The sequence below is a fragment of the Mucilaginibacter sp. 3215 genome, from assembly GCF_050433785.1.
In the GTDB taxonomy this organism is placed as follows: domain Bacteria; phylum Bacteroidota; class Bacteroidia; order Sphingobacteriales; family Sphingobacteriaceae; genus Mucilaginibacter.
Window position 1 is genome coordinate 1 of sequence record NZ_JBNPWO010000007.1, and the last position, 115,343, is coordinate 115,343.

At 42.5% G+C, this 115,343-nt stretch carries 105 protein-coding genes (1 of these 105 running past the window's edge); 44 read left to right on the plus strand and 61 right to left on the minus strand.

Annotated features, from left to right (window positions below; translation table 11 throughout):
• Positions 1–414: 414 nt before the first annotated feature.
• The 4 genes from ABIC84_RS13840 to ABIC84_RS13855 form a co-directional block, all read right to left on the minus strand.
• Complete coding sequence (locus tag ABIC84_RS13840; protein WP_429263899.1) at positions 415–1,236, minus strand: class I SAM-dependent methyltransferase; 822 nt, start codon at positions 1,234–1,236, stop codon at positions 415–417.
• Entirely contained in the window at positions 1,233–2,696 is a 1,464-nt protein-coding gene (locus ABIC84_RS13845; protein ID WP_429263900.1) for a B12-binding domain-containing radical SAM protein, read from the minus strand. Before ABIC84_RS13845 ends, ABIC84_RS13840 begins: the two co-directional genes overlap by 4 nt.
• 167 nt (positions 2,697–2,863) lie before the next feature.
• Positions 2,864–3,910: an SPASM domain-containing protein gene (locus tag ABIC84_RS13850; protein ID WP_429263901.1), complete on the minus strand. Its 1,047-nt coding sequence runs from the start codon at positions 3,908–3,910 to the stop codon at positions 2,864–2,866.
• A 9-nt stretch (positions 3,911–3,919) separates the two neighbouring features.
• A complete protein-coding gene (locus ABIC84_RS13855) occupies positions 3,920–5,422 on the minus strand; it encodes a B12-binding domain-containing radical SAM protein (protein WP_429263902.1) in 1,503 nt (500 codons plus the stop codon).
• Positions 5,423–5,734: 312 nt separating this feature from the next.
• Here ABIC84_RS13855 and ABIC84_RS13860 point away from each other — a divergent pair, with 312 nt between their 5' ends.
• The 3 genes from ABIC84_RS13860 (at position 5,735) to ABIC84_RS13870 (ending at position 8,877) form a co-directional block, all read left to right on the plus strand.
• Positions 5,735–6,487 (plus strand): class I SAM-dependent methyltransferase, encoded by a 753-nt coding sequence (locus ABIC84_RS13860; protein ID WP_429263903.1) that lies wholly within the window; start codon positions 5,735–5,737, stop codon positions 6,485–6,487.
• Positions 6,474–7,631, plus strand: coding sequence for an amidohydrolase family protein (locus ABIC84_RS13865; protein ID WP_429263904.1), 1,158 nt, complete (start codon positions 6,474–6,476; stop codon positions 7,629–7,631). The genes ABIC84_RS13860 and ABIC84_RS13865 overlap by 14 nt, the downstream gene beginning before the upstream one ends.
• A gap of 145 nt (positions 7,632–7,776) precedes the next feature.
• Positions 7,777–8,877, plus strand: coding sequence for a glycosyltransferase family 4 protein (locus tag ABIC84_RS13870; protein WP_429263905.1), 1,101 nt, complete (start codon positions 7,777–7,779; stop codon positions 8,875–8,877).
• 36 nt (positions 8,878–8,913) lie between these two features.
• Here ABIC84_RS13870 and ABIC84_RS13875 read toward each other — a convergent pair whose 3' ends face one another.
• Both ABIC84_RS13875 and ABIC84_RS13880 read right to left on the minus strand, forming a co-directional pair.
• Positions 8,914–9,972, minus strand: coding sequence for a glycosyltransferase (locus ABIC84_RS13875; protein ID WP_429263906.1), 1,059 nt, complete (start codon positions 9,970–9,972; stop codon positions 8,914–8,916).
• Entirely contained in the window at positions 9,965–11,554 is a 1,590-nt protein-coding gene (locus tag ABIC84_RS13880; protein WP_426588907.1) for an ATP-binding cassette domain-containing protein, read from the minus strand. The genes ABIC84_RS13875 and ABIC84_RS13880 overlap by 8 nt, the downstream gene beginning before the upstream one ends.
• Before the next feature lie 297 nt (positions 11,555–11,851).
• On the opposite strand from ABIC84_RS13880, the gene ABIC84_RS13885 reads away from it, so the two are divergent.
• The 3 genes from ABIC84_RS13885 (at position 11,852) to ABIC84_RS13895 (ending at position 14,726) form a co-directional block, all read left to right on the plus strand.
• On the plus strand, positions 11,852–13,243 hold the full coding sequence (locus tag ABIC84_RS13885; RefSeq protein ID WP_090524901.1) for a sensor histidine kinase: 1,392 nt from the start codon (positions 11,852–11,854) through the stop codon (positions 13,241–13,243).
• Between the two features lie 62 nt (positions 13,244–13,305).
• A complete protein-coding gene (locus ABIC84_RS13890) occupies positions 13,306–13,683 on the plus strand; it encodes a response regulator (protein WP_426588911.1) in 378 nt (125 codons plus the stop codon).
• Positions 13,683–14,726 (plus strand): adenylate/guanylate cyclase domain-containing protein, encoded by a 1,044-nt coding sequence (locus ABIC84_RS13895; protein ID WP_429263907.1) that lies wholly within the window; start codon positions 13,683–13,685, stop codon positions 14,724–14,726. Before ABIC84_RS13890 ends, ABIC84_RS13895 begins: the two co-directional genes overlap by 1 nt.
• A 199-nt stretch (positions 14,727–14,925) precedes the next feature.
• On the opposite strand, the gene ABIC84_RS13900 is transcribed toward ABIC84_RS13895, so the two are convergent.
• Both ABIC84_RS13900 and ABIC84_RS13905 read right to left on the minus strand, forming a co-directional pair.
• Positions 14,926–15,804, minus strand: a complete 879-nt coding sequence (locus ABIC84_RS13900; protein ID WP_274989141.1) for a YitT family protein — start codon at positions 15,802–15,804, stop codon at positions 14,926–14,928.
• Positions 15,805–15,816: 12 nt separating this feature from the next.
• The gene (locus ABIC84_RS13905) at positions 15,817–16,392 is read right to left on the minus strand and encodes an HD domain-containing protein (RefSeq protein ID WP_429263908.1); all 576 of its coding nucleotides are present in this window, start codon (positions 16,390–16,392) and stop codon (positions 15,817–15,819) included.
• Between the two features lie 119 nt (positions 16,393–16,511).
• Here ABIC84_RS13905 and ABIC84_RS13910 point away from each other — a divergent pair, with 119 nt between their 5' ends.
• A complete protein-coding gene (locus ABIC84_RS13910) occupies positions 16,512–17,747 on the plus strand; it encodes a dicarboxylate/amino acid:cation symporter (RefSeq protein ID WP_429263909.1) in 1,236 nt (411 codons plus the stop codon).
• A gap of 54 nt (positions 17,748–17,801) precedes the next feature.
• Entirely contained in the window at positions 17,802–18,416 is a 615-nt protein-coding gene (locus tag ABIC84_RS13915; RefSeq protein WP_426588918.1) for a trimeric intracellular cation channel family protein, read from the plus strand.
• A 346-nt stretch (positions 18,417–18,762) separates the two neighbouring features.
• Here the strand turns inward: ABIC84_RS13915 and ABIC84_RS13920 are convergent, their stop codons facing one another.
• The 7 genes from ABIC84_RS13920 to ABIC84_RS13950 form a co-directional block, all read right to left on the minus strand.
• Positions 18,763–21,045 (minus strand): GH92 family glycosyl hydrolase, encoded by a 2,283-nt coding sequence (locus ABIC84_RS13920; protein ID WP_429263910.1) that lies wholly within the window; start codon positions 21,043–21,045, stop codon positions 18,763–18,765.
• Between the two features lie 103 nt (positions 21,046–21,148).
• Positions 21,149–22,651, minus strand: coding sequence for a RagB/SusD family nutrient uptake outer membrane protein (locus tag ABIC84_RS13925; RefSeq protein WP_426588922.1), 1,503 nt, complete (start codon positions 22,649–22,651; stop codon positions 21,149–21,151).
• 25 nt (positions 22,652–22,676) lie between these two features.
• Complete coding sequence (locus ABIC84_RS13930; protein ID WP_429263911.1) at positions 22,677–26,078, minus strand: TonB-dependent receptor; 3,402 nt, start codon at positions 26,076–26,078, stop codon at positions 22,677–22,679.
• Positions 26,079–26,353: 275 nt separating this feature from the next.
• Positions 26,354–27,547, minus strand: coding sequence for a FecR family protein (locus tag ABIC84_RS13935; RefSeq protein ID WP_429263912.1), 1,194 nt, complete (start codon positions 27,545–27,547; stop codon positions 26,354–26,356).
• Positions 27,548–27,647: 100 nt separating this feature from the next.
• Positions 27,648–28,244, minus strand: a complete 597-nt coding sequence (locus tag ABIC84_RS13940; RefSeq protein ID WP_426588928.1) for an RNA polymerase sigma factor — start codon at positions 28,242–28,244, stop codon at positions 27,648–27,650.
• A 176-nt stretch (positions 28,245–28,420) separates the two neighbouring features.
• Positions 28,421–28,972, minus strand: a complete 552-nt coding sequence (locus tag ABIC84_RS13945; RefSeq protein WP_426588930.1) for a pyridoxamine 5'-phosphate oxidase family protein — start codon at positions 28,970–28,972, stop codon at positions 28,421–28,423.
• 183 nt (positions 28,973–29,155) lie between these two features.
• Complete coding sequence (locus ABIC84_RS13950) at positions 29,156–30,169, minus strand: threonine aldolase family protein (protein ID WP_429263913.1); 1,014 nt, start codon at positions 30,167–30,169, stop codon at positions 29,156–29,158.
• Between the two features lie 79 nt (positions 30,170–30,248).
• Between ABIC84_RS13950 and ABIC84_RS13955 the strand changes: the two genes are divergently transcribed.
• Positions 30,249–30,902 carry a hypothetical protein gene (locus ABIC84_RS13955; RefSeq protein WP_429263914.1) on the plus strand — a complete coding sequence of 218 codons (654 nt, stop codon included), beginning with the start codon at positions 30,249–30,251 and terminating at the stop codon, positions 30,900–30,902.
• A gap of 324 nt (positions 30,903–31,226) precedes the next feature.
• Positions 31,227–31,811, plus strand: a complete 585-nt coding sequence (locus ABIC84_RS13960; protein WP_429263915.1) for a fasciclin domain-containing protein — start codon at positions 31,227–31,229, stop codon at positions 31,809–31,811.
• Between the two features lie 67 nt (positions 31,812–31,878).
• Here ABIC84_RS13960 and ABIC84_RS13965 read toward each other — a convergent pair whose 3' ends face one another.
• From ABIC84_RS13965 to ABIC84_RS13990, 6 genes are all read right to left on the minus strand, one after another.
• Positions 31,879–32,412, minus strand: coding sequence for a GNAT family N-acetyltransferase (locus ABIC84_RS13965; protein ID WP_429263916.1), 534 nt, complete (start codon positions 32,410–32,412; stop codon positions 31,879–31,881).
• A gap of 14 nt (positions 32,413–32,426) precedes the next feature.
• Positions 32,427–32,912: a hypothetical protein gene (locus ABIC84_RS13970; protein WP_429263917.1), complete on the minus strand. Its 486-nt coding sequence runs from the start codon at positions 32,910–32,912 to the stop codon at positions 32,427–32,429.
• A 262-nt stretch (positions 32,913–33,174) separates the two neighbouring features.
• On the minus strand, positions 33,175–34,083 hold the full coding sequence (locus tag ABIC84_RS13975; RefSeq protein ID WP_429263918.1) for an alpha/beta hydrolase fold domain-containing protein: 909 nt from the start codon (positions 34,081–34,083) through the stop codon (positions 33,175–33,177).
• Positions 34,084–34,130: 47 nt separating this feature from the next.
• The gene (locus tag ABIC84_RS13980; protein ID WP_429263919.1) at positions 34,131–34,583 is read right to left on the minus strand and encodes a DoxX family protein; all 453 of its coding nucleotides are present in this window, start codon (positions 34,581–34,583) and stop codon (positions 34,131–34,133) included.
• A 28-nt stretch (positions 34,584–34,611) separates the two neighbouring features.
• Positions 34,612–35,094: an NADH-quinone oxidoreductase subunit B gene (locus ABIC84_RS13985; protein WP_176624065.1), complete on the minus strand. Its 483-nt coding sequence runs from the start codon at positions 35,092–35,094 to the stop codon at positions 34,612–34,614.
• On the minus strand, positions 35,087–35,704 hold the full coding sequence (locus ABIC84_RS13990; protein ID WP_429263920.1) for an NADH-quinone oxidoreductase subunit A: 618 nt from the start codon (positions 35,702–35,704) through the stop codon (positions 35,087–35,089). Before ABIC84_RS13990 ends, ABIC84_RS13985 begins: the two co-directional genes overlap by 8 nt.
• Here ABIC84_RS13990 and ABIC84_RS13995 point away from each other — a divergent pair.
• Positions 35,703–36,917 carry an NAD(P)/FAD-dependent oxidoreductase gene (locus tag ABIC84_RS13995; RefSeq protein WP_429263921.1) on the plus strand — a complete coding sequence of 405 codons (1,215 nt, stop codon included), beginning with the start codon at positions 35,703–35,705 and terminating at the stop codon, positions 36,915–36,917. The two genes, ABIC84_RS13990 and ABIC84_RS13995, sit on opposite strands and share 2 nt — an antisense overlap.
• A 478-nt stretch (positions 36,918–37,395) precedes the next feature.
• Here the strand turns inward: ABIC84_RS13995 and ABIC84_RS14000 are convergent, their stop codons facing one another.
• The gene (locus ABIC84_RS14000; protein ID WP_429263922.1) at positions 37,396–38,277 is read right to left on the minus strand and encodes a glycosyltransferase family 2 protein; all 882 of its coding nucleotides are present in this window, start codon (positions 38,275–38,277) and stop codon (positions 37,396–37,398) included.
• Positions 38,278–38,471: 194 nt separating this feature from the next.
• Here ABIC84_RS14000 and ABIC84_RS14005 point away from each other — a divergent pair, with 194 nt between their 5' ends.
• The 4 genes from ABIC84_RS14005 to purE all read left to right on the plus strand — a co-directional run bounded on the left by ABIC84_RS14005 (position 38,472) and on the right by purE (position 41,013).
• Positions 38,472–38,861 carry a hypothetical protein gene (locus tag ABIC84_RS14005; RefSeq protein WP_090524856.1) on the plus strand — a complete coding sequence of 130 codons (390 nt, stop codon included), beginning with the start codon at positions 38,472–38,474 and terminating at the stop codon, positions 38,859–38,861.
• Positions 38,862–38,926: 65 nt separating this feature from the next.
• Positions 38,927–40,066 (plus strand): 5-(carboxyamino)imidazole ribonucleotide synthase, encoded by a 1,140-nt coding sequence (locus tag ABIC84_RS14010; RefSeq protein WP_091210454.1) that lies wholly within the window; start codon positions 38,927–38,929, stop codon positions 40,064–40,066.
• 41 nt (positions 40,067–40,107) lie between these two features.
• Positions 40,108–40,458 (plus strand): four helix bundle protein, encoded by a 351-nt coding sequence (locus ABIC84_RS14015; protein ID WP_429263923.1) that lies wholly within the window; start codon positions 40,108–40,110, stop codon positions 40,456–40,458.
• Positions 40,459–40,485: 27 nt separating this feature from the next.
• On the plus strand, positions 40,486–41,013 hold the full coding sequence (gene purE / locus ABIC84_RS14020) for a 5-(carboxyamino)imidazole ribonucleotide mutase (protein WP_429263924.1): 528 nt from the start codon (positions 40,486–40,488) through the stop codon (positions 41,011–41,013).
• 175 nt (positions 41,014–41,188) lie between these two features.
• Here purE and ABIC84_RS14025 read toward each other — a convergent pair whose 3' ends face one another.
• Positions 41,189–41,752 carry a YqgE/AlgH family protein gene (locus ABIC84_RS14025; protein ID WP_176624059.1) on the minus strand — a complete coding sequence of 188 codons (564 nt, stop codon included), beginning with the start codon at positions 41,750–41,752 and terminating at the stop codon, positions 41,189–41,191.
• A gap of 109 nt (positions 41,753–41,861) precedes the next feature.
• Between ABIC84_RS14025 and pdxH the strand changes: the two genes are divergently transcribed.
• The 3 genes from pdxH (at position 41,862) to ABIC84_RS14040 (ending at position 44,391) form a co-directional block, all read left to right on the plus strand.
• The gene (gene pdxH, locus ABIC84_RS14030) at positions 41,862–42,509 is read left to right on the plus strand and encodes a pyridoxamine 5'-phosphate oxidase (protein ID WP_429263925.1); all 648 of its coding nucleotides are present in this window, start codon (positions 41,862–41,864) and stop codon (positions 42,507–42,509) included.
• Positions 42,506–43,003: an NADH-quinone oxidoreductase subunit C gene (locus ABIC84_RS14035; protein ID WP_429263926.1), complete on the plus strand. Its 498-nt coding sequence runs from the start codon at positions 42,506–42,508 to the stop codon at positions 43,001–43,003. The genes pdxH and ABIC84_RS14035 overlap by 4 nt, the downstream gene beginning before the upstream one ends.
• A gap of 263 nt (positions 43,004–43,266) precedes the next feature.
• Positions 43,267–44,391 (plus strand): NADH-quinone oxidoreductase subunit D, encoded by a 1,125-nt coding sequence (locus tag ABIC84_RS14040; RefSeq protein ID WP_429264021.1) that lies wholly within the window; start codon positions 43,267–43,269, stop codon positions 44,389–44,391.
• Between the two features lie 190 nt (positions 44,392–44,581).
• Here ABIC84_RS14040 and ABIC84_RS14045 read toward each other — a convergent pair whose 3' ends face one another.
• Positions 44,582–45,673: a S1C family serine protease gene (locus ABIC84_RS14045; RefSeq protein ID WP_413321719.1), complete on the minus strand. Its 1,092-nt coding sequence runs from the start codon at positions 45,671–45,673 to the stop codon at positions 44,582–44,584.
• Positions 45,674–45,685: 12 nt separating this feature from the next.
• A complete protein-coding gene (locus tag ABIC84_RS14050) occupies positions 45,686–46,255 on the minus strand; it encodes an RNA polymerase sigma factor (protein ID WP_429263927.1) in 570 nt (189 codons plus the stop codon).
• 327 nt (positions 46,256–46,582) lie between these two features.
• Here ABIC84_RS14050 and ABIC84_RS14055 point away from each other — a divergent pair, with 327 nt between their 5' ends.
• From ABIC84_RS14055 to ABIC84_RS14065, 3 genes are all read left to right on the plus strand, one after another.
• Positions 46,583–46,786: a hypothetical protein gene (locus ABIC84_RS14055; RefSeq protein WP_090524841.1), complete on the plus strand. Its 204-nt coding sequence runs from the start codon at positions 46,583–46,585 to the stop codon at positions 46,784–46,786.
• 178 nt (positions 46,787–46,964) lie between these two features.
• Positions 46,965–47,171, plus strand: a complete 207-nt coding sequence (locus ABIC84_RS14060) for a hypothetical protein (protein ID WP_090526183.1) — start codon at positions 46,965–46,967, stop codon at positions 47,169–47,171.
• 112 nt (positions 47,172–47,283) lie between these two features.
• Complete coding sequence (locus tag ABIC84_RS14065) at positions 47,284–47,727, plus strand: hypothetical protein (RefSeq protein ID WP_429263928.1); 444 nt, start codon at positions 47,284–47,286, stop codon at positions 47,725–47,727.
• A 78-nt stretch (positions 47,728–47,805) separates the two neighbouring features.
• Here ABIC84_RS14065 and ABIC84_RS14070 read toward each other — a convergent pair whose 3' ends face one another.
• Together ABIC84_RS14070 and ABIC84_RS14075 are read right to left on the minus strand one after the other, a co-directional pair.
• Positions 47,806–48,261 (minus strand): PA2169 family four-helix-bundle protein, encoded by a 456-nt coding sequence (locus ABIC84_RS14070; protein WP_373614117.1) that lies wholly within the window; start codon positions 48,259–48,261, stop codon positions 47,806–47,808.
• Between the two features lie 82 nt (positions 48,262–48,343).
• On the minus strand, positions 48,344–48,511 hold the full coding sequence (locus ABIC84_RS14075; RefSeq protein ID WP_429263929.1) for a phosphatidate cytidylyltransferase: 168 nt from the start codon (positions 48,509–48,511) through the stop codon (positions 48,344–48,346).
• 361 nt (positions 48,512–48,872) lie between these two features.
• Here ABIC84_RS14075 and ABIC84_RS14080 point away from each other — a divergent pair, with 361 nt between their 5' ends.
• The 6 genes from ABIC84_RS14080 (at position 48,873) to ABIC84_RS14105 (ending at position 54,132) form a co-directional block, all read left to right on the plus strand.
• Positions 48,873–49,097, plus strand: coding sequence for a hypothetical protein (locus tag ABIC84_RS14080; RefSeq protein WP_090524834.1), 225 nt, complete (start codon positions 48,873–48,875; stop codon positions 49,095–49,097).
• A gap of 97 nt (positions 49,098–49,194) precedes the next feature.
• Positions 49,195–50,697, plus strand: a complete 1,503-nt coding sequence (locus tag ABIC84_RS14085; protein WP_429263930.1) for an ATP-binding cassette domain-containing protein — start codon at positions 49,195–49,197, stop codon at positions 50,695–50,697.
• A 153-nt stretch (positions 50,698–50,850) separates the two neighbouring features.
• Positions 50,851–51,975: a cyclic dehypoxanthinyl futalosine synthase gene (mqnC, locus tag ABIC84_RS14090; RefSeq protein ID WP_429263931.1), complete on the plus strand. Its 1,125-nt coding sequence runs from the start codon at positions 50,851–50,853 to the stop codon at positions 51,973–51,975.
• A gap of 66 nt (positions 51,976–52,041) precedes the next feature.
• Positions 52,042–52,593, plus strand: a complete 552-nt coding sequence (gene scpB, locus ABIC84_RS14095; protein WP_321559630.1) for an SMC-Scp complex subunit ScpB — start codon at positions 52,042–52,044, stop codon at positions 52,591–52,593.
• A 140-nt stretch (positions 52,594–52,733) separates the two neighbouring features.
• Positions 52,734–52,925, plus strand: coding sequence for a hypothetical protein (locus tag ABIC84_RS14100; RefSeq protein WP_429263932.1), 192 nt, complete (start codon positions 52,734–52,736; stop codon positions 52,923–52,925).
• Between the two features lie 85 nt (positions 52,926–53,010).
• A complete protein-coding gene (locus ABIC84_RS14105; RefSeq protein WP_429263933.1) occupies positions 53,011–54,132 on the plus strand; it encodes a GNAT family N-acetyltransferase in 1,122 nt (373 codons plus the stop codon).
• 23 nt (positions 54,133–54,155) lie between these two features.
• Here ABIC84_RS14105 and ABIC84_RS14110 read toward each other — a convergent pair whose 3' ends face one another.
• On the minus strand, positions 54,156–54,497 hold the full coding sequence (locus ABIC84_RS14110) for a helix-turn-helix domain-containing protein (RefSeq protein ID WP_090524822.1): 342 nt from the start codon (positions 54,495–54,497) through the stop codon (positions 54,156–54,158).
• A gap of 310 nt (positions 54,498–54,807) precedes the next feature.
• On the opposite strand from ABIC84_RS14110, the gene ABIC84_RS14115 reads away from it, so the two are divergent.
• Positions 54,808–55,215, plus strand: coding sequence for an Rrf2 family transcriptional regulator (locus ABIC84_RS14115; RefSeq protein ID WP_321559632.1), 408 nt, complete (start codon positions 54,808–54,810; stop codon positions 55,213–55,215).
• Between the two features lie 53 nt (positions 55,216–55,268).
• A complete protein-coding gene (locus ABIC84_RS14120) occupies positions 55,269–55,910 on the plus strand; it encodes an NAD(P)-dependent oxidoreductase (RefSeq protein ID WP_426588978.1) in 642 nt (213 codons plus the stop codon).
• Positions 55,911–56,046: 136 nt separating this feature from the next.
• On the opposite strand, the gene prmA is transcribed toward ABIC84_RS14120, so the two are convergent.
• From prmA to mce, 7 genes are all read right to left on the minus strand, one after another.
• Entirely contained in the window at positions 56,047–56,883 is an 837-nt protein-coding gene (prmA, locus tag ABIC84_RS14125; RefSeq protein ID WP_429263934.1) for a 50S ribosomal protein L11 methyltransferase, read from the minus strand.
• A 55-nt stretch (positions 56,884–56,938) separates the two neighbouring features.
• On the minus strand, positions 56,939–57,409 hold the full coding sequence (locus ABIC84_RS14130; protein WP_176624038.1) for a hypothetical protein: 471 nt from the start codon (positions 57,407–57,409) through the stop codon (positions 56,939–56,941).
• Between the two features lie 136 nt (positions 57,410–57,545).
• Positions 57,546–58,310, minus strand: coding sequence for a triose-phosphate isomerase (gene tpiA / locus ABIC84_RS14135; RefSeq protein WP_429263935.1), 765 nt, complete (start codon positions 58,308–58,310; stop codon positions 57,546–57,548).
• A 116-nt stretch (positions 58,311–58,426) separates the two neighbouring features.
• Positions 58,427–59,611: a GlmU family protein gene (locus ABIC84_RS14140; protein ID WP_426588985.1), complete on the minus strand. Its 1,185-nt coding sequence runs from the start codon at positions 59,609–59,611 to the stop codon at positions 58,427–58,429.
• A 64-nt stretch (positions 59,612–59,675) separates the two neighbouring features.
• Positions 59,676–59,924: a type B 50S ribosomal protein L31 gene (locus ABIC84_RS14145; protein ID WP_090524811.1), complete on the minus strand. Its 249-nt coding sequence runs from the start codon at positions 59,922–59,924 to the stop codon at positions 59,676–59,678.
• Positions 59,925–60,046: 122 nt separating this feature from the next.
• Complete coding sequence (locus ABIC84_RS14150; protein WP_429263936.1) at positions 60,047–60,571, minus strand: hypothetical protein; 525 nt, start codon at positions 60,569–60,571, stop codon at positions 60,047–60,049.
• 290 nt (positions 60,572–60,861) lie between these two features.
• Entirely contained in the window at positions 60,862–61,266 is a 405-nt protein-coding gene (mce, locus tag ABIC84_RS14155; protein WP_429263937.1) for a methylmalonyl-CoA epimerase, read from the minus strand.
• Positions 61,267–61,376: 110 nt separating this feature from the next.
• Between mce and ABIC84_RS14160 the strand changes: the two genes are divergently transcribed.
• From ABIC84_RS14160 to ABIC84_RS14170, 3 genes are all read left to right on the plus strand, one after another.
• Positions 61,377–62,588 carry an IscS subfamily cysteine desulfurase gene (locus ABIC84_RS14160; protein WP_429263938.1) on the plus strand — a complete coding sequence of 404 codons (1,212 nt, stop codon included), beginning with the start codon at positions 61,377–61,379 and terminating at the stop codon, positions 62,586–62,588.
• Positions 62,589–62,699: 111 nt separating this feature from the next.
• The gene (gene iscU / locus ABIC84_RS14165; protein WP_426588990.1) at positions 62,700–63,113 is read left to right on the plus strand and encodes a Fe-S cluster assembly scaffold IscU; all 414 of its coding nucleotides are present in this window, start codon (positions 62,700–62,702) and stop codon (positions 63,111–63,113) included.
• Between the two features lie 134 nt (positions 63,114–63,247).
• Positions 63,248–63,574, plus strand: a complete 327-nt coding sequence (locus ABIC84_RS14170; protein WP_090526181.1) for a HesB/IscA family protein — start codon at positions 63,248–63,250, stop codon at positions 63,572–63,574.
• Between the two features lie 116 nt (positions 63,575–63,690).
• On the opposite strand, the gene ABIC84_RS14175 is transcribed toward ABIC84_RS14170, so the two are convergent.
• Positions 63,691–64,521, minus strand: coding sequence for a nuclear transport factor 2 family protein (locus ABIC84_RS14175; RefSeq protein ID WP_429263939.1), 831 nt, complete (start codon positions 64,519–64,521; stop codon positions 63,691–63,693).
• A gap of 270 nt (positions 64,522–64,791) precedes the next feature.
• Positions 64,792–65,388, minus strand: coding sequence for a short chain dehydrogenase (locus tag ABIC84_RS14180; RefSeq protein WP_426588994.1), 597 nt, complete (start codon positions 65,386–65,388; stop codon positions 64,792–64,794).
• 147 nt (positions 65,389–65,535) lie between these two features.
• On the opposite strand from ABIC84_RS14180, the gene ABIC84_RS14185 reads away from it, so the two are divergent.
• The gene (locus ABIC84_RS14185; RefSeq protein ID WP_429263940.1) at positions 65,536–67,446 is read left to right on the plus strand and encodes an AMP-dependent synthetase/ligase; all 1,911 of its coding nucleotides are present in this window, start codon (positions 65,536–65,538) and stop codon (positions 67,444–67,446) included.
• Positions 67,447–67,643: 197 nt separating this feature from the next.
• On the plus strand, positions 67,644–68,846 hold the full coding sequence (locus ABIC84_RS14190) for a DUF763 domain-containing protein (protein WP_429263941.1): 1,203 nt from the start codon (positions 67,644–67,646) through the stop codon (positions 68,844–68,846).
• Here the strand turns inward: ABIC84_RS14190 and ABIC84_RS14195 are convergent.
• Entirely contained in the window at positions 68,838–69,371 is a 534-nt protein-coding gene (locus tag ABIC84_RS14195; protein WP_429263942.1) for a DUF4142 domain-containing protein, read from the minus strand. The two genes, ABIC84_RS14190 and ABIC84_RS14195, sit on opposite strands and share 9 nt — an antisense overlap.
• Positions 69,372–69,815: 444 nt before the next feature.
• Between ABIC84_RS14195 and ABIC84_RS14200 the strand changes: the two genes are divergently transcribed.
• The 4 genes from ABIC84_RS14200 (at position 69,816) to ABIC84_RS14215 (ending at position 75,921) form a co-directional block, all read left to right on the plus strand.
• On the plus strand, positions 69,816–70,460 hold the full coding sequence (locus ABIC84_RS14200) for a response regulator (protein WP_090524795.1): 645 nt from the start codon (positions 69,816–69,818) through the stop codon (positions 70,458–70,460).
• A 94-nt stretch (positions 70,461–70,554) separates the two neighbouring features.
• Positions 70,555–72,465 (plus strand): AAA domain-containing protein, encoded by a 1,911-nt coding sequence (locus ABIC84_RS14205; RefSeq protein ID WP_429263943.1) that lies wholly within the window; start codon positions 70,555–70,557, stop codon positions 72,463–72,465.
• Between the two features lie 87 nt (positions 72,466–72,552).
• On the plus strand, positions 72,553–74,880 hold the full coding sequence (locus tag ABIC84_RS14210; RefSeq protein ID WP_429263944.1) for a family 20 glycosylhydrolase: 2,328 nt from the start codon (positions 72,553–72,555) through the stop codon (positions 74,878–74,880).
• A gap of 3 nt (positions 74,881–74,883) precedes the next feature.
• The gene (locus tag ABIC84_RS14215) at positions 74,884–75,921 is read left to right on the plus strand and encodes an Atu2307/SP_0267 family LLM class monooxygenase (RefSeq protein ID WP_429263945.1); all 1,038 of its coding nucleotides are present in this window, start codon (positions 74,884–74,886) and stop codon (positions 75,919–75,921) included.
• Here the strand turns inward: ABIC84_RS14215 and ABIC84_RS14220 are convergent.
• Both ABIC84_RS14220 and ABIC84_RS14225 read right to left on the minus strand, forming a co-directional pair.
• Entirely contained in the window at positions 75,918–76,703 is a 786-nt protein-coding gene (locus ABIC84_RS14220; protein WP_429263946.1) for an alpha/beta fold hydrolase, read from the minus strand. The two genes, ABIC84_RS14215 and ABIC84_RS14220, sit on opposite strands and share 4 nt — an antisense overlap.
• 99 nt (positions 76,704–76,802) lie before the next feature.
• Positions 76,803–78,578 carry a glycoside hydrolase family 9 protein gene (locus tag ABIC84_RS14225; protein ID WP_429263947.1) on the minus strand — a complete coding sequence of 592 codons (1,776 nt, stop codon included), beginning with the start codon at positions 78,576–78,578 and terminating at the stop codon, positions 76,803–76,805.
• Between the two features lie 334 nt (positions 78,579–78,912).
• On the opposite strand from ABIC84_RS14225, the gene ABIC84_RS14230 reads away from it, so the two are divergent.
• The gene (locus ABIC84_RS14230) at positions 78,913–79,254 is read left to right on the plus strand and encodes a hypothetical protein (RefSeq protein ID WP_176624006.1); all 342 of its coding nucleotides are present in this window, start codon (positions 78,913–78,915) and stop codon (positions 79,252–79,254) included.
• A gap of 44 nt (positions 79,255–79,298) precedes the next feature.
• Here the strand turns inward: ABIC84_RS14230 and ABIC84_RS14235 are convergent, their stop codons facing one another.
• Entirely contained in the window at positions 79,299–81,089 is a 1,791-nt protein-coding gene (locus ABIC84_RS14235) for a beta-N-acetylhexosaminidase (protein ID WP_429263948.1), read from the minus strand.
• A gap of 323 nt (positions 81,090–81,412) precedes the next feature.
• Here ABIC84_RS14235 and ABIC84_RS14240 point away from each other — a divergent pair, with 323 nt between their 5' ends.
• The gene (locus ABIC84_RS14240) at positions 81,413–82,963 is read left to right on the plus strand and encodes a hypothetical protein (protein ID WP_429263949.1); all 1,551 of its coding nucleotides are present in this window, start codon (positions 81,413–81,415) and stop codon (positions 82,961–82,963) included.
• A 90-nt stretch (positions 82,964–83,053) separates the two neighbouring features.
• On the opposite strand, the gene ABIC84_RS14245 is transcribed toward ABIC84_RS14240, so the two are convergent.
• The 7 genes from ABIC84_RS14245 to ABIC84_RS14275 form a co-directional block, all read right to left on the minus strand.
• A complete protein-coding gene (locus ABIC84_RS14245; protein WP_429263950.1) occupies positions 83,054–84,466 on the minus strand; it encodes an efflux transporter outer membrane subunit in 1,413 nt (470 codons plus the stop codon).
• Positions 84,467–84,533: 67 nt separating this feature from the next.
• Positions 84,534–87,734, minus strand: a complete 3,201-nt coding sequence (locus ABIC84_RS14250) for an efflux RND transporter permease subunit (protein ID WP_429263951.1) — start codon at positions 87,732–87,734, stop codon at positions 84,534–84,536.
• Positions 87,735–87,758: 24 nt separating this feature from the next.
• Positions 87,759–88,904, minus strand: a complete 1,146-nt coding sequence (locus ABIC84_RS14255; protein ID WP_112655393.1) for an efflux RND transporter periplasmic adaptor subunit — start codon at positions 88,902–88,904, stop codon at positions 87,759–87,761.
• Positions 88,905–89,322: 418 nt separating this feature from the next.
• A complete protein-coding gene (locus ABIC84_RS14260) occupies positions 89,323–89,925 on the minus strand; it encodes a TetR/AcrR family transcriptional regulator (RefSeq protein ID WP_090524775.1) in 603 nt (200 codons plus the stop codon).
• Positions 89,926–90,066: 141 nt separating this feature from the next.
• Complete coding sequence (locus ABIC84_RS14265) at positions 90,067–90,582, minus strand: DinB family protein (RefSeq protein WP_429263952.1); 516 nt, start codon at positions 90,580–90,582, stop codon at positions 90,067–90,069.
• A gap of 95 nt (positions 90,583–90,677) precedes the next feature.
• A complete protein-coding gene (locus tag ABIC84_RS14270; protein WP_090524771.1) occupies positions 90,678–91,838 on the minus strand; it encodes an MFS transporter in 1,161 nt (386 codons plus the stop codon).
• Positions 91,839–91,909: 71 nt separating this feature from the next.
• The gene (locus ABIC84_RS14275) at positions 91,910–92,068 is read right to left on the minus strand and encodes a hypothetical protein (RefSeq protein WP_429263953.1); all 159 of its coding nucleotides are present in this window, start codon (positions 92,066–92,068) and stop codon (positions 91,910–91,912) included.
• Positions 92,069–92,308: 240 nt separating this feature from the next.
• Between ABIC84_RS14275 and ABIC84_RS14280 the strand changes: the two genes are divergently transcribed.
• Positions 92,309–93,475 (plus strand): putative sensor domain DACNV-containing protein, encoded by a 1,167-nt coding sequence (locus tag ABIC84_RS14280; protein ID WP_426589026.1) that lies wholly within the window; start codon positions 92,309–92,311, stop codon positions 93,473–93,475.
• Between the two features lie 152 nt (positions 93,476–93,627).
• Here the strand turns inward: ABIC84_RS14280 and ABIC84_RS14285 are convergent, their stop codons facing one another.
• From ABIC84_RS14285 to ABIC84_RS14320, 8 genes are all read right to left on the minus strand, one after another.
• Entirely contained in the window at positions 93,628–93,900 is a 273-nt protein-coding gene (locus ABIC84_RS14285) for a hypothetical protein (RefSeq protein ID WP_426589028.1), read from the minus strand.
• A 155-nt stretch (positions 93,901–94,055) separates the two neighbouring features.
• Positions 94,056–96,188, minus strand: a complete 2,133-nt coding sequence (gene pnp / locus ABIC84_RS14290) for a polyribonucleotide nucleotidyltransferase (protein ID WP_091168327.1) — start codon at positions 96,186–96,188, stop codon at positions 94,056–94,058.
• Positions 96,189–96,315: 127 nt separating this feature from the next.
• Positions 96,316–96,594 carry a 30S ribosomal protein S15 gene (gene rpsO, locus ABIC84_RS14295; RefSeq protein ID WP_090524765.1) on the minus strand — a complete coding sequence of 93 codons (279 nt, stop codon included), beginning with the start codon at positions 96,592–96,594 and terminating at the stop codon, positions 96,316–96,318.
• 434 nt (positions 96,595–97,028) lie between these two features.
• Complete coding sequence (locus tag ABIC84_RS14300) at positions 97,029–97,982, minus strand: adenylyltransferase/cytidyltransferase family protein (RefSeq protein WP_429263954.1); 954 nt, start codon at positions 97,980–97,982, stop codon at positions 97,029–97,031.
• 107 nt (positions 97,983–98,089) lie between these two features.
• Complete coding sequence (locus ABIC84_RS14305; RefSeq protein WP_429263955.1) at positions 98,090–99,892, minus strand: M61 family metallopeptidase; 1,803 nt, start codon at positions 99,890–99,892, stop codon at positions 98,090–98,092.
• A gap of 163 nt (positions 99,893–100,055) precedes the next feature.
• On the minus strand, positions 100,056–102,716 hold the full coding sequence (locus tag ABIC84_RS14310; RefSeq protein WP_429263956.1) for a glycoside hydrolase family 2 protein: 2,661 nt from the start codon (positions 102,714–102,716) through the stop codon (positions 100,056–100,058).
• A gap of 12 nt (positions 102,717–102,728) precedes the next feature.
• Positions 102,729–103,583 (minus strand): ROK family protein, encoded by an 855-nt coding sequence (locus ABIC84_RS14315; RefSeq protein WP_429263957.1) that lies wholly within the window; start codon positions 103,581–103,583, stop codon positions 102,729–102,731.
• A gap of 7 nt (positions 103,584–103,590) precedes the next feature.
• A complete protein-coding gene (locus ABIC84_RS14320; protein WP_429263958.1) occupies positions 103,591–104,829 on the minus strand; it encodes an MFS transporter in 1,239 nt (412 codons plus the stop codon).
• A gap of 228 nt (positions 104,830–105,057) precedes the next feature.
• On the opposite strand from ABIC84_RS14320, the gene ABIC84_RS14325 reads away from it, so the two are divergent.
• From ABIC84_RS14325 to ABIC84_RS14335, 3 genes are read left to right on the plus strand one after another with little or no spacing between them, the layout of a single operon-like run.
• The gene (locus tag ABIC84_RS14325) at positions 105,058–106,098 is read left to right on the plus strand and encodes an AI-2E family transporter (RefSeq protein ID WP_426589041.1); all 1,041 of its coding nucleotides are present in this window, start codon (positions 105,058–105,060) and stop codon (positions 106,096–106,098) included.
• A 5-nt stretch (positions 106,099–106,103) separates the two neighbouring features.
• Positions 106,104–107,036: a cation diffusion facilitator family transporter gene (locus tag ABIC84_RS14330; RefSeq protein WP_429263959.1), complete on the plus strand. Its 933-nt coding sequence runs from the start codon at positions 106,104–106,106 to the stop codon at positions 107,034–107,036.
• Positions 107,037–107,071: 35 nt separating this feature from the next.
• Positions 107,072–107,395, plus strand: coding sequence for a hypothetical protein (locus tag ABIC84_RS14335; RefSeq protein WP_188831673.1), 324 nt, complete (start codon positions 107,072–107,074; stop codon positions 107,393–107,395).
• Between the two features lie 106 nt (positions 107,396–107,501).
• On the opposite strand, the gene ABIC84_RS14340 is transcribed toward ABIC84_RS14335, so the two are convergent.
• From ABIC84_RS14340 to ABIC84_RS14360, 5 genes are all read right to left on the minus strand, one after another.
• The gene (locus ABIC84_RS14340) at positions 107,502–108,623 is read right to left on the minus strand and encodes an XrtY-associated glycosyltransferase XYAG1 (RefSeq protein ID WP_429263960.1); all 1,122 of its coding nucleotides are present in this window, start codon (positions 108,621–108,623) and stop codon (positions 107,502–107,504) included.
• 253 nt (positions 108,624–108,876) lie between these two features.
• Positions 108,877–109,437 carry an inorganic diphosphatase gene (locus tag ABIC84_RS14345; protein WP_429263961.1) on the minus strand — a complete coding sequence of 187 codons (561 nt, stop codon included), beginning with the start codon at positions 109,435–109,437 and terminating at the stop codon, positions 108,877–108,879.
• Positions 109,438–109,749: 312 nt separating this feature from the next.
• Positions 109,750–112,734 carry a glycoside hydrolase domain-containing protein gene (locus tag ABIC84_RS14350; protein WP_429263962.1) on the minus strand — a complete coding sequence of 995 codons (2,985 nt, stop codon included), beginning with the start codon at positions 112,732–112,734 and terminating at the stop codon, positions 109,750–109,752.
• Between the two features lie 189 nt (positions 112,735–112,923).
• A complete protein-coding gene (locus tag ABIC84_RS14355) occupies positions 112,924–113,940 on the minus strand; it encodes a c-type cytochrome (RefSeq protein WP_429263963.1) in 1,017 nt (338 codons plus the stop codon).
• Between the two features lie 10 nt (positions 113,941–113,950).
• A protein-coding gene (locus ABIC84_RS14360; protein ID WP_429263964.1) for an aryl-sulfate sulfotransferase crosses the window boundary here: on the minus strand, positions 113,951–115,343 show its 3' portion. Its footprint extends 8 nt past the window's final position; only the last 1,393 of its 1,401 coding nucleotides appear in the window; the start codon falls outside the window, past its right edge — the gene reads right to left on this strand; it ends in the stop codon at positions 113,951–113,953.

The window sequence follows — 115,343 nt, forward strand, 5'->3', positions numbered from 1 at the left end:
CCGCGCGGGGCCAGTTACTTTTGTCGCCACAAAAGTAACCAAAAAGGCTTGCAGCAGAGAGGCTTCTTTGCGCACAACCTGGCCCCATAGCCCTCCGCGTGGCCTTCACCCTGCAAAACGAACAGAACCACGGGCTGCAATTATTTTGCCCCGCTTCGCACGCAATGCTTCCGCTTCTGCAAAAACTTGCTATGCCCCTGCAACCGCACCGCCCAGCATCGTTCTGTTCGTTTTCACCCGAAGCTGATCTGCTGCGAAAAAACACATTTTTTATCTTGTCATGGGTAGGCCCTCGAAGCATGGCGGGCAGGGCCTCTGCGCGCGACCCTTCGACAAGCTCAGGGTGACCACTATCTTTTTGTCATTAGCCCTTCACAGTCCGCTGGATTCCAAAACTCAGCGTGACGTTCTCAATTACATTTTCCTCAGCGAAATAATATAATAATCGCCCACGTACTTAAACGGCCAGGTGGCCTTCAGCCTATTCTCCCAACGGGCAAGTGTTTTATAGGCGCGCGGATGTTTTTCGGCAAAGCCTTCAATATATGATGGCGGTACGATGGTACACAAGCCCTCAATACCCAATACCTCAAAATCGGATTTTAAACATTTTGTAATGTAGGATGGGTTGTAATAGAAGCAATCAAAATAAACTCCTTCAACATGCGCCTTGCGGCCATTACTGCTAAAAAACCGGCGAAAAGCAGTTTTAAATTTCCCTTTAAATACCAGTAAAGTTTCCCAAAGGCAGAATTTGGGCAGCGCCACCAGGGTAACCGTGCCTCCCGGATTTAGTAGCCCGGCAAATGAGCTCAATACTTTTTCCAGTTCGCCGGTACAATTGAGGCCTGCAAAGTTGGAAAAGATCAGATCATAAGGGCCTTTATTGTTTAGCTGTTCAAGCTGCGTATATGAACAAAGCTCATTGCTTACGGCATGCTGCATATCATACTTTACCACCTTTTCGCGGAGTTGCTGCTGCATCCCTTTTGAAATATCGGTAGCATGTACTTTAAATCCTTTTTGTGCAAAAAACAGCGCATCTTCACCGGTACCACTATTCAGTTCAAGGATGTTGCTTCCAGGCTTCAGGTATTGCAGGATATGATCACGCACGCGTTTGCGCTTGTACGCAATTATCGTGTCGCCTGAGTACAGCTCATCAAAAACTACCGACTGGTTGCTAAATGCAGCCTCGGCAAATTGTTCGTTTATACTTGATGCGGTGCCGGTCATATTGCCTTTTCAAATTTTTCCAGTTTCAGCTTTTCAAGATAGGTAAGCGGTGCATAATAAAAAACCGATAATGCTTTCCTGATATTTTTTACCGAGCTCCCAAACGGATCTTTCAGCAGTTTTTGGAAGCTATTTTTTGCCAGGTGCTTGTGATAGTTGCGGTGGACGTATTTATGCAATTGCTTGTAGTAAAAAGGCGGATAGGTGTTTTTAAACATCAGCGCCATCTCGTCGGAGTCTGTCCAGTTGGTTTTCTTTTTCAACTCGTTTTTAACGCGCTCGTAAAAACCGGTACCCGGCAGCGGATACGATACCGAAATACCAATCTCAAATGGCAGCAACCGGTTAATCATATCTATCGTAAGCGTAATATCATCCCGCGTTTCTTCGGGATAGCCAAACTGGATAAAGAACGATGGCTTAATGCCATGCGCTTTCATGAGGTGCGTAGCCGTATGAATCTGGTCGATAGTGATACCCTTATCCATGGCGTCCAGTACCTTCTGCGATCCGCTTTCGGCTCCTATCCACACGTTTTCACAACCGGCGGCGGCCAGGGCTGCTACAGCTTCTTCCTCTGCCAATAAATCGGCCCGCGACTGGATCTTGAAACGGATCTTAATTCGCTCCTGTGCCAGCAGTTTGGCGAATTCCTGTACCCAACCGGGTTTCAACCCAAAAATATCATCACAAAACCAGATATGATCCATCTGGTACCGCTCCTTAAGCATTTTAAGCTCATTAACAATATACTGCGGACTGTGAGAATTATACCGGTTGCCATAAATAGGCTTGGCACACCAGTTACACTTGAACGGACAACCGCGGGTGGTTACCACATTAATTGAAAAATAGCCTGCATTCTTCATCCACATATCCCGGTAGGTATCCATATTCACCAAATCCCAGGCGGGCATTGGCAAACTATCCAGTTCCTTCATTACCGCGCGGCCGGGTGTTTTAATAATCTCGCTGCCGCTCGTGTAAGCTAATCCTTTTATCTCAAAATGATCAGTATTGCCACTTCGGATATGGTCAGTAAGTTCTGTCAGCGTTTGTTCGGCTTCACCCAATATCACAAAATCAGCTCCTTCGGCAAGATATGCTGCATACCTGTCGGTTGAATCTGAGCTGGAAACGATAACTGTACAGCCACGTTCCTTAGCCAGCTTGCACATTTTAAATGCAGCCTCGCGCATATTGGTGAGGCACATTTTGGTCAGGTAGTTGAACCCATCGTCATAAACCACAAAAAAATCGGGTTTATTTAACTCAATAGCGGCTATCACCTCATCAGGATTGCTCACAAACATGGTATCAAACAGGCTTACCCGGTAACCCTGTTCCCGCATCAGCGCAGCAGCGTATATAGTGCCCAGCGGCGCATAAGGTTGCCCTATGCCCCATTGCTTTGGGTCGAACCGTAAAAAGTAAGAATGTGTAAACAGTATATTGTTCATACGTTTAAAGACCTGATTTCATTCCCCTCTTGAGAGGGGGTGCGTGAGGCTGTGTAATTGCAGGGGTGTGTTATTCCGCATGCGAGCAATCTTGAAAGAAACGCACCCCTACATCCCTCTCAAGAGGGGAATCGCACAAATCCCGTGCTTTTATAATTTCTATTTTATCAATCCAACCTCGCCAGCGGCGATAAATTAAGCGAGCATACACATTTAACACAGGTAGGGTCATTAGCCATATCCAGTGTTTTGCGAAAATTGATCGCCTCTTTGCTGTTCAAAATATCATTTAACGAATTATCCCTGATGTTACCTATCGCTTCATGAAAAAAGCACGGCCGTACCGCGCCGTCAGCCTCAATCACTGCCGACACCCATGGTGCATTACACTTTTTAAACGGGAATGCATTATGGCCATAAAAAGCAGCATAATAACCATAAATATCCCGGATCTTAGCAGGAGATTCGGCAATGAACCTGTTGGCAAAATCATCTTTGTTGGCAAGTACCTGGTTTGTTATCTCCTGAAAATCGGCAAGTTCGCTTTCGGTCGGCAGTATTTCGTGTTGCCGTGGCTCCGCCCATGCAGTTTGGCGGTTAAAGGCATGGCTGCTCACATCGGCAGGTAAAAAGCTCACCTGGTCAATGCCCATTTGCTTTGCAGCCTCAATAATGGCCGGCCAGTTCCTGAAATTTAAACGGTGAATTACGGTACGGGCTGTAATGCGATATTGGGGTTCGAGAGATTTGATGTACTCCACTCCCTCCTGCAATTTATTGAATGCCCCTGGAACATTTCGGATGGCATCATGTAAAAGTTCATCGCCATCTAAAGAAACAATCAAATCGTCAACCCATTTTAAAATATTGAACGCGTTTTTCCTGATAGACAAACCTGTCGACAGCAGCGTAACTTTGATCTTTTCAGCACGCAAAATCTCGCATAACCTGAAAAAATTGGTATTCAGCAACGCTTCCCCGCCCGACATCAATACCTGCTTTGTACCGAATTTTCGTAAAGCACTTAACAGATCGGTCACGTCGGCTTCGGTAAGCTGCTTCAGGTTTTTATTATCCTTCCAGATATCGCACATTACGCAACGGCAGTTGCAGGCACTGTGCGGCATCAAAATCACGATGGGCAACGCAGCGATGCGGTGCGTTTGCAATGTACGGAAACGCTGAAAGGTATGATATAACGATTGGCCTGTCATCTGCATAAATTAAAATCCCTGTATTTCGGGCTGTCTGTAACGCCAAACCTTTTGTAGCAACTTTATTTCATAAGGATAATGGTACATGCTCGCCTTATAGCGCATGGTAGCTACCAGTTTGATGGCCATACGTTTAATCATATTTAGCCTGATATCCGTTACCGTTGGATACACCCCGTTCAGCACCGTTTCAAAATTCCTGATCTTATCGATCATTTCCGGTGTAAGCCATGGCGTGAGCGGATTTTTACGAAGATCAAAGGCTTCCCATGCCGGGCTTATCCAGTCCTCCAGGGTTTCGGGAAAACGGAAGCCGCTTTTCATTACCTGCTTAAACAATTCTGACCCTTCCGTAGGCACAGGACTGTAGGTATAAATCACGATCTCGGTTTTAGGGTTAACAGCCTTTACCTTTTTTATAAAGTCTATTTCAAAATCAATTTGCGACTGAACCTGTTCCTGGGTTGGCGCCGGAGTGCCTAATACAAAAGAATATTCGGGTATGATGTCAAACTTTTTAAGACGTTCGGCAAACTCAATGATCTGGTCGCCTGTTTGCGTACCGCCCTTATCCATCTGTTCTAAAATGGCGTTGTTACCGCTTTCGGCCCCGAAAAAGATGATCTTACATCCTGATTCGCGGATTGCGGCAAGGGATGAATCTTTAAATTTCGACATAGTATCGATGCGGGCCATACCCCACCAGGTCATGTTTTCGGGTTTTATTAAACGGGCAAACTCAACCGCGCGCTTTTCTGATACAAAAAAGTTGTTATCATGAAACTCAATGGCATCTGCACCCCATTTATCTTTAATATATTTTACATCCTTGTAAACATTCTGAGCTGATTTTGCCTTCCACCTTGCCTCATATATCGGCACTACAGCACAAAAGGAGCAGGTGAAGGGGCAGCCGATGCTGGAGTGATAAGCCATCGTTTTTTCGCCCAAATAGGTCTTCCCTAAAAACTTGGTGATAGGGTAAAAAGTGTTCAGCTTATCATAAGGCAGCGGCGGCAGGCTGTCCTGGTCTAAAAGGTCTTCTTTGGCGGTCTTGATGATCTTGCCGTCTGTGGCTTTGTAAATGAGGTTACGGATAAACTCGTAAGGCTCATTTTTCTCTAAAGCGTCAATCAAGGCGGGGAAAGCGTGATCACCGGGCCCGTTGATAATAAAATCGACATAACCGGAATATAAAACCGCGTTAGGCTGATTTGATGGAAAATACCCGCCCCAGATCATTTTGGTATTGGGATATCTCTGCTTTATAGTTTTTGCCGCAGTAATAGCCTGCTTTAACTGCGGACCGGGCATAACTGTAAACCCAAAGTATTTAAACTCGCCGGTACTTAAATAGCTATCTATCTTTACCATCGGGTCATGCTCACAATTGCCGTCAACAATTACCCAGTCATATTTTCCATCAACCGAGGCCGCTATATTTAGTATCGAATTAGGTATGCGATACTTGTTATTTGCACTGCGCGGGTTAAATAATAATATCTTGTTCATCTGTTAGTATCAATACTTTGCTCTCAATCCCTCCGGCAATGGGTTTATCTTTTAGTTTAAGCGGCCTGTAAAGCACCCCTGCCATTACAAAGTCTGCACACAAAATAAAACCCACTGCCATACCCAATCACAAATGAGGGGGATTGCCCATTCAACAATTAATCTGAGCTTCTACACTATCACTTTCACAATAATAAATACGCCCTGGCTTTCACACAGGTTGCCTGCCTTTATAAATAAAATAGCTGGCAACCATTATTATTTAACAGCCGTATCTGCTGATATAAGGTTTAATTAAATACCCCCGGAACTGTGATCCAAACTGTAAAAAATTATATTAAGCAACGTTTTTTTCCGCCCAACATCCTGGAAAAAAACTCGGTTGATGCCTATGACATCTGGGCTGAAAACTATGATAAGCAGCCCGGCAACCTGATGCTCGACCTGGATGAGATCTTATTTCTGCGATTAGTGAACAGCACAAGTATCACCGGTAAAAACGTGGCCGATATTGGCTGCGGTACCGGCAGGCATTGGGAAAAAATATTTGCGCTAAATCCGGGGCGGTTAACAGGCTTTGACACATCTGCCGGAATGCTGGCCCGTTTACAGCGAAAGTTTCTATCGGCAAATATTTACCGAATTACCGACGACCTGTTCGGTGACATGCCATCGGGGAGTTTTGACACCATAGTTTCAACCCTTACCGTTGCGCACATCAAAAATATTGAAACTGCCCTGCAGGCCTGGATGCGCATCCTGAAACCAACCGGCGACATCATTATTACCGATTTCCATCCGCAGACACTTGCAAACGGCGGCAAGCGGACATTTAAACATGGCAGCAGTTTTATAGCGGTCGAAAACTATGTGCACCCCGTAAATACCATTAAAGATCTGTTGCTGAACAGCGGTTTTAAGCTAATTGCCGAAGAAGAAATTAAAATAGATGAAACCATGAAGCATTATTATGCCAATAAAAACGCGCTTCATGTTTATGATAAGTATAAAGGCTTCCCCATTATTTACGGGTTGCACTTGAGGAGAACTGATGGTACTGAATAATGTGATGATACCGGGAAATGATGCCGTGGTGAGCATAAGTATAAGTGAGGGTAAAATAAAACAGGTTTCCCCTTCACATACTGATGACCGCGAACAGCTGACCTTTGTGGATGCCATTGCCTTTCCGGGCCTGATCAACTCGCATGACCATCTTGATTTCAATCTTTTTCCGCAGCTTGGCAATAAAACCTATGAAAGTTATACCGAATGGGGAAAACACATTCACCGCGTTTACGCTGATGAGATTGCATCTGTGCTAAAAATCCCTATTGCCCTGCGCGAGCGCTGGGGTGTTTATAAAAACCTGCTTTGCGGCATTACTACAGTAGTAAACCATGGCGAAAAAGCTACCATAAATGATCCTCTCATCACCATATTTGATAATTGCCAGAGTATCCATTCTGTCCGCTTTGAAAAAAGCTGGAAGAAACGGCTCAATAACCCGCTTAAAATAAATATACCGGCCGTTATCCATACAGGTGAGGGCACAAACGATACCGCCCATACCGAAATAGATGAACTAGTTAAATGGAATATCCTTAAGCGTAAACTCATCGGGATTCATGGAATAGCTATGGATCCTCAACAAGCCAAACATTTCGAAGCCTTGGTTTGGTGTCCCGAATCAAACTACTTCCTGCTTAATAAAACAGCGGCCATTGATGAGCTGAGAAGCAAAACAACGATTTTATTTGGCACTGATAGTACGCTTACCGGGCATTGGGACATCTGGCATCACATTCGCCTTGCGCGTAAAACCCAAATGCTTAATGATGATGAATTGTACAGCTCTCTTACCTCATCCCCTGCCCAAACCTGGAAACTGAATGGTGGCAGCATTACCAGCGGATTTGATGCCGATATTGTAATAGCTAAAGCAAAAGGCAAAGTTGGTTTGCAGGCTTTTTATGATATAACACCCAATGATATTTTACTGGTGATGCATAAGGGCGTGATTTTGCTGTTCGATGAATCGCTTTATCACCAGCTTACGGATATCATTACACAAAATTACAGTAAGGTCTTTACCGGCAATCATTTCAAATACGTGATGGGCGATATACCCGGTTTGATAGCCGAAATAAAACGATACAAGCCGGATGCCGGTTTTCCTATGCCCTACTCAGCCCTGCCTGCCGCATGAATATCATCAAAAAAATATGGTCAAAATCGAAACTCAAAGCGATTTATTTAAGCGGTGGTGGATGCCACGTTTTGGGCTTGGATAAAGACCTTGATACCGCTAAATAAAAATAGCATTTGCTTTTGCCACCATTGATACTTTTTAAATGAGATACGTTTTAGCCAGTTATGTGTACACCAAAGAGTTTAACCAGCCACAGGCCTGGCTAAAGCGCATTAATATGTATACCGGCATATTAGAAGCCCTGGCCAGAAGCAACGAGGTGATCAGCATTGAACAAATCAATTACGAAGGTGAACTGACACAAAACGGGGTTAACTACCATTTCAGAAGATACCCAAAAGCGGCGCTCAAATATTTTCCGTGGGCTTTGCATTTGTATATTAAAAGCCTTAAACCCGATGTGGTAATAGTACATGGTTTGCATTTCCCCTTGCAGGTTATCCAGCTACGCCTTGTGCTTGGCCGCAAAGTAAAGATCATTGTGCAAAATCATGCTGAAAAACCTTTCACCGGTTTAAAAAAACTACTTCAGCGGGCAGCCGACAGGTTGGTTGACGCCAACTTGTTTGCATCGCATGATATGGGTATGGAATGGATTGCCGCCGGCAACCTCAAATCGCTTGGTAAAATACATGAGGTAATGGAAGTTTCTTCGGTTTTTTACCTTATAGACCGTCTGGAAGCCACCTCCCAAACGGGTGCAAAAGGCAACCCGGTGTTTTTATGGGTAGGCCGTTTAAACGAAAATAAAGATCCGTTAAATGTAGTGAGAGCCTTTTTGAAATTCGCCGAAAGTTCGCCCGGGGCAAAGCTCTTTATGATCTACCATACCGAAGAGTTACTGCCGAAGATCAACGACTTATTAAACTCATCACCAAATATAGAAGCTATTGAATTAATTGGTAAAGTTCCTCACGCCGATTTATTATACTGGTACAACAGTGCCAACTTCATTCTCTCTGGCTCACATTATGAAGGTAGCGGTACCGCTATTTGCGAGGCCATGTCATGCGGATGCGTGCCGTTGGTTACAGACATCCTTTCGTTCAGGATGATCACTAACAATGGGGAATGCGGCGTATTGTATGAACCGGGAAATGAAGCTGCATTGCTTGCTGCGCTCCTGCAAACTACACAAATGAATGTTGCAAAAAAGCGGAGATTATCCATTGAATATTATAAGCAAAACTTATCGTTTGAGGCTATTGCTGAGAGGGTTGAGAGCATAGTGCAAAGCCTTTGAATGCTTGCTTTTGCAATCACCAGCTGCGGATAAAACCTACTGCTCAAACAACCCCATCATCTTCCTTACATTATCCCTGATCTCATAAACCAATACATTTTTCTTCCCCGAATCCGGTTTATCCAAAACCCAACGGATAGTTTGCCCGGCTTCTTCCATATCATTTACAATATACCAGTTGGTAATACTATTATCCATCGGTTTAACAAAACTCACTACTTCAGCTCCCGCATACAGGGCTTCAAGGCAAACAGCGCCGAAGCCTTCATATTCCGAAGGGTGAAATAACACTCTTGAGCGCTGCATCATTTTAAGCACTTCATGATGCGGCAGTTCGCCTGCAAGGGTTATGTTATTTTCAAGTTGCTTTGATTTGATCTGTTTTAATAATTTTTCCTTTTCCGGGCCATCGCCGCATATCACCGTTTTTATATCCGGGTAATATTGCTTCAGCATGGCAACAGCTTCAATAAACAGGTGAAACCGTTTCAAGGGAATAAGCGACCCTACCCCTGAAATATGAATGTCTTTTCCGGCAGATAAATCAGCAAATAATGAAGTATCTATTCCCACCGGGATAACATTCAGTGGTTTTACCTGGTAATTTTTGGTGAACTCACGTACAATAAAATCCGACAGCGCTATCAGCTCATCTCCTTTTGGCTTTATCCACTTAGCATATTTGTTCCCGCCTTTTGCATCCTGCCCCAGCATCCAGCAACGGTGCTTAATATTTTTTATCCGGGCAAAATAATGACCAACGAAGGCACATTCGCCAAGCCAAAAGCTTAACAAGCCCAATATTTGGTATTGCTTGTTTAAAAGCCCTAAAGCTCGCCATACTTTTAGCCAGGTATTCAGTCTGAGTAATTTACCACGGCTTCTTCCTCCAAAACTGATTACCCGTATACCATGCCAATCATACTCGGCCGCGAAAAAAGGATATTGAAAACTTAGCACAATGATATGCAATTCCGGATTTTCGGCTTTTAATGCCCGTACAAAAACCTGTTGAGGCGGTAAACAGGTAGTATCGGCTTCGCTTTCGGGGAAACCTGGGCTCAGGATGAGCAATGCTTTTTTACAGTTATCCATTGGGCGAGATCACTTTATTACAAATAGCCAGGCTGTCCTTGTTATGGGTGATCAGGATGATCATTTTTCCCTGCCGGGCCAGTTGCTGCAATTTGGTTAACAATTCATTTTCCGCATCCGCATCCATTTCCCTGAAAGGCTCATCTAAAATTAACAGATCATGATTATGATAAAGCGCCCGGGCCAGCATGATCCTTTGGCGCTGACCGCCGCTGATGTTTTTACCGTTTTCGGTAATGACTTTAGCAGTACCTTCGGGATACTCCGCAACCAGCTTATCTAAGCCGCAAAACTCCAGTACACTGGTCAACTTTTGCTCATCGGCGATTTTATCATCAAGTATGATGTTCTTTAGGATAGTATCATATATAAAAAACGGTTGTTGTTTAACCAGGGAGATGTTTTTACAATAAAGCCGGCGCATTGGCGCGGCAGCAATTTTATTGTTGATATAAATGCCCCCTTTGGCCGGCTCCAAAAAACCGGTTAACAGGTTAATGATGGTAGTTTTCCCCCTCCCAGAGTTCCCCGAAATGCCCACAATATCACCGGGAGCAATCTCAAAGTAAAGTTCATCCAAAACAGTTTTGTTCGGGTAACTGAAACTTACTTTTTCAAATTTCAATGACCAAATCTGTTCGCCAACAACTTCCTTAACCTGTAGTTTATTATTTTGTTCAACGATGAGGTCGGCCAGGATAAATTCATAGGTCTTCATTTGCCCGCTGCTGTTCAGGATCTTTACAATACCAGGGATGATCTTATATGCTGCCGCTACAAAAATGCCTATAGTAAGGATGCTAATCACGGTAGTATCGCCCATTAATTTATTTACAGCAATGAGAATAAAAAAACCCAGAACGGCAAATACCTCCATCAAACGCGATGGCAGGTTTTGCCAGGTTTGCTGCGACGCTATATTATGGTTAAGCTGCTGTTGATAGCTGAAAAAACGGCGGCTGAAGAAATCGTTTTTCTGATAGATATTGCTTTCTACATAGCCAGATAATGATTCATTTAAGTGCTGAAGCGTTTTTTCACTCACGGTTTTGATCTGCCCCCTGATAAATTTTAGCCTGGTTTTAATGAACCAACCCAAAGCCGCGACAGGCGGCAGCAGCAACACAAACAACAAAACAAACAAGGCCGGGTGATAGAACATAATAGCCCCAATAGTAAAAAGGATCAATACAGTTTGAGATATTATTTGCTGAAAATTGGTGAGGATGTAATGACTAAATTCAATCGGCTGCTGGCTGATTCGCCGGGTATGTACTGATGAATCGATGTGAATGAACTGATCAAAACCTGCATCAAGGTATTTTCGGATATTACGTTCGGATAACCTCGAAGCTACCTGGTAAAAAAAATGATGCTGCGCGTTTTGGGCAAAGAACCCGATGCAATTTTTTATCGCGAAAAGCACAAGGAAGATCCCGATAAGCCACAGCGATTTATTATCGACAAAACTGGCCGATAAAAAATTATAGTTAGTCCTTGTGCCTTGCTGTGTATAAAAATTAACCATTAGCAACAGCATTGCTAAAAAAGCAACATCCAAAAGGGCGACAATAATGTCCACAATGATTAACCTGGCAAGCCTCCGCTTTTCAGATTGACTAAGGATGAGCAGAATACTTTTTAAAACTTGCTTCAAGAGGATGATAAAACAATTAAAACCAGGTTCATCACTGGTTTCATTATTAACTACGTTTTATACAGCTTTAAGGTTGCTTTATAAATGCGGGATAAAACACCAAAGCAATTAAAATAGATTGTTTAATCTGTTACTCTTGATAAATTACAGGCATAGTTTAATAATCTCTATAAAATTGTTAAATTTCGGCTTCGCATTTATAAAAGAAGTAAAACAACCTTCATGAGTTTAGAACCTTTCCTTGCCGTATTTGTGATCACTCAATTCAGGAGGCACCTGAAGAATGACGGGCTGCTAACCAAGTGGAACAAATACCTTAACATAGGCTATTATATTGCTATAGCAATCTTCATATTCGGTGTAAGTTTTGATCATGGAGAAAGGCTGACCACGATAATATCACATCTGTTCTTTTTAGGGGTTGTCATATCACCCTATTATATCGAAGATTTGAAATCGGGCAAACAACTTGCCTTCGCATTGATCCCTTATGCAATTGCCGGCTTGATACAAGATGTATTAGAAAAATGGTTCCCTAATTTTTACGAAAACCACGATAACCTGATACAAAGCCTGGTAATGTTCTCGCTTATCTGGGCATTTTCGCTTTGGCTTATCAGTCGCAAACAAACCAAGGCCCTTGAAAATGAACGGAAACAACGTTTTGCCGAGCAGGAGCAGAACCGCATGATGGCAGCCATGAAGGTAAACCTTGAAAGCGAAGTTCGTGAGCGCACAGCCGAACTTACCCGCCAAACAGAAGAATTACAGCAAGCCCTGTCCGAACTTAAAAGCACTCAGGCGCAGCTGATCCAATCGGAAAAAATGGCCTCACTGGGTGAACTCACCGCCGGTATTGCCCATGAAATTCAGAACCCGCTGAACTTTGTAAACAATTTTAGCGAAGTAAGTATCGAACTGCTTGAGGAGCTAAAGGACGAGGTACTTGATAAACTGCCCGACGACGTAAAGGAAGATGCCGGCGATATTATTAACGACATTACCCAAAACCTGAGTAAAATAAACCAGCACGGCAAGCGTGCTGATGCCATTGTTAAAGGCATGTTGCAGCATTCGCGTGCTACAACCGGTAAAAAGGAGCCCACAGATATCAATGCGCTTGCAGATGAATACCTCCGCCTGAGCTATCACGGTCTGCGTGCCAAGGATAAATCATTTAATGCAGGCATGAAAACCAGTTTTGATCCTGATCTGGGTAAAATAGAAGCTATTCCGCAGGATTTGGGCCGCGTACTGCTTAACCTGTTTAACAATTCGTTTTACTCGGTAACCGAAAAGAAACGGATTTTGGGAGAAGGGTACGAACCAACCGTAACAGTTAATACCAAAAAGGTAAAATCGCCATCGGGTGTTAATATGGTGCAAATTACGGTGGAAGATAATGGTACGGGCATCCCTCAAAAGGTTCTGGATAAAATTTACCAGCCCTTTTTTACCACCAAGCCTACCGGGCAGGGCACCGGGCTTGGTCTTTCTATGAGTTATGATATTATCACTAAAGGGCATGGTGGCGAACTTAAGGTTGAAACGGCCGAAGGTGAATTTGCGCGGTTTGTAATTTGCATACCTGTTGGCAATGTTGCCCAAAGTTAAACGCGGGTAATTTTTGCGTTTAACCAAAATAAAACCACACAAAAATTTAACTTTGAAGTACTATGAAAATACTTGTTGTTGACGACGAGGCCGATGTTCAACCCTTGTTTTTACAACGTTTCCGGAAAGAGATCAAAAGCGGCGGGATAGAGTTCAACTTCGCACTATCAGGTGAAGAGGCCCTCCATTTTTTGGAAGACCACCACTCGCAGGTCATACTAATTTTATCTGATATCAATATGCCGGGTATGAGCGGACTTGAACTATTGCGCAACATCAGGCAGCATTACGAAAAACCACCGCCGGTAGTGATGATGATTACCGCTTACGGCGATGATGAAAACTATAAACAATCAATGGAACTTGGAGCCGACGACTTTTTAACCAAACCACTTGATTTTAATAATTTGAAAGACAAACTTAAACACTTAGAACAATAATGGCCAAGATACTGGTAGTAGATGACGAGCAGGACCTGGAATTACTGATCAGGCAAAAATTCAGGAAAAAGATACGGGAAGGCGTGTATGAATTTGTGTTTGCCCAAAATGGTTTTGAAGCGTTAACCCGGTTAAAAGACCATCCGGATATTGATGTAGTGCTGAGCGATATCAATATGCCCGAGATGGATGGCCTTACCCTGCTTACAAAATTACCTGATGCTAACCCCGTATTAAAAGCAGTAATGGTATCAGCCTATAGTGATATGGATAACATTCGTACCGCTATGAACCGCGGCGCATTTGATTTTGTATGCAAACCAGTAAACTTTGAAGACCTTGACATCACTATTGAAAAAACGCTTCAACATGTTATTGAGCTTAAAAAAACCATGCAGGCCATTAAGGAAAACAATATCCTGCGCATGTATGTGGATGAGAACGTACTCAACTTCATGACCCACAAGGAGTTTGAGAACAGCCTATTAAGCAATGAAACTATTGAAGCAACCGTACTATTTATCGACATTTGCGGCTTTACAGCCATCACCGAACATGTTGCAGCCAACACTGTTGTAGGCATGATCAATAAGTACTTTGATATAATGGTACAGGAAATCATTGCTCAAAATGGCCACATAGATAAGTTTATGGGTGATGCCGTTATGGCCGTTTTCCGCGGCGAATATCACCTCGACCGGGCTATTGATGCAGCTCTTGCTGTTCGTGATAAAATGCACGGGGCTGATGAGATCCAGGCTGGCGACAAAACTTTTAAACCCTCTGTTTCTATTGGTATCAATTCGGGCGAGATGATTTCAGGCAATATTGGTTCGGCCACATTAAAGCGGCTCGATTATACAGTAATTGGCGACGCGGTTAACCTGGCCCAGCGCCTGCAAACGGTAGCACAAGCCAACCAAATTATTGTAAGTGCCGATGTTTATGAACAGGCTAAAGGCTCTTTCGCTCTTGCTAAAATTGGCGAAGTAAGTTTGAAGAATAAATTAAAGCCTGTGGAGATTTACGAGGTGATTGATTAAGTCTTAAGTCGAAAGTTTTGAGTTCAAAGTCAAAAAATGACTATCACAAGTTCAACACCGGGCTCGTTTTCCACGGGCTCTTAAAAACCCTATTAAGCGCACATTACAAATGAGCGCAAAAAAACCTCATCAGCAACAATAGCTCAAACGACACATCAGAAAGACTTTAGACTTAAAACTCAGAACTTAAGACTTCTCACTAATGATCCCTTACCTTCTTCTTCAACACCCCACCTGCGGCTTCTTTAATACTACTTGTAAAAACGAATGCCTTTGGGTCAATGCTATGTACGAGGTTTTTTAACCTGCGTACCTCCAAACGGGTTACTACCGTAAAGATGATATCAACCGGTTGATGAACATCAAAACTTTCTTTCATAAAGCCACGTTCACCTTTGTAAATGGTGATCCCGCGACCGAGTTCCATAACCAGCCTTTCTTTAATAATCTCACTTTGGCCCGAAATGATATTTACAGCCGTATACTCCTCTAATCCGTCTATTACAAACGTTATTGTTCGTGATGCAGTGTAATAAGTTAAAATAGAATATAATGCTGTTTGTAAACCCAACTCAACGGCCGCTATCAGGAAGATAATAATATTGATACCTAAAATAATTTCGCTAATGGTGAAACTACTGCGTTTTAAGGTATATAAAGCTAATATCTCGATACCATCCAACGCGCATCCTCCACGAATGGATAGCCCCACGCCCAGGCCCATAAATACACCACCAAAAATAGACACCAATAGTTTATCCTGAGTTATAACCGGGTATTCTATAAATTGCAAACACAGCCCAAGTCCGATTACGCAGGCAAGCGTTTTTAGCGCAAATGATTTATTAACCTGGAACATGCCCATGATAATAAAAGGGATGTTGGCTATGATGATTACATAAGCTATGTTGAAATGATACAGCTCGTGAAGAAGAAGAGAAATACCGGTTACCCCGCCATCAAAGAAACTGTTAGGTACTAAAAAACCTTTTAGGGCGAACCCGCAGAATAAAATGCCGATAATTACTGTTACTACGTCTTTTAAAATTTCCTCAATTTTTAAACCCGGTTGTGTCATTAATAGCAGTATTTAAATTTTTGCTGTGATAATTTTCAAATGCTCGTTTTTACCTTCAGCCCTGAGCCTGAGTGCTGTTTGGGTGAAGTAATGATGGCTTTGCAGGAACTTCACCTGCTGCCTGTCCCACTCCAATTCCGATTCAAGGTGATCTGTAATTACAAGTTCCGAAAATAACCTTTTACTAAGGATAAAAAAATCATTTCGGCCCAAATAATCTAAATCAGCATCACAAATTATCTGGCCTAAATGATTGTGAGGGTTTTGCGGCATTTTGGTTGCCATAATAATATCGCAAACCTGCTCAATTTCATCATAGGTAAAACCAAATTTCGGCAAATAAAGCCGTGCGTTTTTGCAGGAACCAACCTCGTGATTCACCTGGCCGAACAAAAAACCTGAATCATGATAGTAAGCGGCCGTAAGTAATAAATCCAACTCGCACCCGCTCACCCCCTCGCCTGCTGCAATCTGCTTCGCGGCGGTATAAACGTCAATTGCATGGTCGGCATTATGATAATGAAAATGATTAGGAAGCTCTTTTTTTATTTTATCGAGGATAAATTCCCCGGCTTGTTCTACTTGCATTCAGTATTTATAATGGGCGCTAATATATTAATTTGAGGGATACTGATATTATCAAAAATTGAAAACCGCGGAGACATATAACATGCCTCTACGCTGTGCAAATTAATTATCTTAGCACAATGAACAGCTGGTTTAAAAACTATAAAGGCATCATCCTATTAATAACAGGCATCATCATTGGCAGTATTGCCGGGGCTGTTTTAGGCGACAAAGTGGGAGTGATCAAGCCCATCGGCGATATTTTCCTGAACCTGCTGTTCACTGCCGTTGTGCCGCTGGTTTTCTTTGCTATAGCATCAGCTATTGCTGCGTTAGACAGCTCACAAAGGCTGGGGAAACTCTTAGGCGTAACATCATTGGTGTTTGTATCAACAGTGATAGTCGCTGCTATCGTGACTATTATTGCCATCTGGATCTTCCCAATTCATCAACACCTCGTGGCCAGCCCAATTACCGAAACCATCACTAAAAAACCTTTTGGAGATCAGCTAACAAGCCTTTTTACCACCAGCGAATTTTACCAGCTGTTATCGCGCAAAAGCATGCTGGCCATGATCATTTTTGCGGTGATCACCGGCTTTGCTACCCTGCATGCGGGCGAAAAGGGTAAAGCTTTTGCCGGCTTTTTACATAGCGGCAACGAAGTGTTTAAGAATATTTTCAGCCTTATCATGAAAATTGGCCCTATTGGCCTGGGCGCTTATTTTGCTTACCAGGTTGGCGTGTTCGGTCCGCAGTTGTTTGGCGGTTACGCCCGGTCAATGGCTTTATATTATGGAGTAGGCGCGTTTTATTATCTGGCGATATTTAGCCTGTATGCCTTTATTGCAGGTGGTGTTAGCGCGTTTAAGCGGTACTGGAAAAATAACATTATACCTTCGGCTACAGCCGTGGGTACCTGCAGCAGCATCGCTACCATCCCGGCCAATTTGGATGCCGCTAAAAAAATGGGAATCTCTGATGCTATTGCAAATATTACTATCCCGCTTGGCGGCACTTTGCATAAAGATGGTTCAAGTATCTCATCTATCGTAAAAATGGCTGTAGTGTTTGCGTTGTTTGGTAAAAGCTTTGACAATGCCGAAACTATTATCATTGCCCTTGCCATGACAGTTTTGGTGAGCCTTGTTGAAGGCGGTATACCCAATGGCGGTTACATAGGCGAACTGCTATTTATTTCGGCCTATGGGTTTCCACCCGAAGCGCTCCCCCCTGCCATTATTATTGGTACGCTGGTTGACCCAATGGCCACATTGTTGAATGCAACCGGCGATACGGCCGCTGCCATGCTGGTAGCCCGGTTTACGGAAGGGAGAGGCTGGATGCCCCCTAACCCCCTAAAGGGGGAACTGTAGATGTTTCAATTATTGTTTATATATTGCCTTATATAAACCTTTAACACTACCTGTATGCTTCACATCCTTTACATTATAGCTATTATTGCCGAAGCCATGACGGCGGCACTCTCTGCAGGTAGGCGTGATATGGACTGGGTTGGTGTTTGTATCATAGCCTGGGTTACGGCATTAGGCGGCGGCACTGTTCGCAACATATTGTTTAATCATTATCCCATGAGCTGGGTCGAACATCCCGAATATTTGGTTATCACTGCAGTAGCAGCGATAATGGCCGCCATTATTGCCCGCCTCATGACCAAAATGAAAACGCTGTTCCTGTACCTGGATGCTTTAGGCCTGGTAGTATTTACTATTATAGGTTGCCAGATAGCGGAGCAGATTGATCTGCCCTGGCTTATTATTTTACTAAGCGGTATGATAACCGGGTGTGCGGGAGGTGTGCTGCGCGATGTATTGTGTAATGAAGTACCTTTGCTGTTCCGTAAGGAGGTTTACGCCAGCGCGTCCATTGTTACCGGGGCGTTTTATTTAGGGATTGAACATTTAGGTGCTCCTGCCGGGATATCTATTGTAATAGCTTGTGGTATTGGCCTGGCACTGCGTCTGCTTTCTATCAAATACAACTGGCAAATGCCTAAATTTGTTTACAGAGAGGAATGGCATTAATTCTTGATTTCGGAATTGGGATTTTCGATTTCGGATTTAGCTTTACGTCAGCTGAAAGCTGATACCATAGTTCACCACGGGCTGAAAGCCCGCGGCAGTAGCCGTTTAACAACCAAGGCGAGGATTTACCTCGCCTTTGCTGTTTTAAATCTAAAACGTCATTGCGAGTATCCATCAGGGGAAACCTGAAAAAAAACATGATGACGTGAAAAATCTTACTTGATAACCAGCTATTTACGATCACGTCATTATAAGGTACGAAGCAATCCCCGATTAGTAGAGCGGCTATGCAGATTCCTCTGTATAGTTTGGGATTGCTTCGTTCCTCGCAATGACGAAATATTTATTATTTCTCTGTACTCAACGAATACGGAACATCGCTCACCTTCACACCTCTTGTTTTATTAGGCATAGGCGCCATATTAAAGTTAAGCACCGCGCCTTTTTTAAGCTCTGAGTGGCTTAACCAGGTATAATCATATGGTTTGCCGTTAACAGTTAAACTATTGATATATTTATTAGCCGGGCTGTTGTTAGCTGCATTGATCACTACGGTTTTACCATTCTCCAGGTTAAGGGTAACCTTTTTGAACAACGGTGTACCTAATACATACTGATCACTGGCCGGAGTTACCGGGTAAAAGCCCATAGCCGAGAACACATACCATGCCGATGTTTGGCCATTGTCCTCATCGCCACAATAACCATCCGGAGTAGCTTTGTATAACTTCGCCATAGCATCACGCACATGGAACTGGGTTTTCCATGGTTCACCTGCATAATTGTACAAGTAAATCATATGTTGAATAGGCTGGTTGCCGTGGGCGTATTGCCCCATATTCATGATCTGCATTTCGCGGATCTCATGAATGGTCTCGCCGTAATAGCTATCGTCAAACACCGGTGGCATGCTAAATACCGAATCCAGCTTGGTAATAAATTTCTGACGTCCGCCCATTAAATCAATCAGGCCCTGCATATCCTGGAAAACGCTCCAACTGTAATGCCAGCTATTACCTTCGGTGAAGGCATCACCCCATTTAAACGGGCTGAATGGTTTTTCAAAAGTACCATCCTGGTTTTTACCACGCATCAGTTTTGTTTCCGGATCGAACAGGTTTTTATAGTTCATGGCACGTTTTTTATAAATGCCAATCTCTGATTCGGGTTTGCCCAGTGCCTTGCCTAATTTATAAATCGCAAAATCATCATATGCATACTCTAAAGTACGGGCTGCGTTTTCATTGATCTTAACATCGTAAGGCACGTAACCCAATTTGTTATAGTACTCAACTCCCTCTCTGCCTGTAGCCTGCGGACCGGCATTATTTGCGCCGTGCACCAAAGCTTCCCACAAAGTACTGATATCATACCCGCGTAAACCTTTCAAATAAGCCTCAGAAACCACCGAAGCCGAATTATTACCGATCATCACCGCAGAATACCCCGGGCTCGACCACTCAGGCAACCAACCACCTTCTTTATAATCATTGATGAGGCCTTCCTGCATTTCTTTATTGATGGATGGATAAACCAGGTTCAGGAAGGGATATAGCGCCCGGAAGGTATCCCAAAAGCCGGTACCGGCAAATTTATAACCCGGGAATACTTTACCTGTCGATGCGCTATAGTGTACAATCTTGTTATCCTTATCTATCTCATACAATTTGTTCGGGAAAAATACCATGCGGTAAAAGCATGAGTAAAAGGTACGCATCTGATCAACAGAGCCGCCTTCAACCTGCAGGTGGTTTAGGGTTTTGTTCCAAACAGCTTTTGCCTTTTGACAAGTTACATCAAAGCTGTCTTTACCCTGCTCACGCTCCAGGTTCAACTCGGCCTGTTCAATGCTGATGAATGATGAAGCTACGCGCAAATGAACCTTTTCGCCTTGCGTAGTTTTAAAACCTATCAGAGCGCTTGCATGTTCAGCTTTTAGCTCCAGGCCATCAGCTTGCGTAGTATCGCTGAAAGTATGTGCATAGGTGATTGGCTTATCCACATAAATAACAAAATAGTTTTTAAAGTTTTTAAGCGGGCCGCGCGCATATTTGGTTGAATAGCCTACAATCTTCTTTTGATCGGGCATGATCTTTACGTATGAGCCTTTGTTCAGTGCATCAATAACGATAAAGGAGCTATCAGTTTTAGGATAAGTAAACCTGAACTGTGCCGAACGCTCAGTTGGAGTAATTTCGGTAGTTACATCATGATCGGCCAGGTACACACTGTAATAGTATGGTTTGGCAGTTTCGGCTTTGTGTGAAAACCAGCTTGCCCTTTTATTTTGGCCTACTACTGCATGTTTGGTAACCGGCATAATGGCAAACTGCCCGTAGTCGTTCATCCATGGTGATGGCTGGTGGGTTTGTTTAAAACCGCGGATCTTGTGCGCATCGTAAGTATACGCCCATCCGTCGCCCATAACACCGGTTTGCGGTGTCCAGAAATTCATCCCCCAGGGAAGGGCAATAGCGGGATAAGTGTTACCATTTGAAAGGTCGTAGTGCGAGTCGGTACCCATCAACGGATTGATGTATTCAACAGGATCGGTAACCTTATTTACCTGCTGAGCAAAAGTACCGGACGCCAACAACACTGATGTGATAAGTACCAGGGCTTTCTTCATTGTTTAAATATTTGATTTTTGATGAAACGTTTTACCAAGCCGTAAATATAAAAGACTGGCTTGATATAGCCAGTCTTTTAAGTGTATTATTTGCATTATACAATTACCAACCCGGATTTTGGGTTAATTTACTGTTAGTGCTGATTTCACGCTGTGGTATAGGCCACAGGTAATATTGAGTTTTAAAGGTTACGCCCTGCTCTGTTTGCGAAGCGGTAGGGTCGGCAAAAGTGTTTGATTGCGGCAGGTAGGCCATATGGGTACGCTGCATATCAAAGTATGCCTTATTTTCATAAGCGAGTTCATGGTAGCGCTCCCTCCAGATTGCCTGGCGGAAGGTATCTTTGGTTAAATTACTCAGCGGCGCAAGTTTAGCACGTGCACGGATAGCATTAACCGCGGCATAAGCTTCAGCAGTTGGCCCGCTTACCTCGTTAGTTGCTTCTGCATAGATCAACTGAGCTTCGGGCAAACGCAATAAAGTCCAGTTCTCATCACTTCGACCGCTTTGAGCAGCACTTTCAACATGGAAGTACTTATAAAGCGCATGTTCGCCAAACTGAATGATGTTGCCTGGGTTACCATATTGAGGATAGCTTGAGAAATAAAACTGGCGTTCCTGTGTGCGAAGGTCGCCCGCCTCATAACTTGCCACAAACTGATTGGTAGGGATCATAGCGCCAAGGTGATCTCCATATGCACCAACCAACAGGTTAAACGGAATAGTTAATTGAGGAATAGCATTAGTTTGAGTACCCACCAGGTAATTGATCTGGAATATTAATTCCTGCTGATTTTTGTGCGCATTATCATGCAAGAATGCATAGTCAGAAAACAAAGAGTACCAACCTAAAACAGGCTCAATTTCTGATGCTGCCTTAGCATAGTTTTCGGTTTGTTTTAGCGGGAAGCCTGCTGTTGTTAAGTAAACGCTGGCCAATAAGGTTTTAACAGCCCCCAATGAAACGCGCCCCGAAGCGTCAGTATTCGGCATGCCTGATGCTTCGGCTGCCTGTAGATCGCTGATGATTTGTTTATAAACATCGGCCACAGGTGTACGTGAAGGATACAGATCAGGGCTGCTCACTGTTTGCGACGCGGTAATCAGCGGAACATCGCCATATAAACGCACCAGGTGGTAGTAATAAAATGCCCTGAAAAAGTAAGCTTCACCTATCAGTTTCTTTTTTAAGCCATCATCCATAGGTGATATGCCAGGGATCTTTTCAATGGCAAGATTTGCATTGGCGATACCTTTGTAGCAGTTGTACCATACTGTTTCAAAACCGGGATTAACCGCATCTGTACGCTGATGGATTACGTTACCATTGTTTACGCTCTGTCCTAACGAAGTGGCATGGCCGGCAAACAACTCCAATGTAATAAAAGGGCTTTCACCATAAGCATCTCCATTTTGAAAAAAATACATTACGTTATACAAACCGTTTACAAAGGTTAGGGCCTGGTTTGAGCTGACAAAATAATTATCCTTAACAAAGTTGCTCCTATTTTTTTCATCAAGATATTTTTTGCAACCACTGCCTGTAGCTGCAGCAAGGATAAGTAAAAGACCACCTACCCGGTATTTTTTAAAGTTAAATTTCATAATATGATGTTTTAACATTTTTTAATTAAAGACTAACATTAACACCTAACAGGAAAGTACGTGGTTTTGGATAATCATAAAACTGGATACCCTGTGTAAAGTTGCTTGAGGCATTGTATGTTGATACCTCTGGATCATAACCGGTGTATTTGGTTATCAGGAACAGGTTTTGTGCCTGCGCATAAACCCTTAAACGGCTTAACTTTAACTTTTTAAGAATATTGTCATTAAAAGTATAACCAAGTGTTACCGCCCTGCCGCGAATAAAATTACCGCTTTCAACTTTGGTTGAATAAATTTCGGTTTGATAACGCACATAAGCAGGCCTGCTTTCGGCAATGCTGGTATTTTGGTTAGTCGGTGTCCAGGCGTTAAGTACGGTAGCATAGCTGTTTGCCTGACCAGTGCGGTCCTGGCCCGAGTGGCGGGTAAGGTTCATGATCTGATTACCGTAATTAAATTGCAGATCAACACCCAGGTCAACGTTTTTGTAGCGGAAGTTGTTGCTGAAAGTACCATAACCATCAGGTATTGATTTACCTAATACCACTTTATCGTCAGCGCTAACTTTGCCATCGCCATTGGTATCCTGTATTTTCAGGTCGCCTGGTAACAAGCCATATTTAGCAGCTTCGGTCGCCTCAGCAGTTCCCCAGGTTCCAAGCACTTTGTAACCATAAAAACTACCGGCCGGAAGACCAACCCGCATCAGGTTAAATTGCGAAAGGAAGGTTGGAGCAAGGAAGATATCATCATTAGATGCACCTAACTGCAGGATCTTGTTTTTCAGGAAAGAAATATTAAATGTAGAATTCCAGGTAAAATCCTGTGTTTTTATAGGAGTAGCATTGATCGTGAACTCGAGACCTTTGTTTTGCAGCTTACCTATATTTTTATATACGGTTTGAAAGCCGCTTGTTTCTGGCAGCGGTGCATTTAAAAGCAATGCTTTTGTCTTTTTCAGATAAGCATCTGCTTCAATGTTTAAACGATTGTTAAACAAGCCCAATGAAAAGCCTAAATCATACTCCGCAGTTTTTTCCCATTGCAAATCCTCGTTACCTATCGAGGTTTGCGTAGTACCTACCGCACTGTTGCCGCCAAAGGCGTAGCCAACTGTATTAATATTTGCGAGTGAGCGATATTCACCAATTTCGGAATTACCGGTTAACCCGTAGCTCAGCCTCAATTTCAGATCTGATATAGTTTTATTATCCTTTAAGAAATCTTCCTGAGATACGCGCCATGCAAATGCAGCAGAAGGGAAAAAGCCGTACTTTTTGTTAGTACCAAAGCGTGAGGAGCCGTCTTCGCGCCCCGTTAAAGTTAACAGGTATTTCTCGTTGTAGTTATAGTTCAATCTGGCAAAAAACGACTGCATTTGCCATGCATCATAATCAGACTCTGGTTTATTAGGTACAATACCGGCAGATAAGTTATAATACTCATAAAAATCATCAGACAATGTACCTGTTGATCCTTTTAAACGAAGTTGCTGATAGTTTTGACGTTCGGCACCTGCAACAAGGTTTATAGTATGTACCTTGTTAAAGGTTTTGTTGTAGGTAAAATAGTTTTGCCATTGCCAAAACGTCCTGTTAAACTCCTCTATCGAAGCCGAGCTATAGCTTTGTCCTGCAACAGGGCCGCCAACAAGCCCGCTTTGAGAAGCCGGGTTATAATTAGCAGATGTAGTTACACCCAAAACGCTGCGGAATTCAAGCCCTGGCAATAGGTTTAAATTTAAATAACCATTACCGCTGAAGATACGGTTGCGGGTAAGAGATTGAATTTCGTTAGCTTGTGCTACCGGGTTATCACCGCCTTCAAGGTTAGGATAATCAGTACGTTTACCATAGGTTCCGTCAGAGTATCTAACAGGAATAAAAGGCACCATCTCAATTAACATACGCGGGATGTTGTTACCGCCTGTACCCTGATCCTGGTTGCGGCCATCCTGGTAGTTGTAGTTTAATGTAGCACCAACTTTTACCCATGGTTTTATCTGGTTATCAACCGTTAAACGCACATTATAACGTTTCAGGTAGCTATTAAGGATAATACCTTCGTCATCAGCATAGTTCAGAAACAAGCCATAGTTTACATTTTCGGCGCCGCCGGTAAATGCAACGTTGTGGTTTTGGCTTACCGAAGTACGGGTTGTAGCTTTTTGCCAGTCAACGTCATATAATGGATTTAAATTTTGATCGAACAGTTTACCGATAAGGGCTGTTCTTTGCGTTACCGGGTTACGGTCGGTATAGTCACCTGCAGCCCAGCCGGTAGGGTCATATTTTTTGATATTAGCGTAAGAAACATCTTCTATCTGCATAAACTCTTTTGAGTTAAGCACAGGTATTTCCTTAAACATATGGTTTACGGCCATATACGCATCATATGAAATAGTACCGCCTTTTTTACCCCTTTTGGTAGTGATCAAAATTACACCGTTCGCGCCGCGTGTACCATAAATAGCGGTTGATGATGCGTCTTTCAGTACGTCGATAGTTTCAATGTCATTAGGGTTAATGGCGTTACCACCTTCTGTCCAAACCACACCATCCACAACATATAACGGATCGGTATTGGTATTGATAGAGCTGTAACCACGGATACGGATTTTGGTTGCGCCACCTGGTGCACCTGAGTTACTTGATACGTTTACGCCGGCAATTTTACCAGACAATTCCTGCTCAAGATTGGTTTGCGGGCGCTCCTGCAACTGTTTTGCACCTACGCTACCTACCGAACCGGTGAGGTCGACCTTTTTAGCGGTACCATAACCCACTACAACCACCTCGCTCAATGCTTTTGGTTCTTCTGCCAAAACAACATCAATCTGGCTCCTGCCGCCAATAAGCACATTTTGGGTTGTATATCCTATAAATGTAAATACCAGTGTTCCGTTGGCATCAGGCGCGTTGACGGTATATTTACCATTAATGTCAGTTTGTACACCAACATTGGTACCTTTAACCTTAACCGTAACACCAGGGATAGGGCCTTTGGCATCGCTTACTGTACCCGTTACTTTAATTGGGGCAACAGCTACCTGCGACACAACAGGCTCATCCTTCTTTTTAACAACAATGGTTTGATCAAAAATTTTGTAGGTAAGCGGCTGATCTTTAAAGCATTGATCAAGCGCATTCTCTATAGATACGTTTGCAACTTCAATGTTGATTGCTCCGGCCTTTGATACATCCTGCTTATCATACATGAAATGATAGCCTGTTTGTTTTTCAATTGAGCGGAGTACTTTCTCAACGGTAGTGTTTTTTTGGTGCAAAGTAACTATCTGGCTATAACTTTTGGCACTCACATTGGTAAGGGCCGCAATTATAATAAAGGCAGTTAGCTTCATGGCCAATATAAATTTGCGTAATTGAGGCCATGCCATAGGCGTGGCCTTAGAATTAAAATTCATAAGTTTGTAGAGTTTGGGTTAAACATTAACTTTCAATTCATCGATTGTAGAAATTTGGGACCCAGATGTTTATGCCGGGAACGTACTGCGAATACTTCCCGGTTTTTTCGTATGCTGGTTTTGGAATTTGATACACATGTTTGAACGCATGATAAACCGTTTTACCAATTTGATCCCAAGGGGTCGGGCTAACTTATCTCAGGTATTTCTTCCATCATAGGGTTGTTTAAATTGTTAACAATTGGTTGCTTAATATAGTAGGTATAATAATTATGCTATTGTTGTATGGTAATGCGCTTATCCTCAATTTTAAATTTTACTCCGGCATAGCCAAGCATACTCATTAATTCGGATGCTTTTACATTTCGGGAGATCCGGCCTGTAAATTCGCGCTGCGGTATTTTACCTTCGTAGGCCACCTCAACATCGTACCAACGGGCAGCCTGCCTCATAATGGCATCTATCCCTGCATCCCTGAATTGAAAAATGCCGTCTTTCCAGGCTATTTCATCATCTACATTAACATCGTTAAGTACTTTGAGCCTGCCTGCTTTATTGAGTACAGCCTGCTGTCCGGGTTTTAAAATGCCGTTTGCAGTGCCGTTACTTATTTTTACTGATCCTTCTAATAATGTGGTTTTCATTTCGGCCTCGTCATTATAGGCCATGATATTGAAATGCGTACCTAAAACCTCAACTGTAGTGTTATCGGATTTAACCCTGAAAGGCATCTGCGGATTTTTGGCAACCTCAAAGTAAGCTTCGCCGGTGATGGTAACCTCACGCGTTTTGCCCGTAAACCTGGTTGGAAAGCTTAATGAGGATGCCGAATTCAAACAAACCTTGCTCCCATCCGGCAAAACCAACTGGTATTGACCGCCACGCGGAGTTGAAACAGTATTTATTACCGGAGCATCAACATTAGTACCGGTTTCATAAACCAGCTGACCGTTGCGGGTTTTATTGATCCGGGTGGTACCCTGTTGCGCCAGCAGGCCGTTTTGCGCACTGTCAAGCGTAATAGTTTTGCCATTGGCCAATGTTAAAATTGTTTTGTTGCCACCAGGCAAAGGATCATTTTTAGGATGAATTTTGACAATATTTTTTTTTGCAACAACCTGTTTTTTTTGATTGCTATAGATATAAGCACCAAACCCTACAAGTAATAAAAATGAAGCGGCAACCCCTAACCTTCTCCAGGGGAGGTTATTATTCTTTACCGGTGCAACAACAGATTGTTCGGGATTAGTTCTTAAAATCTGCATGAGCATATCCTCACTTTTTGAGCGGTTAAAAAGCGGCCCATGATCGTCAAGCTTATCCCAGGCATGATGTATGAGCGATGCAAGCTCCGCATCGGTTGCCGATGAGTTGATGATCTCAAATAATTCATCGCGCTCGGCTGGCGTAGCAGTGCCGTTATAATAAGTGTGAAACAAATAATCAAGCCGGGCGTAAAGTTCGCTCATAGTAAATGTTTTTCAGTATAACTGTATAATTGGCTACAGTGAGTTGGGGCAGATCTCATATGTATGACACCTGTGAGATTAAAAAAGGGGGTATTACTTTTTAAAAAAAATAAAAAAAATGAATCAGCGCCATTACTAACGCTATCGCCTCCATATGTTCATGCACATAATCTTTTATGGATGACGTGGCAATTTGAAGGTATTTCTTGACGGTTTCGCGGGATAGCTCGAGCTCATCGGCAATCTCATGATACTTTAAGCGGTTATGCCTGCTCATGAGGTAAACTTTTTGCTGCTGAGGCGGCAGCTGATCAATGGCCTCATCAATCAAATTATAATAATGATCTGTTTCCTGAACTTCGGCATTAAAAGGCACAATGCGGGTTTCTTCCAACTTTTTAAGCTGCATCTGCTCGCGGGCAACTTTGCGCAAACAGTTTAAAGCATGGTTTTTTGAAATTACAAACAGGTAAGCTTTGAAATTATCAACGCCGGTCAAAGTTTCGCGGGTCATCCAAATCTTCACAAAAACATCCTGTACAATCTCCTCAGCCAATTCAACTGAATGCGTAATACGCAAAATATGAATGCCTAAACGTTGATGATAGGCTGAAAACAACAGCCGGAAAGCAAACTCACTACCCTGAGCTACCTGCATAAGAAGTTCCTTCTCATCTGATTGAGTAAATTCAAACATAGGTTGATGTATGGTGTTGCAAATATTATAAAAATCGTAGTATTTGCTGCATTAATAATTTTATCGATGAAATCAACTTATAACTATAAAGAAACTGGAATGTTTTAGCAAAACGCAATAAACTCTCATTCCATAAAGTTGTTTAACTGATAAGCATATATTTAAATAAATGTTTATCAGTACAATGGCGTCGGCAAACCATCTAAACTAACCCGGTTTTTCTCCTGCATATAATCGACCAAACCCTGCTCGCCTTTTTTCTCAGCCCATTTTATAGCATAATCCCGCTCGCCTAAATATTCATAAAGTGGTACGCTAAAACCACATGAGGTTTGTACCATATCGATATCACCCACTATAATTTGCCGGGTGGCTATATGGGCATTAAAATATGATGAAAGTTCACGCCACTCTTCATTACTATCATCGGGTAATATGCTATAGCCTTTGCCATATAACCGCAGGATATTGGGTGGCCCGTCAAAAGCGCAGAACATAAAAGTTATGCGTTGGTTTTCGAGCAGATGGGCAGCAGTTTCATTACCGCTGCCAATGATATCCATATAAGCTACGCGGTTATTGGAAAGAATACGGAAACTGGCATTATCTTTTGGTGAGAGGTTTACGTGCCCATTGGGGCTTAACGGAGCCGTCGCCACAAAAAAGATCTTTTGATGAGCTATAAAATCCTTATGATGATCAAGTATCTCATTAAAAAATTTACCCATAAATAAAAGGTTTTAATTAACGATACTCAAATATAAGCATAATCGTTTTAGCGTTTTGAGGAATAAGGCGCTTCAGCCAAAATTTTGATTTGAATATTCAGGCTGAAGTCCCCGTTATGAATTCATTTTGTTCCAGTGTTCACCGAACTTTTAACCTTTCGATAGCGTATTTAAAGTAGAAATCTATACCCCCTTTAATACCCCTATTGTATATTCAACCTGTTCGGCATGCACATCTAAATGAGTTACAAATCGGATCCGGTTTTTACCTGTATCACTCGCTTTAATGCCTTTATCAGCCAGTTTAGCAAGTACAGCAGCAGCCGGTTCAACAGTATCAAATAAAACAATATTGGTTTCAACCGGAATTACATTGCTTACCCATGGCAATCGGCCCAGTTCCTCACCCAGAATACGGGCATGAGCATGGTCTATCTTCAAGCGTTCAACATGATGATCAAGCGCGTAGATCCCCGCGGCAGCTAAAAAACCCGCCTGGCGCATACCGCCACCCAATACCTTGCGGATACGACGGGCATATTTAATAGTTTCCTTATCGGCTAATAAAACCGAGCCTACGGGTGCACCCAATCCTTTTGACAGGCAAACCGAAATACCATTAAAATATCTGCCATACTCAACCGCAGCGTCACCGGTATGCGTAAGCGCGTTAAAGATCCGGGCACCATCAAGGTGAAGCTTTAAACCTTTCTCCCGGCATAGGTTGGCAATAGGTTTGATATTTTCAAGCGTGTAGCAGCTGCCGCCTCCTTTATTAACTGTGTTCTCCAACACTACCAAACTGGTATGCGGGTAATGGATGTTTTCAGCATTGATTTCCGGCTCTATCATTTCGCGCGTAAGGATGCCCCGGTAACCATTCAACAATCGGGTTGACACTGCCGAATTAAAAGCAATGCCCCCGCCCTCGTACCTGTAAACATGTGCGGTTTGATCGGCAATAAGTTCATCAAGCGGTTGGGTAAAACATTTGATAGCTATCTGGTTGGTCATGGTGCCTGATGGGCAAAACAGAGCAGCTTCCATACCAAACATAGCGGCAGCTTTAGCTTCAAGGGCATTTATGGTTTCGTCTTCGCCAAAAACATCATCCCCTACTTTGGCGCTCCACATAGCTTCAAGCATGCCCGGGGTTGGCTTGGTTACGGTATCGCTTCGTAAATCAACGGTCGTCATATTAAATTTATAAAATTTGCGTTCTTTGTATCAGTATTCTGAACATGTTATGCGCTCAATTTTAATCATTTTATTTTTTATGCTGTGTTTTGTATCAGCAAAATCGCAAAAATGGCAACAAGGTAGTTTTACCGATGTGAAGGGCAACCGCGAAACCGGGCTGATCCGCACTAATCCTTCGGGAAAAGGGCCGATAAAAGGTGAGGGTTTCATTGAGTTTAAGGAAAGCGAAAAAACTAATCCATACAAATTAAGCGCAAGCGATTTAAGATCATTTGTTGTTGGCCAGGATAGTTTTGTTGTGGCGCATGCCCCCGCAAACGAATCGTGGACCAAAGAAGAAACCGACTTTGTAAAAGTAGTGCTTGACGAGCCGGTGAAGCTATTTATGGCTAAGGGAGGTAAAGGCGGCGGTGGCAGCGGCTTTGGCATTACACCGGGGATATCAGCGGGCTACGGAAGCGGAGGTTACGGCGGCGGAATTGGCGGCGGCATCGGAATTAACCTTGGCGGCGGTGGCGGCCGCGGCGGCAGTTCAAAAACAACCTACTATTACGGCGAAACTACTGCCGGCATGAAACGCCTTACCGACGAAAATTTTGAAGATATCATGAGCGATATTATGGGCGATGAACCTGACCTGGTTGATCAGATCCATGAACATAAATTTAATCTAAAGAGTATCGATAAGCTCATTGCAAAGTTTAACGAGCTGCAAAAAGCCCGGCAATAAATCTCTTTATCAAGCGACAAACGGATAGATGACTACCTGATACATCAGGGTGGTCGTTTCTGTTTATAGGGATGCATAATTTACTTTTCCCAAAACGCTTAATCTCAAATCTTGCGTCTCAAATCTGCTACCCTCCCCTCTTTTTTTCTTCCTGAACATCACGCGTTTAAGCACAAATGTTAATAAATCAAAACTATTTTACGTAATTAAAAGTTATTAAACTATAGTAATTCACCAAATAAATAACTCTTAATTAATTTATATCGATAAAAACGACTACTCATTACATTTTAATTCACTAAAAAAACAGAAAGAAAGATGAACATGAAAAAGTCAGTTTTAATAGCCGTTGCTTCATTAGCTATTGGTTTTTTATCAAACAAGGCAATAGCCCAAACACAGGATACAACCAAAAAGGACACTGCTAAAACAACTGCTGCTCCTGCAGCCACTTCTACAGCTGCCGCATCTGGCGATGTGGTTGGCGTAATGGCAACTTCAACTAACTACGCGCCAATGGCCCTTGCAATAAAATCAGCTCAGCTTGAGCCAACTTTGCAGGCAGCTGGCCCGTTTACCATATTTGCACCAAATGATGTAGCTTTCAGTAAATTACCCAAAGCGCAGTTTGATGCCCTGATGAAAGACCCTGCTAAATTTGCCCCGATATTGAAATATCACGTAGTTGCAGGTAAATACACCAAGACTGATATCATTAAAGCCTTAGGTGCAGGTAAAGGCAAAGCCGATCTGAAAACCATCGACGGACAAACTTTGCATTTATCCGTAAACGATAAAAGCAATTTGCAGATCACCGATGCCAAAGGCAACGCTGTATTGGTTACCGCGTTTGACACACAAGCAAGCAACGGTGTTGTACACGGTGTTAACGGCGTCATGATGCCTTAATCACAAAATACTTTGTTTAAATTTTAAATCCACGAAAAACCCGGCTGTTGAAGCCGGGTTTTTCCATTTATGACAGGCCTGTTAAGTAATCGGCTTTATTCATTCTAAAATCGAGATATGTGCTGCCAGTTTCCGCATCTGTAAAATCTCCCGTAAGCGAAAAACCTGTTTTCTTCAATAACTTCATAGAACTTTCGTTCCCTTGTTTCGGACAGGCAGTTATCAATTCAAAATGCTGATCATTAAAACCAAAGGCCAAAACCGCTGAAATGGCTTCCTGCATAAAGCCCTGCCCATGATAATCCGGGTGGAGTTCATAACCTATTTCTGCACTTTTATTGGCAGCATTAAGGTTCCAGTAACAAATGGTTCCTATCAGCTCATCCTTGTCTTTTAAGGTTATAGCCCAATAAAAGCCTTCGTTATTACTCACAATAACCTCTATCTTTTTAATAAATGATAGCGCTTCATCAACAGTGGTATTAGCAGCACGGTCAAGGTGTTTGTTCACTTCGGCATTGGAGCGGAGAGCCAATATTTGCGGTGCATCCGACTCAAGTAATCCGCGCAAGCCCAAACGGTCAGTATTTAAAATTTGCATTCCCATCATCATAACTATTTGAATTTCTGGTTTTCTCTATCGGCAATGAAAACCACGGGTAAACCAACACAAATTATCAGCGTTAACATCCCGGTCAGAATAGTACTTACCGGGATATGATATCCCGGCTTCATGGTTATTTTACTCAGCGGCACAACACCTAAATTCATGATGAGCCAGGCAGCTATCCCGTAAGTAACAGCCACGAAATATTTATTGCGCAATCCATTATAAAAGAAGGGATAAAGCAGAAAAAACACCGCGCTGAATATAAAAGCGATCACATAATGAAAAACAATCCCGGCAACTATAATCTCTGCCCCACCTGCAAAAGCTGCTGGTCCGAAAGCGCCGCTGGCAATAAACTTAAAAATAACACCAGGGTTTATTTTATAGTTCAGGATCATGGCTGCAAGTCCATCAAGCGTACCCGTTATAAACCCGGCGAACAGGATATTGACAAGTTTACTCTTCTTCTTCGGGTTTACTTTTTTTAACATGACAGAAATTACAAAAGTGTAAATTTATGCTTTTAGGGTGCTGTTTAAAAAAGAATAGAAATTTTTGTAGAGACGCATAATTGCGTCTCCCGGAAGACAAGCCGATTTAAAGGCTTCTAATCCTGTCGGAAATTGCATGCGGAAGACGCAATTATGCGTCTCTACATTTAAAAACAATCAAATTTAAATAGAAGACTTTTAAGATGCTATAAATTATATATGAAATACATTTTTAACCAATTGGCTTCCCGCAATCAGATTATTACTTCAGATACTCATCCATAAAATAAAACACCCTTTTCCTGATCTCTTCGGCATCAAACATCACCCCATAGTGCGGCGCGTTAGGCACAATAATAAGTTCATTTTTAACACCGGCAAGTTTAAGGTATGAACTTAGCAAAACCGATTGGGTGTAATTGACCGATTCATCCTTTTCACCCTGAACAATGAGAAACGGCTGATCGTTTTTATCAATGTAGGTAACCGGACTGGCTATATTGGCCAGATCGGGCCGCTCGATAGCATAAGCACCAAGCAGCAGGTTAACCGGGCTTTTAGGATCATTAACATCGGTACCTTTGAGTGAAAGGAAATTTGATGGCCCATAAAAATCAAGCGCCAGTTTTATTTTAAAATGAGGCTTGCTTCCTCCCGGATAAAACTCTTTTATATTATTGTTATTGGATAAAGCCAGTAAGGATGCCAGATGCCCTCCGGCCGAAAAACCGATCACCCCAAACTTATCTCTGTTGAGTTTATATTTTGATGCGTTTTGATAAAGAAATTCAACAGCCTGGTTACAATCCCGGATTTGCGCGGGAAATGGCGCAGTAGTACTCCAGCGATAATCGATAGAAGCAACGGCATAACCATTATCAATAAAGCCCTGAACGGTTTTCTGCATATAGCCCATATCGGCATATTTATCATTCAGCATCCAGGCTCCGCCGTGGATCCAGATAATAACCGGGTAACTATCTTTTGCCGTCGGCGGCAGGTAAATATCCAGCAAGTGTTTCTTTAAAGTATCACCGGCATAATTAACATCATTATACAATATTGTGCCCTTTGGAAAAAATGGCTGTTTAGGACTTGATGTTTGTGCGAAAGCAGATACAGATAAAGCACTTATCAAAATGATCAGCAGGTTTTGGGTTATTTTTTTCATAATTGGTTAATTGCTTAAAGATAATCTATATCCTTAAAAATCAACAACTAAATCCCAACCGAAAAATATAAAACCCAGGCAATAAACAACAATTGCAAAGGGATCCGAAACCACAAGTAACCGGTACCGCTGCCATCGTAAGTGGCTTTTTCGAAATTCACGTGCTTCATGGCAGCGTTGATATTAGCAGGCAGCATTACCAAAAACATAACAAGCAAAATACTGCCTGCAGTATACCTTGTGGCATTAACAATCAGCAAAGGGCCCAGAATTATCTCCATTACACCAGTTAAATACACCAAAGTCCCTTTAAAAGGGATAAATGCAGGCATCATCATGACCATCCCTTTGGTAAACATAAAATGCCCTAATGAGGCAAACCAAAGCATCAGCATCATGGCTACATTGCCACTGAGCATGATATTCCAATCATCAATAAAAAGCCGGGAAATAACGGCCGTAAGTATAAAACTTATGATGAGAACGAGCAGGACTTTCATAAGGCTTAAATAAAGTAAGTATCGGGTATCAGGCTTTTATCAATTGTTCGCCTTCAATCTTTTTTTGCAACTCCAAAATAGCGCCAATAAGCGCCTCAGGCCTTGGTGGGCAGCCTTGTACATACACATCAACAGGGATCACCCTGTCAACACCTTTTACCACATGATAGCCATGCTGCCAGTATGGGCCGCCGCAGTTAGAGCATGAGCCCATCGAGATCACATATTTAGGCTCGGGCATTTGCTCGTAAAGCCGTTTAATACGTTCGGCCATTTTAAAGGTTACTGTACCGGCAATAATGATCACGTCGGCCTGCCGGGCGGACGGACGCGGGAAAACGCCAAAACGGTCGAGGTCATAGGTAGAGGCCATAGAGCCCATCATTTCAATGGCGCAACAAGCGATGCCAAAGCTAAGCGGCCATAATGACGATAAACGCGCCCAGTTGAGCAGATCGTTCATTTTGGTTACCACTACACCACCGTTCTCACTGGTTATATCGTTACTCATTTGCAGGCTTTTTAAAAGTTGGCTTAAACATAGGTTTGCGGGCGGGCTCTGGTGAGGGAGTGGCAGTTGCAGCAGCAGTGGCGGTCGCGATAGCAGTTGATACTGTATCAGCGTTGAAAGCTTTTACTGTAAACCTGCTTTGTTCCTGGTTCAACTGTTCGTACAAGGATGGCGGAATATGCACATCGGTATGCGGCACAACGGGAGTTGGCTTAATCCAATCCAGATCGCCTTTGCGCCAAACGTATACCAAACCAATGATCAGGATGCCCAAAAACACAAACATTTCGGCAAGCGAAAGCCAGCCCCAGCTTGAGTCCTGTGCTGCAAGCTCATGGCTGCCAAATACCGTTGCCCAGGGAAAAATAAACACCATCTCAACATCAAACAGCAAAAAAACCAGGGCTATCACATAAAAGCGGGGATTGAATGGCAACCAGGCATTGCCGGTTGGTTCTTCGCCACATTCGTATGAGCTTAATTTTTCAGCGTTGGGATTATTGGGGGCTAAAAGTTTGTTGATAAAAAATATCACGCACACCATTATTATCCCCGTAATAATAAAGATGAGTATCTTTCCAAATTCTGATATTTGCGAAACATCCGTCATGAGTACAAATTTAGTAAAACAAACAGATTTTGACGCTATAATAATTGGCGGAGGCGCATGTGGCCTCATGTGCGCCGTGCAGGCGGGCTTTTTGGGCAAGCGGGTACTGGTACTTGAAAAAAACGACCGTGTTGGCGCCAAGATCCTGATCAGCGGCGGCGGGCGTTGTAACTATACCAACCTTTACGCTACCCCTCAGCAATTTATTTCGCAAAACCCACATTTCTGTAAATCAGCATTTTCACAGTGGACGGTTGATGACACCATCAGCTTTTTTGAAACTTATGGCATCACCGGTAAAGAAAAAACGCTCGGCCAGCTCTTCCCGGTGAGTGACAAGGCCAAAGACGTAGTTGAAGTTTTCACTAACCTGTGCGATGACCTTGGTCAGGAGATCTGGGTAAATACCGAAGTTAAAATGGTAGAAAAAACTGACGATGGTTTTACAGTTCGTGCCGAAGTTAACGGCAGACAGGAATATATAAGCGCTGCCAGTGTAGTGATGGCTGCCGGCGGTTTGCCCATCCCCAAAATGGGCGCTACTGATTTTGGTTTACGAACGGCGCGCAATTTCGGCTTAAAAGTTACCGATACCGCCCCTGCGCTGGTGCCCCTTACCATTACTGGTAAAGACCAGCCCTGGTATGAGCAGTTATCAGGCAACAGTATTTTTTGCCGTATTTGGAATGATAGGGCAAGCTTTGAAGAAAATATCCTGTTTACCCACTGGGGCCTTAGCGGGCCAGCCATATTACAGATCTCCTCCTACTGGAAACCTGGTGAAACCATTAACATCGATCTCCTTCCCAATCAAAACATTGCCGACCTAATCCAACAGGAAAAGGAAACCAACGGCAAAAAAATGCTGCTCGCTTATATAGCATCTTTATATACCCGCAAGTTTGCCGAGGCTTTAAGTGACAAACTTCCAGCCGAAAAAAACATGGCATCACTCACCAAAACCGACATTGAAAATATCAGCGCGCTCATTCACGATTTTAAGGTAAAACCAGCCGGCGATAAAGGTTACGACAAAGCCGAGGTAATGCGCGGTGGTGTGGCTACCGATGAGTTATCATCCAAAACACTGGAAGCTAAAAAAGTTCCCGGGTTGTTTTTTGGCGGCGAATGTGTGGATGTTACCGGATGGCTGGGCGGTTATAATTTTCAATGGGCCTGGGCAAGCGGTTTTGTGATAGCGCAGAACATATGACCGTGATTTCGTTGATTTGGTGATGCTATTCTACAAGCTAACCCATCACATTGATGTCTACGGTCAGTGATAACAAGCCAATAAAATCCTCCTTGCAATTGTAACAAATCGGGCGTCTCAATTTTTTGATTCTCCACAAAAAATAAAAAGAAGCCCGGCGTTCTTTTTTAAAAAAGAGGACTGTTCCATTTTTTGAGAGTGAAAACGCGGAACACTTTAAAAATGAAACACATTGATTACCAAATACATCATGTTTTACCCGAAACACTATTAAATATCTGACTATCAATATTTAAAACTTTTAAGACTAAACACTTTCCGGTTTCACATACGGGCTAAAGCACCATTTTTATTTAGCCTATTTTTAAGCTTTTTTTTGATTTTTTAGATATTGGCCGCGCCGGTTAGGAATAGCGCTGACAAAATAGCGCCACCAAAGTTATGAGTGTAAATACCTATTTTTAATAGCGTTTATTATCTACCGTTCCACTATATTATAATTCCTGTACTCGCCAACGCGCCAGCCCGTAAGGTCTTCAATCTTTTGCAGTGCCTTACGGCGGAAGTCCATACCAGCCCTTAGTTTTTTGGAGTCAAAATCGATATTCCAGTTAGTAGCTGTTATTCGTTTTTGCATAGTTGCCGGATGCGTGCCGGTAAAGCGGATCAGGCGATCTGCATTGCCATAATCAAACTCATAGGTTTCGGGCAAGTGTTCAGCAAACCAGGTTTCGTCGTGATAAAACTTATTAAAGTTACGCACCTTATGGGTTAACCCCTGCGGTGGCTTTGCCCAGCCGTAATGATAAATATAGGCATCAATAAGCTTTACGTTGATCTTACGATGATCAAGCCTGAAGCCTTGCGCATCACGATATGAATGGATACCCTTAATATTTTTGAGCAAACGAATTTCGCGGCGGTACCAGCGCCTTGAATGCCCGTAATAGTCATATGAACCATAAAAATGCAGGTATTTAAACAGCAAGCCTTCAATATTGGGTTTATTTAAAGCTTCATGCATTTCCTTTTTAATAAGAGGATGGTATTTTTCATGCACTGCTTCGTCGCCCTGGATATAGAAACACCAGTCGGCATCAGGCGATATCGCTGCAAAAGCCTTATCTGTTTCGGCAGCGAAAACCTTTCCTCCCTCCTTCAATGATTCATCCCAAACCGAATCAATGATTTTTATAGCCGGCGAGTTGATGCCCTCGATCAATCCCCGGGTACCATCATCAGAGTTACCTACTACTACAATAAATTCATCGCAAAGCGGTAATATGGATGTAATGGCTTCAACAATGGGATAATCATTACGTACAGCGTTCCTGATAAAGGTAAAACCGGATACTTTCATAAGCGGCGTAAAGATAATAACAGAATCAAGACTTCAGGATACAAGATTCAAGACATCGCTTGCCAAGATCAACAGATTGCAGGTATCTTCAATTTGTGACATTGGGATTAGTGCATTTTGCATCCCGATGCGTTACTTTGCAAATAATAGAATTACTGCGCAGTTTGCGGTAATCCATATCAATAAATATAACTATGAAGGCACTCGCCAGGCAACTTTTCAAAACTTTTCTTTTTTCGGTAATCATATCCATAGTAGCAAGTGCGGTTTATTACTCGCTGCAGCACAAAGGTGTAAGCCAGGACCTAAACGGGATACTCCCCTCCTTGTCCGAAAGTGTGGCTTTACTCAATATCTTTATTTTAATAATGACCCTGCCCATGTTGTTTTTAGCCAACCCGGCGTATTACAACAATCTATCTATAAGGCTGGTGCTTTATTTTTCGGGCTCTGTTGTATTTGTCATTACCGCCTTCCGTTTACAGCTAAACCCCGAAAACAAAACGCTTTACTTTATTACGGCCATTAGTTTTATCATAGTACACAGCGTTTTTTATTACCTGATGACCAAAAAACGGCGTTGAGCCATTGTTGTTTAAAGCATTTATAGGCTTTTTGAAAGATTTAGGCTAAACTTGCATCTTCAAATATGAAAGCATTTTACGGAGATTTAAAACTGGGTATTTTAGGCGGCGGACAGTTAGGCCGTATGCTGATACAGCAAGCCATAAACTATAATGTTACTGTTAAAATTCTTGATCCCGACCGCGAAGCGCCTTGCCGCAAACTGTGTGACGAGTTTACCGTAGGCTCATTGGGTGATTATGAAACCGTTTATAACTTTGGTAAAACTGTCGACCTGCTTACCATTGAAATAGAAAAGGTTAATGTTGACGCCCTTGAGCAATTGGAAAAAGAGGGCGTATTGGTTTATCCGCAATCCCGCATTATCCGCCTCATCCAGGATAAAGGTCTGCAGAAGCAATTTTTCAAGGAAAACGATATCCCTACTGCCGATTTCCAGATCATATCATCACCCCAACAGCTACAACAAAGTTTAATCCCGTTTCCTTATATCCAGAAACTACGTAAGGATGGTTATGACGGCAAAGGTGTATACAAAGTAATTGATGAAAGTTACCTTGCCGGCGCTTTTAAAGAGCCGAGCCTGATTGAGCAATGGATAGATTTTGAAAAAGAGATTGCGGTAATTGTTGCCCGTAATGAAAACGGCGAGATCAGCACCTTCCCGATGGTTGAAATGGAGTTCAACCCTAAAGCCAATTTGGTGGAGTTTTTGATCGCTCCTTCTACCCTTCCATTCGCCATCCAGCAAAAAGCGGAACAGATAGCTAAAAAGATTGCCGACAGTCTTAAAATTGTGGGCTTGCTGGCGGTTGAAATGTTTTTAGATAAGCAAGGCCGCATCCTGGTGAATGAGCTTGCCCCGCGCCCGCATAACAGCGGTCACCAAACTATTGAAGGCAATGTGGTATCGCAATTTGAGCAGCATTTGAGGGCTATATTTAATCAGCCTTTGGGCGATACAGCCTGCCTTAACAACGCCATTATGGTGAACGTTTTAGGCGAAGCCGGTTATGAAGGACCTGCCATTTACCAGGGTATCGAAAAGATTTTAAAAGTACCGGGAGTTTACATCCATCTTTATGGTAAAGCCTTAACCAAGCCGTTCAGGAAGATGGGGCACGTTACTATTGTAGATGCCGATAGAGAAAAGGCGATTGAAAAGGCACGGTTTGTGCAGAAAACACTGAAAGTAATTAGTTAGTTTAGTTCATGGTTCATAGATCATGGTTTATAGTAGAACAAATGGCATTTAGATTTGAGGATCTTCAGGTTTGGCAGAAAGCTATGGATTTGGATGAACAAATAAATCAACTAACGAAGTCATTTCCCAAAGAAGAAATTTATATTTTAACATCGCAGATAAAACGCGCAGCTGATTCTGTTGTTCTGAATATAGCTGAAGGATCAACAGGACAAAGCAAAGCAGTTTTTAAGGTATTTTTAGGCTATTCCTTAAGATCTGCCATTGAGGTGGTAAGCTGTCTTTTTATTGCAAAAAGAAGAAACTACATCACCGAAGAAAACTTTAAAGATTTATACACTGATTATGAAGTATTGGTAAAGATGATCACGGCTTTAAAAAATTCCATCTAAAGCCCCTTTTACCATGAACTATAAACCATGATCTATGAACCATTAACCATGAACAATACTACCACACCAAAAGTCGCCATTATAATGGGCAGCAAATCTGATTTAAATGTAATGCAGGATGCTGCTGATGTTTTAGCCGAATTAAGCGTTGAATACGAAATAACCGTTGTATCGGCCCACCGTACACCCGATAGGATGTTTAGCTACGCCCGTGCCGCTGCCGACAGGGGTATTAAAGTGATCATCGCCGGAGCCGGCGGTGCAGCCCACCTGCCGGGCATGGTAGCCTCATTAACCCACCTGCCGGTGATTGGCGTACCGGTAAAATCAAGCAACTCTATTGACGGCTGGGATTCCATCCTATCCATATTGCAAATGCCAAACGGCATCCCGGTAGCCACTGTAGCTTTAAACGCAGCCAAAAACGCGGGGATCCTTGCTGCACAGATCCTGTCAACAGGAGATGAGTACCTGGTGAAAAACCTTATCGATTTTAAAGAAAACCTTAAAAAGAAAGTTGAAGAGTCGGCAAGGGAAATGGAAGGGGAGGAATAGTTGGCGGTTTGCAGTGGCAGTTGTTAGTGGCAGTTGCAGCAGTAATCAGATTATAAGAAGTAAAGGGTAAGTTTATGAACATGCCCTTTTATTATTTACTGCTACTAAAAGCTGCCACTGTTACTAAAAACTGCAAACTGCTATTAAAAACTGCTGCTGCCACTAAAAGCTGCCACTAATTCAACGCCGGATTTTCCGGAAAATTGGCGATGTGGGCATAGCGCTGGCCCAGACTGATCACCACCTGGCGCCAAAGATTTTGTTCATCGAGGGTGAACAGTGTTTCTATATCAAACTTATTAGTCACAATCCAACTGTCTTCTTTTATTTCTTCATCAAGCTGTTGCGGTGTCCAACCAGAGTATCCGGCAAAAAATTTAATTTCTTCGGTACTTAACTGGTAATTGGATACTAAATATTTCACCTGCTCAAAATCGCCGCCCCAATAAAGGCCATCGGCTATTTCAATGCCGCCTTCTATCTTGTCTGGAGCGCAATGTATAAAATGCAGTGTATTTTTGGCTACCGGGCCGCCTTCATAAACAGGCATTTCGGAGTATGATACATCGGGCAATACATCGCCCAATAAATATTCGCTTTGATGGTTCAGGATAAAGCCCATGGCTCCCTCCGCAGAGTATTCTGTTAAAATGATTACTGATCTCCTGAAGTTCGGATCCATCATAAAGGGTTCCGAAATAAGTAAATGGCCTGCCGCGGCCGCTATTGGACTAAGCATAAAGTTTAGCTGTTTAATTACGTAACAAGCATAGTAAAAATATGTTCAATTACGAATAATGATTTACATCATTATATACGGTTTAATTAATTTGTAAGTTTGCATTAAAATGAATCAGCAGGAAATACAAAATTTAAGGCAGGACTATAGTGCCTCTACCCTATCAGAAAACAGCACTAAGGGCGATCCTATTAAACAGTTTGAACAATGGTTTAACGAAGCTTTGGAGGCAAAATTGCATGAACCCAACGCCATGACGCTTTCAACTGCCACCGTAACCGGCAAGCCTTCGGCACGTATTGTACTTTTAAAAGGCTTTCATGCAGGCGGTTTTATATTCTTTACCAACTACTTAAGCCGTAAGGGCAAAGAGATAGCCAAGAACCCGCAGGGCGCGCTAACATTTTTTTGGGGAGGCCTTGAGCGCCAGGTGCGTATTGAAGGCACTATTGAAAAAGTAAGTAAAGAAGAGTCTGAAAAATATTTCCATTCGCGCCCTAAGGGAAGCCAGGTTGGCGCGATAGTATCGCCCCAAAGCCAGGAAATTGAAAGCCGCGATGCATTGGAGCAAAAGTGGAACCAACTGGAAGCCGAGTATGCTGATAAGGAACTGCCTAAACCATCGTATTGGGGTGGATATATCTTAAACCCGCAATTGGTTGAGTTTTGGCAAGGCCGGCCAAGCCGCATGCACGACCGCATCCTTTATAAAAAAACTGATAAAAAAACCTGGAAAAAAGTACGGCTTGCACCATGAGTTTTGATGATATTAAAAACCTGCTCACCGAAAAATTTGGTGACACCGTAATTACCGGCGAAGAAACAGGCGGTCTGCAACCTGCCTTGTTAATTAATCCTGATGATATTACTGCCGTATGCCTGGAGTTGCGGAACAATCCTAAAACTTATTTCGATTTCCTGTCGAGCCTGAGCGGTGTGCATTATAATGACGAAGCAAACCGCTACGGTCTGGTTTATCACCTGGCATCAATCCCCTATAAAACACAGCTTACTTTAAAAATAAGCAAAGCCCATCTAAAAGAAAGTAATGAGCTGCCCGAATTTAAAAGCGTAACCCCTGTTTATCGCACTGCCGACTGGCATGAGCGCGAGGCCTATGACATGCTGGGGATTTATTTTGAAGGGCATCCCGACCTTCGCCGGATTTTACTGCCCGATGATTGGGAAGGTTTCCCTTTACGGAAAGATTACCAGAACGCCGAATTTTACAAAGGCATCAGGATAGATTAACCTCAAATAAACTTTCCTGGCATTAACGGAGCGAAATAAGCTAAGGTAAGCCGTTTGATCACAGCTTTGTTTACTTCATTTTTACAGCGAAGTAGCCCACAAATGAAAAAAAAAGCTGATTTTTGGTAGCCGGCTATATACCCCAAGCAATATATGACCGGATATAAATTTAACCGGATATAAAATTGGTCATTACAAACCCCAAATACGAAGAAGCACTCCTCAGGTACAATAAAAAGATAGCCGGGGCCAGCGTTGAGGATATGGTACTTAATGTAGGTCCGCAACACCCCTCCACTCACGGGGTTTTACGCCTGGAATTAATTACCGATGGCGAGATAGTAAAAGAGTTGATCCCCCATATTGGCTACCTGCACCGCTGCTTTGAAAAACATGCCGAATCATTAACTTACCAGCAAACCATCCCTTTTACCGACAGGATGGATTACCTGGCTTCTATGAACAACAGCCACGCCTTTGTAATGGGTGTTGAACGGATGATGGGTATTGACAAGGATATCCCTAAACGTGTGGAGTACATTCGTGTACTGGTTTGCGAGCTAAACCGCATAGCATCGCACCTGATAGCCATTGGCACTTACGGCATTGATATAGGCGCCTTTACCCCTTTCCTGTGGTGTTTCAGGGACAGGGAGCATATTATGGGGATGCTGGAGTGGGCGTCGGGCTCTCGTATGCTGTACAATTACATTTGGGTAGGCGGTTTATTTTACGATCTGCCGGTTGGTTTTGAAGAACGCTGCCGAGATTTTGTGGAGTATTTTAAACCTAAAATGGTTGAGCTAAACCAATTGCTTACCGACAACCAGGTATTTATTTCGCGCACAGCCAATGTGGGCGTTTTGCCGCTTGATGTAGCTATTAACTATGGCTGCTCGGGCCCAATGTTACGCGCATCGGGCTTAAAGTGGGATCTGCGGCGGATTGATAATTATTCGGCCTACCCCGAAATTGATTTTGAAATCCCCGCTGGGCAGGGGCTGATGGGCAAAGTTGGCGATTGCTGGGACAGGTACAAGGTGCGCGTTGATGAAATTGAGCAATCATTAAGAATAGTTGAACAATGCCTCGACCGTTTGCAGAAAGAGTTAAAGCGCACACCTGATTTTGATCCCCGTGCTAAAATGCCACGCAAAACCATTCCTAAAGCACAGGACTATTATGTACGCTGCGAAGGCGCCAAAGGCGAGCTTGGCTTTTATTTTATTACAGACGGCAAATCGGAGATCCCAACCCGTGTAAAATCCCGCGGACCAAGTTTCAACAATCTTTCGGTACTGCCGGAGCTATCCAAAGGTGTATTAATTGCCGACCTGATAGCGATAGTAGGCTCTATCGACTTTGTTTTGGGCGAGGTGGACAGGTAACAACAATTATTATGTCATTGCGAGCGTAGCGCGGCAATCGCACGGAAGCATGACCGCCCTGTACGGTATGCGATTGCTTCGTCGTTCCTCCTCGCAATGACATGACACTATTATCAAACAAAAAAAAGAGACCCCTCACGGCGTCTCCTTTAATTTTAATATATTAATTTTTATTGGAATGGGCTAATGATTACTGGTTATACACTTTAACCATAAACACATAGTTTTTGAGCTTGCTGCTCTGTTGAGTACGGCTTAATCCAGCTAACTTATTCTTTGTATTCAAATTAAGCGTTTTCGACAACGAATCGGTTGGAATATTTTGTATCGCCTTTAACAGGTAAGTTGATTTTTTAGCAAAATATGCACCTGCAACCTGGGTTTGACGTGCGGTAATTACACCTATTACGTTTCCTTTTTCATCAAGTAAGGGGCCTCCTGAGTTACCGGGGTTTACCGGAACAGAAATTACATATTCGGTAGTATCGCCCGAATAATTTGCTGCCGATGCTAAATAACCTCCTCCATAAACCATATTATCGGCCGGGTAACCGAGTGTGTATACGCTCTCTCCAAGATCACCTTCCGCCCTTTTCAGATTATATGGTATAGGGCCAAGATTTTTAAATGATGGATCATTGATCTGTAAAATAGCCAGATCATACTGAGGCTCGGTATAAATAACCTTAGCATGAAATGATTCGCCCGCGGCATTCTGCACATAAACCGAATCAGCATTTTTAATCACATGGTAGTCTGTAGCCAGGTAACCATTTGATGTTAATGCAAAACCGGTGCCCCTGAAATTAGCAGGTGTCCTGGTTATTTTGGGTTTTACCGGAGTACGTCCATGGCCTATCTGAGCAACCGTTTTCTCCATGTTGTTGATCTTTTCGCTCAGTTGCTGATATTTTGACTTATCATTATTCAGCTTACCTGTCAGGATCAGGATGGTTAAAACGCCAAAAATAGCAATTGAAGCGGCTACCGATATTTTTGAATGATGATTACGCCACATACGCACAATCCATACCGGATGGATCATTACCTCTTCTTTCAAAGCATGAACATCAATTTCATTATGGATGGCGTTTAAGCGATTCTCAAGCTCAAGGCGTTCGCCGTATTGCTTCAGTAAGCCTATAAATTTAATGTGTTCGGTAACTTTACTTTCAACAGCCGCATCGTTTTTGCGAAGCAGCTCAAATTGAACACGTTCTTCGGCGGTCATGCTACCGTCGAGGTACCGTTCAATAAATTCTGTTAGTTGGTTATCACTCATCTCTTGATCTCCTTATTTCTGCTGAAAAAATAATTTCTTCAGCCTTTGCAGGCATTTGTACTTCTGCGTTTTGGCATTATCCGCATTGGTGTAACCAAACCGCTCACAGATCTCCTGCATCGATCTGTTTTTTATATAAAAGTCTTCCATAATGGTTTTACAGGGTTCGCCTAATAACTGGAGCGCACTCTCCATTTTATCAAACTGAACGTCCCTGTCGTTATGGTTGTCAATTTCTTCTTCAACGGGCAGGTGTTCTTCAAAGTCCCTGATATCGCCACCGTACCTGTTCATTTGGCTTAACCTTTTAAGCCAAAGCCGCCGGCAAACTGAGTATATATATGTTTTAAGCTTACTGTTTAGCTCAAAATCACCCGCTTTAATCTTATTATAAAGAACGATAATGGCTTCCTGGTAAATATCCTTCGCGTCATCCTCATCGCCATTGTTGTTAATGATCAACTGTAATATCATCGGAAAGTAGGTTGTATAGAGCCTCTTCAGCACTATTTCCGAGTTATTAAGTATCCCAAGAACTATTTCACTATCTGTTGGAGCCGAAGCTTTTAAGTCTTTATTCACTCTTAATACTATTTAGGTCAAATTGTAACCCACTATTATCAAAAAAAATCAAACTAAATAAATTAATAACATTGGCATTACATTTCATGACCTGTAACAATTGTGTACTGCATTAATTTAACGTTAATACCGGCAGGTAAACAAGGTAACCCAATGTTAAAAACTATGCAGGCAAATCTGCAATAAAAAAACCGCTTGCAAAAGCCGGTACGTAAACTACCTCCCTATGGAATTTACAAAGATTTAATTTTTATGGGTTACCTTTTCAACTAATGCGTATTAAGTAACAAACGATCACAAAACGTTAACATTTTAAAAATTAAGAAAATGAAAAACACATTTAAATTAGCATTCGTAGCATTAGTTCTGGCAGCTTCTTTTTCAGCTTGTAACGGTGACTCTAAAAAAACTGAAGGTGATACTACTAAAACTACTGTAGTTGACTCAACTAAAGTTGTTACTGACTCTACTAAAACTGACACTACTAAAGTTGTTGCTGATACTACTAAAAAAGACACCACCAAGAAATAATTATTTCTGATAAAATAGAAAGTAGTTAAATATCATTTTTAATCTTTTTCTATTGATTTTTTAGTTATCCATCAATAAAAAAGGTGACTTGTAATTTTTTTTCAAAATTATGGGTTACCTTTTTTTATTTCTGGTATTAAGCTGTAAACTATTAAATCACTTATTAAAAAAATTAAACATGAAAAATTTCAAATTAGGCTTTTTAGCTTTAGCTATCGCTGTTTCTTTCGCTGCTTGTAAAGGTTCTTCATCATCTTCTGCTGCTGATTCAACTAAAGCTGATTCTTCTAAAATGGCTGCTGATACTACTAAAGCTGACACTTCTAAAATGGCTGCTGATACTACTAAAGCTGACACCACTAAAAAAGACACTACTAAAAAGTAATTTAACTTTTTATGTTAAAAAAAATGCCCCCGGTTTTCCGAGGGCGTTTTTTTTTGCTCAAAACCGCCAAACAATTTCTATTGGTATTGCTTAATGTGATACATAATAAAATATGAAATATTCTGAATGGAAAACGCTTAGTGCCGATGAGCGTAAAAGTATTGGCTGGCACCGCCATCCGCATATACGCACTGCTACCCTTTTTGCCATAGTTTTTGCGATAACATTTATTATTGTAGTGCTTGGCATAAGTAAAAACAGCACAATTCATCTTAACCGTAAACCAACTGCAAAGGAAGCTTTTACCATGGCAAAATTATTTGTAAAGGAAAAGCTGAAACAACCTCAAAAAGCGGTTTTTCCTGACAACAGTTTTAAATCGGTTATTGATACAACAACTAATAGCTACGAGGTACAATCAACAGTAAAAATTGAGAACGATAGTGGCAAAATGGAACAATCAGCCTGGGAAGTTAAAATGTTGTATACTGATGGTGACTGGGCCGAGAAAAATAGCTGGCAAGTTAAAAATATAAACATTATCCCTCAGCCATAAGCCATTTACTTAACAGTAATTATAAAAAAAAGGAGCAGTTATGAAACTGCTCCCGGTAGTTAATTAGTCATTAATAAATTAGTGAACAGTATCACGCAGGGCTTTAATCTCGTCATGAGCATCAAGCAGCTCACTTTCCTGCTGGCTGATCGTTTCGCGCAGGTAAGCTGGTAAATTTTCGTCTTCAAGCGCGGTACGGTATGCTTTTAAAATAGCATCTTCGCCAAATTCGCATTCCTCCAGTACGTTATGGGTATCATGCCCGGTAAACGCGGCTTTAACATCAAGCCAGGCCCTGTGTATTTTGCCACTGGTGGTTGTGCCGGTTTCAATGTCTTTTCCAAAAGCACTAACCTCTGTACCCAAAGCAAGCCTGTAACCCTGGCTTTGGCCAATAAACCTTGTAAAAAGCGATTTCAGTTCGGTGTCGCCATCCTTCAAATCTTTTGAGGCGCGTTGATAGCCCTCAATCCTGTCATTGTTGATCTGGATCAGATCATTTAAAATCTCTACGGTTGCTTGTGTATTTTCCATGATTAGATGTTTTTATATAATATCAACCCCTTTAAAATTAAATTGTTTAATTAATTATATAAAAAATAATCCAAAATGAAAATTAGCTTTTCCCCCTAAATAAAGAGATCACCCAAATAATAATAGCGATAACAATTATTACAGCTATGATACCGGTTACTGCCCCGGCTTTAAAAATATCGCCTATAACCGAGCACCCGCTCATAGTAAACAAGGCAAAAATGAATAATAAAAAGTGTGCGTTTTTCATGGTTAATGTTTGATAAAAAGGCATGCAATAATCAGGCCTTTTTAACCTCAGGCTTATTGTCGAAAACCAATTTCGATAACAGGATATTTAAGCTGATTAACTGTATAGGTATATATACAATATGCTTCCGGGGGGGATAAACAAACTGTCGCTTTTAACCGGAATTTAATTTTCGAATATTTTCTAAATAATCTCAAATTTTTAAAACCAAACACTGCCATAAAGCGTTCATATACATAAGTTATAAACCAATTAAACATATCAATAATTTATAGAAGGTTACATGTTTACACCGGCTGGCCACAGCAGGTGTGCTGGTTTAGCATAAAATAATTTATTAACAATTTATCTCCAACCAACTATGATAATACCGGTACAACCAAACATTCAATGTGAAAACTGCATTAAATGCGGTAACAGGCCTCATGTTGAACAGCATAAAAAATATTGGGTACTTACATGCCCTAACAAGAGCTGCAAAAATTTTGTAAAAGCGCTCACTATCGACTTTGCCACCTGGAACCGGCTTAATAAAAAGGCCAATGAAATACCGGCTACAACTGAAACCTTAAAACGCACGGCTTAATTACAGGAGAAGGATAGCAAGCGCCATAAATCCACAAAAATTTTTTATGGCTTTAACTCAGATGAGTACATTTACACGCTACTCTACTGGCTAAGTTATGACAAATGCACTTCTATCAATAAATAAAGCAACTGTACGTTTTTTAAACACAACATTATTTACCGGCTTAAGCTTTAATATAAACAAAGGCGAAAGCTGGGCCCTTATCGGCGAAAGCGGATCAGGAAAAAGTGCCCTGCTACAAACCATAGCCGGGCGTTTTAATATCACAGGCGGTGAAATAGATTATCATTTCTGGAATGATTACTCCAAATTTTTCAAGGCCGGTGATATTGCCACGCCACATAAGCTTATAGCCCTGGTTGAGCCTAAACATCATTTCCGCAACCTTTCAAACACTACAGATTTCTACTATCAGCAACGCTATAATTCTTCCGATTCGGAAGATGCGCTTACGGTTGCAGATTATCTTAATACGATACCACACTTTCCCGGCACCAATACATTCTGGACATTTGAAAGAGTAGTTTCATTATTACGGCTCGAACCACTGCTCAATAAACAGATCATCAAACTATCAAACGGCGAAACCAAACGCTTGATGCTCGCAGCCGCCCTGCTTAAAAATCCCGTATTATTAATGCTCGACAGCCCCTTAACCGGCCTGGATGTAAAAACCCGTAAAGAATTTAATGGCATTATTGAGCAGATCATGGTATCAGGTATTAACATCATAATAGCCACCTCCATCCATGAAATTCCAACTGCTATTACCCATGTCGCCGTGTTAAGCAAAGGGGTTATTATACACGAAAGCCCCAAACAGGATTTTAAAGCAGAACTTTTTGAGCAGGACAAAAGCGATACGATTGATACCAACGAGTTGAATGCCTTACTCAACATCGATAAAAACCCGACCGCTTACAAGCACATTGTAAAAATGGATCAGGTACACATTAAGTATGGCGATAAGGTGGTGCTGGATGATGTAAACTGGCAGATTAACCCTGGAGAACATTGGGCTTTGTTGGGTCCTAACGGGGCAGGCAAATCAACGTTGCTAAGCTTAATCAACGGAGATAACCCACAGGCTTATGCTAACAACATTATTTTATTTGATAAAAAACGCGGGACAGGCGAAAGTATCTGGGATATCAAAAAAAAGATCGGCTTCGTATCGCCCGAACTGCATCAATACTTCCCTACTGATAATAGCTGTTTGCAGGTAATCGAATCGGGTTATTATGATACCCTCGGCTTATTCAGGCCAAGCCATAAAGACCGTGCAGCGGTTGCTTTACGATGGATGAAGGCTTTGGAAATTGAAAAGTATGCCCGCGTACTGCTCAAAAACATCCCGGCAAGCGCACAACGCCTCTGTCTGCTTGCCCGGGCGCTCATTAAAAACCCGGCACTGCTTATTTTTGATGAACCCTGCCAGGGAATGGATGATCATCAGCAACTCCACTTTAAAAACCTGGTTGATACCATTTGCAGCCTGGGCAATGTTGCACTTATTTATGTTACCCACTATCAGCATGAAATACCCAACAGTGTTGATAAAGTTTTGAGGTTGGATGAGGGAAAGGTAGTTTCTTGAGCTGAAAGTCAAAAGTTGAAAGTTGAAAGCCGAAAGCTGAAGGAATAACAAGCTTTGGGCTTTTTGCTTTAGGCTTTCTGCTTTTCTATCTTTTTTGTCAATTATTTAACAGTCGTTAAAATCAAATTACCAACTTGCGTATATTTGCGTAATATGAATACAGCCGATCTGTTGCAGCGCGCGTTGCGGTTTGATTTTTTAACGCTTGAAGAAGGCGTTTACCTGTATAACAACGCCTCTACTGCCGAGTTGATGTACACAGCCAACGAACTTCGTAAAATACAGGTTCCGCATGGTAAGGTTACCTGGCAAATTGACCGTAATGTTAACACTACTAACGTTTGTATAGCCAATTGCAAGTTTTGTAATTTCTTTCGCCGTCCTGGTCATGAGGAAAGCTATATTACTGATATTGAAACTTATAAAAAGAAGATCGAGGAAACATTTCGGTACGGAGGCGATCAACTGCTGTTACAGGGCGGGCATCACCCCGATCTGGGACTGAAATTTTATACCGATCTTTTTCGCGAACTGAAACAGCTTTATCCGAAATTAAAACTGCATTCATTAGGTCCGCCGGAAATTGCGCACGTTGCCAAATTGGAGAGCATGCCGCATATTGAGGTACTAAGAGCGATGAAGGAAGCAGGCCTGGATTCATTACCAGGTGCCGGTGCCGAGATCCTGAACGACCGCGTACGCCGCCTGATATCCAAAGGCAAATGCGGCGGTAAGGAATGGCTTGATGTAATGCGTGCCGCTCACCAACTTAACCTGCCAACATCTGCTACAATGATGTTTGGCCACATTGAAACTATTGAAGAGCGCTTTGAACATTTGGTTTGGATCCGCGAGGTACAGGCCGAAAAACCCGAAGGCAACTATGGTTTTATAGCATTTATCCCCTGGCCTTTCCAGGATGACGGCACTCTTTTACGTAAAGTACGCGGTATCACGAATAATGTTACCGGCGATGAATATATCCGCATGATTGCCTTGAGCCGCATTATGCTGCCCAACGTTAAAAATATCCAGGCTTCGTGGCTTACCGTAGGTAAACAGGTTGCCCAAATTTGCTTGCACGCCGGTGCTAACGATTTTGGATCGATCATGATTGAAGAAAACGTGGTATCCGCAGCCGGTGCACCTCACAGATTTACCGCTAAAGGCATCCAGGAATCCATAAAAGAAGCCGGCTTTGAGCCCCAGCTTCGTACCCAGCGATACGAGTGGCGCGAAATCCCCGTTGAAATTGAAGAACAGGTTATAAATTATTAAGCCCTTAGTAGCAGTAGCAGTGAAAAAATAACTGCAACTAAAAACTGCAACTGCCACTGACTAAAAATGGAACAATACATAGAGGCCCTAATTTTTGCATCAGAGCAGGCAATCCGGTTGGAGGAGATCATGTATTGCCTCCAGGCTGCTTTTGAGCGTGATTTTAATATTGAAGAAGTAACCGATGCCATAGGCAGGATCCACGAAAAATATCAGCATCATAGTTTAGCTATTGAGCTGGTTAAAATTGGCAATGGTTATCAATTTCTCACTAAAAAGGAATATCACGCTGTTATTAACCTTTTACAACTGCAGCGGTCAAAGAAAAAACTAAGCCAGGCCGCTTTGGAAACCCTGGCTATTATCGCCTACAAACAACCCGTAACTAAGCCCGATATAGAGCAGATCAGGGGTGTAAACTGCGATTATTCGATCCAAAAGTTACTCGAAAAAGAGCTAATAGCTATAATTGGCAAATCAGAAGGGCTCGGAAAACCTATCCTTTATGGTACAAGCGCTTTGTTTATGGACTATTTTGGCATTAACAGTATCGAGGAATTACCTCAACTTAAGGACTTTACAAACAATACTGCTACCATTGGCGAGCAATCAGAATAATTTTAATTTCTGTTTTAAAAAAAACCATTTTTCATTATTTTTACTATTGAATCAATAGGGTAAAAGATTTTAGAAACGCTTTTCTTTATCTGATTTTAATTATTATTATTGACAAAGTTTAATTTATAAAATCCATTACAATGGGAGCGCCAAAGAAACCGAACACTAAAAAGATCGAAAACTCAGATAATGATCCTGATGATGATGAGTTTGACCCAAAAGTGAAAAAGAAGGTAGTTGATGACGATGATGATGATTTTGACGGATCATTGGATGATGATCTGGGCAGGGGTTACGAGTCATTCGATGACGACGACGAAGACGACTATTAATTCTTTTTAATACATAACATTTTATAAAGCATTCAGACTATGCCTCTGGATGCTTTTTTTATTATCTACCGGTAGCATACAATAAATGAAAGTAACAGAAGTAAAGGACAAAGCAACAAAAAAGGCTTTTTTAGATGTAGCCCGCATCATTTATAAAGATGACGATAACTGGGTTTGCCCGCTTGATAATGATATTGAAGCTGTATTTAACCCGGCAAAAAACAACTTTCATCAACATGGTAAATGTACCCGCTGGATCCTGACTGATGATACCGGCCGCCTAATTGGCCGGGTTGCTGCTTTTATTAATGAAAAAAAGGCATACAATTACGAGCAGCCAACCGGTGGCATGGGCTTTTTTGAGTGTATCGATAACAAAGAAGCTGCCTTTCTTTTGTTTGATACCGCGAAAAACTGGCTCAGCGAAAACGGCATGAAAGCCATGGACGGCCCCATCAACTTTGGCGAAAACGACAACTTTTGGGGCTTGCTGGTTGAAGGCTTTACCCCGCCCTCTTATGGTATGAACTATAATCATCCGTATTACCAGGCCTTTTTTGATGAGTACGGCTTTAAAACCCAGTACGCGCAGATCACTAACCATGTTGACGCTCATAAACCTTTCCCCGAGCGGTTTACCAAAATAGCTAATTGGGTAGCCAAAAAGCCCGGATACGATTTCAGGCATTTTGAAATAAAAGAAATAGAAAAATTCGCCGCCGATTTCATTGAGGTTTATAATGATGGATGGAAAGATTTTGAAAACTTTGTTCCTATCACATACGATACGATCATGGAAAGCTTCGAAAAAATGAAGCCCCTGATGGACGAAAAATTGATCTGGTTTGCTTATGTTGATGATGAACCAGCATCCTTCATGATCATTTTGCCCGATGCCAACCAGATGCTTAAACCGCTTAATGGCAAACTTAACCTGATAGGTAAGCTTAAATTTTTATATTACCGTTGGAAAGGTGTATCCCGCATGCGGGCTATTGTGATGGGCACGAAACAAAAGTACCAGAAGCACGGCCTTGAGTCGGCAATGTTTATAAAATTAAAGGAATATGTATTGCCTCTCAAGCGTTATGATGAGCTTGAACTATCCTGGGTAGGCGATTTTAACGACAAAATGATAGCTATCCATGAAGCAGTTGGTGCTACATTTGGCAAAAAGCATTTAACAATGCGTTACATTTTTGATTAGCCCGGCCAAACCGGGCCACCAAATTATGCGGTTACTTTTGAATGTCGAAGTTCTTCAAATAGCTCAATTACTTTTTTCTGCAAATCGATTACTTCAGTTTCACGGTCCATTAAGCGTTTGTTAACGGTTTCAAGCTCGTTAACAAATTTCTGATCCTGTTCGGTATCATTAAATGTAAGCAACTGAACTACTGACATTTCAAACAGGTTTGCTATCTGCTCAAGCCTTGATAAATTAATATCTGTGATCCCTGTTTCAATCTTTGAGAAAGCAGGAATTGAAATATCCAATCTCTTTGCAACATCCTCCTGGCTCCACCCCTTTTGATGACGTAATAATCTGATTTTTTTTCCGAGAGTTTTCATTTGGTTAAATTAATAGTGTAGGTTTCGCAAAAGTTAATTACTTTACAATAATATTTATTATCACGCTAATTATCAACTAATTTGCGTAATTTTTTATTTTAAAGTGTAGTTAATTGTTGCGATTGGCAAATCCCTTAAATTAAAGCAAATAAATCATTCTAAAACATACCTGCTACACGGTATTTTTTTCGAGCAATTTAGGTCTGGATTTTCATCCCATTGTAATTTAGTGCGCAAAAAAGCGCAAAAAATTCTTCTTTTTAAAATTAAAATTTCATTTTTGTACTGTAATATTTTTTATTACAGATAAATGAACGGACAATTTCAAATAGCAACTCATGTATTAACCCTGCTTTGCAAACAGCCGGGCGAGCTACTATCGTCTGACTATGTTGCCGGCAGCATGAACGTAAACCCTGTTCTGGTACGTAAAGAAATGCGCAAATTACGCGCCTGCGGGCTTATTGAAAGCAAGGAAGGCAAAACCGGCGGTTATAGCCTTGCCCTTCCTCCTCAAAAAATAACCCTTGCCGATGTTTATAAAGCTGTAAAACTGCCGCCGGCTTTAGGCCAGGCTAAAAATAAGCCCAATCCTGCCTGCCCCGTAGGCAAACAAATTGGAGCTCACCTTGATCATTTGGCCGATGAGGTTGAAGCAGCCATTATCAAAAAACTAAGCACCATAACCATTTTTGATTTTGTAAATCAATTTGATTAAAAAAATTTAGAATAAACTGTAACAAATTTAATTACAATATAAACGCAAAAACAATGAAAATCGCATTAATTGGAGCCACAGGTTTTGTAGGCAAAGCCGTTTTAAACGAAGCGTTACAACGTGGATACGAGGTAACTGCTATAGCCCGTAACCCGAAAACAGATATTGAAAACCCTAAATTAACACTCAAAACTGCCGATGTATATAACGTTGATGAGTTAACCGAAACGTTAAAAGGGCATGATGCTGTTGTAAACTCATTTAACGCCGGCTGGGGTAACCCTAACCTGTACAATGATTTTATTAAAGGGTCAGAGGCTATACAACAGGCCACTAAACAAGCTGGTGTAAGCCGCCTGTTGGTTGTAGGCGGCGCCGGCAGTCTTTTTATTGCTCCGGGCGTACAATTAGTTGATAGCCCTCAATTCCCCGCCGAATGGAAAACAGGCGCCACAGCGGCCCGCGACTACCTGAACATCATCAAAAAAGAAGAAGATTTAGACTGGACCTTCCTGAGCCCGGCCATACACCTGCATCCCGGCACCCGCACAGGTGTATACCGCACCGGTACAGATGAGCCTGTGTTTAATGACAAGCACGAACACGAAATTTCAGTAGAAGATTTGGCAGTTGCTATATTGGATGAACTGGAAAACAACCAATTTGTGAAAAGAAGGTTTACTGTAGGGTATTAGCCCCCTCTAAACCATATTAAACTGCGTCATTGCGAGGAACGAAGCAATCGCGAACTTTACAGAGCCGCCTTAAAAGCGGCCCTGTATATAGGGGATTGCTTCGTTCCTCGCAATGACGTGATGTATAATAGTTTCTTTACTTTATAAACTTAGCGGCTACCCAGTCTTTATCTTTTTTATGGGTAATGTATTTCAGGCCGTATTTGCGGGCTTCGTCGGTAATGATATCCAGGTCGGGCGATTCATAGAAACCACTGAAGTAAATCTCGCCATCGGTCTTTAACACTTCAGCATAACGCGGCATCTGGTCGATAAGGATATTGCGGTTGATGTTGGCCAGGATGGTATCATATTGCTCATTGGGGATAACTTCTTTTGACCCGCAAAGCGGTTTGATATTACCCACATTATTCAAAGCCGAATTTTCGATAGTGCTTTCATAGCAAACCGGGTCGTAATCAATGGCGGTGATATCGTCGGCACCCAGTTTGGCTGCCATAATAGCAAGGATCCCCGTACCGCAGCCCATGTCAAGCACTTTTTTACCGGCAAACTCATTTTCAAGCATCAGCCCCAGCATCATAGCTGTGGTTTGATGGTGCCCGGTACCAAATGCCATTTTGGGATCAATCACTATCTCATATTCAAACTCGGGTTTAGGTTCATGAAAGGTTGCCCGCACATAAATCTTATCCCCTATCTCTATAGGTTCAAAATTACTTTCCCACACCTCATTCCAGTTTTTCTGCGGAATGAGCGTTATCTCGTAACTAAAAGTGAACAGGTCTTTATAGGGTAATAATTGCTCATCAAGCGCCTGTTGGTCGAAAACATCTTCGGGAATATAAGCTTTAAAGCCAAGCTCAAGCTCTTCAAAAGTATCAAAACCTATCTCACCCAAAGCATTTATCAGCAGGTCTTGCTGGTAATCTTCGGTGGTGATGGTAGTAAAAAATAATTCGTAGTAATTCATTTTGATTTTTTTCGTTGTTAACCCACACCAGAAATCCGGTCGGCCGGCAGAGAATTTAAGCTGCAACTGCGGGTTCAACCGGCTCGCTATCTGCGCTTGTCCTCTTCCTGTCGAGTAAATACAGTACAACAAAGTTAACAATCCAGTAAACAGCTTGTATTTCGGTCATATACCACCAAAAACTAAACAGGGGGCTATATCCATCCTCGGGCAACCATATAATATAGCTTAGGGCCCCGGCAAATAATATACAAACCAGGGCAATGCAGGCTCCGGCAATAAAGCGCGCCGAAGCTCCTTTATGTTTAACCCAATTCCAAAGCGGTATGATGATCAGGTACTGTGTGAGGATTCCATCTGCAAGCAATAAGGGCCAAAAAAGGCTGAAGTAGGCCATGAGGCTATACAGGTTACCGTTACCAATTTCGCCAATGCGCATAGGGTGATCGGGCATATTGAGATATACAACCGCCCAAAATACGCCAAAGTCGACCAAAACGGGTAAAAGAACTTTTAAAAGCTTCATGCTTCTCTTAGATTTGAGACGTGAGATATGAGATTTGAGAGTTTACTTTTTTGTAAACAGCACAAACCCTCTTTCTGTTTGAAATTAAGTTTGGGCATTTTCTCAGATCTCATATCTAAAATCTCATATCTAATAATTAATTAAATGTTTTAACGATATCTGTAAAGTCGCGCGATTTCAGAGAAGCACCACCAATAAGGCCGCCATCAATATCAGGCTGAGCAAACAGTTCGGCAGCATTGATTGGGTTGCAGCTACCGCCGTATAAAATGGTAGTAGCATCGGCAACTTCCTGGCTATATTTAGCGGTAATTTCTTTACGGATGAACTCGTGAATTTCCTGAGCTTGTGCTGATGTAGCAGTTACACCTGTACCGATAGCCCAAACCGGTTCGTAAGCAATAACCAATTTAGCAAAAGCTTCAGCATCAAGGTGAAAGATGCCTTCAACCAACTGAGTTTTGATCACATCAAAATGTGTATTGGCTTCACGCTCCTGCAAGGTTTCGCCAATGCAGAAGATAGGGCGAAGATCATTTTTTAAAGCAGTATCCGTTTTTTTGGCAAGCAAAGCATTGGTTTCGCCAAAATACTGGCGGCGTTCTGAGTGGCCAAGGATCACATAAGCAGCGCCTGTCGATTTAATCATCTTAGCAGAGATCTCACCTGTGTAAGCACCTTTTTCTTCCTGGTGGGCATTTTGTGCGCCAACAGCAATTTTGCTATAACCTTTTGACAATTGCACCAGGCTATGAATGTGGATGAACGGACTGCAGATCACTGCTTCCTGCGTGCCGGTAGCCTCATCTTTTACCATGTTGATGATCTCTGAAAATAAAGCTAAACCTTCATTGTAATCAAGGTTCATTTTCCAGTTTCCGGCAACGATTTTCTTTCTCATGATTTTATTATTTTATTTATTAGTGAATGGTTGATTGGGTTGATTAGGTGAGTAGTTCATAAAGTTCAATTAAATGGTGATATTAACCCACTCACCTAATCAACCACTCACCAAAATCAAAACTGCCTATACTTCTCCGTCTGTTCAAATATGGCTGTTAATAAATTCTGTTCGGTTTCATCAAAATCACGGTGATCGCGGCGGTCGAACACTTTCTGAGCGGTTTCAAACATTTTATTGATCAAATAAACTTCGAAGCCCTGCGCGCCTCCCCATGAAAAGTCGGGCACAAAGTTACGTGGAAAACCTGCTCCAAAAACGTTGGCCCCTACCCCCACTACCGTACCGGTATTAAACATGGTATTGATCCCGCTTTTTGCATGATCGGCCATAATGAGGCCGCAGAATTGGAGGCCCGTTTTACGGAAACGTTGTGTACTGTAATCCCAAAGTTTTACTTCGGCGTAGTTATTTTTCAGGTTTGAATTGTTTGTATCAGCGCCGATATTACACCATTCGCCTAAAACCGAGTTGCCTAGGTAGCCTTCGTGACCTTTTGACGAATATCCCCAAATTACCGAATTATTTATTTCGCCCCCAACCCGGCAATACGGCCCAACGGTGGTAGCACCATAAATCTTAGTCCCCATTTTCACCTGCGAATGTTCGCAAATAGCAAATGGCCCGCGGATATGGGTACCTTCCCAAATTTCGGTATTAGCCGAAAGGTAAATCGGTCCGTTAGTTGTGTTAAATGTCGAACATTCAGCAACAGCACCTTCTTCTGCAAAAAAATCGTCGCCTATAATAACGTTGGTTAAACTGATAGCCGCGCTTGTTCGTCCTTTAGTAAGCAGTTGAAAATCTTTACGAAGCTCAATGTCGTTCTTCCTGAAAATATCTTCAGGGTATTTGATCGATACAAAAAGGTTAGAATAGTTTACCACACCGCCAAAATCAGCATTAGCGTCAAAGCTTTCCGCATTCCCGGCATTAAGTTTAACGGCTATTAGCTGGTCGTTGTATTTAAGCGCCTGCCCGGTTTGCAGTTTATCAATTGCTTCAACCAGGTTTTCATCCGGACATACAGCGCCATTGATAAAAACGTTATCAGCCTCAATATTTACCGGGAACTTAATCTTTAGGTAATCAAGCGTTTGAAAAGAATAAGCGCTTTTTAAATGCCTGGCCCATTTTTCGGCAATAGTAAGCATCCCGATACGAAGATCGGCAACCGGCCGGGTATAGGTAAGCGGTAACAGCGTATGGTGTGCGTTATCGTCAAAAAGGATAATTGCCATGGCGCAAAAATAAAAAAAGTCCCGACTGCAAAGCCGGGACTTGTAAATATTAATTAAACAAAAATTACTTTTTGTTGTAACGTGAGCGGAATTTGTCAATACGACCTGCAGTATCAACCAGTTTCATTTTACCGGTGTAGAACGGGTGCGAAGTGTGAGAAATCTCTAATTTAACCAATGGATATTCGTTACCATCTTCCCATTTAACGGTTTCGCGGGTATCGATGCAAGATTTAGTGATAAAAGAGTAGTCGTTTGACATATCTTTAAATACAACTAACCTATAGTTTGATGGATGCAGATCTTTTTTCATTATATTATATAAACTTACCTTCTGTACTTTACTTAAAAGAGGTGCAAATGTAATAATAAAAGTGTAATTCGGAATAGCAAAAATAAAAAGTTTTATTTTAATAATAAACCCTGCTTAACAGGTTAATTCCCAATACGGCTGGTTGCTGAACTTGATTTACCTAAATAAACTTTAGGCATCCTTTTTTTAAGCAATGCATGCAGTTTTATTGTATTAGCAGATAGTGTTGTCCAATCGCAAACACCAGAATAATTTATCCCCTGCCGTATATCATTACCATAGTTTATATAAATATCCAAATCGCCAACATAATCAGTGCAATGCCGGGTGTTTAATACCGGATATGAAACAATATTTTTAGCTATATAGAAAAGTGAATCCTGTTCGGCCTTCGTAAAAATCACTTTTGTGGTATCTCTTATAACTTTTTTAGGCCTTGGTGTAAAAATCGAGCCAATGTTTTGCCTTTCCACAAATGAGGTATCAAGACCGTTAATAATTGTAATTACTGTTCTGTGTTCAGAAACAATAATCAAAGTACTCCACGAATCATCTGATTCTTTTTTATTTTCATACTTTCTCTTAAAATCACAACCGACAACAGTTAGTAACAGGTAACCGAACAGTAAAATTGAAGTACATTTCATATTGAATAGGGCTTATATCACGGCAAAAGTCAAAATGGGATATCCGGGTTCAAAGATCAATTATGGCGTTACCGGCGGTCCGGGCTCATCCGCTCATACGCCTGCAGGCATTACGCTCGTGGGCCGGTATCCGCTACTATCCCTAACGCAAGATTAGTGATTAGTGATTGGAGGTTAGAGATTAGTTTGTTTTTAGGCAGAAGCCAGACTTACGAAGTTTTAAAAACTTCGTAAGTCTTAACTTTTATTTCAATAATTCGTTAATCGTTGAATTCTGGTTTAAAAAGTATCTAACCTCTAATCTCCTGGCACAACTCTACCAACACCCCATTAGCGCTTTTGGGGTGCACAAAGCAAACCAGTTTATTGTCAGCCCCCTGTTTAGGCTTATCATTTAACAAAACAAAACCCTCATTTTCAAGGCGTTTCATTTCAGCTCCAATATCATCTACCTCAAAAGCTATATGATGAATCCCCTCCCCTTTTTTAGCTATAAACTTAGCAATGGCGCTATCATCATTAAGAGCCTCGAGCAATTCAATTTTATTTGGCCCGCTTTGAAGAAAGGCGGTAACCACATGTTCGCTCTCTACAGTTTCGGTTTTATATACAGGTGTATTCAGCAATTTGGAGTAGATTTCCCCTGCTAACTTAACACTGTTAACTGCAATGCCAATGTGCTCCACTTTGTTCATGTCCAAATATTGTAAATTATTGGTCAGCTTTGGTTATTTGCGAAGGAATTTAGCTGAATTTCAATAAAAACTTGCGTATCTTTGTTTTGTTAATATATTTCAAAAGGACTATGAATATCCCAATTTATTTAGATAACAATGCAACTACACCGATGGACCCAAGGGTACTGGAGGCTATGTTACCATATTTTAACGAGAAATTTGGTAATGCAGCAAGCCGTAACCATGCGTTTGGATGGGTTGCAGAGGAGGCGGTTGATTACGCACGCGAACAGGTTGCCAAATTGATAGGCGCATCTGAAAAAGAGATCATCTTTACCTCTGGTGCTACAGAATCAGATAACCTTGCTATTAAAGGGGTGTTTGAAATGTACAAAGATAAAGGTAACCACATCATAACTACTGTTACAGAGCATAAAGCTGTACTTGATGCCTGCAAACACGTTGAAAAACTGGGCGGTAAAGTAACTTACCTGCCGGTTAAAGAAGATGGTCTTGTTGATCTTGCAGTTTTAGAAGCGGCAATGACGCCTGAAACCATCCTGGTATCTATTATGTATGGCAATAACGAAATTGGCGTTATTCAGCCGATTAAAGAAATTTCGGTTATTGCCCACAAACACGGCGCATTATTTATGACCGATGCCGTACAGGCTGTTGGTAAGATCCCTGTTGACGTTAATGCTGATGGTATTGATCTTTTGGCTTTATCAGCACACAAAATATACGGCCCTAAAGGTGTTGGTGCATTATATGTACGCCGTAAAGGACCAAGGGTTAAAGTTACAGCCCAAATGGACGGTGGCGGTCACGAGCGCGGTATGCGTTCAGGTACCCTTAACGTACCGGGTATTGTTGGCTTAGGTAAAGCCTGCGAGCTTTGCGGCCAGGAAATGGAAAGCGAAGCAAAACGCCTGTCAGCTTTGCGCGATAAACTGCAGTCGGCTTTAACCGTATTGGAAGAAAGCTATGTAAACGGCAATGTTGAACACCGCTTACCACATGTTGCTAACATTTCATTTAAATATGTTGAAGGTGAAGGCTTGATGATGGCCATGAAAGATCTGGCTGTATCATCAGGTTCGGCTTGTACTTCTGCTTCATTGGAGCCATCATACGTATTGAAAAGCTTAGGCCTGTCTGATGACCTGGCCCACTCTTCTATCCGTTTTGGCTTAGGTCGTTTCACTACCGAAGAAGAAGTTGATTACGCAATTGAAGTAACCAAAAAAGCGGTTACCCACCTGCGCGACCTTTCACCACTTTGGGAAATGTTTAAAGAAGGTATCGACCTTAACTCAATTGAGTGGGCAGAACATTAATTTAATTTCGGATTTGGGATTTTCGATTTCGGATTTACCATTTACGAATTGACATATAAGAGTTTTATAAAGACTCAGAACTTATAACTAACGACTTAGAACTTTAAAAAAATGGCATATTCAGATAAAGTAATCGATCACTACACTAACCCCCGCAATGTGGGTACTTTGGATAAAAGCAGCCACAAAGTAGGTACCGGTTTAGTTGGTGCACCTGAGTGCGGCGACGTAATGCGCCTGCAAATCCAGGTTGATGATAACAATGTTATCACCGATGCAAAATTTAAAACTTTCGGTTGCGGTTCGGCAATCGCTTCTTCATCATTAGCTACTGAGTGGCTTAAAGGCAAAAGCATTGATGATGCTATGAAAATCGACAACATGGATATCGTTGAAGAGCTTGCCCTTCCACCGGTAAAAATTCACTGCTCAGTATTGGCAGAGGATGCTATCAAAGCAGCAATCAATGATTTCCGCGTAAAAAACGGCTTGGAGCCAATTGAAAGCGAAAAAGTACATCACTAAAAAGACTTTAAGATGCAGGAGGCAAGAAAACAAGACTTTCCCTTATTTGTATCTTAAATCTTCATAGCATGGTACGCAAGAGACGAGTGAAAAATCTTGGCTCTTGAATCTAACAATCTTGACTCTTTTAAAAAATGGTAACTGTAACTGATAAAGCAAAAAGCAAAATAGAACACCTAATGCAGGATGCAGGGCTTGATGCCTCGTACTTTCTGCGTGTATCTGTTCAGGGCGGTGGTTGCTCTGGCTTATCATACAATCTTGATTTTGATAACGAAGAGAAAAAAGGCGATCAGTTTTTTGAAGACCAGGGCGTACGTATGGCGCTTGACATGAAATCGTTCCTGTATCTTGCCGGTACCGAGCTTGATTTTTCAGACGGGCTTAACGGCAAAGGCTTCAATTTCCACAACCCTAACGCCAGCCGTACCTGCGGCTGCGGCGAAAGTTTTTCGGTATAAATTCAACCTTAAAATAATTGAAAAGAGGCGCGATGAGCGCCTCTTTTTGTTTTACCATCTGCCGCGGGCTTCCAGCCCGTGGTTAAATATGGCTTCAGCTTTCAGCTGAACCATCATCAAAACATATCCTCCGGTTTAATGCCATCGGGTACAACCTGTTCCACACTCCAGTGTTCTGCAATTTTACCCTTAGCCACCCTGAATATCTCATAAAACACAAACGTTTTGCCGCTCCCGTTAAACTGTAATTGGGCTGCCACGAAATCCCCTTCAGCAATGAGCCTATGAATTTTAACAGATCGATCAGGCCCCGAAAGATAGTCTGCCAATCCCACGCCTGACGCGATTACAGAAGCATCATGCTCAACATAAGCGGCATCGATAAACTGATTAGCAGATTGTTTGCTTACAACCGCTTTGTAAAATTGATCGACAACAAGTCTGCAATCTTCCGCAGACGCATTAGGATCAACTTCAGTTGCGCCATTAGTAGCAGTTATAGTTTTCCCGCTTTCATCGGGGAGGGGCTGTATAGCATCCCAATGCTCTGTCAACATCCCATCTTTTAACTTAAAAAGGTCGATCACAGCCATCCGCTTCCCCATAAATGAAACATCAAGGTGAGTTACTACTAAGTCGCCATCCTGTATCGCCCTTACAATTGGCGACTTTGCATCTTCGGGAGGCGGCGGCAGCGTTTTCATGTAATTGATCATATCTGTGATACCTGCCCTCCCCTGTTTAACGGTTGGATTATGTTGTTTATACTCTTCGGCTATAAATTCTGGAATCAGCTCTGTTTTACGCTGCCCTACTATTTGTTTATAAAATGATAGTACTTTTTGTTTATTGGTTATAGTATCCATATAGATATATGATTTTGCTTCCCGGGCAGCGCATATTAAAATGCAGCATATGCCCAAAGTGAATACTTGAGTAATTTTCATTACCGGTTAAATAAAATTGATTGGAAATTTTGAAACAATACAAAACACTGCCGCGAATGCAGCGTGTCACCAAACCTGTATCAACAGGCTGGGCCCTTAGGCAACCCTTGTTTTATATGTGGAAATAGTAATTATGCAATGAAGATAGGGAAAGTTTGAAAAAGAAAAAAATGTCATTGCAAGCGCAGCGCGGCAATCGCACGCTACACAGGGTGGCTATACTTCCGTGCGATTGCTCCGTTCCCCGTAATGACATGTAGTTTGTTTTTATCAAAACACCTTGATCACCTGTCCTGTAATGGCCCCAAGTACGCTTTTAATGTAAGCGTTGGCTACCTTATCCATAGCAACGGGTTCATGGCCGGGGAAGTATTCAAAATAACCGGGCGAATCTTCAACAACACCGGGACTCACCGCGTTGATCCGCACACCATTTTGCAATTCAATGGCTGCACCTATTATAAAGGAATTTAGTCCACCGTTAATGGTGCCCAAATTCACGCCGTTTACAACCGGATCTTCCGATAGGATACCTGAGGTAAGCGTAAATGAACCTTTGGGATTAATATAATGCTGGCCTATCAGTACAAGATTTACCTGCCCCAGCAGTTTACTTTCAATACCTTTTTTAAAACCAGCAGGCGTCGTGCTGGTCAACGGGCCAAAATGCCCGGAACCGGTAGTACTAACAAGTGCATCAAAAGGGCCAACCTGCTTGTAAAATGCTTCTATCGATTCGGGTGAAGTAATATCCAATTGAAAATCACCACTTTTTGAACCTGCAGTAATAATCTCGTTTTTGCCTTGCAATGCTTCGGTAACTTTTTTGCCAATAGTTCCCGAAGCACCAATGATAATTATCTTCATAGTATATGTTTTTTGTACAAGTTAATAACTGTTTGCTTAAATGCGCATCATCACAAAGTAAAACGCACCCCGTCTGTCAAATACCTGTGTCAATGCTTGTTTTTATAAAAATAGATTTAGATTTGTTTCCAATATCCAATTATTTAAATGAGTAAAAATACCGAGCTTTCAACTGTTCCGAGTTTCATTCGCAATACCGTTGCAAAAATCCATCCTTTAGATCATACTTTCCTGCTTCATAAAGTTAAAGACACCTGGGTGGAGATCAGCTACGGTGAAGCCTTAGAAAAAATAGACGCGATTTCGGCCTGGTTCCTGCATATCGGTATCAGGAAAGGCGACAGACTGTCCCTAATCATCGAAAACGGCCCGAACTACGTTTATTACGACCAGGCCCTGCAACAGATTGGCGCGGTTAATACCTCCATATACCCTACCCTTACCGAAAATGAGATCGAATATATCCTGAACGATTCGGGGGCGCGTACCATCATTTGCGGCAACCCATTCCTGTTCAGGAAGGTTTTAAAAGTGGCCAACAACTGCCCGGAGCTGATCCGCCTGATCCCGGCATTTGATGATTTTGAAAAATTCAGTGATAAGGTAAGCTTAAATGCCGGCGTAATTGGCTTTGACCAGGTAATAGCCGAAGGCAGCAAATTGCTGGAGCAATATCGCCACGCCATTGATGCCGCCCGTGAAGCTATCTTAGCAACTGATACTTCATGCCTCATTTATACTTCGGGAACAACAGGTGTGCCTAAGGGGGTTGTGTTAACTCACCATAACCTCACGCAAAACGCTATCAATAGTTTAATCCAGATTCCGTTTGTTGAAAAAACCGACAGGTTTTTATCATTCCTGCCGCTATCGCATGTATTTGAGCGCACCATTTACCATATAGCTATTTACCGGGGATCACAAATAGCTTTCGCCCAAAGTTTGGAGCTGCTGGCCAAAAACATGGGCGAGGTTAAACCTACTATACTTTGCTGCGTACCCCGATTACTGGAACGCATCCACGACAAAGCCATCAAAAGCGGCACATCGGCAGGTGGCCTTAAAACAAAAATATTTCTTTGGGCATTTGAGATCGGTAAAAAAGTACGCCTGGTGCAGGAAGCCGGCAAATCGCCAAATGTTATTCTAAAAGCGCAACACGGCATTGCCGAGAAACTGGTATTCAGCAAGATCAAGGAAAAAACCGGCGGACAGCTGAAATTCATGGTATCAGGAGGTGGCGCACTGCCTAAAAACATCGGTGAATTTTTTGGCGATCTGGGCATTGTAATTTTAGAGGGCTTTGGCTTAACCGAAACATCACCCGTAATGGCGGTTACAGAACGTCACAGGGTAATTTATGGCACCGTTGGTCGTATTATTCCCGGTATTGAGGTGGCCATCCAGAATGTGGATACCAAACACATCTACAGCATCCAAACACACGATAACTTTAAAGAAGATACTCTTACCGAAGAAGGAGAGATCATTGTTCGCGGGCATTGCGTAATGAAAGGCTACTGGAACAAGCCCGAAGAAACCGCCACTGTTATTGATTCGCACGGCTGGTTCCATACCGGCGACATCGGCAGGTTTTTCCGCGGCAACCTTCAGATTACTGACCGTCTCAAAAATATGCTGGTGAATGCCTATGGTAAAAATATCTACCCTACTCCGGTAGAGAACACCTACCTCAAAAGCCCTAAAATTGAACAGGTGTTTTTAGTGGGCGATAAACGCGAATACATTGCCGCCATTATTGTGCCGGCACGCGAGACCCTGCAGGAAACTTTTAACCTTCAAAATGATTTCTTTGAACGCCCTGAGGTATTCATTAACGATAAAGAAATAGTTGACTGGATAGCCGCCGACATCAGGAAATACAGCAATGAGCTGGCCAAGTTCGAACGCATCAAATCGTTCAAGATAAAACGTAACCCTTTCAGCATGGATGAGGGTGAGATCACCCCTACCATGAAGGCCAAACGTAAGGTCATCGAAAAGAAATACGCCGCCGATATTGATGAACTGTATGTTGGGGAGACGGAGGAAGATTAGTTTTTGGGGATTACACCGATTAATTTTTGATTTCACCGATTTGAAAATCTGATTAGATTATTTTTGATTAATAACTTAAATGCCGTAGACTCAAATCTGCGGCATTTTTGTATCTATCAATTCGAAACTCATCAAACAATCGGTGTAATCTCAAAAAAACAATCGGTGTAATCCCAAAAAATACTAAATTTGTTAGCATGAAGCGATCCGGCAGTGCTGACTTACCTTTACATTATGGCTATGTACCGCAATGGCTTGCCGAGCGCATGGCTAAACTTGGCCTTGCTGTGGTAGAAACCATCGTGATGGACTTTGGCAAAGATGAAGTGCTTCGCCGGCTGAGCGATCCTTTTTGGTTTCAGAGTTTGGGCGCTGTTATGGGGATGGATTGGCATTCCTCGGGCATAACCACTTCTGTAATGGGCGCTTTAAAAAAGTCCATCAACCCGCATAGCCGCGAATTGGGCATTTATATCTGCGGCGGTAAAGGAAAACATTCTACTCAAACACCTGCCGAACTGGTTAAAGTTGGCCAAACCACCGGACTGGATGCAAATTACCTGGTAAAATGCAGCAAACTGAGCGCCAAAGTTGATAATACCGCCATACAGGATGGCTTCCAGCTTTATACCCATAATTTTATTTTAAGCGACACCGGCAAATGGGCCGTGGTTCAGCAAGGCATGAGCGATGTAAGCCGTACGGCCCGCAGATACCACTGGCATTCCGAACAGTTAAGCTCATTTGTTAACGACCCGCATACTTTCATCTATGGTAAGAACAGCGGCTATATCCTTAACATGACAGATAAGGAAGCGGATGGTTCGCGCAATGGGGTTATGCAGATTGCCGCCGAAAACCCGGGCATCATGATCAACGAGATTAGTAAACTGGTGATGCCCAGCCATCATGAAGTACATGCCAAAGATGTCGACCTGAAACGCCTTGGTGCCGTACTTTGGCTGGCACACGAAAAACAACCCAAGGATTTTGAAGACCTGCTCTTGCTGCAAGGCTTAGGGCCCCGCACGTTACAGTCGCTGGCCCTGGTAAGTGAAGTGATCCATGGCACACCATCCCGGTTTAAAGACCCGGCGAGGTTTTCCTTTGCCCATGGCGGCAAAGATGGTGCCCCGTTCCCGGTGCCTACCAAAGTTTATGACGAAACCTTAAGCTCCCTGCAAACGGCTATTCAAAAGGCAAAAATGGGCAACAGCGATAAAAATGAAGCTATCAAACGCCTTTCCCAAATAGCCGAAAGGGCTGAAAAAGATTTCACACCCAATGCCAACTTTGATAAAGTTATTGAAAAGGAACGTAACGACTCATGGAAATATGGGGGCCGTACCGTTTTTGGCAAAGCCAAACCACCTGTTGAGCAGCAATTAAAGTTATTTTAATGTACTGCTAATCAGCTTTGCAGTATCTAAATGAGCCTGTAAACCAGGTAACATTTTATTTGCAAAATCGGCAAGGCTTGTATTTCTCCGGTCTTTTCCTGCTGTTTTGTATAAAGCTATTTGTTCAGTATGATCGTTTATAACCAATTGGATATAGGCCTTGTCAAACGCGCCGGCATGTTTTGTATCCAAATCATTAATAATTTGCTGATGCATAGGGCTAATAACAACCGAATCGGCAATAAAATTATCGGTCCTTAGTTTTTTGAAATCATCTGCCAGCATAGTATGATCATCAATCATGAGCTTGGCAAACTGAATAACGCGCTGATTTTTTGAGTTCGCGATTGCCAAACCAGATGCTTTTACAGAGGCGAGGGTTGATTCTTCCCCGCTTTTAATAAACAATAAACCGTTATCATCAACCAGGGCCTTGTTATAATTATTGGCATGCCGGTTACTTTGGCATGATTGTGCCATCACTAAAGCAAACAGGAATAATAAAAAGCTGGTTAATCGGCTCATGTTAATAGTTTAGTGTTTCAATATAACAAAAAAAAGTCGCTGTGGTTTTTTTACTTATTCCGTCTAAATTCAGAATTTAATCATCGTTTAAAACAACTTGTTCACAGGCACTTAAAGTTAATATTTTACTGCCGATGGCGGCCTCAAAAAGAAACGGATTGTCAGTTTAAACATACACTTGGGCTATAAAAAACACATTTGTATTTATAGTTAATCTTTTTTATATTTAAATTAATTTGCATAACAGCTGCAGTTATAAAAATGTTAAAATGCAACTATTTTAGTCCATAATTATAATCAACTCAGCATTAGGGAATTGAATTTTATAAGCCTTAACAATCCTAACAAAATAGAAGCTGCTTTGTAAATATTTAACTACAAACCAACAAGGGGCATCAATGTTGAGGCAATTTAAAATGAACTACTAAACAAAACCTTTACACTATGGCTAGCACCGAAAAAATCACCTGTTATTGCTTTAATAAAGACTGCGCAAACTCCATATATAACGATGCCACCTGCTTATCGATACAAGTGCCACTTGAGGTTGCGTTATCACGTACCTTGAATTGCATTGAATGCGGTACCGAACTTTTGTCTCCGTTACTTATCGAAATCAAAAAAGATATCCTCAATCTTATTAAAGACGATCGGCACCGTTCGGTCGCTATCATTGATGATGACATTATTTTTCATGAAACGGTTAAAATCATATTGAAAGATAATTGGTTAAATGCAAGCTTTTATATGGATCCGGAACCTGTTTACAAAGCATTATATAACAACCGGGATAAACATGCAGAAATACCCAACATTATTTTTCTTGACCTCGATATGCCGGTAATGGATGGGTGGGAATTTTTAAAGTTATTCAATAACATTTACAGCTCATTAGTAAAACCTGTGTCGGTTTATATTATTTCAAACTCTGTTGACCCTGCCGATCAGAAACGGGCCAAGGCGTACCCCTTCGTTAAAAGCTTTATTTCAAAACCATTAACAAGGCATTTTTTGGGTAAGATAAATGAAGAGCTTTCAAGGAATACAATTGCTCTTGAAGCAAAACCGGCGCCTAACTGGCAGCAATAAATTGTTAATCAGGAAATGAAAAGGGAAAATTCAAGCCCTCTTTTGTGTTTTATGTGATTACACAAAAGCCGGGCCTAAGCTTTACCTTTGCAAAATGGACTATTTTAAAAAACTGCTCAGCTTATTACAAACTGAGCAGGACGAAGACCGCCAGGCTTACCTCAAACTAACTGAAACATCTTCAGCTGCCGAACGCCGGGCAGCAGGGCTTACATGGTACCCCATAGCCATAAAAGGCACCGAAGTAGGCCGCGGCGATTACCTTACAGTTGAGGTGGAACGGCCTTCTCACCAGGACCTTAGTCACCAATTCAGGTTCGGCGCTTCGGCTGCATTGTTCTCCAACCATGATCCTAAAACCGATCGTGTAAACGGCACAGTATCATACCAGGGCGGCAACCGGTTAAAATTAACTTTGAACACCGACGAGCTGCCCGACTGGACCAGGAGCGGCAAGCTTGGCATCGACCTGCTGTTTGATGACAATAGCTATGACGAGATGCAGAAGGCGCTTAAACTATCTGCCAGACTTGTTGATGATCATAAAGAAGGCCACCTTACCCGGGTGTTAACCGGGCAAAGTACGCCGGCTTTTATCCCCAAAACAATTCATCACCCGCTTAATGGTTTAAACGCTTCACAACAACAAGCTGTTCAAAAAATAATTGAGGCACAGGAACTTGCCATAGTTCACGGCCCTCCGGGCACCGGTAAAACAACCACGCTTGTACAGGCTATCAAAGCGCTGATAAAACAAAACAAACAACAGATCCTCGTTGTAGCGCCAAGTAATACAGCGGTTGATTTGCTAAGCGAAAAGTTAAGTAATGAAGGTTTAAATGTACTCCGCATTGGCAATCCGACAAGGGTCTCTGAAAAGTTAATGGCTTTAACTTTAGATAGCAGGATAAATGCCCATAGCGATATGAAGGAGATTAAAAAGCTTAAAAAGCAGGCTTCAGAGTACAAGAACATGGCGCACAAATACAAGCGTAATTTTGGCAAAGCCGAACGCGATCAGCGCAAAGCGCTTTTTGATGCAGCCCACCAGCTTATTAAAGAAGTGGATAAAACTGAACAATTTATTACGGAGGACCTGATTGGTAAAGCGCAGATAATTACGGCAACCCTTGTAGGCGCTAACCATTATACCATCCGCAATTTAAAATTCCATATGGTGGTTATCGACGAAGCCGGTCAGGCGCTTGAGCCCGCCTGCTGGATCCCGATATCGAAGGCGCAAAAAGTAATCCTTGCCGGCGATCATTTGCAGCTCCCGCCTACCATCAAATCGCAACAGGCAGCCAAAGATGGCCTTAGCACTACCCTGCTCGAAAAATGTGCTGACCTCCACCCCGGAGCGGTAATATTGCTCGAAGAACAATACCGTATGAATGAAGCCATTATGGGATTTTCATCCAAACAGTTTTATGACAGCAGGTTAAAAGCGCACCCCACCGTTGCTTATCAGCTTTTAATTCCCGGCGATTTGCCTGTAAGCTTTGTTGATACCGCGGGCTGTGGTTATGATGAAAAACAGGAAGGCACCAGCACGGCAAATCCCGAAGAGGCCGCATTTCTGTTCAAACACCTGCATAAACTGGTTAGCGAACTCACGGGATCTTATTCAACAGAAAACTTCCCAACGATAGCAGTTATTTCCCCATACAAGGAGCAGATCAGGATTTTAAACCAATTGTTACTGGATTCGCCGGAGTTGCTGATTTATGCTGATAAAATTGCCGTGAACACAATTGATAGTTTCCAGGGGCAGGAACGCGACGTGGTTTACATCAGCCTCACACGCAGCAATACCAACGGAGAGATAGGCTTCCTGAACGATATCCGCCGCATGAACGTGGCCATGACCCGCGCCCGCAAAAAACTGGTAATGATCGGCGATAGTTCAACGCTTGCGTATGCTCCTTTTTATGGAGATATGATCAGTTATGCGGAACAGCTAAACGGCTATCAAAGCGCATGGGATTACGCAGGCTACGATTAAACGTCAATTGTTTGTTACATAAGCCTTAGCCCCATTCCAGCATAGGATAATGGTTAAATTTATCCTTTCATCATTATCCACGCCTGTATGAATTTTAAAGCACACTATTTAACAAAACTCATCACGCTCGCAAGCTTTTTTATCTTTTTAGGGCAAACAAACAAAGTATCGGCCCAGGTAACCACCGATGATCCGCATCTGGGCATTATCCCTGCCCCTGCTTCCATTACCAAAAATAGCGGCACGTTTACATTTAGCCAGCTTACAGCAATCAAGGCTGATAATCCGAAAGATAAAGCTGTTTTATGGTTGAAAAGCTATCTGCAGGATACCCGGCACCTGAATATTAAAGTAGCTAAATACAATTCAAAGCTTAAAGCCGCAAAAAGCAGGGGGCTAATCTTAACTGCAAAGGGAGCCGATAAATTGCCCGAGGAAGGTTACAAACTAACCATTACCCCTCGCAATATCATCATAGTTGGTAAGGATGCAGGCTTGTTTTATGGTATCCAAACCTTACTGCAACTTTTCCCGGTTGAAAACGCTGCCGCTTACAAATTGCCTTGCGCGATAATTGAAGATTCGCCTCGTTTTGGATACCGGGGAATGATGCTGGACGTATCGCGTCATTTCTTCACCATTCCGCAGGTAAAAAAGGTGATCGAGCTTATCGCCTCTTACAAACTCAACACCTTTCACTGGCATTTGGTTGATGGTCAGGGATGGCGTATCGAGATCAAGAAATATCCCAAACTTACGCAGGTGGGCGCATTCCGTCAGCAAACCATGTTTGGCAGCAACCGCGACTGGCCAGATTCGCTTAGCTACGGCGGATTCTATACGCAGGAACAGATCAAAGATGTGGTAAAATTTGCGGCCGACAGGTATATCAATGTTATCCCGGAAATTGAAATGCCTGCACATTCCGAAGCCGCCTTACGTGCCTATCCAGAATTTAAATGCGATACCGTTGCTGGCCAGAAAGCCCCGCGCGATATTAACAATCTATACTGCCCTACCGAGCAAACTTTTACCTTTTTACAGGATGTACTTACCGAAGTGATAGCTTTATTCCCAAGCAAATACATCCACATTGGTGGTGACGAAGCGGGCAAAGAACCATGGAAGCAATCGGCATTTTGCCAGGCTTTGATGAAGGAAAAAGGCCTGAAAGATGAAAAGGAACTGCAAAGCTATTTTATCCAAAGGATAGAAAAATTCATCAATTCCAAAGGCCGCAGCATTATAGGCTGGGATGAGATATTAGAAGGTGGCCTCGCCCCTAACGCCACTGTAATGAGCTGGCAGGGCGAGGAAGGCGGCATTAACGCTGCCCATCAAAAACATAACGTGATCATGACGCCGCAAACCACCGGTAATTACTTTGACCACTACCAAAGCAGTTCGCCGCAAGAGCCGGTTTCATTTGGTCGTTATGCTACTTTAGAAGAAACTTATAATTATGATCCGGTTTCAAAGCAGCTTACCCCCGACGAACAGAAATATGTAATAGGCACCCAGGGCAATCTTTGGACAGAATATGTGCCTACAGTAGCCAAGCTTCAATACCAGATCATGCCAAGGGTATTCGCCCTTTCGGAAGTAGCCTGGAGTAAGCCGGAGAACAAGGACTATACCAATTTTTCCGAAGTAAGGCTGGCCAAACACTTTGCAAGGCTTGATGCTATGAACTATAACTATCGCGTACCTACTGCACTAACTACTATCGATACCATGGTAGTAGGCCCGCACTTTGTTTACATGCTAAAATCGGTGGTACCCGGCGCTAAGATCTATTATACATTAAATGGCCGTGACCCATTGGATACCGATCTGCAGTATGACGGGCCCATCACGTTCTCCATCCCGCAAAACGAAAAACGGGAATTAAGGACAAGGGTGATTACCCCATCCGGGCGCAGGAGTATTGCTACCCGCACTTTAATGTATAATAAAGCCCCCCTACCTCCGGTAAATTACGTAGCCAATAAACAGGGGCTTAAATACAGATGGGCAAAAAACACGTTCACCTCTCCCGATCAGTTTAATTATGTTACTACACAGGATTCATCCACCATTAATAAACTGGATGCCGAGCCTTTGAAAAAAGACAATCCTAATTTTGGTGTTGTTTATGACGGTTATGTGAACGTTTTAGCCGATGGTACTTATAACTTTACCCTTGCAAGTTATGCCGCCAGCCAGTTATTTATTGATGGCATACAATTAACAGAAGCTGAATATGCGCTGCCTCTGGCGAAAGGTTTTCATCAATTAAAGGTAAAGTATATATACAACGCACCGCCTCCCCCAACCGGCAGGTACAGGCAACGTGCAGCACCACTTAAAGTATATGTTACCTCACCCGGAAGTTTTGAAAAGAAGGAGCTTAACGCAGCCGATCTTTATTATTGATGCATGGAATTAGGTATTAGCACCTTTGGTGAAATCCATCCCGACGGGAAAAGCGGCAACGCTGTAAACGCCCATAAGCGGGTTCAGGAATTATTGGAAGAAGTAAAGCTGGCCGATGAGGTTGGCTTGGATGTTTATGCCTTCGGCGAACACCACCGGCCCGATTTTGTGATCTCAGCACCGGAAATATTGATATCTGCAGCAGCGGCTATTACCAAAACTATTCGTTTATCAAGTTCAGTTACTGTATTGAGTTCAGTCGACCCTGTGCGTACATTTCAAAACTTCGCCACTGCCGACCTGGTATCTGGCGGTCGCGTGGAGATGATAGCCGGTCGGGGTTCCTTTATTGAATCTTTCCCGCTTTTTGGTTTCGACCTGGATGATTACGATGCATTATTTACCGAGAAGCTCGAAATGTTTTTGCAGATCAACAAGCAGGAAATTGTTTCGTGGCAGGGTAATTTCCGGGCACCAATCCGGAACCAGGGCGTATATCCTCGTCCGCTGCAACAGGAAATTCCGGTTTGGATTGGCGTTGGCGGAACTCCTGCCTCAGCTAAACGGGCAGGAACGCTTAACCTCCCTATGATCATCGCTATTTTGGGCAGCGCACCAAAACATTTTGTACCCTTTGTTGAGCTTTATCGCGAGTCGGCAGCCAAAGCCGGGCACGATGTAAGCAAGCTCCAATTGGCCATCAGTTCGCAATTTTATATTGCCGGAACCTCACAACAAGCAGCCGACGAGTTTTATCCAAGCTACGAAGCCCTCATGACCCGCGTTGGCAAAGACAGGGGCTGGTCGCCGATGACAAGGGAACAATTTGAGTACCTGCGCGATTTTGGGCCATTGGTAGTAGGCGATCCGCAACAAGCCATCGACAAGATCATGCAGCAATATGAGCTTTTTGGTAATACCCGTTTCGTAGCGCAGTTAGTTACGGGCTTTACCAAGCACAAGGATATTTTAAAAGCAATTGAACTTTACGGTACCAGGGTTGCCCCTGTTGTACGTAAAGAAACCAGGTCAAAAGTTTAAGCTTTTGCCTTGGTTAAAAATTCTTCAATAATAGCGACAGCGGGGTAATCTCCATCTCCGCGGAGATCCTCAATCTCACCTATATAATCGCCGTGTCCTGCAGGCAAAATACAAAGCTGCGCATCGGGAAGCATGCGGTATAGCTCAAGCGTATGCTCAGGCCTTATCACGTCCTTATCCCCGGCAATAACTAACGCAGGCATGGTGATAGAACGGATAGCATCATCGCTCCAATCTTGGAAAGCCTGCATCCGATGAAGGTCACGCTTATGCATTACTTCTAAAGCGGCCTGGTCATTGTTTATGGCGAGGAAAGCGTCCTGCAAAGGTTTGGGCATACTGTCAAGGGTCGCGTTCTTCATAAAATCCCAAAACCAGGAGTCGAAACCACTGCGTTTATAAAACGAAGAAGCTATCACTATTTTATGCACCAGTTGCGGGTGCCTGATGGCTATTTGCATAGCGGTATTACCGCCGTTGCTAAAACCCATAATATCGGCCTGTTTTATATCCAAATGCTTGAGCAAAGCGGCTACGTCATCAGCATCCTGCTCAAAAGAGGTAGGTACGCCCCTGTCCGGCGTACGCCCGTGTGCCTGCAAATCAACCCCTATTACCTGGTGATTTTTCGCAAAGCCCGACAATACCCTGCCAAAAGTAACGCCGATATCTGAACCGCCGCCATGGATTAATACCAGCGGGAAACCCTCGCCGTGAATTTCATAATACATCTTAAGGCCGTTAACAACGGCATAGTTACCCCCAATATTTGTTTGTGCCATATCCATAGGTTTTAATTTCAATACAAACTTAGCAGTATGAAGATAAGGCGCCGGGTAGTAAATATGACAATTTGAGGTATAAAAAATGACAGCTCCGAATTATTGCTGCACAGCCATAGCGGTAACGGCCTGCAAATACCAGGCGGCATGAGGTAACCATTGTTCTGTCCAACGCCATTCGTTGCCGTTGTCTTTTATTTTAAAATCGATACCGCTGCCGTCGGGATTTTCCTTTTTACCGGTGATTCCGTTAGAAATCCCACCCTTGCCCGATCCATGGCCGAAATTTGAACTCATGTAAGGCACATTGTTTTTACCATACTGGTACATAAAGCACATTTGATAAGGGTTACAACCCAATATCCAGGCTATCTGGTGCGATGCATACTCTGCCAGTTTTCTTTTTATGCCCCAGCCTCCTTTTTCGGGATATACTAACCGCCCGCCCACTAATGCCGCGGCAGCCAGCGAGCCCAAGCGCGCATTTTCACCTTGCCACCACCAGCCGGTTTCATTTTCATGCGGGATAAAAAAGCCATCTTTTACAGCACCCCTAAACTTAAAAGATTGGCGGGCATAGCCAAACGGATTACCCACATTAGCGGTTACCTTCAGGTTATAATCCAGTGCTTTTTTTATGGTTGATAATGCATCGGACCGCTGATCAGCTTCTTGCTCCTTATCCAGGTACCTGCATAAAGCAATAACGGGTAAGCCGGCATCTGCTGCGTGCCAGAAAGGCCTGTCGCCATCGTCAGCAATAAAATACCCTGCGGGCCTCATTCGTTTGTTCAAACTTAGCGCACGTTTTCGGGCTTCATCACGATAAAGGGAACTATCGGTAGCAATCCACAATTCGGTAGCAGCCATCAGGGCACAATAATCATCAATAATATTTTCCTTGCCGTCGTCATCATATTTGGTATTATTTGCCAGCAAGTGCGCGAAAGCCCGTTTGGCAGTGGCAAGATATTCCGCTGATTTAAAATCGCCGTCTCTCTTCAGTTGCGAGATTCGCGCCAACGATGCAATAGCCATCCCACCTCCTTCTCGAAAAGCAGCCTGGTACTCATCTGTTGTAACGCTGTTTGCTTTTAGTCCTACAACACGCCTGGCTTTAGGGTCTTTATTAAAATAGCTGAATACGATCATGTAAAAATAATCGTCTTTTGACAGGGCGCGCATCATGTAATCAGCACCCCAGAGTGCTTCGTTCACCATACCGTCATATACGTTTAGCTTATTTAACAAACCCGGCGCGGTTTGCACCGTATTGATCATTGACCAGGTTACCAACGGTATTTGCTGGGGCGACATAAAATTAGCATAAGCTAAGTGCGAAAAGTATTTGCTTACATCGCCCGATGCATCACACCAGCCGCCATGCAGATCAACTGTTTTATCGCTGCCATAAAGCTGAACGGCTGCATCGGCCTGTAGCTCCGTTGGTGTGTTAGCCCGCTGCTTATTATAATAACTCAATACAGATGGGATGGTAGTTACTGCCAGTGCGTTTTCCTTGATCTGAAACCAATCGGATTGAGAATGAAAATCTTTAGTACCAATGTAAACCCTGTATTTCCCCTCCGCTTTGAATTCCGAAAAGTCAGCCTGGTAAAAATATCCGTCCTTGTCCCATTCCTCAACCTTTAACGGACCATTTAACGGAGCAATATATACAGCTTTACCATTTGAGTTTTGTAACGCGAAAAGTATACCCGGCACAAGTTTGGTGTCGCAACGCACAACAACAGTTTTTGCTCCCCGGGCATCATACCCTACCTGGTTCATGTAAAAAACAGGATTCGCTTTACACAGATAGCAAAACAGCGAAAAAAAAGCTGACAGGATAATTCGGCGAACAAATGAATTCATGTAAATGCAGTTTAATGATCAATGCAATTTACAGTATTTATAAACCGACAGTTAGTAACCCTGGCCTAAAAAGCGGCAACCATACCCCTAATTTACCACTACAATTTATCCAAAAAACGCTTTATAATTTAATGGGGTATTAAAACAAACTATAACATGCTGCCTGTTTACCCGTTTTATTTAGGTAACTTTGAAACTTATAAAAATTGGCCGTTACATTAAGCTGATTTATTGAGAACTATTAATGCCGGGAGGTGTAACAACCTCTTTAACCCGATAACCGAAGCCCTTGTATAAATACTTTACGAGGGCTTTCGCTTTTACAAACACTATTATGGACGAAAGAAATTATTTAAGCACGTGGCAAAAGTACATGCCTGTAATACGCCTGCACTTGAAAAGAAGTCTGCAAGACGAGCAGCAGTTTAAGTTAAATATAACTGATTTTGAAGCGGCCGGCAGCAAGGGGAAATCCGGTTATACCTTTAATATCAATATCGAAAACGGCAAGGTCACCAACAACATCAGCGGATCGGCAGTGGCGCGCGATTTGTACGAACTCCTTAAAGCCGATGAAGCTGTTAAAGCGATTTTAAAGGATAAAAATGTAAAGATAAGCGTTGGCAAATCGTTTGTCCTTAGTATTAAAACTACGCACTTATCTTCATACAGATAATAACATCCGGAAGTAATTTCAAAAGGGGAATAACCTATTAGAGGTTATTTCCTTTTTTTATGAGATGATTTTTTGCTTTTACCTGAAGAAGAAGAATTTTTTGAAGATGATGACTTCTTAGAGGAAGAATGCTTTGATGAAGAAGAATGTTTTGACGAATGAGAGGTTCTTTTTGAAGACTTTCCATGTCTTCTCGTCGGGCGGTATCCTTCATCTTCTATATTCTGATCTGCCGGTCTCTCCATTTTCCTGATCTTAGGGCCAAAATCAATAGCCTCATCATGGAAAAACTTATCAAAAGGATTAAAATAATAGATGTTAGCTGCATCGTAGATCTTGATGCTTGCTTTTAAACGGTTATTGAACGCTTCTTCATCTTTGAGTTCAGGAGCAGTCCAGCCTGCTTCGGCCAAACCAGCTATGCGGGGAAATAACATAAAATCAAGGCGCTTTTCAGAACCTATCATTTCAGTCCAGACATTGGCCTGTACACCAATGATCTGTTTTGACTGCAGGTCTTCGTTATTCTGCATCTGCCTTTCAGGGAAACCATAAACGCTACCCACGGTATTATACACACCTTTCCACCTGCGGCCCGAGATATGATCAGCATCCTGCACAAAATCAAAATACATAGGCAGGCGCGGACAAAGCACTACCTGGTAGCCTTTTTGAACGGCTAAATGCAGCTGGCCCGGTAAATTTTGCCTCCACCAAAAGATAATGGTTTTATCAGCCGGCAGGTTTGTTCCGGTTGCTTCATCCCAGGCCAGTACTTTATTACCTGCATTTATGGCGGTGTCAGCTACGCGCTTAAAGAAATAACGCTCCAGCTCGCCTACATCAGCAAAATTATTCTTCTGCATAAACCCAGCTATTGAAGGGTTAAGCGACCAGGCCTTAACACCCAAAGCCACTTCATCGCCTCCTAAATGGATCATTTTAGAAGGAAAAAGCGTGGTGGTTTCCTTAATGATATTACCAAGAAACTGGTAAGTGCTATCGATTGCAGGATTAAAGGTAAAATTAGGGTATCCTTCAACACTGCCGCCACTAAACTGCGGATAAGCTTTGTTGGCCGCTGTAGCATGGCCCGGCATATCAATTTCGGGGATCACAGTTATAAACCTTTCCGCGGCATAAGCAATGATCTCTTTGATCTGTGTTTGGGTATAATATTGAGGATCGGCAATTGAATCACTGTAATTACCGATTCCGCCAATCAGTGTTAGCTTAGGATATTTTTTTATCTCCAAACGCCAGCCCTGGGCATCGGTTAAATGCCAGTGAAATTTATTCAGCTTATAGTAAGCCATCCAGTCAAGGAGCTGCTTAACTTTTTCCATCCCGAAAAAATGGCGGGATTCGTCGAGCATCAGACCCCGCCATTGATAGCGCGGGGTATCGGTAATGGTTAAAGACGCTAAGCTGATGGTTTCGCCCCGGGGCTGGTCTTTGATCATTTGCAGCAAAGAGATCATCCCATAAAACACCCCATCACGGTTTGACGAAGAAATGGTAATTTCATTGGCAACAATTTTTAAGGAATATGCCCCCGCGGTGGGATCGCCGTTGGTTAACAACAAATGAATAACACTGCCTGCATCTTTATTATCAACGGCAAGCATAAAACCAGCCGACAGGCTTACCTGTTTTTGGAAGTAACGGGCTATTGGCAACAACGAAGCATCATTTACACCAACAGTACTGTGATTACTAAATGTAAACTGCCCTGTACCATTAACAACAGACTTGGGCTGCGGGATTATATTGACATTTTGCGCCCGTAAGTATCCGGAAAACAAAATAAATACAAGTACGATCTTAAATTTCATTTAAAAACAACTCAAATAGTTTGGGGCTGCTATGATATGAATTTTCTTTGAAAAACCCGGTAATTTGTTTGTAACAAAGTGTTTAACTCCTGCAACCGGGCAGGTTGTTATCCGTAAGGTCATGAAATCAGCTATCAATGGGTTCCGGGAGTTGTATAAATTGCTTCACAATTTTTGAGATACGATTGTGAGTTTAGCTATAACAACATGTAAAGCGTTACTAAAATTACCACAGCGCGAAGAACAATCACAAAACGAGCGTTCTGGATAAATTGCAAATTACTAAATTACAGCAATTTACATCAGCACAAGTATTGCATCCTATGAACCAGGCTCGCATCAAAAGGGCGGGAAGGAATATTTCTGGCCTGTTATTCCGCAACAGATATTTCGTTATCGCTTCGGTAGTAGTTGTTGTTTTAGCAGCTTCAGTTTATTTACTTTTTTCATCTTCTAAATACAAAGTGAGCATAGAGTTGGCTGCTTCCGGCGATTGGGAATTACTAACGACAGCAATTAAGGAGCTGCGCTCTGAAACCACGATAGAAAAAGCGGTCAACGCGTTAGGGCTCCAGGTTAGTTATTATCATAAGGGAATTTTTACAACAAAAGAGATTTACGGGGATTCATTACCCATCAAGCTTATACCTGGAAAGAGCAACTTCTATACTTCTCCTGTTGAGATCACCATCAATTTAATTAATGGCAACGTTTGCAGGATTGATCAGAATAATGTACTCACAGATGTACCTCTATACCACCCGATTAAACACGGATCTTTACGCTATACCATAATAAAAGGGCCTGCCTTTAAACCCATACAACTACCGCTGATTGTAAAACTCACTTCCTCCGCCGATTTAACTGAACAATTTAGCAATAGTATGCGTGCGAAAATTTTGAGCGATAGCAATTTTGAATTGAGCATAAACGCGAATAATGCTCAAAAGGGGCATGATTTTTTGAATAAGCTTGTAGAAATTATCAATGCCCAATATGCCAAGCCCAGTTCAAACACTAAACCGGCAGTTGATACTGCATTGCTTCTTAAATTAAACGATAGTATAACCTACTATAAAGCAATGGCAGATAAATATCACGAGCAGCAAGCCATACTGAACAACATCAAAAAACCAAGGCAAATGCCAAAGCCGAGAGCCGTACCGATACTGGTGACGGTGAAGACTGCATTGACTGAAAAAGAAAGAGCCGGCTTAAATGCACTTACTGCCGTTAAAACATACGCCTTGAAACCTAATGATGTTTTTGTTATCATACCGGATAATCATCAGGTTGGCGATTACCGTATCGAAGCACTCATACAGGATTTTAATAAAGCGCAACTCAATAAACAGCGGGTAATGCAGGATTCGGACAATGCTGATGCAAGTGTTTACGCTTTCAAACTCGAACTTAATTCAATAAAAAAAGCACTTGTTAACAGCATAACGGTAAAAGAACAGAAAATCAGAAATGCTCATCAAATTAAAGATGTCCGCCAACTTAAGTACATTGATCAACCCAAAGATGTTAAGCAATCTCAACATAGTGTGCAACCAAAAGATATCGACCAGCCAAAAGATTCAAAATCAATAGCATCATTTTTATCGCTGCAATTGAATGATTCTATCGCCCAAATAAACGCTGTAATTGAAAGCAAGCAACAACAGTATAACACGCTGTTACATGGCTCAGGCAGGCAAAATCCCGGGCCAAGGCTCATTATAAATGAAACGTGGCACACGCGGGAATCAATGATCTCCAAATCATTATTAGTATATTTTTTTGCTTTACTGACAGGTTTGCTGCTGCCTTTTTTGTTGCTGATTATAAATGAATATATAACATCAGTAAAAAAAAGGGCGGCGCAATAAAACGCAGGGAAAAGCATATCCCTAACATGCAAAACGGCCGATCAGGATTTCTGATCAGCCGTTTTCCGTTTTCACGGGGGTAGATAAAGCTTATTTCCAGCCGCCGCCTAATGAGCGATAAAGCTCAGCGTTGGCACTAAGTTGAGCCATTTTAATAGATGCTAATTCAAGCTCACCTTGCAATACATTACCTTGCGCAGTAATCACCTCAAGATAGGTAGCAAGCCCGTTTTTAAACAACATGCTCGCATTGCTTGTAGCTTGTTGCAATGTTTTAACGCGGTTAGCTGCGATTGTTTGTTGCTCTTTAAGCTTTTGGAGCCTTACCAAAGCGTCAGATACCTCTCCTACTGCATTTAATACAGCCTGACGGAATTGGATCACTGTTTTTTCGCGGTCAACTTTGGCAACTTCGTATTGAGTACGCAATTGTTTGTGTTGCAACAAAGGCTGAGCAATACCACCGGCAACAGTACCAAATAATGAAGCCGGAATATTAAACCAGTTGCTTGATTTAAATGAGTTTAAACCACCCTGACCGGTTATAGTTAATGAGGGGTAAAGCTGGGCTTTAGCGATACCAACCCTCGCGTTAGCTATATTTAAAGCCAACTCCGAACTGCGTACATCGGGCCTGCGGCTCACCATTGCTGATGGTACACCTGCCGAAAGTGTTTCGGGGAAAGTAATATCATTAAGTTTAGCGCTACGTTCAATGGCGTCAGGTAATCTGCCTGCCAATATGCTCAAGCCATTCTCCTGAACATTGATATCGCGTTCAAACTGAGGAACCAATTGCGCGGCAGCTTCTAACTGGGCCTGTGCCTGCTGAACACCTAAAAGTGTCACCTGGCCGGCATCGTACTGCAATTTGATGATGCGCAATGTACTGTCATTCAGTTTTACGTTCTTCTTAGCTATCTCCAGTTGCTCGTCGAGCATCAGCAAGTTATAGTAACCTTGTGATACACTTGATACGATGTTGGTTTGGATAGCCCTTTTAGCTTCGTTAGTTTGCAGGTACTGGGCCAAAGCTTCACGGTTTTGACTGCGAATTTTACCCCAGATATCAGCCTCCCATGAAAGTGAAAGGTTGGCGTTGTAATCTTCAACATGTTTTGTACCAATGTTAAACTGTTTAATGCTTAGCCCGGTAACACTGTTATCAGATGGACGGTTGCTGCTTGCCGTAACATTTAAACCAACAGATGGTACATAGTTCCATTTAACTTGTTTAAACTGCAATTGCGCAGCTTCGATATTTTTTACGGCCACCTGCATATCGTAATTTTTAACGATGGCACTGTCAATCAGATTTTGAAGAGCAGCATCGGTAAAAAAGTTTTTCCATTGCAAGTCGGCAATGCTGCTGGTATCGCCGGTGGTAACCGCGTTCCTGAAAGCTTCAGGTTGCGCGTCCTTTGGCGTAGCAACATCTTTTGAAACTTTACAGCCTGCCAGCACTACCAGTGCTAAAGCCAAACTGCCTATTATATTTTTCATTGTTATATCTTTTTTAAACTATCACGGATTTTAAAGGCCGTGATAGTTTTAGTTGATGTTTGATTGATTAAGCTGAATATTCGTTTTCTAAAACTACAGCATCTTTACCATGGTCGCCGGCAGCGGCAAGCGGCTTAGGTTTGCCACTAATGCGTTCCTGCAAGCCCTGGAATATCACGTATAGTACGGGTATGATAAACAAACCTAACAGTACGCCTGAAACCATCCCGCCTGCTGCACCAATACTGATAGAGTGGTTACCCTGTGCAGATGGACCGGTTGCGATACTCATCGGGAATAAACCGAATACGAAGGCCATGGAGGTCATGATGATTGGACGAATACGGAGCTGAGCCGCTTCGATAGCCGACTGAACCAGCCCATGCCCTGCCCTTCGCCGTTGTACCGCGAACTCTACGATCAGGATGGCGTTCTTGGCCAGCAAGCCGATGAGCATGATCAGCGCAACCTGTACATAGATGTTGTTTTCGATACCGGTTAAGCCTAACACAATGAATACCCCGAATAAACCTGTAGGTATTGAAAGTATTACCGCCAATGGCAGGATATAACTTTCATACTGTGCAGACAGCAGGAAGTATACAAACACCAAACATAACAGGAAGATCACAGTCGACTGACCACTTGAAGAAATCTCCTCGCGGGTTTGGCCGGTAAACTCATAGGCAAAACCTTGCGGCAATTGCTCCTTAGCTGTTTCCTCAATCGCTTTAATGGCATCACCAGAGCTGTAGCCCGGTTTAGGGATAGCATTGATTTCGATAGAGTTGAAGAGGTTATAACGTGAAGCAGTTTCTGAGCCATACACACGGGTTAATTTAACCAGGGTGTTGATCGGCACATTTTCGCCCGATTTGTTTTTAACAAATACACGGTCAATTGCAGATGGATCTGTCCTGTCTGCAATATCGGCCTGAACAACCACACGGTAGTATTTACCAAAGCGGTTAAAGTCTGATGCCTGTGCGGTACCAAAGTAAGCCTGCATGGTTGACAGGATGTCTTTAACACTTACACCCAACTGGTTGGCTTTTTCGTCATCAACCTCTAATTGTAACTGGGGATAATCAGCTTTGTATGAAGTAAAGGCGAAAGCAACAGCCGGCTTTTGCATCAGCTTCATGATAAAGTTATTGGCAACGCCGCTAAATTTATCCAGCCTGCCGTTGGTTTTATCCTGCAGCATTACGTCAAGCGCTTCCACATTGCTGAAACCAGGAACGGTTGGGAAACTGAACACGAAGAACGTACCACCTGGTATGCCTGCTAATTTGCCCCTAACAATATTCTGGATAGCATCAATATTTTTAACCTCGCCCCTTTCGTCAGTAGGTTTTAACAACAGGAAGATAACACCTGCTGATGGGCTGCTTGACTGTGTTAAGAAGTTAAAACCAGAAAGCGCGGTAACAAATCGTGCTGACGGCAATGTTTTCAACTGATCTTCAGCCAGTTTAAAGGTTTTGTTAGTTCCTGCTAATGAAGTACCTGATGGTGTATTTACTGCTATAGCCACAAAGCCCTGGTCCTCAGTAGGAATAAAGCCTGTTTTGGTTTTGTTTACCATGTAAACTGTAGCAACAACTACTAAGGCAAGGCCGGCCATACTGATCCATTTATTACGGATCAGAACTTTCAAGCCGCCAACATACCTGTTGGTCATATAATTGAAGCCGCCATTAAAGCCCGCGTAAAATTTCTCTACAAAGCTTTTCTTAGGTGCGTCATGACCGTTTCCGCTATGTTTATTCTTTAAGAATAGCGCAGCCAAAGCCGGACTTAAAGTTAACGCGTTAACAGCCGATATAATGATAGATATAGCCATAGTTAAGGCAAACTGGCGATAGAAGATACCAGTTGAGCCTGTCATGAAACTCACCGGTAAAAATACCGCAGCCATAACCAGGGTAATGGATATAATTGCACCTGTAATTTCGTGCATAGCCTCAGTAGTTGCCGCTTTAGGTGTAAGACTTGGGTCATGCTCCATTTTGGCATGCACCGCCTCCACCACCACAATGGCATCATCCACCACAATACCGATGGCCAATACCAATGCGAACAGCGTTAACAAGTTAACTGAGAAACCGAAAAGGTTCATAAAGAAGAACGTACCGATAATGGCAACCGGAACCGCTATCGCCGGGATCAACGTTGACCTGAAATCCTGTAGAAAGACGAATACCACGATAAACACAAGGATGAAGGCTTCAACCAAGGTATGCTCAACCTGGTTGATAGACTCATCAAGGTCGGTTTTAGTACGGTAGAACTGATTGTATTTGATACCAACAGGGAAATCTTTTGATAGTTTCACCATCAGGTTATCAATCGCTATCTGAATTTCGTTGGCGTTTGAACCTGACAATTGGATAATACCGATGATAATACCATCGTGGCCGTTCAGGTTACTAACACTATTGTATGAATAAGCACCCAGTTCAACACGTGCTACGTCTTTCAAACGCAATACAGAACCATCTGCATTAGCACGGATGGCGATGTTCTGGTACTCCTCTGGTTTGGTAAGTTTACCTTTATATTTAATTACATACTCAAATGCTTCGTTGCTGCGCTCGCCAAATTTACCTGGTGCTGCTTCAAGGTTTTTATCCTGTATAGCTGCGGTTACTTCGGCCGGTGTAACATTGTAAGTTGCCATTTGGGTAGGATTTAACCAAACACGCATTGAATAATCCTTAATACCACCAAAAATACTGGCAGAACCTACACCCGGGATACGTTTAATTTCCGGAACGATATTGATCTGCGCATAGTTGGCTACAAAGGTTTGATCGTATTTTTTGGGGTCTTCAGAGTAGATGGCCATAGCACCGATAAAGCTGTTTTGCTGTTTGGTAGTTGTAATACCATATTGCAAAACCTCGGCTGGTAACTGGCTTGAAGCCTGTGAAACACGGTTTTGAACGTTTACCGCTGCCTGATCGGGATTGGTACCCTGTTTAAAGTAAACGGTAATACCTAATGTACCGTCATTACTGGCGGTAGAGGTCATATAGGTCATATTTTCCACCCCGTTAATCGCTTCTTCTAACGAAGGCGTAACGGAACGTAAAATAGTTTCGGCATTGGCGCCCGGATACACGGCTGATACTAATACTGACGGAGGGGCAATATTAGGAAACCGCTCTAAGGGCAGTTTTGTTAAACCAAGCACACCCACTATCACCAGCAATATGGAGATAACAGTTGAGAGTACCGGTCTTTCTATAAATTTCTGAAACATGACTTTAAAGTTTAAGTGTATGTATTATTTCTTAACTACAGCGGCTACTTTATCTGCAGCTTTTTGAGGCTGGATAACCATGCCTTCCTGTAATTTATCAATGCCCTCTAACACGATCTGGTCGCCGGCTTTAATGGCTTCTTTATCTTTAACCAGGTAGTGATCGCCTGATTTACCAATTATGTCGATAGGTTGTTTTTTCACTTTGCTGCTATCGCCAACTACAAATACAAATACTTTATCCTGCATTTCGATAGTTGAAGCTTCCGGAACGATCAAAGCATCTTTATGGCTCAGGCTTAAACGGATCTTGCCGGTATTACCAGAGCGTAAAAGACCGTCAGGGTTTGAGAAATTTGCCCTTAAAGTGATAGCGCCGGTGTTTTTATCAAACTGACCGTCTACAATATCAATTTTACCTTGTTTAGCATATTCTGTATTATCAGCTAACAATAATGATACTGATGGTACATTTTTCAATTTATCTTTCAGGTTAGCGCCGGGATATTGTTCTTTAAAGGCAACAAAATCTTTTTCGCCCAATGAAAAGTAAACGTGTACATCATGAACATCTGATAATTGAGTTAGTGGAGCAACATCCGCAGGAGCAACAAGGCTACCTTGTTTCTTAGCAAGCAGACCGATATAACCGCTTACAGGAGCTTTTATTAAGGTGTAACCCAAATTGATCTGCGCGGTAGCTACGTTAGCTTTAGCCGATTCGATATTGGCTTTCGCTACATCAGCCGCCGCCTTAGCTGTTTTTAGCTGATAGTCAGAAACTACTTTATTTGCCACAAGCGGAGTTAATTTTTCAACTTCCAGTTGCGCATTTACATGTGCTGCTTCAGCGGCGTGTAAGCTTGCTAACGCGTTATTTAAAGCCGCCCGGTATGGTTGTTCGTTAATTTTAAATATTGGCTGACCGGCAGATACGAAAGCGCCTTCGTCAACAAATACTTTATCTAAAGTACCGCTTACCTGTGGCCTGATCTCTACGTTAACGGCACCTTCAATGGAAGCAGGATATTCCTGATAAGTAGTTTCGGTACCTGATACTATAGAAGCAACCGGTAAGGCCGGTGGTGGAGGTGCTGTTGGAGCCTGCGGTGCAGATGAACATCCGTATAATGTTAAAGCTGCAACTGCTGCTAAAAGGAGTGTTTTCATGAGTGATGATTTTAAGAGTGGTGAATGAATAGGATTAGAAAAAGCCGTTGGGCTTGTGATATATGATGATTTGATTGTTTTCATTGTTTTATTGTTGCCGATCATTTTCAATTGAGATGCCAGTTATATAATATAACTGATTATCAACTACTTATATTTATAATGTTTAATTTCCAATGCCTTATATCGTTATTTTCATGATTTTTCATGACGATATACCGAAACGATGTACGCTAATTACAGCAGTTACATAAATTAGATGTTACAACACCGTTAAATCGTTTAACACTGTTAAATAGATTGCGAGGGTTGTGAGTGAGCTTTTTCATTGTATTAAGAGTTTGTTTTAAAAAGTGCTTAACAATTGCCTAACACTGTAAGGTAATTTAACAGTGTAGTTTTCAAGTCGCAGAGAGAATTAATCTTTCATCGACCTGATGATACCGCCTATGGTATCTTTCAAAACCTGGCGGTTAACTTCGTCAGAGAATCCCCTGCTCAGTAAGTTAATGGATACCAACCCGTGTACAACCGACCAAAAGGTATAGTATTTGGTGCAGATCATTTCGTCATTGATATCCTTTATATCCATCAGTTGCATAATAGCCTCGCTAACCATAGTGGTAGGGAGCTGGGCTTCGGGCATTGATTTTACCATTTCGCAGCAACAGTTCATCTGTACGCCAAACATAACCTGGTAAAGTTCCTTATTGTCAAAAGCAAAGTTCCAGTAAGCAAGCCACATGGCCTCCAATTGCTTTTCGGGCAGGCGGTGCTTTTCTTTGGCTTCCTCCATATCCTTTGCTAATATCAAATAGCCTTTGCGGGTAAGTTCCATTAATATAGCATCCTTATTTGCAAAGTATTCATATATAATGGGCGCGGTGTACTCAATTACATCGGCAATCTTACGCATGCTTAAAGCTTGCCAGCCTTCATGTTTAACTATGTGGAGCGCGGCATCCAGGATATTAACCCGGGTTTCCTCTTTTAAGCGCTGAATTCGTTCTTTACTTGCCATTTTGATTACACTATTAAATCATTTAACAGTGTTAAGCAAAAGTATAACGGTTTTAAGGATTATTTACCATCCCTTTGTAAAAAACGTTTCATCCAATTGTCATGGATTAAACCTTTTGAGTCAAATCTGGTCGGTAAACGCTTATTTCTTTACCAGGTAAACCAATTGCCCAATATGATAGCCCTGGTGTATAGTACGATTAATCAGGATATTTAATCTGTTACGGTGCGGCTCTTTTGCAAAATCATCTGCCGCGATGGCGCTATGCGGCTTAAACCAGTCTTCGGGCTGCATGGCATTCATTCTTTCGGTTAAAACCTCATTTACTTTAGCCCAATACTGTTTCAGCTCAGCCAGTAACGGTTTCTCCAACCCAGAATTTTCAGGACTTTTAACAAAAATTTGATCCAGCTGGGGATAGAGCCTTTCGCCCAAACCTAAATAGGTAAACATTCCGTCGCTAACAGCAGTAAGATGACCCAGCAGGTAAATACCGCTGTTTCGGCCGGGAGCAGTTTCGGCAGCAAGAGCTTCGTCAGTTAACTTATCGAGTAAACCGTTTAGGCGACTGTTTTGCAGTTCCCAGTTGGAGACTACCATTTTGATAAATAATTCTGTTGACGGCTGTATGCTGGTTTCGGTAATGTTTGTGCTCATTTTTTGCAGATGTTATATCAAACCAGTGGATTTGATGACACAATTATAAGCTAAAACGGGACTGGCGTAAATACTAAGCAGCTTATTTGACAAAACTATGATACCACGGGCTCATCTTCAATTTTACGCACCAGCCATATCATCATGGCAGCAAAGGCGGCAACAACAAAAAAAGCTATTTGCAGGTTGGCTGCCTGGGCAATAAAACCAACTATCGGCGGTACTATAACAAAACCCAGATAACCAACTGTTGATATGGCGGCCAGGGCCTGGCTGCTGTTCATTGTTTTTGATTTACCGGCCATGCTAAATATAAGCGGCACTATACATGACACCCCCATGCCTATCATGGCGTAGCCCAAATAAACGGTTAAAGTATATGGTAAAAACACAGATACCAGCAAACCGGCCAAAACCAGCGAGCTGCTATAAGTTAACACCTTTTTTATACCAATGGCCGATACTACCCTATCGCCCGCGAAGCGGCCAATGGTCATGGTAACCATGTAAACTACAAAGCCGGCCTCAGCGAATGATTTGGTGGCATGGACTACCTTTTCAAAATAAACACCGCTCCAATCGTACAGCGTGTTTTCGCAGGCCATAGAGGCGAAACATATTAAAGAAAATTTAAGCAAGTGTTTATCGGGCATGGAAAACACCGATTTATTGGGTGTTTCGGCAGGCTGATAGTCATATGTTGAGGGATAAAATATTACCGAGAGGATCAGCATCGCAACTCCCACACCTAATAAATGATATGAAGGAGCCACGTTAAATAATACCATTAAATAGCCGACAGCAGCGCCGCCAAAACCGGCCAGGCTCCAGATGCCATGAAATGTTACCATGATCGATTTATCATACAAAGCCTGGATCCCCACGGCCTGCGAGTTCATAGATAAACCTAATATATTACGGGTTGAGCCAACAAAAAATAAAACTACTATCAGTTGCCACATATAAGCTGCAAAACCGGGGAGGCAAAGCACCAGGCTAAAGGCCAGCGCACCTATCAACATCATTATACGGCTGCTGAAATGCTTGATCATTTTGGCCGTTAAAGGCATGGTAAGCATCAGGCCAACAGGCATGGCAAACAGCACAACCCCTAACTGGGCTTCATTTAAATTAAGCTGATGTTTTATGGATGGAATACGCGAGGCCCATGAAGAATACCCAAAGCCCGAAACAAAGAAGAAGACACTGTTGGCAATCCGCATTTTTGATTTGCCCGCAGCCGTTAGCTGATCCATACTTAATAATTAAGCGCAAATTTAGCTATAATTTATAAGTGCGGCTGCCGTTATCTGCAATTAAATGCAGCTTACATACATGGCTGAAGCTCGCCGCAGGGCTGATTGTTTCGCACTGCTTTATGAAAAACTTTATTGAAACCTTGTTGTACGTAAGTTAACCCGAGATTTAAAAGGGCTGATACCTGCAGTGGTGTGGTATCCGGCAGGGTGAGTGATATGAGTTTCATGATTACATTATCGTTTCCGGCTGCAAAATTGCTACAATAGTTTCAAAAAAAATTGACCCGGATCAACAACTGACTTTAGGAAGATAATTGATAATGAGTATGATAAACGGTTGACAAACGGCGTACCTAATCCTCTCTTTGGGAGAGAGTTTGGGATGAGACCGGCTCATCCAATTGCAATATTGATGCGTTAGTTTGTTAGCATGTTTTTTTAGCTTTACTTTTGAGATAAGTATTTAAATGAAAGACACCACCAAAACTTTGAGTTCAGGACCTACATATAAAGCAGCCGGTAAAGTAGCAACCATTATCGAAAGGCATTTCAGGCATTTTCACGCCAAAGCCCTCGCCGATAACGATGAGATAGACCTTGCTCCTACCCCCAGCTGCACCACTATCGAATCACTTATCGATATCTCGTTTTGGGCAAGCTTGCGCCGGGAAGAGGGATTTTCACCAAAATTCACGCTTGCTTTTTTGCCGCCCGAAGCCGCCGGTCAGCCGTTGTTGTTTGGCGGTAAAATTAAACTCGCGCCTAATATCCTCACCAAATTTGCTTCGGCGGTACAACAGCCGGGCATCCATTTGGGCATCTGGATAGAAGATGATGAACTATACATCTGGGGAACCACCCTGGCTATCCCGGCTTACTGTTTTGTGCTGGAAGTAATTGAACCCGGATTATTAGTGATCAAACATCGCCGTATAGAGGGCTTTGGCAAATTTGTAAACATAGCCATATTAAAAGGCGACGATATTAAAGTAGTTGACGAGCACGGCTCCAGCATTTCTGATTGCCCTAATGTACTTTCGGCCATGCTTGATTTTACTTTACCATCCCTATGGAACGATCCGGTAAACGTATTAGTTCAGCTGGCTACCTCCATGCAAGCCCACAAACGTGGCGGCATATTATTAGTTGTGCCCTCCGGAAACGAAGAATGGCGCGAATCTATCATTACCCCGATCTCCTACCCTGTCGACCCTCCGTTTTCGGGTCTTACCGATTTGATGATCCACGAAGGGATCGACCGTTACCACACCTCATGGCAGGAAAAAATGCGCCGCGCGGTTGATACCATAGGCGGATTAACCTCGATAGACGGTGCAACGCTAATAAATGATAAACACGAACTGCTGGCGTTCGGTGCCAAAATAGGCCGCGCAGCAAAAAGCTCACCTATTGAAGAGATCGTAGTGACCGAGCCTATCGTCGGTTGCTCAACCCGGGTGATCCACCCGGCGCAAAACGGCGGTACAAGGCATTTAGCGGCAGCACAGTTTGTCTTCGACCAAAAAGATGCCATAGCACTGGTAGCTTCTCAGGACGGCCGTTTTACAGTATTTGCATGGTCGCCGGTTGTTGGGATGGTGCATGCGCACCAGATTGATATATTGTTGTTGTGAGATAAAATAAGTATGCCATTGCGAGCGTAGCGTGGCAATCGCATACTATACAGGGCGGCCATACTTCCGTGCGATTGCTTCGTACCCCCGCAATGACATGACTTTTTATCTGCGAAATCAAAAAGAAATCCTCCCCAAATCCGGGTTCGGACTTAATCGCAGTTCAACAATAAATCATAATATTTCCGCATCAGTACGGTATCGTAGTTAACCAGCGACTGATAAGCTTCTGAAACCAGCTCATTGAGTATAGATGATCCCAGTTGTCCGCCTCCATTTGGGATGGAGTCGTAATAGACAATGATTTCCTTCACCCTTATTATTTCGTACAGTAACTGCTGAACCAAATCCGTCTGAGTACCCGTCTGCATACCAGCCGAATTGCTATTCAGGAAATCTAAAGGATCGTTAGCAGCAGAGGTCATTTTTTTATCAAACAGGATCGGAATTATGGTTTTATCAACTACGTATTAACAGTTAATAAGTTTAAACATCCGCTTTTTGTTTTAAAAAAATAAAAAAAATTAAAACAAAATAGCAAAACCCTCATAAAGAGGGTTTTGCTACTGTATAAAAACACTTAATTATTTTGCTTTGGCTCGGGCTTAGGTAAGAGAACCTTACGTGATAGCTTCAGTTTACCTTGCTTATCTACGTCAAGCAGCTTAACCCTTACTTCGTCGCCTATCTGGAAGATGCCATCCATAGTTTCAATACGGCGGTGATCAATTTCAGATATGTGCAGCAAACCATCCTTACCAGGCATAATTTCCACAAACGCACCGAAAGGCATAATTGATTTTACTTTACCTTCGTAAATTTCACCCACTTCTGGTTTTGAAGCGATAGCGCGGATGCGGCCTAAAGCGGCGTCGATAGATGCTTTGTTATCAGCAAATACCTGAACGATACCCTGGTTGTCTTTTTCCTCGATAGAGATGGTAGCACCAGTTTCGCGTTGCATTTCCTGGATGATTTTACCACCGGGCCCGATAACTGCACCAATAAATTCTTTGTCGATTTTAATGGTAACGATACGCGGAGCATGTGGTTTGTAATCTGCACGTGCCTCGGTAATGGTTTTAGCCATTTCGCCAAGAATATGTAAACGGCCGTCTTTAGCCTGGTTTAACGCGTTGGTTAATACTTCGTATGAAAGGCCATTGATCTTCAGGTCCATCTGTACAGCAACGATACCGTTTTTAGTACCGGTTACTTTAAAGTCCATATCTCCCAAGTGGTCTTCATCACCAAGGATATCAGAAAGGATAGCATATTTGGTGCCCATTTCGTTGGTGATCAAACCCATCGCGATACCTGATACAGGCTCTTTAATTTTAACACCTGCATCCATCAGTGCCAGTGTACCGGCACAAACTGTAGCCATTGAAGAAGAACCGTTTGATTCCAAAATATCAGAAACTACACGGATAGTGTATGGGTTTTCATCTTCAGATGGCAATACTTGTTTCAATGAACGCATAGCCAGGTTACCGTGGCCAATTTCACGGCGACCGGCACCCCTGTTAGGCCTAACTTCGCCGGTTGAAAAACCAGGGAAATTGTAGTGTAACAGGAATTTTTGGTAACCGTTAATGAACGCACCATCAATCATTTGCTCGTCATCCTTAGCACCTAAGGTAACGGTAGTTAATGATTGTGTTTCGCCGCGGGTAAATATCGCCGAACCGTGAGCAGATGGTAAATAGCCAACTTCGCTCCATATCGGGCGGATCTGTGTAGTAGTACGACCATCTAAACGTTTGCCTTCGTCTAACACAAGGTTACGGATAGCATCATACTCCACATCGTGGTAATATTTTTTAGCAAGGCCTTTAGTAATATCATCTATCTCACCTAAGGTTTCGATATAGGCGTCACGCACTTCTTTAAATTTAGCACTCCGCTCTTCTTTTGCAGATGCAGCAGAAGCAATGGCGTAAACCTGATCATAAGTAGCAGCGTAGATAGCTTTTTTCAAGTCCTCATTGCTATGCTCATGACTGTAAACACGTTTTTCGGTTTTACCAACTTCAATGGTCAGTTCTTTTTGAGCTAAACATTGAAGTTTAATAGCAGTGTGGGCAAACTTGATGGCTTCAACCAATTCAGCTTCCTGAATTTCTTTTGATTCGCCCTCAACCATGTTGATATCATGCTCGCTACCTGCAACAATAAATTCTAAAGTTGCATTTTCAAGCTGGCTTAATGTAGGATTGATTACTAACTGTCCGTCAATTTTAGCAACACGTACCTCAGAGATTGGACCGTTAAAAGGTATATCAGATACAGATAAAGCTGCAGATGCTGCCAAACCGGCCAATGCATCGGGCATAATATCTTTATCGGCAGATATTAAAGAGATCATCACTTGTGTATCAGCGTGATAATCTTCAGGGAATAATGGACGTAAAGCACGGTCAACCAAACGGGAGATCAAAACCTCATAGTCTGATAAACGGGCCTCACGGCGTAAAAAACCACCCGGGATACGGCCTGTTGCAGCGTATTTTTCCTGGTAGTCAACAGATAATGGCAAGAAGTCAACTCCTTCTTTAGCCTCAGGCGATGATACAACAGTAGCCAATAACATGGTGTCACCCATTTTTATCACTACCGAACCATCCGCTTGTTTGGCCAGTTTACCTGTTTCGATCTCAATGGTGCGTCCGTCGCCCAGATCAATAACTTTTTTAATTACGTTTAAACTCATCTTTTTTTGTTTGTGATGCACTTTTCATCTTCGGGAGCGCATCGGATTTTATGTGTGTAAATATATGTTTCAAAAGTAAAAAAGCCATCCTAAAATGGGGATGGCTTTTAAATAAAAAAGGAGAGAATTACTTAATGATATCCCTTAGCTGTAAAGCTTTGATGATAGCACGGTACCTTTCAATGTCTTTATTATACAGGTAAGCAAGTAACGCACGACGTTTACCTACTAATTTTTGTAGCGATAATTGAGTTGAAAAATCCTTTTTGTTTTTTTTCAAATGCCCTGTTAAGTGAGCAATACGAGTAGTAAATAAAGCTACCTGACCTTCGGCCGAACCTGTGTCAGCTGCTGATTTACCGTGTTTTGCAAAGATCTCTGCCTTTGCTTCTTTACCTAAATACATTACTTGAATAATATTAAAGCGTTAACTATTTTATTAATTGTGGGTGCAAAGATAGTGATTAATTATGCAAAAGCAAGGGGGCGGATGGATTTGTTTTTGGATTAGGTGAGTGGTTGATTGAGTTGGATTAAGTGAGTGGTTGTTATTGCCTGAACTCGAATTTTTAGAATTAAAGAATTAACAGAATACCAGGCAAATTCATAAATTCTTCAAATTGTTGAATTCCGGTTCAGACACAAGTAAATCCGAAATCAAAAATCCCAACTCCGAAATCAATTATGGCGTTACCTTCGGCCCGCGCTCATACGGCTGCAGTCCTTACGCGTGGGATCCGCTCCTATCACTAACGCGGTTTATTGAAGATTAAACCCAATCACTCACTTAGTCCAACCCTATCAACCACTCACTGTTAAAAATCAATCGCTTACCAACTCTCACATCAAATAATCTTCAGCCTTACCATACTTCTCCAATTGCCTGATCCCGGTACTTGAGATGTGTTCAAATTCCATATCGCAAAAAATTGCCGTTACACTAATATTCTTGCCACCTAATTCCTGCAGGTATCGATATTGGTTTAGTTCGTACTGTAAATCCGATCCATTTCGTAATCCCCGGATAATAGTAACGTTATACCCCAAACCATCTACAAATTCGGTGAGTAACCCTTCATAGGTTTCAGTTTGCCTGTATCTTAATATTTCCGGCAATTCGTATGTGGCTTTATCTTTACCCGGATTAACACCACGGGCTATAATCACCTTATCAAAAATCCGCTCGGCCTTTTGGAGTATATTATAATGTCCTTTGTGGAATGGGTTAAAGCTCCCCGGATATACTGCTATACGGGGTTTAAAGTTTTCTACATAGGCTATTAAATAATCCAAGGCCGGATTATCAATGCTTTGTCGCAGACTCTTTAAAATATCCACCCGCTTCTCACGGTAAATCTTATGATCGACAAACTGAAACTCTTTAAAAATCTGTTGCTCATAAATCAGCAGTTTATCAAATGGCTGTTTTAAGATATTAAGATCGGCTGCACTGAAAATCTCTGACAATGCCGAGCCCGGCTTGTGATGTTTGGTATCAAGGATGATATCCGTTACCAGGGACTTAAGCGCTCCATCCCCGGAAAACACTTCGTTAAAATATTGCGCCGAATCTTCTTCATTTGTGCCTGATCTCGGATCGTAAATGATATCATGGAAAATTGTAGCCAGCAATAATACATCATTGTCACCATAACCCTTACTTTCTAATTGCTGCCATAAATCGTCTATATGTTCGAGGGTATGATAAAAACGATGGGGTTCACGGTAATGGTTTAACACTACTGGATCAACCCCTAACCTTGCCAATCGCTCAGCTTTTTCAATGACTTTCATAAGCGTTGAATTGCACGTAATTTTACGAAGTGCCTTACATTATAACAAACGTTATTTCTTAATCAACCATTCACCTGATCAACCCAATCAACCACTCACTAAACCTATTACTTCCCTTCTGTCCAGCTTTTAAAGATCTCGGCCTGCAACTTGTCCGGGTTCGGCAATGGCGTTATTTTAAATGTCTTTTCCTTTAGCCTACCCAAAACAATCGTTATGTCTTTCTTTTCGCCGTTTTTTAACAAACCCAATGTTAAGGTGTCGCCGGTATTTTTGGTTTCGAAAGCTTTAAAAAGTATATCTTTTGTAGCAGGTATGCCATCAACTGTAAGTATTACCGTACGTCCCCTGATGCCTTTATCCCAGGCCGGCGATTTATAAGCAACAGTATTGATCCGGAGGGTGTCACCCTGCTGCCGCACGTTAAGGCCAGCCCATGATTCCGATACCACTTTAGTAGCAGTATCAACAGCTAGTCCTCCGTAAGCGAAATATTTTGGATAATCAGGCGGTTTAACGGTCGACGCATATTCAAATACCTCGGTTAAAGGTATGCCTGCCATTTTCTCACATTCGTTCCTGAATTCCCGTTCTGTAAAACCACGGTTCAGCTTTTTGTAATACTTATAATAAAGCAGGCGCATTACATCATCAAGCGTTTTTTTATTTTGTGTTGCATGGCGGATGCTGAAATCAAGCATCAAACCCAAAATCGGCCCTTTATCGTAGTATGAAATGGTTTTATTAAAATCGTCGCCCTGCCTGCCGTTAGGCCCGTCGTCCCAGGTGTTGTAACTGGCTTGTGTTGCCGATTGATACAAATGCCCCGGCTCATTTTCGTAGTTACGCAGGTTATTCTGAAAATCGCCAAACATATCTTCATTACTCATTAAACCGGCATGCCTGGTTATCATGTATTCATAATAAACGGTGAAGCCCTCTGATACCCAAAGCATATTGGTATGGTTCTCTTTCGAATAATCAAACGGCCCAAGCTCCACCGGTCTGATGCGTTTAACATTATAGTGATGAAAATACTCATGCGCTATAAAGTTGTACAGCTTTTTACGGGCTTCTGGCGTATTAAACCCTTCGCCACCACTAAAGCTTAACGAGGTTGAGTTTAAATGCTCAATACCGCCCCCACCCGCGCCAATGGATAAAAAGGTATAATGCGTATAAGGAATTTCGCCTATGATGTTGCTGCCGGTCACTACTATCTTTTTCAGGTCGTCCATAAACGCCTGCCTGTCAAAAGCAGGCAACTTATAACCGATAAAGTTGTGTGGTTTATTCTGCACGCTGAAAGGCGGCAAAACTTCCAGTTCGCCCATTAAAAATGGGCTGTCATAAAGCACATCAAAATCGGCTGCTTTGTAAACATGGTATTGTCCCTTCAGGGTATCCAGCCCGGTTGCTACCAGATCGCTCCATTTGCTGTAAGGCTTCATTTGGATGGTGACTGGATGGCGTAATTCCTGGTCGAGGTACATGAACAGGCCTCCGGGGGTAATGTAGCCTCTTGTTTCGTCAAGGTAAACGTTGCCCACAAACGGCACAACGGCTTTAACATCGTACGAGATCTTTACATCTCCGGCTGAGGGGTTAATAACCTTCCAGGTATCCTTAGTAGGCTTATCAAATTTAAGCGAATTGCCTTTTGCATCGGCAACAGTAAAATTTTGTACGGCTCCGGCAAAATTGATTAGCTGGTAATATCCCGGTGTCCAAACGCACATCTTAAAATCGAGCGTTTTGAGGTGGGTTTTATTGGTCAACTCAACATGATACAAATGGTCGGCCGCCTTTTCCATCGACACCGAATATTGCATATTAACAGGTTGCTGGGCCCAAACGCCGGCACAAAAAAACAGGCAAAATGACAGGGTTAAATTAGATAGTAATTTCATTATCTGCTTGGGTTTTGCCGAATATAATAAACAGCGGTTTATTTATTTCACCAATCACCGGAAATTAGCCCGAAAAATGCCTGTATTTATCCACTGGGGATAATTTTACCAGATATTTTAACTTAAGAAAACTGGCCATGATCAGCTTATTTCCAGGATAAACTTACTTCTTCGGCAGCCCATCTTCAAACCCACAATCGCCACTGCTCGCAGCTATATCCAGGTTCCAGGCCGAAGTTAGGAAATAGGGCGTTGTACCATCGGCATTTTTAGTGCTATAGGTGCACTTGATTACCCTGCTTTCGCCCGGTGCCAGTGAGATATAGTTATCGCTGAAGATCACCGGTAAAATATCGTCACCACCTTGCCCTTTCAAAGCGCGCAGATGTACAAAAAATGCGACTGCACTGCCTGTATTTTTGATAGTTACCATATGCGAGGTACTGTCCCCTTCAGCTTTACCGGTTTGATTAACCACCAATTTAGTTTTAGATAAAGATTGCAGGGCCGAATAATCCGCGTAGGCCGATTGCGGCGTAGTAAACCAGTTTGATTTTTTCCAGTTGAGCTCATCGCTTTTTTTGGAGAGCCAATACCAGTTGATGCTTTTAGTTTCACCGCTTTTATCGTTTAATTCAAGGCGCAACAGGTAAGTATCCGTTAAACCGGTAATGGCGGGCAGGGCGAATAATCTTTTTGATGCATCGGCACCTATATCGGCAGTTGCGGTTTTGCTGAATTTATTTGATCCATCGAGGTTATAAACATCAGCCTTAACTTTTAAACCAGTAAAGCTTTTTAAAAAGGAGTTGATAATTGCTACCTCATTTGTTTTGTAAGAATACAGCACATGCAGTGGTTCCATCGCCTTTTTCATACCAAAATAAGTGCCCGCAGGATACAAGTAATAATCATATGTATGCCAGATAATACCTGGCCACGGATTGCTTAGCATCCATTGAACTACACCCGTGGCCGTTTGATATTTATTTAATCCGTAAGCTTCCATCATGGCGCGGTGGGCCTCATAGTTTTGGGCCTGTGCTTTGGCTACATAGTTTTTGATGGATACAGTTTCGCCGTAACGACCGTAAAGCGCTTTGGTGAATACCTTTGTGGTGCCAAATGAGCCTGTACCGCAATGATAGTTCCAGGCGGCCGAGGTTACGTTCAGCGAATCTTTAGGGATAAATTTCACCAGGCTTTCATACGGCGGGATTGACGGGCCGGGCGAAATCTCGGTAGCAAAACTGTAAGTACCGCCATACTTTTTGGCGGCATCGGTTTCCCAATAAACAGGCGGCACCCACTCATACGGGCCGGCCATTTTTACACCGCTATAGCCCGATACTTTTGATTTACTTTCATTAGCGGTTGCTAATAAAGGGTTAGGCCATTTTAACTGCTTTTCAATCTTCAGGTAATCGCGCTCAACCGAGGTATCTGTCGGTGGCATATCGCTGCCATTGAGCCATACAAACAAGCTGGCCTTGTTGCGCAGCCAGTACATCACACTACTATCTGACGCCATGGCAACTTTTCGTTCGGCCGCATCCCATTTTTCGGGATGTTGCCAGGTGCCGCAGCACATCCAGCCGTTCATCACCATCAGGCCGTATTTATCGCACAGATCGTAAAAATTATCGTCTTCCATTTTACCTTCAGAGCGTACAATGTTCATGTTCATATCGCGTACCAGGCGGATCTCCTGCTCCTGCCTTTCGGGCGAACGACGCTGGAAAATATCAGGCGACCAGGCCGCCCCCCTTAACATAATAGGCTTGCCATTCACAATAAACTCCCGCGACTGGTTATTGTCAATAATCCTGGATGTAAACTGCCTGATCCCAAAGTTCTCGCTCACCGAGTTGCTCAGCTTTTTATTAACCACAGCCGATACTTCAATGCGGTTGAGGTTTGGCTTACCATATTGCCAGGGCCACCAGATGGACGGATCTTTGATATTAAACTGCTTAAACTCCGAAGGTGAAAAGTTTACATTCTTCGACTCGTTAGCCAGCAGGTGTACTTTTTTTTCGAAGGATATATTTTCATTGATCCGGCCTTTGATCACCGCGTCCTGGGGTTTATTGGTATAGTTGGTCACCTGGGCGTTTACCGTTAAATGAGCGATAGTTAACGATGGCAGATCGAAATCTGTTGTAACCAATGGAAACTTCACGCCTACTTTATTGTAAGTTCTCACTTCAACGTTATTAATGATACCACCATTATAATCCTGCGGATAGGGAATCCAGTCGGCATAATCAATGGCAAGGTCGCCATCACGTTTGTTTGGGGTAAAAGGCCTAAGCACTTCAATAGCTAAAGTGTTGGTGCCGCTATAGTTGATATTTTTGGTGAGGTCAAGATCAATGATGCGATATGGGCCCTTCACTTTTGTTGAATCGGCTATTTTAACCCCGTTGAACCAAACGTTGGCTTTATAGTTAATGCCATGTAAACGAAGGATCACGTTTTTGCCATTTTCGGTAGCCGGCAGGGTAAACTCCTTCCTGAACCACCATGGTTTATCCAATTTAGGATCCGCCAGTTTTTCAAGGTTCCTGCCCATAAACGGATCGAAATTATATACATGATTGGCCAGTAAGCCCGCTAAAATGGTTGATGGCACGCTTACTTTATACCAGCCTTGGGTATCAAATTTTTCTTTCGAAATCTCCGTAGCGGCGGCGGGCACTGTAACTACCGATTGCATCTGCCAGTCGTCCTTCAACAGTAAGTTAAAATTCTCCTGCCGCTCCTGCGTAAATACCCTTGTACTGAGCAGGACTATTATCGACATTAATAATATTTTTTTCATGATAGATTAACTTTACTTCTGATTATCGTAATACAAAGCGGCCGCACCTATGATACCGCTGTTTTGCAGTTCCGAGATCTCGATTTTTATACGTTCAAGCGTTTTTGAGTAGGCAAAGGTTTTCACCTGTTTCCACATGGTATCTTTAAAATATTCAAAGGCCTGGCTTACCGATCCGCCTAAAATAATCAGCTCGGGATCATAGGCGTACATGATCATTTTTACTGCATTCCCCACATGGTTTCCTAATTCGGCATACAGCTCCAATGCCCTCTCTTTGCCGGCCTGAGCATCTTTAAATACCTGTACGCCATCCAATCCGTACACATTACTAAAAAATGAGCCGCTGCAATAGTACTCCAGGATGTTATCGATATAGGGAAAAAGACCTATCTCCCCGGCACCGCAATTGTGGCCTGCATACAGTTTGCCATTGGTGATAATGCCGGTACCAAGCCCGGTGCCCAGGGTCACGCCAACCATGCTGTTAGTATCTTTTCCCTTTCCAAAATATAACTCGCCTACGGCAAAACAATTGGCGTCATTATTTACATATACCAGGATGTCGTATCGCTCCTGCATCAGTTTTTTCAGGTGCACTTCCTTCCATGAGGGAATATATTGCACATCATAAACAATACCTTCGGCTACATCAACCACGCTGGGCACACCTATACCAATGGCGCTGGCCTTATCGTTTTGCAGCAGGGCATCAACAACGGCATAAATATCGTTCAGCACATCTTCTACACTGCCGTCGCTTTTTATCCGTTGAGATATGATATTACCGATGGTGTTATTATTAACCACCGCTCCTCGGATATTAGTAGCTCCCAGATCAATGCCTATAACTTTTATATTGCTCATTTATTTATTATGCTTTATTATCAAAAATAGTTTTGTTGGTAACCAGCGGCTTAGCCCAAAAGCCGATACTAAGCATGTAGCCGAATGTAATGTACAGGAAAAACATCCCCTGCCTTAACCCAAACAGGCTGCCCAAACCGCCTATCAGGAGCTGAACCACCGCGCCGCCAATAATCCCTGTAACCAGGATCCCGGCAAATGAACCGTGATCTTCAGCTATCGAACTCAACGCCAGCGAGAATATAATGGGATACATTACCGACATGAAGAAGCCAACTATTGAAAATGAGTACAATGATGTTTGAGCGCTGCCGAACAAACCAAGCGTGAGGAAAATGAGTGCCAAAATGGTAAAGATCACCAGCAGCTTGCGGCTATCCATCAATTTAAGTAAAAACAAGCCTAAAATGCCGCCGGCGGTCATCAATCCCCAGAAATAGGCTACCGCGCTGGCACCCGTGGTTTGCGAATCAAACTTGTGGTAAACGAGTAAAAATTGCGACATCCAGTAAGATACGCCCTGCTCGCTGCCCACATAACAAAACAAAGCTATAAAGTAAGCTATAACAACGGGCTTTTTAAAAAGGTCGACGTGGGTTTTCCATGGCCCGGCTTTTTCATCGCTGGCCAGTTCAACCTTCGGAAATTTAGATATCAGCATGATCACCAACATACCTAAACAAATAACCGCAAACAGCCAGTACAACGAGATCCAGGGCATGGCTGTGGGTACGTGCGCCTCAAGCAAAGGGAAAATACCACCCTTGTTGCTCCCCATGTTTTTAACCATGTATGAATAAACCAGCGGACTAACAAAGGATGCCCCGCCAAATATGAGCTGTGCCAATACTGAGGTAAAAGCGTAATTTTCCTCCCCGCCTGATGTGCGGAGCAGCGGATTAATCACCACCTGCAGCATAGCCATACCGCAGCCAATTAAAAACAAGGATATAATGGCAGTAAGATAATTAGGATAAACAGCCAATAGTAAAGAGCCAAAGAACGCCACCACAAAAGCAGCAACCATAATGGTTTTCTCATTATACTTTTGAACCAGCATGCTCGACGGAATTGACATAACACCATAGGCAATAAAAAATGCAAAGGGCAATACTCCTGCCATTACATCGCTCAACTTGAAATCCTTAATAAACTCGGGAGATAACGGCCCGATAATATTGGTTAAAAACGAAATAACAAAAAACGTAAGCATGATCAGCGTTACGATATAGTAGTTTTTCTTCATCAACTGGAGGGCTATGGTTTTTGGTTCGGTTATAACCTAAATATCGTTAAAAATCTTTTGATGGAATAATTTCATAAAAACTTATTTAAATTGTTACACTTCCTTTCTAAAACATTTTAAAAAGTTTAAAAGCAATCGATCTAAATCTCTTTCGTAATATCTTGTTAACTTAATTCAATCAAAACATTTAGAGTACATGAATGTGTTAATGGAACAAATACCTGCTATATGACCCCAAAAAAAGAAAAAGAGCTTACTTATATCGAAAAAGTATGGCACACTGTTGCTATTGTTGCCTTATTGGTTGTAGTGATACTGATAGCCCGGGTGGCTTTTAACGTACTGCTCATGGTACTTTCAGGCGCACTGATCGCGACTTATTTTCATGGCCTTGGCGACCTGATAGAGCGTAACACTAAAATGCCGAGGCGGTATGCAATGATCATATCTGTAGTTGGTTCATTTTTAATTGTAGCAGGCTTGTTTTATTTAATGGGCACAACCATACAGCACCAGATAACTTTACTTAAAGATACGCTTCCGCATACGGTTAATAATTTTAAGGCTAAGCTGGCTTCAAACCCAACGGGGCAGCAAATACTTGATTATTTTTCGGGCGATAATGATCCCGATAAAGTTGTGGTTACGGTACAGCACTTTTTCAGCACCAGCTTTGGCGTGCTGGGTGATATTTATATCATACTGTTCCTGAGTATTTTTTTTACTACCAATCCCGATGTTTATAAAAATGGCATATTAATGCTGCTATCAGATCAAAAAAAACCTTTGGGACAAGATATTATGGACAGGATCAGTCTTTCATTAAAAGGCTGGCTTAAAGGGATGCTGCTCTCTATGGTATTATTGGGCTTGCTGCTTACCACAGGCTTAAGCATTATGGGAATTCCGGCGGCATTGATATTAGCTTTATTTGCGGGCATGTTAAAGATCATCCCTAACCTGGGCTCGGTTATAGCCATGATACCGGGTGTATTACTTGCACTTACCATTGGCACAAATACCGCTATTATAGTGGCGCTCATTTATGTTGTATCGCAAACCGTAGTGAGCAATATCGTAGTGCCTATAGTACAAAACCGTATGATCAACCTTCCTCCCGCGCTTACCATCATCAGCCAGGTGGTTATGGGAACGCTTTCGGGGGTACTGGGTATCATATTGGCAGTTCCTATTGTGGCCATTATTGTGATTTTGGTTGATGAATTGTATGTTAAAAAACTTGGCGATGCCGAGGTAATAGCGCATTAAGGAATATGACCTCATCAAAAAAATCGATATATAGCGCACTAATTGCCAACCTGCTCATAGCAATAACCAAATTTATAGCGGGCGTTATAGGCCGAAGCGGGTCTATGATCTCCGAGGGTATCCACTCGGTAGTGGATACCGCTAACGAATTGCTGCTGTTGCTTGGTCTGCACAGGGCCCGCAAAGAGCCCGATAAAACCCATCCTTTTGGCTACGGTAAGGAGCTATACTTTTGGTCGTTCATTGTATCTATCATGATATTTGGCCTGGGCGGAGGGCTATCTATTTACCAGGGTATATTACATATCCGCCAACCCGAACCCCTTGGCGATCCTACGATGAGTTATATCGTTTTGGGATTATCCGTCATATTTGAAGGCTCGTCGCTCATCATCGCCCTGAAAGAATTTAATGCCATAAGGGGCGATCAAACCTGGTGGGATGCCGTAGTTAAAAGCAAAGACCCATCAACCTTTTTAGTGATGTTTGAGGATAGCGCAGCCGTTGCAGGGCTTTTTATTGTTGGCATTTGCATGTTCCTGAACCATCGTTATCACATCCCCGTGCTTGACGGTATAGCATCATTATTGGTTGGATTGATATTGGTTGGTGTTTCGGCCATATTAGCCCGGGAGAGCAGGAGTTTGCTTATGGGCGAAGGTATTTCGTCTGAATCGCGTACGAAGATAAGCACCCTCGTTGAACAGGATAATGCCGTTTTAAAGGTGATGCACATGTTGTCAACCTATCAATCGCCCGATGAAATTATTTTGATGCTGATAGTAGCTTTTAAAGAAGACTTGGATACCCAACAAATCAACGAAGCTATCGGCCGGATCCGGGATTGTATTAAGCAGGAGTTTAGTTTGGTGCGCTTTGTATTGGTACAGCCCGAAACATTTTCGGCAGAAATTACTGAAACAGGCAGCGTACTTTAATTGTATATTAGCTATTGATAACAAACACCTATCTCATGGAAGAACAAAAATTTCATTACGCAACGGTAACCGAAGCGATAACCAAATTAAAAGAACAGGGCTATACCCATGAATTTAGCCTGGAAGGTGATCACCTCAAAGCAGGCGCGGAAAATTTCCCGGTAAAAGAATTTGAAATAGTGGACCTGTACCGCTACGAAGGCCCCTCCGACCCCGCCGATGAGGCTATTGTTTACGCCCTTGCTTCAGCGGAAGGTATTAAAGGCACACTGGTAACGGGCTATGGGATCTCGACAGATGAGGCGACTATAGAAACGCTAAAAAATTTACATTATAAGTATCAGCAGGGCCGGCAATAGTCTGGCCCTTTAATCGTACCTACCTCAGTTCCAACGCACATTTCGGGCTTAGCTTTAAAGGAAGGCAGCCATCCGGGATAGCAAACTGACCGAAAGAAAAGAGGGACTATTTTAAATACTCTTCGTAGTACTTTGTTATCAGCACCTGCTCATGAAACGTCGTTCTGATAAGTTCGCGGCCATGCTTGCGGATGTGATCTAATTTTTGCTTTCCAAGGTGAGCTTCGTTCAACTTTTCAACAATGTCGACGGTATCTAATGTACAAACCCAGCCCAGGTTATTTTCACCAACAAAATCGGAAAGACCAACATTTTCGGAAACTAAAACTGCAGTACCCATGTGCAATGATTCAACCACCACATTCGCGAAGTTTTCATTAAAGGAGGTGAGGACACACAGATCAGACTGGTTAAGCCGTTCAAATTTCTCATCCCGGTTCACCCAGCCTATCCAGTCAATTTTTGAAGCTATATTTAACTCATCCGCAAGTTGTTTCAATTGCTGTACGTATGCTTCATCTCCATCGCCGGCAATGACAAGCTTCAGATTAAAAGAGAGCTTGCTTATAGCAGTAAACAGTTTTTCAAGTCCTTTTTTATGATGAATGCGCGACATAAAAATAATCGTGAAGCACTCATTGCGGGGTTCCTTTATTTCGATATCAGGTAATGATAAAATATTGGGTAATACAAAGCCCTGCCAGCCCGGAATCAACCTCCTGCATTCCATATATTCAGACTGGGCGGTAGCGTGCAACACGCATTTCTTTAAAATTTTACGGCCACCTAATTTATGGATCAATTTTTTGTAGCTGCTGTTTCCGCGTTCAAATACGTACCCGCTTAGCATGCCGCGGGGCGCCAAAATCACTTTGGTTTTACTGAATAAGGCGATCCGTGCAGCTATTACGCTTAAAATGCTCCACCACGAATGGATGTGGATCACATCATAATGGCTGGCGGTTTTAATAAGCCTGCGCCATAATGCCGGACTAACGTGCGTATGATCACCGGTGATCCGTTTAAAATAAATTACATTAACGCCTTCCACATTCGTCATCGTACCCGGGATTACATCCAGTTCGGTCTTACCGTTGGCTGTAGTGGTATAAACGTCAACAACATGCCCATTAGCTGCTAATCCCTCGCATAACCGCGATACAGATTCAGTTGGACCTCCGTAGCCGTAAGCGGGTTTATAAGCAGGTATAATGTGCAGTATTTTCATAAAACATCATTAGCAATATGCGAATGCAAATATGCATCCTGCGAAGGGATTATTTAGCCTGCTGCAATTTTAAACCCAAATTAACGAGGCATAAACGGAGCAGGCAAATCCTGAAGGAAACCGACGGTACTAACTCCTAAAGATTATCTGCGCTGCGCTCCCCGCCGGGACGAAGTGAAAATAAAAAATGTTTAACGCCGCAGCTCAATTAAAAAGAAGCAGAGTTAAACATTTTTTGTTAGACCTTAATATTTTAACCGGCTACTTTGTTTTGGACAGGTTTAAAATTAACATCATACAATACCATGCTATCTTCAATAACTCGATGCCCATAACTTACGCCCATCCAGCGCTCAACCGTTACATTTTTACCTTCCAATACTTTATAATCTTTAAAGAAACACTCAATCTCTTTAATTGTATGTGGCGGCAGTTCGCTTAAATCATTTATGTAGTTTACTGACATATCATTATTGGCAACAGCAATGATTTTGTCATCCTGTTCGCCATTGTCAACCATATGCATCACCCCTATCACCTTAGCTTCGATGACAGACAGCGGAAAAACATCAACCGAACATAAAACTAAAATATCAAGCGGATCCTGATCATCACAATAGGTTTGTGGGATAAATCCATAATTGGCCGGATACATTACTGACGAAAAAAGAACACGGTCTAACTTTAAAAGCCCGGATTCTTTATCAATCTCATATTTAGCTTTCGAACCCTTAGGAATTTCAATAACGGCGTTTACAATATAGGGGATTTTAGGCCCGGTTGAAACTTCATGCCATGGATGTTGTGTATTCATTGGTAGTAATTCAATATTTTGGTTGTTTTTTTATGAAAGTACCAACAATTTACCGATTCAATTAAAATATTTTCATTTTATTTCAATCCAATTTATAACTAAAGTAGTTCAAAGAGCTTGTTGCCGTTCAGTTTCAAGGGTTTACGGTTGTTATAAAAACACGGGTAGTATGTATGCTTTTGATACATACCTCAAACTACAAACTAACATAATAAGCCAACAATCTAAACCGCAGGGGCAGACCGGCGGGTTTAAATCAATAATCTACCATGCAAGGCATCCGGCGATAAACCATTTTTATTCATTACCCTGTTATTTAATGATCAGTAACCAGCCTTTACCTTTTTCAACCGGGATCCTGTCGTTCAGGCCAAATGTTTTGCCCGGCTGATAGCTTTTAATTTCCGGAGCAGTAATAGTTGCTTTTGCCGGGTCAATGCCTAATTTTTTCCAGTCGATATTTAACTGAAAATCAGTATCGGCATCTTCCCAACTGGCAACGGCCACCATGGCGGCACCATCCTTTTTGTAAACGGTTGCTATAATTTTGGCTTTATCTGTTTTCACCGGATTATCATCAACCCAGTAACCAATCATTTTTGTGCCTTTCATACCAAAATTATCCCAGGCTTTCCAGATCGGCCGCGGATCGGCGCCGTCGCTCCATGGCATACGGTTAGTCATGCCGTAAACCATGCCACGCCATTTGTTACCACCACCCTGCAACATCTCGCCCATCAAACCAAAAGGGATCCCACTCACTTCAGTCAGGAAAAAATCGGGATCATTTTTTTCATAATCGAAATACTCACCAAACCATAAACGGTTGAGGTAAGGAAAATGCTCCATATACAGGTTAGCGCTGTTGTTAAAACCATCGCTTTTATTGTATTGATTAGCCGAGTGCAGATCTATAATACCTGGATGACCATTTTTAGTCAATACACGTTTAATGCGTTTCATGGTAACACGGTCAAAAGCCACATCATCCAGGTAAATACCGTCGATACCAACGTTTTGGGTTAACCAGTTCATGCCTTCCACGTAGTAATTGTGCCAGCGGTTCATGCCACTGTTGATAATGGCGGCGTCTTTAATTTCAGGTACAAACCATGCGGCTATATAATCATCGCCCACATGCTCCTGTAACCAGCTGAAGCCTCCACCCTTACCCGGCGAATAGATCTCATGGCCCAAACTGCGTAGCGCAAAAGTTTCGTACGCATGGTTGGATAGCTCGCGGATGGTATTATAGATCTTCACCTTTAACCCCGCAGCATGTGCCGAATCATCATAAGCCTTCATTTTTTGCCATGCTATGAACGGGTAGTTAATAGTTGGGTTTATTGCTGTTGCATGATGAATATTGATAAGTGTTGCGCCTGCGCTTTTTATGGTATCAATAGGTTTGTACGAGTGATAAAACCTTGTTGCCCACTGAAAATCGGTATTAATGGTATGGAAAGGCGTTACCAGCAGGGTAAAGTTGTAGTACAGTTCATCGCCTTTTTTCAGGTCGCGCTCACCGCTGTAGTTGTTGGCCAATACTGCTTTACCATCAAACGCTACTTTAATACCACCTTTGTTATCATTACCCCATGAAGTTGGCAGTAACAATGGCTTTTGCAGATAAAAATTGGTATTCAGCGGACGAACATATTTTTCATCCCTCAATGAATATTGCAAACCGCCGTTCACATTACCTATCCAGGCGCCATCCTGGTTTTTATGGGCAACGTCCCATTTCCATTCAAAGTTTTCAGGGCGATAGCCCCCTTTTTGACCAAGGCCTATCATATATTTGGCAAAATCTTTTTTAAAAGGGATGTGCATGGTAATATCTTTCAGGCTAACATCCTGTAGGGCTTTTACTTTCACGGTATAAGCCATAAAGCCGTCAAACTCCAGCGAGGCGGTTACATCCATCTGTAAACTATCATTAGCGCTTACTGCCGTCCACTGCACTGTGCCTGCCTCTTTTTTGGTGAATTGCACACCCTGGCTTTTCAGGTTTATCTTTTTACCGGCGGCATCAATAAAATGAAAGTGGATGCCCTCGGTAAGCAGGTTATTAGGTGTTGCCGCGTACTCCGTCATTTCCGGGGTAAAGTAAGTCTGGATCTGTTTTGGGAAACCATCTTTATTCACCTCCACTTTACGGCCAAGCAGGCTAATAGTATTGCCGCTTATTTCAAGCGGTGTATATGGCGCAATGACCGTATTTTGTTGTGCCATGGTTGAGTTTAACCAGCCCAGGCGGGTCATTTTATAAGGTTCGCTCACACCGCCATCTTTTGATATTTTGCTGTTTACTTTAACAGATAAAGCAATTGTTTTTGCGGGTTTCCCGTTGATGCTGATGGTAGCTTTGCCGGTATAAACTGAAGGTAATATGGCTGAAGGTACATCTACCCCGCACCATAAGGCCTGGATCTCCCCCTTGGCAATATCTACTACTTGGCTGAGTGGCCTGCCATCGTAGGTGGTGCCACCGGTGTTAATACAAAATAACGCCGAAGCTGGTATAGCCTTACCCGTTGCAGATCTCAAGTCGCTGAATGTTACCTGTATGTTTTTTATATTCTGTAGCGCGTAAATACCCAACTGAAATGCAAAGTTTTCGCCACGGGCAGCCTCGCCGGTGTATGTGCTCCGCGGACCAAATTCTATCCACCGTTGAGGCAGATCTTTAGCCATGCGGATGGAGTTCATCCTATCTTCCGGAAAAACCATAAATGCTTCTGTTTTATGTTTACTAATCAAAGCATCCGTTTCAGCTTTAGTAGCGATCACCTCCATAGGGTAAAAACTATTAAAAGCATCGATAGACTGATATTCTTTTACCGCAGCTAAAGGCGCTTGCTTACCATTTACGGTACTAAGCCACTCTGTAGTAGCTGTATTTTCGGGTTTGAGATAAACACCCTTTGGATAATTGGAACGGCCTTCATTTTTATAAGGCATGTAATACACAAAGTAAGTACCCTTACCCGATGTTGGCTCAAAATACAGTTCGCCGCTTTCACGGTTTACGGAACCAACTTTTACATTGGTTATTTTTTGTTTGGTTTTAGCATCCTGAATGATAATCCGCTTATTTTCGGACTCATTATCCCTGCGCCGCCAGTTGATCACTGCTTTAGCCACTTTACCTGTACCATTAAAGGTTAACACCACACGGTGGTTACCCAATGAATCGGCCAGCCAGCATTTATCGCAATTGGTATAAGGTACTTTTTGCGCCGAAGCAGCAAAGCCGGATAAAAGGAAAGTGAAAGCTAAAAATTGTTTTTTCATGAAATAAATTTAGTCAGTCTTTTTATAATGTTGTTTCAGGAATTATAATTCCTAAAACCGCCGCCGCTCGGCTCCAGCCGAGTGGCAACTATTTCACGGCCTCCGGCCGCAGTGTTAAGCAGGCCAGAGGCCTGGAGATAGCGGTCACTCGGCTGGAGCCGAGCAACGGCATTTGTTATTTATTACTGATTATATAGCAGGTGTAATCCCCTGGCCTTCCCAATAATCAATAATAGGTTTAAAAGGCCCATATTTATGCTGTTGTTCAGAAAAAGGATCTTTAAAAGGCCCTTTATCATAATCAATTGCTTTTTCTTCATAATGCGGATAATCAACCTCTTTGGTAGTTTTAGGTAACGGGCGTTTATGTTTTTTATCGTCATTTACAAAAGCGGCAATATCAAGCGCCTCGGCATCGGTCAGGAAAGGTTTACCTTCAGCTGTTTTATCGTAAGGCATGTTACCCTTTAACCATTGCGCTAATTTAACCACACGGTGCATGCTTGAACCCGGACGGTACGCCAACAATCCCCATACAGGCGGATATTCATAGGTTACATTATCAAAACGCATTTTGCCTTCGCCGTTTTTCGCATGGCAACGCTCGCAGTTTTGAGCGTATAAAACCTCGCCCCTGTCTGATGATGCCGCAACATCCGGCAGTTCAACCTCCATGTTTTTTAACCCTTTGGTGGTTTTAGAAACGTTTGATGAATCACTCAAAAACTTCAGGTAAGCCATAATCGAGATCATCTCCCTTCCATTCAAAGGTAAAGGTTTGCCTAAATTAGGGCGCATTACACAATTGTTGATGCGCTCGGCCAAAGACAAAATCCTTCCCTCTCTTGCCCTGTACTGCGGATAATCACGAAACGATCTTATCAGGTTAAAAGCATATGGCCTTGTACCGGCATCTCGATGACAGTTGGTACAATTCATTTTATTGCCGGTATAGTGTCCGTTAATACCTTTGGGGCCAATATAGTATGCGGTATGCAACATCAACTCCCTTCCGTACCGTACGGCCGCACCATATTTACCGCCCGGCATTTTGGTTGTATCTACGGAAACCAGGTTATTCACAGCCGCTGAATCAGCTTTATTTGCCTCTTCGGCCTTGCTCCCGCTACAAGAAACTAACTGGGCAATGCCCGCCAAAGCGACTAACAACATCAGCAAAGCTATATATTGATATTTCTTTTTCATTTTTAATGATCTACGGTTTTAAAAAAGGATCAAGCTGTTCGTATTTTATAAACCCGGCGCGATAGGTTGGTACTGATGTCTCCATTGTCCATTGTAAAACGCCTTTATTATTTGCCAATACTACAATGTGTCTTTTGGAGCAGCATACCAATGTGGTTGTATCATTGATCATATAGGCACTGCCCATCCTTCCGTTAAAAATTTCTTTTGGTAGTTTGATGTGCATAGCAATAGTTGAGGTTTGATTTTTTTCATCAACTTTCATTGCATACACGCCCGACTGGTGTTTTTCCACCCCGTTATCAAAAAACAAGAGGTTTCCCTGCTTATTAATGTGGGCTGCGTGGGCCTGGGTAAAGTTGCAGTCGACAGGCATAGCAATGGTGCCACCCTTGCCAAATTTGTAAATCACTTTACCATTATGGGCGTCAATCTTCCAGATTTGCCCGTTGTTATAAAATGACATCAGGTAGTTGCCATCAACATCATAATTTAAACTGTTGGCATGCATCCAGTCTTTTTTTGTTTTCAGGATTTGGGGATCTTTCAGCGGATCCATTACATCAAACACACTCCACTTATAAAGCTGTTTACCTGTTTTATCCATCACCATAATGCCATCGCCGTTAACAGTATCCTGTTTACTTCCCCCTACAGATGTTAGATCCATAATTTTCTTATCCACAAAAATGGTTACCAACTGGCCCTTATCGTTCTTCAATATTTCGTGATGAATGGTTTGCTTGAAATCGCCCTGCCCTTTGGTAAGGTGCAGTAAAGTATCGCCTAACATATTAATTTCCAAGATCTCACTGCCGTAGCTGGTAGGTTCATCATTTCGGCCTAAAATAGAAAGCAGGGTTTTATCCTTCGTAAAATTGATCACTTTAAAACCCAGCCTGTCAATCATGTGGTACCACCTGATTTGCCCTTTAGCGTCAACCAAAAATGCCACACCCGGTGCGTAACGCTTGTTAATGAGCATCAAGCCGTCATTAAACTGTGTTGGAAGAGTGGCTTTCGCGGCAACTTTTGCATTGAATTGTTCCTGCAAAAACAGCGGCAACTGGTGCGATTTAAAAGTATGGGTTTTGCCAACTACAGTATCACCGCCGTCAACAGTTACTACATGGTATGAATAAGTAGTATCGGGCAATATATTCAGAAGCACAAGCTTATATGAGTTAGCATTTCCTGTAGTGGTCGATCTGTACTTTACCGGCTGCTTACCTTCTATCCAGTATTCGGCGTACAGATCAACAGGCTTGCTGGTCATAACATCAAGCTTAATTTTTAGCTCGTTATTATTATACAGGCCTATGTGAATTTCTTTTATCAGATTGCCACCCGAGCAACCGCAGATGATCGAAACCAACAGCCCCTTCGCTAAAACTTTAAACCAA

Coding starts and splice junctions, on each gene's coding strand:
- ABIC84_RS13840 (WP_429263899.1), bottom strand. CDS start 1,236: ATGACCGGCACCGCATCAAGTATAAACGAACAATTTGCCGAGGCTGCA.
- ABIC84_RS13845 (WP_429263900.1), bottom strand. CDS start 2,696: ATGAACAATATACTGTTTACACATTCTTACTTTTTACGGTTCGACCCA.
- ABIC84_RS13850 (WP_429263901.1), bottom strand. CDS start 3,910: ATGACAGGCCAATCGTTATATCATACCTTTCAGCGTTTCCGTACATTG.
- ABIC84_RS13855 (WP_429263902.1), bottom strand. CDS start 5,422: ATGAACAAGATATTATTATTTAACCCGCGCAGTGCAAATAACAAGTAT.
- ABIC84_RS13865 (WP_429263904.1), top strand. CDS start 6,474: ATGGTACTGAATAATGTGATGATACCGGGAAATGATGCCGTGGTGAGC.
- ABIC84_RS13870 (WP_429263905.1), top strand. CDS start 7,777: ATGAGATACGTTTTAGCCAGTTATGTGTACACCAAAGAGTTTAACCAG.
- ABIC84_RS13875 (WP_429263906.1), bottom strand. CDS start 9,972: ATGGATAACTGTAAAAAAGCATTGCTCATCCTGAGCCCAGGTTTCCCC.
- ABIC84_RS13885 (WP_090524901.1), top strand. CDS start 11,852: ATGAGTTTAGAACCTTTCCTTGCCGTATTTGTGATCACTCAATTCAGG.
- ABIC84_RS13890 (WP_426588911.1), top strand. CDS start 13,306: ATGAAAATACTTGTTGTTGACGACGAGGCCGATGTTCAACCCTTGTTT.
- ABIC84_RS13895 (WP_429263907.1), top strand. CDS start 13,683: ATGGCCAAGATACTGGTAGTAGATGACGAGCAGGACCTGGAATTACTG.
- ABIC84_RS13900 (WP_274989141.1), bottom strand. CDS start 15,804: ATGACACAACCGGGTTTAAAAATTGAGGAAATTTTAAAAGACGTAGTA.
- ABIC84_RS13905 (WP_429263908.1), bottom strand. CDS start 16,392: ATGCAAGTAGAACAAGCCGGGGAATTTATCCTCGATAAAATAAAAAAA.
- ABIC84_RS13910 (WP_429263909.1), top strand. CDS start 16,512: ATGAACAGCTGGTTTAAAAACTATAAAGGCATCATCCTATTAATAACA.
- ABIC84_RS13915 (WP_426588918.1), top strand. CDS start 17,802: ATGCTTCACATCCTTTACATTATAGCTATTATTGCCGAAGCCATGACG.
- ABIC84_RS13920 (WP_429263910.1), bottom strand. CDS start 21,045: ATGAAGAAAGCCCTGGTACTTATCACATCAGTGTTGTTGGCGTCCGGT.
- ABIC84_RS13925 (WP_426588922.1), bottom strand. CDS start 22,651: ATGAAATTTAACTTTAAAAAATACCGGGTAGGTGGTCTTTTACTTATC.
- ABIC84_RS13930 (WP_429263911.1), bottom strand. CDS start 26,078: ATGAATTTTAATTCTAAGGCCACGCCTATGGCATGGCCTCAATTACGC.
- ABIC84_RS13935 (WP_429263912.1), bottom strand. CDS start 27,547: ATGAGCGAACTTTACGCCCGGCTTGATTATTTGTTTCACACTTATTAT.
- ABIC84_RS13940 (WP_426588928.1), bottom strand. CDS start 28,244: ATGTTTGAATTTACTCAATCAGATGAGAAGGAACTTCTTATGCAGGTA.
- ABIC84_RS13945 (WP_426588930.1), bottom strand. CDS start 28,972: ATGGGTAAATTTTTTAATGAGATACTTGATCATCATAAGGATTTTATA.
- ABIC84_RS13950 (WP_429263913.1), bottom strand. CDS start 30,169: ATGACGACCGTTGATTTACGAAGCGATACCGTAACCAAGCCAACCCCG.
- ABIC84_RS13955 (WP_429263914.1), top strand. CDS start 30,249: ATGCTGTGTTTTGTATCAGCAAAATCGCAAAAATGGCAACAAGGTAGT.
- ABIC84_RS13960 (WP_429263915.1), top strand. CDS start 31,227: ATGAAAAAGTCAGTTTTAATAGCCGTTGCTTCATTAGCTATTGGTTTT.
- ABIC84_RS13965 (WP_429263916.1), bottom strand. CDS start 32,412: ATGCAAATTTTAAATACTGACCGTTTGGGCTTGCGCGGATTACTTGAG.
- ABIC84_RS13970 (WP_429263917.1), bottom strand. CDS start 32,912: ATGTTAAAAAAAGTAAACCCGAAGAAGAAGAGTAAACTTGTCAATATC.
- ABIC84_RS13975 (WP_429263918.1), bottom strand. CDS start 34,083: ATGAAAAAAATAACCCAAAACCTGCTGATCATTTTGATAAGTGCTTTA.
- ABIC84_RS13980 (WP_429263919.1), bottom strand. CDS start 34,583: ATGAAAGTCCTGCTCGTTCTCATCATAAGTTTTATACTTACGGCCGTT.
- ABIC84_RS13985 (WP_176624065.1), bottom strand. CDS start 35,094: ATGAGTAACGATATAACCAGTGAGAACGGTGGTGTAGTGGTAACCAAA.
- ABIC84_RS13995 (WP_429263921.1), top strand. CDS start 35,703: ATGAGTACAAATTTAGTAAAACAAACAGATTTTGACGCTATAATAATT.
- ABIC84_RS13990 (WP_429263920.1), bottom strand. CDS start 35,704: ATGACGGATGTTTCGCAAATATCAGAATTTGGAAAGATACTCATCTTT.
- ABIC84_RS14000 (WP_429263922.1), bottom strand. CDS start 38,277: ATGAAAGTATCCGGTTTTACCTTTATCAGGAACGCTGTACGTAATGAT.
- ABIC84_RS14005 (WP_090524856.1), top strand. CDS start 38,472: ATGAAGGCACTCGCCAGGCAACTTTTCAAAACTTTTCTTTTTTCGGTA.
- ABIC84_RS14010 (WP_091210454.1), top strand. CDS start 38,927: ATGAAAGCATTTTACGGAGATTTAAAACTGGGTATTTTAGGCGGCGGA.
- ABIC84_RS14015 (WP_429263923.1), top strand. CDS start 40,108: ATGGCATTTAGATTTGAGGATCTTCAGGTTTGGCAGAAAGCTATGGAT.
- purE (WP_429263924.1), top strand. CDS start 40,486: ATGATCTATGAACCATTAACCATGAACAATACTACCACACCAAAAGTC.
- ABIC84_RS14025 (WP_176624059.1), bottom strand. CDS start 41,752: ATGCTTAGTCCAATAGCGGCCGCGGCAGGCCATTTACTTATTTCGGAA.
- pdxH (WP_429263925.1), top strand. CDS start 41,862: ATGAATCAGCAGGAAATACAAAATTTAAGGCAGGACTATAGTGCCTCT.
- ABIC84_RS14035 (WP_429263926.1), top strand. CDS start 42,506: ATGAGTTTTGATGATATTAAAAACCTGCTCACCGAAAAATTTGGTGAC.
- ABIC84_RS14040 (WP_429264021.1), top strand. CDS start 43,267: ATGGTACTTAATGTAGGTCCGCAACACCCCTCCACTCACGGGGTTTTA.
- ABIC84_RS14045 (WP_413321719.1), bottom strand. CDS start 45,673: ATGAGTGATAACCAACTAACAGAATTTATTGAACGGTACCTCGACGGT.
- ABIC84_RS14055 (WP_090524841.1), top strand. CDS start 46,583: ATGAAAAACACATTTAAATTAGCATTCGTAGCATTAGTTCTGGCAGCT.
- ABIC84_RS14060 (WP_090526183.1), top strand. CDS start 46,965: ATGAAAAATTTCAAATTAGGCTTTTTAGCTTTAGCTATCGCTGTTTCT.
- ABIC84_RS14065 (WP_429263928.1), top strand. CDS start 47,284: ATGAAATATTCTGAATGGAAAACGCTTAGTGCCGATGAGCGTAAAAGT.
- ABIC84_RS14070 (WP_373614117.1), bottom strand. CDS start 48,261: ATGGAAAATACACAAGCAACCGTAGAGATTTTAAATGATCTGATCCAG.
- ABIC84_RS14075 (WP_429263929.1), bottom strand. CDS start 48,511: ATGAAAAACGCACACTTTTTATTATTCATTTTTGCCTTGTTTACTATG.
- ABIC84_RS14080 (WP_090524834.1), top strand. CDS start 48,873: ATGATAATACCGGTACAACCAAACATTCAATGTGAAAACTGCATTAAA.
- ABIC84_RS14085 (WP_429263930.1), top strand. CDS start 49,195: ATGACAAATGCACTTCTATCAATAAATAAAGCAACTGTACGTTTTTTA.
- mqnC (WP_429263931.1), top strand. CDS start 50,851: ATGAATACAGCCGATCTGTTGCAGCGCGCGTTGCGGTTTGATTTTTTA.
- scpB (WP_321559630.1), top strand. CDS start 52,042: ATGGAACAATACATAGAGGCCCTAATTTTTGCATCAGAGCAGGCAATC.
- ABIC84_RS14100 (WP_429263932.1), top strand. CDS start 52,734: ATGGGAGCGCCAAAGAAACCGAACACTAAAAAGATCGAAAACTCAGAT.
- ABIC84_RS14105 (WP_429263933.1), top strand. CDS start 53,011: ATGAAAGTAACAGAAGTAAAGGACAAAGCAACAAAAAAGGCTTTTTTA.
- ABIC84_RS14110 (WP_090524822.1), bottom strand. CDS start 54,497: ATGAAAACTCTCGGAAAAAAAATCAGATTATTACGTCATCAAAAGGGG.
- ABIC84_RS14115 (WP_321559632.1), top strand. CDS start 54,808: ATGAACGGACAATTTCAAATAGCAACTCATGTATTAACCCTGCTTTGC.
- ABIC84_RS14120 (WP_426588978.1), top strand. CDS start 55,269: ATGAAAATCGCATTAATTGGAGCCACAGGTTTTGTAGGCAAAGCCGTT.
- prmA (WP_429263934.1), bottom strand. CDS start 56,883: ATGAATTACTACGAATTATTTTTTACTACCATCACCACCGAAGATTAC.
- ABIC84_RS14130 (WP_176624038.1), bottom strand. CDS start 57,409: ATGAAGCTTTTAAAAGTTCTTTTACCCGTTTTGGTCGACTTTGGCGTA.
- tpiA (WP_429263935.1), bottom strand. CDS start 58,310: ATGAGAAAGAAAATCGTTGCCGGAAACTGGAAAATGAACCTTGATTAC.
- ABIC84_RS14140 (WP_426588985.1), bottom strand. CDS start 59,611: ATGGCAATTATCCTTTTTGACGATAACGCACACCATACGCTGTTACCG.
- ABIC84_RS14145 (WP_090524811.1), bottom strand. CDS start 59,924: ATGAAAAAAGATCTGCATCCATCAAACTATAGGTTAGTTGTATTTAAA.
- ABIC84_RS14150 (WP_429263936.1), bottom strand. CDS start 60,571: ATGAAATGTACTTCAATTTTACTGTTCGGTTACCTGTTACTAACTGTT.
- mce (WP_429263937.1), bottom strand. CDS start 61,266: ATGAACAAAGTGGAGCACATTGGCATTGCAGTTAACAGTGTTAAGTTA.
- ABIC84_RS14160 (WP_429263938.1), top strand. CDS start 61,377: ATGAATATCCCAATTTATTTAGATAACAATGCAACTACACCGATGGAC.
- iscU (WP_426588990.1), top strand. CDS start 62,700: ATGGCATATTCAGATAAAGTAATCGATCACTACACTAACCCCCGCAAT.
- ABIC84_RS14170 (WP_090526181.1), top strand. CDS start 63,248: ATGGTAACTGTAACTGATAAAGCAAAAAGCAAAATAGAACACCTAATG.
- ABIC84_RS14175 (WP_429263939.1), bottom strand. CDS start 64,521: ATGAAAATTACTCAAGTATTCACTTTGGGCATATGCTGCATTTTAATA.
- ABIC84_RS14180 (WP_426588994.1), bottom strand. CDS start 65,388: ATGAAGATAATTATCATTGGTGCTTCGGGAACTATTGGCAAAAAAGTT.
- ABIC84_RS14185 (WP_429263940.1), top strand. CDS start 65,536: ATGAGTAAAAATACCGAGCTTTCAACTGTTCCGAGTTTCATTCGCAAT.
- ABIC84_RS14190 (WP_429263941.1), top strand. CDS start 67,644: ATGAAGCGATCCGGCAGTGCTGACTTACCTTTACATTATGGCTATGTA.
- ABIC84_RS14195 (WP_429263942.1), bottom strand. CDS start 69,371: ATGAGCCGATTAACCAGCTTTTTATTATTCCTGTTTGCTTTAGTGATG.
- ABIC84_RS14200 (WP_090524795.1), top strand. CDS start 69,816: ATGGCTAGCACCGAAAAAATCACCTGTTATTGCTTTAATAAAGACTGC.
- ABIC84_RS14205 (WP_429263943.1), top strand. CDS start 70,555: ATGGACTATTTTAAAAAACTGCTCAGCTTATTACAAACTGAGCAGGAC.
- ABIC84_RS14210 (WP_429263944.1), top strand. CDS start 72,553: ATGAATTTTAAAGCACACTATTTAACAAAACTCATCACGCTCGCAAGC.
- ABIC84_RS14215 (WP_429263945.1), top strand. CDS start 74,884: ATGGAATTAGGTATTAGCACCTTTGGTGAAATCCATCCCGACGGGAAA.
- ABIC84_RS14220 (WP_429263946.1), bottom strand. CDS start 76,703: ATGGCACAAACAAATATTGGGGGTAACTATGCCGTTGTTAACGGCCTT.
- ABIC84_RS14225 (WP_429263947.1), bottom strand. CDS start 78,578: ATGAATTCATTTGTTCGCCGAATTATCCTGTCAGCTTTTTTTTCGCTG.
- ABIC84_RS14230 (WP_176624006.1), top strand. CDS start 78,913: ATGGACGAAAGAAATTATTTAAGCACGTGGCAAAAGTACATGCCTGTA.
- ABIC84_RS14235 (WP_429263948.1), bottom strand. CDS start 81,089: ATGAAATTTAAGATCGTACTTGTATTTATTTTGTTTTCCGGATACTTA.
- ABIC84_RS14240 (WP_429263949.1), top strand. CDS start 81,413: ATGAACCAGGCTCGCATCAAAAGGGCGGGAAGGAATATTTCTGGCCTG.
- ABIC84_RS14245 (WP_429263950.1), bottom strand. CDS start 84,466: ATGAAAAATATAATAGGCAGTTTGGCTTTAGCACTGGTAGTGCTGGCA.
- ABIC84_RS14250 (WP_429263951.1), bottom strand. CDS start 87,734: ATGTTTCAGAAATTTATAGAAAGACCGGTACTCTCAACTGTTATCTCC.
- ABIC84_RS14255 (WP_112655393.1), bottom strand. CDS start 88,904: ATGAAAACACTCCTTTTAGCAGCAGTTGCAGCTTTAACATTATACGGA.
- ABIC84_RS14260 (WP_090524775.1), bottom strand. CDS start 89,925: ATGGCAAGTAAAGAACGAATTCAGCGCTTAAAAGAGGAAACCCGGGTT.
- ABIC84_RS14265 (WP_429263952.1), bottom strand. CDS start 90,582: ATGAGCACAAACATTACCGAAACCAGCATACAGCCGTCAACAGAATTA.
- ABIC84_RS14270 (WP_090524771.1), bottom strand. CDS start 91,838: ATGGATCAGCTAACGGCTGCGGGCAAATCAAAAATGCGGATTGCCAAC.
- ABIC84_RS14275 (WP_429263953.1), bottom strand. CDS start 92,068: ATGAAACTCATATCACTCACCCTGCCGGATACCACACCACTGCAGGTA.
- ABIC84_RS14280 (WP_426589026.1), top strand. CDS start 92,309: ATGAAAGACACCACCAAAACTTTGAGTTCAGGACCTACATATAAAGCA.
- ABIC84_RS14285 (WP_426589028.1), bottom strand. CDS start 93,900: ATGACCTCTGCTGCTAACGATCCTTTAGATTTCCTGAATAGCAATTCG.
- pnp (WP_091168327.1), bottom strand. CDS start 96,188: ATGAGTTTAAACGTAATTAAAAAAGTTATTGATCTGGGCGACGGACGC.
- rpsO (WP_090524765.1), bottom strand. CDS start 96,594: ATGTATTTAGGTAAAGAAGCAAAGGCAGAGATCTTTGCAAAACACGGT.
- ABIC84_RS14300 (WP_429263954.1), bottom strand. CDS start 97,982: ATGAAAGTCATTGAAAAAGCTGAGCGATTGGCAAGGTTAGGGGTTGAT.
- ABIC84_RS14305 (WP_429263955.1), bottom strand. CDS start 99,892: ATGAAATTACTATCTAATTTAACCCTGTCATTTTGCCTGTTTTTTTGT.
- ABIC84_RS14310 (WP_429263956.1), bottom strand. CDS start 102,716: ATGAAAAAAATATTATTAATGTCGATAATAGTCCTGCTCAGTACAAGG.
- ABIC84_RS14315 (WP_429263957.1), bottom strand. CDS start 103,583: ATGAGCAATATAAAAGTTATAGGCATTGATCTGGGAGCTACTAATATC.
- ABIC84_RS14320 (WP_429263958.1), bottom strand. CDS start 104,829: ATGAAGAAAAACTACTATATCGTAACGCTGATCATGCTTACGTTTTTT.
- ABIC84_RS14325 (WP_426589041.1), top strand. CDS start 105,058: ATGACCCCAAAAAAAGAAAAAGAGCTTACTTATATCGAAAAAGTATGG.
- ABIC84_RS14330 (WP_429263959.1), top strand. CDS start 106,104: ATGACCTCATCAAAAAAATCGATATATAGCGCACTAATTGCCAACCTG.
- ABIC84_RS14335 (WP_188831673.1), top strand. CDS start 107,072: ATGGAAGAACAAAAATTTCATTACGCAACGGTAACCGAAGCGATAACC.
- ABIC84_RS14340 (WP_429263960.1), bottom strand. CDS start 108,623: ATGAAAATACTGCACATTATACCTGCTTATAAACCCGCTTACGGCTAC.
- ABIC84_RS14345 (WP_429263961.1), bottom strand. CDS start 109,437: ATGAATACACAACATCCATGGCATGAAGTTTCAACCGGGCCTAAAATC.
- ABIC84_RS14350 (WP_429263962.1), bottom strand. CDS start 112,734: ATGAAAAAACAATTTTTAGCTTTCACTTTCCTTTTATCCGGCTTTGCT.
- ABIC84_RS14355 (WP_429263963.1), bottom strand. CDS start 113,940: ATGAAAAAGAAATATCAATATATAGCTTTGCTGATGTTGTTAGTCGCT.